Origin of the sequence: Acinetobacter thutiue, assembly GCF_030385805.1 — a bacterium.
Lineage (GTDB): Bacteria > Pseudomonadota > Gammaproteobacteria > Pseudomonadales > Moraxellaceae > Acinetobacter > Acinetobacter corruptisaponis.
Genome location: NZ_JAUDZE010000006.1, coordinates 57,672 through 173,014, shown reverse-complemented (window position 1 = coordinate 173,014; position 115,343 = coordinate 57,672). Strand labels below are relative to the sequence as shown.

Sequence of the window (115,343 nt, the reverse complement as noted above, 5' to 3'; positions counted from 1 at the left end):
TGACTCCGCTTTTTATTTCGTCTAATATTTAGAAATGGATATCTAAGCCAATATAAGGACCCTTGAAATTGAATTTAAGGTCATTTTTTTCGTAGTCGTCCAATTTAATGTCCAGAATACGGTAACCTGCCTTTAAGCCCACATCAACCAGTAGGTTATCGATAAAGTTGTATTGTAGTTCTGCTTGGGCATCGGTAATCTTGGCATCATTGAAGTTGCTATACAGCACTTCGCCCTTGGCACTTAAACCTGTAAATGGAAGTTTTGCACCTGCTGTTGCATAGATCACAGGAACAGTCTTATCAATATCTGTTTTGCTGAGAGCAAGGGTGGTGACATGACCGTTCAGGGTGGTTGCACCTACACCAACATCTGCATTTACGATATTATCCAGAATTTCATAGTATAGAATGAAGTCTGCATGATCCATGTCAATGTCATAGACTGGTTGTCCAGCAACTTCATTTTCAGTGTGGGTTTTTAAATTTACATAGCGAATTTTGGCATTTGGAATAAGTGGAACAGGGTGTTCAATTGCCAGTGACAGTTGGGCTGCACCTTTACGCTCAAGGTCCTGATCACTTGCCGCTGTCTGGGCAGCCATGTTGGCCTGACCATCGTAAGCCCAGTAACTTAGGTCACCCTTGACACCAATGACATCTGCCTGTGCCAAACCGCTTAAGCCCATTCCTAGAGCAAGCAGTGATAATTTTAATACTTTCATTGAATTGTCCTAATTAAGTCGCTAAAAAAGTAATGAATTGTTGTGAATTCATCCAAGATTGGGCGAATCATATAGTGATCCAGAAAAATATGCAGTAGTCTAAATTTAATTTTTTAAAAAGGACAAATGCAAAAGGCTTAGGTGGAAGTGGATTTCACTTGAATATTTTATATGCTGGATGGCAATAATTTGACTATACGGTCAAAATCACATTCAGTTGAAAAATAATCACTTGTATGGAAAACATGATTTTTCCATGCAGAATTTACAGTAAAAAGAAATAAAAACGGGTATTGTTCGGCTATTAAAAAGCAGAAAAACAAAACCCAGTCTTTACGGAAGATGGTTTGGTTTTTGCTTGTTTGTTCATGGAAAAGAGCGGCTCACAAGGTTGAATTTTCATGCAGGCAGAACAGAATTTTTATGGCACTTTTCATGTCTGCTGGATAATAAAAACCTAACGCAGTGTGGAAAATGCCAGTTGTACATATTTAGGTGTTTTATGACAGATTCTCGTGAAAACTGGACATCACGATCTGGTTTTATTATTGCAGCCGTTGGTTCGGCTGTAGGCTTGGGTAATATTTGGCGTTTTCCTTATGTTGCCTATGAAAATGGTGGCGGAGCATTTCTGATTCCCTATTTACTGGCCCTGATTACCGCAGGTTTGCCGCTATTATTTCTGGATTATGCCACAGGGCATCGTGCCCGTAATTCACCGCCTAAAGCCTACCGTGCCCTGTTTAAAGGCGGCGAGACACTGGGCTGGTGGCAGGTGTGTGTCTGTATCATTATTGGTTTGTATTATGCCAGTGTCCTGACCTGGGCGGGAAGCTATGTGTATTTCTCGATTGGGCAGGCATGGGGCAACGATCCAGAAAGTTTCTTCTTCAATACCTATTTGCAGACCTCAAAAGCAACAGGTTTTGACCTACAGTTTGTCAGCCATCTCTTTTGGCCGATTGTAGGCATCTGGGCGCTCACCCTGATTATTTTGTACGGTGGTGTGAAAAAGGGCGTGGAATTGTCCAACAAGATTTTCATGCCGTTGTTATTTGTCCTGTTTACGGTATTGGTGATTCAGGCATTACGTTTGCCAGGCGCAGTAGAAGGCTTAAATGCATTCTTTACCCCGAACTGGTCGGCCATGATGGATTATAAGGTGTGGTTGGCTGCTTATGGTCATACTTTCTTCTCCTTGTCGGTTGGCTTCGGGATCATGGTGACCTATGCCTCTTATTTAAAGCCAAAAACCAATTTGACAGGGTCTGGCCTGATCGTGGGCTTTGCCAATGCATCAACAGAGATTCTGGCAGGTATTGGGATTTTTGCGGCATTGGGCTTTATGGCTCATGCGGCAGGCACCAATGTACAGGATGTGGTTAGTGGTGGTATCGGGCTGGCATTTATTGCATTCCCGAAAATCATTTCCAGCTTGGGCGCAGGCGCTGATCTGTTCGGTTTCCTGTTCTTCTCATCCCTCTTTGTTGCGGGTATTTCTTCCATGGTCAGTATTCTGGAAGTCCCGATTGCAGCCATGCAGGACAAGTTGAAGTGGAGCCGTGTCAAAGCGGTGAGCATCATCGGTGGCGGGAGTGCGCTGGTTTCAGTGATTCTGTTCTCAAGTGTGAACGCAATCAAGCTGGTGGATATTGTCGATCACTTTATCAATAATATCGGCATTATTGGTGGTGCACTTGTTTCAATTATCAGTATTGCGTGGTTTAAACGTTCAGCACTGGTGGCGTTGCGTGACCATGTCAACCGTATTTCCACCATTCAACTGGGCAAGGGTTGGGATTTCACCCTGACCGTGATTACTTCACTCATCCTGCTGACCACCTTGGGCATGACTGTATTCAATCTGATGAAAAATGGATACGATAGTTATAGCATGAGTTTGCAGGGCATCTTTGGATGGGGCAGTGTGATTTTCTGTGCTGTGGTTGCAATCGTACTCAGCAAAATGAAAGATCGCTAGGAGAATATAGATGAATACCTCAGCAATCGTAATGATGATTATTTCAATGCTGTTTTTATGGGGTGGACTGGCGTTGTCAATCCTGCACCTGATGAAGCATCCAGAAGAACTGGATGACGTGCTGGAAGATGTCAAAGACCAGCATACGCTTTAAGTGATAGAAAAGCAGTCCTCAAGCGGGGACTGTTTTTTTATGCGTATAAAAATCGGGTGATGCCTGTTTACAATGGAATTGGCAGCACACAGCAACAGACTGCACTCATGGGCTGGGTAGGATGGTTCGCAAGGGTTTTAGCTGCTTGATGACAACTGCAAAATTGCCGATAAATCGCAGGTAGTCCTGAAACCATACCTTGAGCATGAATAATATTTTTGACCGCCCCTGAGCAGGTGGTTCCGCCATATAATTGACCCGCAGCACATTTAAAGCCTTTGATCGGGGACAGATGTTGTTGATAGACCTCAATTGTTTTGATTGCCACTGTATCAAGCAGTCTGGATAAAATCACCATTTAAAGTTCCTGTTATCATGGTATTGGATTTGACTAAGTTAACCGATGATCAGGTTAAAGCCTGTTCAATTTTTATGATGAAAATGCTGCAAAACAGCAAACAGGGTAACAATTTAAAGTGCTTGGCATGATGGCAATAAAAAAGCAGGCCTGATGCCTGCTGTATGACTTAAGCCAGTTTTTTGATCTGGCAATAATAGAAACCATCACCCTGACCATGACTCGGCAACAGTTGACGGCCATGAAGTTGTTCAATTCCCCAGTCGGCTGCAATTTTAATTTCTTCAGCATCAGGATGTGCTGCCAAGAATGTTGCCATTTGCTGTTCATTTTCAGCTTTTAAGACTGAGCAGGTGATATACAGCAAGATGCCGCCTACTTTAAGCTGCTGCCACATGTGCTGCAAAATTTGTTGTTGCAGTGCTACGGTCTGGGCAATATCGGTGGACTGTCTAAGCAGGCGAATGTCAGGATGGCGACGAATCACACCTGTGGCAGAACAGGGCGCATCCAGTACGATACAATCCACTGCTTCGTTGGCTTGCCAAGTGGTCGCATCAGCCGTAACAATCTCAACATTATTTTGATCTAAGGCCAGACGTTCTAAATTTTCAGAAACACGCAATAAACGTTTGGCATCATGATCCAGCGCAATCAGTTTTTTAGGATTAAAACGCTCAAGAATATGTGCGGTTTTACCCCCTGGTGCAGCACAGGCATCGACAACCACTTTGTTATCTAGGTTGGGTAACAGCGTCGCGCACAATTGTGCATGTTCATCCTGAACGGAAAAACCACCCTCTTCGAAACCTGGTAAATGGGTAATATTGCCTGTTTGTTCCAGAACAATACCTACATTTGAAAGCACGCAAGGACGCGCATCAATCTGTTCTTCTTCCAAAATCTCTAAATATTCGTTACGACTGACTTGGCGTTCATTGATGCGCAGGGTCAGTGGAGCAACTTGTTTTAAGGCTTGGCATAGCGACTCTACCTGCTCAGGCCAATCTTTTTTGAGTCGTTTGAATAACCAACTTGGTAAACCATGCGTATGATTCAAAGCGGTTTGAAATTCCGCTATTTCACGTGAAACACGACGCAGAATCGCATTGACTACGCCACTCATTGGCTCGAAACCGAGTTGCTTGGCCGCATTTACAGTTTCTGAAATCGCAGCATGTACAGGAATACGCGTACATAAAATTTGATATAAACCAAGATATAAACAACTTTCTAATGCTTCATTGTCTAATGGTTTTGTGAGCAAGGGTAAGGTAATCGCTTTTAAAGAATACCATTGGCGTAAACAACCTAAAGTCAGTTCGTGATATAAACCACGGTCACGTTCAGACACCATATTGATATGTTGATTCAAAACGGAAGACAAAGATTGCCCATTTTGAACAGCCAAAAGTGTTTTGATCACTTGCGCACGCAGATTTAAATTTTTTGTAGATGATTGATTCGATTGGCTCATGGCAGGATTTGTCCAATATGCAATTTCTGGGTCTGGGCGATTTGTACGGGGTTGAGGGCTTTGCCACCTGACCATTGCAGGCTGGTGAGACATACGGCATGGTGATCACCACAGGCGACATGCACGCCTTGTTTGTCCATCGCCAGAATTTCACCGACTTGAGCATCTGCCTTGCTGTGTGGAGAAAGCTGTGATCCCCAGACACGCAGGGCATTATTTTCATCCAGTTGGATAAAGGCCACAGGCCATGGATTAAAGGCCCGAATATTACGGTCAATGTGTACGGCAGGCTGCGTCCAGTCAATACGGGCTTCGGCCTTGACCAATTTATGCGCATAGACGGTCAGCGCCTCATCCTGTACTTCACGTTTGGCAATGAAGTCCTGCAAGCTTTGCTCTGATTCAAGTACCTTGCAAATCGCCTCTGCACCCTGAACAGCCAGTTTGTCATGCAAGCTGGCAGAGGTGTCTTCTGCGGTAATGGGGCAATAGCTTTTATACATCATATCGCCTGTATCCAGACCTGCGGCCATTTGCATGATGGTAATGCCTGTTTCAGCGTCGCCCGTAGCAATGGCGCGTTGAATCGGTGCCGCACCACGCCAGCGTGGCAGCAGTGAACCGTGAATATTCAGGCAGCCATATTTCGGGGTATCCAGAACGGCCTGTGGCAAGATCAGGCCATACGCAGCCACCACCATGACATCGGCATCCAAGTCCGCCAATTGTTGCTGGGCAGCCAGCCCCTCATCTGTCGATGCTTTAAAATGCAAAGGTTGATAAACAGGTAAATCGTGTTCAAGCGCCAGTTGCTTGACAGGGGATGGGGTTAGTTTTTGCCCACGACCCGCCTTACGGTCAGGCTGGGTATAAACCGCAATGATCTGGTGTGATGTTTGTAATAATGCCGCCAATGCGGTTGCCGCAAATTCAGGCGTACCAGCGAAAATAATTTTCACAAAGACAATCCAAAGAAAACTTGTCCCAAATTATAAGCGAAAAAGGCTGTAGTCCCTAATTCAGGGACTGAAATTGCATTTGTGTAAAAAAGATCGTTTCGGTGGTCATCAGTTAAACGATAACTTGTAGTATGATGGAAACAGCTCAGTATCATTTCGCCAGAGAGAATTCTTGATTCATCTCTCAAGCACAAACTTGTTGGGAATACAAAATGCCTGATTATCGTTCGAAAACATCAACACATGGAAGAAATATGGCTGGCGCGCGTGGTTTATGGCGCGCAACAGGTATGAAAGATGAAGATTTTGGCAAGCCAATTATTGCGGTGGTCAACTCATTTACCCAGTTTGTTCCAGGTCACGTGCATCTTAAGGATTTAGGTCAACTCGTTGCGAGAGAGATTGAGGCTGCGGGTGGCGTGGCAAAAGAATTTAATACCATTGCCGTTGATGACGGGATTGCCATGGGCCATGACGGGATGCTGTATTCACTGCCATCACGTGACCTGATTGCCGATTCGGTGGAATATATGGTCAATGCGCACTGTGCCGATGCGATGGTGTGTATTTCCAACTGTGACAAGATCACCCCAGGAATGCTCATGGCAGCCATGCGTCTGAATATCCCAGTAGTATTCGTGTCTGGCGGCCCAATGGAAGCGGGTAAAGTCAAGTTCCGTGGTGATGAAAAGGCGATTGACCTTGTAGACGCCATGGTGGTTGCGGCTGACGAAAGCTATACCGATGAAGAAGTGAAAGCCTTTGAACGTTCAGCATGTCCAACCTGTGGTTCATGCTCAGGTATGTTTACCGCCAACTCAATGAACTGCCTGACCGAAGCGCTTGGCCTGTCTTTACCAGGTAACGGCTCTATCGTGGCAACCCATGCCAACCGTGAAAAGCTGTTCCTAAGAGCAGGCCGTTTGGTGGTTGAACTGGCAAAACGCTACTATGAACAGAATGATGACAGCATTTTACCGCGTTCAATCGCGACCAAGGCGGCATTTGAAAATGCTATGACCCTTGATATTGCAATGGGTGGTTCAACCAATACTGTATTGCATTTACTTGCTGCTGCGCATGAAGCGGAAGTTGACTTCACTATGGATGATATTGACCGCCTGTCGCGTCAAGTGCCTGTATTGTCAAAAGTTGCACCAGCAAAATCAGATGTGCATATGGAAGATGTACACCGTGCAGGTGGCATCATGGCGATTCTGGGTGAGCTGGATCGTGCAGGCCTGTTAAAAACGGCTGTGCCAACCGTACATGAAAAAACACTAAAAGATGCTTTGGACAAATGGGATATTATCCGCACGGAAAATCCTGAGGTGTATGAGTTCTATCGTTCATCACCAGGCGGCATCCCGACTCAGGTGGCATTCTCACAAAACCGTTACTACTCCACGCTGGATGGTGACCGTGAAAAAGGCGTGATTCGTAACGCTGAACATGCCTTCTCTAAAGATGGCGGTTTGGCGGTGCTTTACGGCAACATTGCGCTGGATGGCTGTATCGTCAAAACTGCGGGTGTGGATGACTCGATTCTTAAATTCACGGGAACGGCCCGTGTATTTGAAAGTCAGGATTCAGCCGTTGAAGCGATTCTAGACCATAAGATTGTGGCGGGTGACATCGTGGTGATTCGCTATGAAGGACCTCGTGGCGGGCCAGGGATGCAGGAAATGCTGTATCCAACCAGTTATTTAAAATCGAAAGGTTTGGGTAAGGACTGTGCCCTGATTACTGATGGCCGTTTCTCTGGCGGTTCTTCAGGTCTATCCATTGGTCACGTTTCCCCAGAAGCGGCAGAGGGTGGCGCGATTGGTCTGGTTGAGGATGGTGACACCATTCAGATCGACATTCCGAACCGTACCATTCACCTTGATATCGACGATGCAACGATGGCACACCGTCGTACTGTGCAGGAAGCCAAAGGCTGGCATCCAGTTGAAGAGCGTAAACGTAAAGTGTCTAAATCATTGAAGATTTATGCAATGCATTCAACCAGTGCCGCAAAAGGTGCGGTACGAGTTTTGTAAGCCCATTCAGTCCCTTTTGATAAAAAAGGGACTTTTTTCTCATTTTATAATATAAAATACTGAATACACTTGATTCTCATTTGCCAGTAAACTTGAGAATATAATCTACTTTTCTATAAATTCATTACGCTTAGAGGCGATTGGCATGTCTTTGTTACGTCGTTGGTTTGATCCCATCCGATCGAGTTGGTTCTATCAAAAACCCTCTCGTCAGGCGGTGTTACCCACGGAACAGGGTTTAACGATTTACCTCCGTCTAGATGATGTTTATAGCTATCTGGCAGTGCAGCAACTTGATCAACTCAATGAAATCTTGAATGACGAGTTAAAACCCCTAAAAGTCATTATCTCAAGACAGGATGCAGACCCCCCGAATGGCATGTCCAGACAGGATTGGCAAAGCTATTGTCTAAATGATGCAAAAATCCTCGCCAAACAGCACCGTTTTAGCTTTGATGATACCCCAGAGATTCCTAGTGCAGAAGCCTTACAGCAGGCTGAAACAATTCTAAGAAACACGCCGTTAAGGGAACAGAACTTCCTGCATTTGCTTGAAGATGTGTTTCATATGCTGTGGCAGCAGCAATATGGAAAGTTGCGTACCCTGTATGCCATGGCAAGCCAGCATCAGGCCCCGCAGGATTATCCTGAGCGTATCTTCAAGGATGTGCCTGTAGCCGCCAGCTATTTCGAATTTGGCGAACGTAAATACCACGCCGTTGATGATCTGTTGCGTCTAACCCGCCGTCTTAAACAGCAAAAACTGCTGACGGGCAATCCAATTTTCCTGATCAACCATATTGAATGGCGTGAGCACCTGATCAATGATGGTGAGGCGCTGGCAGAAGTTCAGGCATTGCAACCAGAGCTGGATTTGTATATTGCGCTTGAAGACCCGATGAGCTGGCTGTTGCTGGCCTATATCAAGGAAGAACTTGCCAACTACTATGATATTCAGTTGAGAGTTTATCCTTTGAGTTATCACGGGCGGGACTGGTTTGACTGGAGTCTGGCGACCCGTGTCTCGAAACGTACACAGGTGGCATTTACCCCATTCTGTCGTCCAACCAAGGAAGCCACCTATGAAATGGCAAAGCTGTTTTACAGTGTTGCAGAGGAACAGCAGGTGGATGTGATCCACCAGATTCTGGAAAGCGTATGGACACGGGGCAAGGATTTATCCTTTAAGGCGCATTTTCAGCGGATGCAAAAGCGCTTGCAGATTGAGCAGGTCACTGAACAGGATGTTGAAGCATTGTTAAAACAGAATGATGAGCTATGCCAGCAGAAACATCAGCCCGACTTTCCTGTACTGGAACTACGCATAGATGGGCAAAGCTATGTGTTTAATAGCCTGTATCGGGTCTGGATGATTGAAAGTATTATTAGTAATGTGCTGGAAGAGAAATATAAGCAGGAAAGCCAAGAATAAATAAAAAAGGCAGCCTAAGCTGCCCACGATTTTAGTTTTTATCTTTTAAGCTAAACAACAAATTCAGGAAAATCGCTGCAAATGTTGCTGTTCCGATTCCACCCAGATTGAAGTTGCCAAATAACAGTTCAAAATTGCCTGCACCCAAAATAATGGTCACTGAAGCCACAATCAGGTTTTTATTGTTGGAGAAGTCGACCTTGTTTTCGATCCAGATTTTCGCTCCAGCAATGGTGATCAAGCCAAACACCACGATGGAGGCACCTGTCAGAACTGCCGTTGGAATGGTGCTAATCACCGCACCAAACTTTGGCGAAAGCCCCAGAAAAATGGCGAACACACCAGCGATCACAAACACAATGGTCGAATAGACACGGGTAACGGCCATCACCCCAATATTTTCCCCATAAGTAGTCATGCCAGGCGCACCGACACTACCTGACAGGGTGGTGGCTAAACCATCGGCAACAAAGGCCTTGCCCAACTGTGGGGTCAGGTTTTCACCAGTCATGGCACCCACCGCCTTGATATGGCCTAAATTCTCGGCAACTAGAATCAGTGCCACAGGGGCAATAATCAGAATTGCGTTCATGTCAAACGCTGGATGTGAGAAGCTTGGAATACCGAACCATGGCGCGGCTGCAATCTGGGAAAAATCAATGGCTTTGCCAAAGCCGAGCACATTGGTTGCAACGGCATACAGTCCGTAGGCAATCAACAAGCCCACCAGTAAAAGTAAACGCTGTAGCAGGCCTTTGGTGAAAACCGCGATAATGCCCATACACAGTACTGTAATCAGTGCCATCCACATTTCAAACGGTTGTCCCGCCACACCCTTGATGGTCACAGGGGCAAGATTGAGACCAATGATCATCACGATTGCGCCTGTCACCACAGGTGGCATCAGTTTTTCAATCCAGCGTGTGCCTGTGAGCATGACGGCAAAGCCAATCAGGGCATAGAAAATACCACAGGCAACAATACCGCCGAGTGCAATCGCAAGGTTCGGATTCGTCCCTGAACCTGTGACATGGCCTGTTGCAGCCGCCACCACACCAATAAAGGCAAAGCTTGAACCCAGATAACTTGGTACACGTCCACCTGTGATCAGGAAGAAGATAATGGTACAAATCCCTGACATTAAAATGGCAAGGTTGGGATTGAATCCCATCAGCAATGGGGCAAGTACAGTTGCGCCAAACATTGCAAATGCGTGTTGAACCCCGAGCACCGCACTTTGTAAGGGCGGTAAATATTCGTTTGTCGCAACAGGGCGATGATCAATCTTTCCCTGATACGGTTGCCATTTTGGAAACCAACTTGACATAGATAAACTCTTGATCAGATAAATCAGCCGCTATGATACTCTGCCTGATCTGCAACTTTCATCTGGTCATGTTGGGCAATGGCTGCAATATCGTGGGTTTAAATACTTATTTTTATCATTCGGTAAAATAAATTTAAAGCTAAGCACCCATATTCATTGTGGATTTACATAAAGTTGACTATTTCACTCAACAAATAAAAAAGATGGGTTTTTAGCAATAAAAAATGACTGAGTAGGTATACAGCATCTACAACAGGTTTTGTAAATGCTGCATCAGTTTAAATCATCAGCCTGTATTCCTTAACCCTGCCGCAATCCCAGCAATACTGACCATCAAGGCATGATCGACAGGGCTATGTTCAGTTTGGTGCTGTGCCAGATACAGACGACGACGTTTCATCAATTCTGCCTGCAATAAATGCAACGGCAATAAATACGGTTTACGCACCTGCATGGACTGGTCCAGCACTTCATTGTTGCTGAGCAGTTTGGATTCACCTTTTAGGCTAAGCAGTGTATCGACTGCATTTTGTAGCCGCTGGCGTAACTCTATACCCAATAGTTTTAGATCCTGATCTTGGGTCAGGTGCGACTCATAGTACAGGGCAATATCGGCATCGGATTTGGACAGCACCATTTCCAGCATATCAATCAGGGTCTGGAAATAGGGCCATTGTGCCAGCATCTCATCAAGCGTCATCTTGTATTGTTCATGCACTTGGTTAATCGCTGTACCTGTACCCAGCCATGCAGGCAGCATCAGGCGAATCTGGGTCCATGCAAACACCCACGGAATTGCCCGTAGTGATTCAATGCCACCGCTGACCTTACGTTTGGCTGGACGTGAACCGAGTGGCAACATTTGCAGTTCAAGTTCAGGGGTCACAGTACGCAGGTAGCTGACAAAATTTGGATTTTCACGCACGGTCTGGCGATAGACCTGTACCGATAAATCGGTCATCTGGTTCATCAGTTCACGCCATTGTTTTTTTGGTTCAGGCGGTGGCAGCAGGGTCGCCTCCAACGTGGCTGCGGTATAGATTTCCAGGTTTTGCAGTGCAATGCCTTCCAGACCAAACTTGAAGCGGATCATTTCTCCCTGCTCGGTAACGCGAATCGCGCCAGAGATTGAACCTGGTGGCTGGGAGAATAAGGCTTGCTGGGTCGGTGCGCCACCACGGCTGATCGAACCACCCCGTCCGTGGAACAGGGTCAGTTGTACGCCATGATTTTTGGCAATTGCGGTCAGTTCTTCCTGAGCGCGATATTGCGCCCAGTTGGCCGACATAAAGCCAGCATCCTTAGCGGAGTCTGAATAGCCAATCATCACTTCATGCCTGCCCTGAATATGCTGTTTGTACCAATGCACATTAAACAGGGTATTCATGGTTTTGGCTGCGCCATCCAAGTCCTTTAATGTTTCAAATAAAGGCACCACACGAAGCGGATGCTGAATCCCAGCTTCTTTTTGCAGTAGCAAAACGGCAAGGACATCACTTGGATATTCTGCCATTGAAATAATATAGGCACCCAGACTTTCAGTTGGCTGCTCAGCCAGGGTACGCATGGTGGCAAACACTTCCAGCACATCTGGATGCTGAATCAGGCTGCCCTCTGGTTCATCCAGATATTTAGGCAACAAGGGGCGCTTGCTCTGTAGTTCCTGGATCAGGAAGTTCTGTCGCGCCTGTTCGGTCCATGACTCAAAATTACCCAAACCAAGATATTCGGTAATGGCTGAAATGGCCTGCCGATGGCGACCTGATTCCTGACGGATATCCAGTTTCAGCAGTTCTATGCCAAAGCAATTGACACGGTAAATGAAATCCAGCAACTGGCCATTGGCAATTTCGGCTAGATTGCTGTCAATCAGGGAGCGATAGCACAGCAATAAAGGCTGTAGTAGTTCATCCTTGGTTTTGATGATCTGGCTGTCATCAGCGTCCAGCCCGTGTAGACGTTGTGTCAGCCAGTGACGGGTGGCTTTCAGGCGTTCACGGGTTTCACGTAAATATTCACGATACGGTTCAGGGTGTTCATAGCCTAATGCTTGAGTCAGTTCCTCAGAACAACTTTGAATGGACAGTTCCCAACGCAGATTTTCAATATCACGCAAATACAAATCAGCAGCTTGCCAACGTGATAACCATAATACTTCTTGGGTGACTTGATGGGTGACATTGGGATTGCCATCACGATCACCGCCCATCCATGAGGCAAAGCGAATTGGCGCGATATTGAGCGGTAAGTTTTGTTCACAATGCTGTTGGGTCAGTTCATTCAGCTCACGAATAAACTTAGGTACGGCATTCCATAAACTCTGTTCAATGGTGGCAAAGCCCCATTTCGCTTCATCCACAGGAGTAGGGCGATGCTGGCGAATCTCATCGGTTTGCCAGGCTGAACTCACCAGTTGCTTGAGTGTGGCAATGGTCTGCTGGCGTTCTCTCGGTGTGAGTTTCTGTTGATCAAGCTGTGATAGGCAGTCGGTAATGTCATCATATTTCTGGATCAGGGTACGGCGGCTGACTTCGGTCGGATGTGCGGTGAGCACCAGCTCGATGTTGAGGTCGCAGATCTGCTGGAACAGGTGCTGTTCACTAATCTGTTGGGTTTTGAATTTTTCAAAGAGATGCGTCAGTGGGTTTGGACTGGATGTCTGCTCGTCAAACTCAGCCTGACGGCGGTTACGCACCACATGGTACTGCTCAGCGATGTTGGCAAAGTTGAGAAAATATGAAAATGCACGGGTCAGTGGCAAAATTTCTTCATCTTTTAGGCCGAGGAAAAGGTGTTCGAGCTGTTTTTCCGCCTCGATTTGACCATCACGGGCACCCTTGGCCAGGGCACGAATCTGCTCAACCTGATTAAACAAATCCTGTCCTGCATGCTGCTTTAAGGTTTCGCCCAGTAAATTACCCAGTAAACGAACATCTTCTCGTAATGGCGCAGTGATTTGTTGTGTCATTATGCTTCTCCTCTGCTCATGTCTTGACTATAACCTCATTGTCAGACATTCCAAGTGGAGAACGTAAGGAAATGTGAAATTTCTTTAAAATTTAGGTTGATATTTAAGCAAAAAAAGTTCAATGGCCTGTTCAATCATCTGCTCAATTTCAACCGTGGTTGGCACCGAATCCAGACCCAGTTAAACCTTGTGATGACGTGTGCCGAGCATCAGCGCCACGATCAGTTCGGTCTGTTTGAGGGGATCATCTGCCTGAATAAAGTTGAGTGTGATGGCCTGCTCAAAAAAATCACACCAGACATGACACATCCGTGTGTGTGAGGCATCAAAAAACTGTTGGGTGAGGGGGTTTTGTTCAGCCGCGAGTTCAAACAGCACCCGATCCAGCTTCATCGCTTCAGGCAGGTAAATAATGCTTAAGGCACGCTGACACATTAAGTATAGTGCCTGCCTAAAGTCGGACTCAGGTGTGAGTTCAAACTGCTTTGCCCGAATGGACTCCTCACAGCTCTCCTCAATCGCACAGGTAAACAGATTGGCCTTGTCCTGAAAATGGTTGTACACCGTGAGTTTGGTGACAGCCGCCTCTTTGGCAATCTGGTCCATGCTGGTGGCGTGATAACCCATTTTTAGAAAAATAGATTTTGCAGCCTGCAAAATTCTGGCTCTTTTTTCTAAATCTTTGGGACGACCACTGGTTGTCTGCACGTTATCGTTCTCTTTTAATTCAATTAAAAAATCAGGTTGCTAGATTTAATTTTTATTTAATGTACTCATGAGTATATTAATTAAAAATTAAACAATTTATGATAATGCCCATATCACGCCCTAAAAATCAATTTGAATAAGAGCGCAAAATAGATGAATCAGATCAATCGTATCATATTGGGGTTAGTCATTGTCAGTAGTGTCATCCTCAGCGCATGTCAGAAAGAGGTGCCCAAAACTGAGGAAATTCCTTATGTCATGGTGACGCAGCCGAGTAGCAACCATATTGACCAGAAAAGCTATGCAGGTGATGTGCAGGCCAGACAGCAGACCGCACTGGCATTCCGTGTCGGGGGCCAGATTACCGAACGTTATGCCGATGTTGGAGATCGGGTTAAGGTTGGGCAGGTGTTGGCAAAACTGGATGTGAAAGATGCCCAGTTGCAAATGAATGCGGCCAAAGCCCAACTGGACAGTGCACAGGCCGCCGCAAAAATTGCATTGGAAGAATATAAGCGTTATCAACAACTTTTGCCTGTCAATGCGGTCAGCCGTTCACAATTTGATGCTATTAAAAACCAGTATGAGTCGGCACAGGCAACACTGCAACAGGCCCGTTCAAACTATGAGGTTTCCTCCAACCAAACAAGCTATAACCAGTTGGTCTCCAATAAAAATGGCGTGATTACCCAGCGCAACATTGAAACAGGACAGGTGGTGGCGGCAGGACAGGCAGCCTATCAACTGGCGATTGATGGCGAGCGTGAGGTGGTATTTGGTGTGCCTGAACAGGCGGTCAGTACCCTCAAGGTGGGGCAGCCTGCCTGGGTCACCTTATGGTCACAGCCAGATACACGTTTTGCAGCAAAAGTCCGTGAGGTCTCACCAGCCGCTGACCAGTCGCGTACATTTACTGTCAAGGTCTCCCTGCTTGAGGGACAGTCCACGATTCAACTTGGACAAAGCGCACGAGTGTTCTTTGTGGCAAATGAAAACAATGTCCTGAGCGTGCCTTTATCCAGCGTGACTGCCAATGAGCAGCAAGCCTATGTCTGGGTGGTCAATGCCAACCAAACCCTGCGTAAGGTGCCCGTTACTCTGGGTGCCTATGGCCGTGACAGTGTGCCAGTTGTTTCAGGTTTAAAGGCGAATGACTGGGTGGTGGTTGGGGGTGTACACCTGCTACGTGACCAGCAAAAGATTCACCCTGTAGACCGTGATAATCGTGAAGTCACGGTAAAAGCGGGAGCCTGATTATGAAATTCAACCTTTCAGAATGGGCGCTCAGGAATAAGGGCATCATTCTCTACTTTATGCTGTTGCTGGGCATTGTTGGGGTGATGTCGTATTCCAAGCTGTCACAGAGCGAAGACCCGCCATTTACCTTTAAGGTGATGGTGGTGCAGACCTATTGGCCAGGAGCAACGGCTCAGGAGGTTGCAACCCTGGTGACAGATCGCATTGAAAAAGAACTGATGACCACAGGGCAATATGAAAATATTCGGGCATATTCACGGCCTGGGGAATCAATGGTGACATTTATTGCCAAGGACTCTTATCGTTCCAGTGAAATTCCTGATGTTTGGTATAACGTGCGCAAAAAGGTCAATGACATTCGCTCGCAACTGCCAAGCAGTGTGCAGGGCCCGTTCTTTAATGATGAGTTTGGTGATACTTTCGGTAATATCTATGTGCTGACGGGCAAGGACTTTGATTATGCGGTAATGAAAGAATATGCCGACCGTTTGCAGTTGCAACTGCAACGGGTCAAGGATGTCAGCAAGGTCAATCTGGTGGGTCTACAAGACCAGAAAATCTGGATTGAGCTGTCCAATACCAAAGCCGTGCAACTAGGTGTTCCTGTGACTGCGATTCAGGAAGCGATTCAAAAGCAAAATGACATGGCAGGTGCGGGCTTCTTTGAAACAGGCACAGACCGTATTCAAATCCGTGTCAGTGGACATTTGCATAGTGTTGATGACCTGAAAAAAATGCCATTGCTGGTCGGTGATAAAACCATTCAATTGGGTGACGTTGCTGATGTCTATCGTGGCTTTAGTGAGCCTGCGCAGCCACGGATGCGCTTTATGGGCGAAAATGGCATTGGCATTGCCGTTTCCATGCGTAAAGGTGGTGACATCATTGCGCTGGGTAAGAACCTTGAAACTGAATTTAACCACCTGCAAAAAACCTTACCCTTGGGCATGAAACTGCAAAAAGTGTCTGACCAGCCTGTTGCGGTACAACGCAGTATTCACGAGTTCTTAAAAGTCTTGGCGGAAGCAGTCATTATCGTTCTATTGGTCAGCTTCTTCTCGCTTGGTTTCCGTACTGGCTTGGTGGTGGCGTTGTCGATTCCACTGGTATTGGCGATGACCTTTGCAGGCATGAACCTGTTTGATGTTGGACTACACAAGATTTCATTGGGCGCATTAATTCTGGCCCTAGGTTTGCTGGTCGATGATGCCATTATCGCCGTGGAAATGATGGCGATTAAAATGGAGCAAGGCTATAGCCGACTCAAGGCCGCTGGCTTTGCTTGGCAAACCACCGCCTTTCCAATGCTGACAGGAACCTTGATCACCGCGGCAGGCTTCCTGCCGATTGCCACCGCGCAGTCAGGAACAGGGGAATATACCCGTTCGATTTTTCAGGTGGTCACCATTGCCCTGATTGTGTCATGGATTGCCGCGGTTTTGTTTGTACCTTATCTGGGAGAAAAATTACTACCTGACTTCACCAAACAACAGCAGAAAGCGGCATGGTATCTACGCCTATGGGCAAGACTGCGTAAGCAACCTGCGCCTGTGGTTGAGGCACATGGTCAGCATCATGATCCGTATCAATCTAGATTTTATCAATCTTTCCGTAATGTGGTGGAAATCTGTATCACCTATCGTAAAACCGTGATTGCCGTGACGGTGGGTATTTTTGTACTGTCAGTCGCCATGTTTAAACTGGTGCCACAACAATTCTTCCCCCCATCCAACCGTGCAGAAATTCTGGTAGACTTAAAACTGGAGGAGGGTGCATCGCTCACTGCCACTGAGCAGGCGGTGCATAAGGTGGAGCAGTTCCTGTCGAAGCAAAAGGGGATTGATAACTATGTGGCCTATGTCGGCACAGGTTCACCACGCTTCTATCTGCCTTTAGATCAACAACTGCCACAGGCCAGTTTTGCCCAGTTTGTGGTGCTGGCATCATCTTTAGATGACCGTGATGAAATCCGCCGTTCTTTAGAGACGCAAATTAAGCAGTTGTTGCCTCAGGTGCGTACCCGTGTGTCCTTGCTGGAAAATGGCCCTCCTGTGGGTTATCCATTGCAGTATCGGGTCTCGGGTGAAGATTTGGCAACGGTTCGGGCAGAGGCACAGAAAGTGGCTAAAGTCCTGAGCCAGGACCCAAACACCACCAATGTGCATCTGGATTGGGGTGAGCCAAGCAAGATCATTGCCATTGAGATTGATCAGGACCGTGCGCGTCAAATGGGCGTTTCCAGTGTTGATCTGGCCAATTTCCTCAATGCCTCAGTGACAGGCGCGGTGATGAATCAATACCGTGAAAAGCGTGAGTTGATTGAAATCCGTTTGCGTGGTGATAAAACCGAGCGGGCCGAAGTGGCTTCCTTGGCCAGTCTGGCTGTGCCAACCAGCAAGGGGACAACCGTGCCATTGGCACAGATTGCCAAGATCGAGTCACGTTTTGAAGAGGGCTTGATTTGGCACCGTAACCGCCTGCCAACCATTACGGTTCGGGCGGATATCCGTACCCATTTACAACCAGCGACTGTGGTTCAGCAGTTGTCGGAAAAGATGCAGAGCTTGCGTGCGGATTTGCCAAACGGTTATCTACTTGAGGTTGGTGGAACGGTTGAGGAATCGGCCAAAGGCCAGAATTCGGTCAATGCGGGTATGCCGTTATTTCTGGCGGTGGTCATGACCCTGTTGATGATCCAGTTGCGTAGTATGTCTCGCGCGACCATCGTCTTGCTGACTGCACCGCTTGGCCTGATTGGGGTGGTTGCGTTCCTGTTGCTGTTCAATAAACCCTTTGGTTTCGTGGCCATGCTCGGGACCATTGCCTTGTCAGGCATGATCATGCGTAACTCGCTGATCCTGATTGACCAGATTGAGCAGGACATTCAGGCAGGGCATGAACCGTGGGACGCGGTGATTGGTGCCACCATGCGCCGTTTCCGCCCGATTGTGTTGACGGCCCTGGCTGCGGTGCTGGCCATGATTCCCTTATCACGTAGTATTTTCTTTGGTCCGATGGCGGTTGCGATTATGGGTGGCTTGATTGTAGCCACCCTGTTGACCCTGTTTTTCCTGCCTGCACTCTATGCGGCGTGGTTTAAGGTCAAGAAAGCAACACATCTATCGTAATTATTTTGTGAATAAAGGTGCGAAATATTGAAAATTTCAATATAGTAGCACCTATATTTTAAGACCAAAAAATAATTGAATTTCATTGCATGACTGGTTTGGCAAAATGCGGTGAATGAGGTGATATAGAGCATGGGGCAAGACAATATTGAGCAGCATCGCCGCTATGTGGCGATTTCGTACGTGTTCATGTTTCTTGCATTATTTACAATCGTGTTTGCAGTGTTCGCATACCTGCTAGCACGAAAAGTTGCGATTGTGGATAATGCTGAAGTATGGATACATGCGCATGCACTCTGGATTATGCGTAATGTGCTGCTGTTTATCTTGATGGCTTTCTTTGCTGCCCTATGGTTTATTCCGCTGTTCTTTTTTGCCTGGAATAGTACACTTTGGGTGACTGCCATGACGGTCGCAGGTGTGGTATTTAGCTCGATTGCATGGCTGTTTTTATTGAATGCATGGCTGAAAGGTATTGCCAAGTACTTTAGAAATAAAGCGGTTTTTTAAATTTATCGCTTTTTTATCACAGGCACCCTTGTAAACTTATTATACAGCCCCTATTAAGGCTCTGTTGACTTTAGAAATAAAATGTCAGCGGAGCCTATTTGTTTTTTTAAGTTTGAATAAATTCCGTGAGGAGCATCGCCAACCATGGCTAAACGTGATTATTATGAGGTTTTAGGCGTTTCGAAAACCGCAGGTGATGATGAGATCAAGAAAGCCTATCGTAAGTTGGCGATGAAGTATCATCCAGACCGTAACCCAGACAACGCTGAGGCGGAAGAGAAATTCAAGGAAGCCTCAGAAGCCTATGAAGTGCTTTCTGACGGTGAAAAGCGCAGCATGTATGACCGTGCTGGACACAGTGCCTTTGAGGGTGGTTTCGGTGGGGCTGGGGGTGGTTTTGGCGGTTTTAGCGCAGAAGACATCTTTAGCCAGTTTGGCGATATTTTTGGTGGTGCGTTTGGTGGCGGTGGTCGCCAGCAACAACGCCAGCGCCGTGGTTCAGACCTCCGCTATGTGATGGAGCTGACCCTTGAGGAAGCGGTCAAGGGTGTAAAGAAAACCATCACCTTTACTGCGCCAGCGCCGTGTGAAAGTTGTGATGGCAAGGGTTCGAAAAATCCAAATGATGTGGAAACCTGTCGTACCTGTCATGGTGCGGGTCAGGTGCGTATGCAGCAGGGTTTCTTCTCGGTTCAGCAAACCTGTAGCACCTGTCGTGGTCAGGGCAAAATCATCAAGAATCCATGTAACACCTGTCATGGTTCAGGCGTTGCAGACCGTCAGCAAACCCTTGAGGTCACCATTCCAGCGGGTGTGGACAATGGTGACCGTGTACGCCTAACAGGTAAGGGCGAGGCGATTCGTGATGGTCAGGCAGGCGATCTGTACGTTGAGGTTGTGGTGCGTGAACACGAAGTCTTCCAGCGTGATGGTGCAGACCTGTATATGGATGTGCCTGTCAGCATTGCTGATGCGGCTTTAGGTAAGGAAATTGAAATTCCGACACTGGAAGGTCGCGTTAGTCTGAAAATTCCAGAAGGTACGCAGACAGGTAAACTGTTCCGCCTACGTGGCAAGGGTGTTCGCCCTGTACGTAGCAGCATGGTGGGCGATCTACTTTGCCGTATCGTGGTGGAAACCCCTGTCAATTTAAACAGTCGTCAGCGTGAATTGTTGAAAGAGCTGCAAGCGTCTTTTGATGGCGATGGTCATGCTTCATCGCCAAAGAAAAAATCATTCTTTGATCGTTTATTTGATTAATAGACGGCAACAGAAAAACCTGCTTCGGCAGGTTTTTTTATGGGAAATTTTTAGCGTAGGCACAGAGTTTTGCTATAGTAGCGGAATTGTTTAAATAAAAGACTGGGAAAAAATTATGTCAACTTCTCCACGCATTGGAATCTTGGGTGCAGGCGGACGCATGGGGCGAATCCTGATTCAGGCGGTACAACAGGCAGGCTATCAACTTGCGGCGGCCGTTGAGCGTCCTGAAAGCAGCCTGATCGGTGCGGATGCGGGTGAGCTTGCGGGTGTGGGAAGTCTGGGCATCAAGGTGGTGGGAAGCTTGAGTGAAGTGCTCAAGGATTGTGATGTGGTGATTGACTTTACTGCACCAGCCGCCACCGAACAGCACTTGAAGCTGTGCCGTGAAGCGGGTGTGGCCATGGTGATTGGCACCACAGGCATGAATGATGAACAGAAAGCATTTCTGGATGAAACGGCAACACAAACACCAGTCGTGTATGCCGCGAACTATTCTGTGGGTGTAAACGTTTCCATTAAATTACTGGAACTGGCGGCAAAAGTGTTTGGTGACACCGTTGATATTGAAATCATTGAGGCACATCACCGTCATAAGGTGGACGCGCCATCAGGCACCGCGTTTATGATGGGTGAGGCAATTGCGGATACGCTGGGACGCAACCTCAAGGAAGTGGCGGTGTATGGCCGTGAAGGCTACACAGGTCCTCGTGACCGTCAGACTATCGGTTTTGAAACCATTCGTGGGGGTGACATCGTGGGTGAGCATACAGTGATGTTTATTGGTGAGGGTGAGCGTGTGGAAGTCACCCATAAAGCCACCAACCGTATGAACTTCGCTTCAGGTGCAGTACGTGCGGCTGCATGGGTGGTAGGTCGTGAAGCCCGTAAATATGACATGAAAGATGTTCTGGGCTTTAACGACATTCAGGTATAACACATCAATTTTTGCACTATCCAGCGCCTGGCGAGCTTCCATTTGTAGGGGTGAAACAGGCGCTCACGACCATTAAAATAAATTGAGCATGACATGAAAAAAAAACATATTGTTGCCGCACTTCTCAGTATCACCAGCCTGACAGCCACGGCTGCAACAGACACAGCCAAACTCAGCCTAAACCGCAATAACATTAAAGTCTGGACCTATCAGACAGAGAACAACCCAATTATTCAATATCGGGCTGAAACCACTTTTGATGTGCCATTGGAGCGTGCCGTTGCGGTGGTGCTGGATGTTGAGCGCACACCGCAATGGGTGCCTTATGTCGGTAATGCGCAGGTGTTGTCGCGTGATGAGAAGAAAGGTGAGTTTATTCTGTACATGGTGCTGGATTTTCCATTCCCTTTAAAAGATCGTGACTTGGTCATTAAAGGCAAGATGAGCAAGAATGCGGATGGCAGCATCAGTATCAAGAATAACGTCATTCAGAATAACTACCCTGAGCAGCCTGATGTGGTTCGCCTCACCAAATATACAGGCGACTGGACCTTTCAACGCGTGGGCAACAACAAGGTCAAGGTCACCACCACGGGTTATGCCGATCCAGCAGGTTCGATTCCATTGAGCTTCGTGAATATGTTTGTGCAGCAACAACCGTATCAAATGCTGATGAAAATGAAAAAGGAAGTGAATAATCCCTTGTATGCACAACCGCATCTGCCTGACTTACTGAAATAAATAAAAAAGCCTGATTCAATCAGGCTTTTTTATTGGCATTTAACTCTGAGGACATTGCTGTAATGCTGAATTTGCCTTGGCAGATAATTTGATCTGGATAAATACCAAGATTAAACCAATCGCTGCCAACACCGCCCCAATCATGGAAACTGCGGTATAATTCAGGCCAAGACTAAGTACGGCACCACCTGCTGCTGCGCCAATGGCATTGCCCAGATTAAACGCCCCGATATTGACGGAAGAGGCCAGACCCGAAGCCTCATGCGCAACCGACATCACCCGCATTTGTAAAGGTGGAACTATGGCGAAAGCTGCTGCGCCCCAGATCACCAAACCGATTGCCGCACCGAGTTGTGTTTGTGCAAGCATCGGGAAAATCAGCATTAATCCAATCAATAATCCCAAAAAGCCAATCAGGGTTTTATTCACTGATATATCAGCAAACTTGCCGCCAAAGTGGTTACCAATCGAAAAACCAATCCCGATCAACACCAGCATCAGGGTGATAAAGGTCGGTGAGGCATGGCTAAACTCAACTAGACTTGGCGCAATGTAAGTGTATAAGGTAAACATCGCTGATGCGCCAAATACTGTTGTAAGCAGTGCCAATACCACAGGCAGGCGGGTTAGGACTTTAAGCTCCATTTTTACATTGGGTTTTTGACCCACAGCACCTACAGGCAGTGCTTTCCACAGCGCCAGCATGGTGATGACTCCGAGTACGGAAATGGCAAGGAACGACATGCGCCAGCCGATGTTCTGTCCCACCCATGTGGCGAGTGGCACACCTCCAATATTGGCAATGGTGAGGCCCATAAACATGGTTGCTACTGCACTGGCCTGTTTATTGGCAGGCACCACACTGGCAGCCACTACAGAGCCAATTCCAAAGAAAGCACCATGATTGAGACTGGTTATCAGGCGGGCACCCATCAGGCTCATATAGTTCGGTGCAAAGGCTGCGATCAGGTTACCAATGGTAAAAATTGCCATCAGTAAAATCAGTGCATTACGACGGGCAAACCCACCAAACCATAAGGTCATGATCGGTGCACCCAGCATCACGCCCAGCGCATAACCCGTGATCAGCATGCCCGCACCTGGAATGGAGACGCCTAGATCATGGGCAATATTGGGCAACAGGCCCATGGGCGAGAACTCGGTTGTCCCAATGGCAAAGGCGCCAATCGCCAAAGCCAGCAAGGGAAGATTGATGCGACTGCTCATGTTATTGGTCCCATTCAGGCGCATAAGGTTCAGGGCTCACTTCACGGCCATTGCGTTCCAGTTGAGCGATCATCTGCATCTGCTCTGCACTGAGTTTTAAGTCCTGTGCCTTTAAGTTGTTCATCAGATTCTCACGTTTGGTGGAAGATGGAATCACGGCATAGCCATTTTGTAAGGCCCAAGCCAATGCCACTTGTGCGGACGTTGCCTGATGTTGTGCCGCAATTTCTAATAAGGTCGGATCATTCAGCACTTTGCCGTAGGCCAGCGTCATGTATGAGGTCACATCAATATTTTGTTCACGTAAATAGTTCACCAAGTTATGGTTCTGTAAATATGGACTCAACTCGATCTGGTTGGTGGTGATGTGCTCCATGCCAATGCTATCAATCGCTTGCTGGGTCAAGGCGATATTAAAGTTTGAAATCCCGATATGCTGGGTGAGACCTTGCTGTTTTGCTTCCAGCAGCAGTTGCATCACCTCTGGAATCGAGACGCCGAGTTGCGGTGCAGGCCAGTGAATCAGGGTCAGATTGACGGCATCGGTACGCAGTTTTTGCAGGCTGTCTTTTAAGCTTGGTATAAATTTATCTTCGGCAAAATTATCCACCCAGATTTTAGTGGTGAGGAAAATGTCCTGACGTGCCACACCACTTTCCGCAATCGCCTGTCCAATCGCCGCTTCATTGCCATAAACCTGGGCGGTATCGATGGCCCGATAACCCACGTCCAGTGCAGTTTTAACCGAGTCAATCACGGCCTGATCTTTAAGACGGAAAGTTCCTAAACCAAATTGAGGAATACGCATACTGTTCACCTAATCTTTTTCATGCTCCGAGGAGCTATTCTGTTGATGGGTGCAATTTTGCGATGATTATTGTTGCTAAAAAATAGATGAATTTGCAAAATACAGTTGACGAAATATCAACAATTGAGGCGTGGCAATGAAATCAACTGTGGAGGAACTTATTGCCTTTATGACTATTGTCGATACAGGTTCCTTTATTGCCGCCGCGGAACGGCTAGGGCAGACTGCATCGGGAATGAGCCGTTCACTCAGTCGTCTGGAATCAAAACTTGAAGTGACCTTGCTGGAACGCACTACCCGAAAATTAAAATTGACACAGGAGGGACAGCAGTTTCTACAGCAGGCCCGTAAAATTTTAAGTGACCTCAGTGCGGCTGAGGAGGCACTACAAAAGTCTGATCAGGACACCTCGGGCATTATTCGGATTGACTCAGCCACGCCCTTTATCCTGCATGTGATCGCGCCACTGGTGCAGAAATTTCAACGCTGTTACCCAAATATTGAAATCGAGCTAAATAGCAATGACTTGGTTATTGACCTACTGGAACATAAGACCGATGTGGCGTTTCGTTTTGGCGAACTACATGATTCCAGCCTGCACGCCAAACTGGTATGTAAAAGCCGAATCTATATCGTTGCCAGTCCAGACTATCTCAGGCGTAACGGTACACCACAGCAGCCATCAGAGCTTCTTGAACATGAGGTGATTGGTTTTACCCGTCCCAGCTATATTAATAAATGGCCGATTAAGGTGAACGGGGAATATTTTCTGGCGCAGCCCAAGATCAAGGCATCCAGTGGCGAAACAGTACGGCAACTGTGCTTGCGTGGACAGGGGATTGCACGACTGTCAGAGTTTGAAATCTGGAAAGACCTCAATGAGGGAAATTTGCTGGCATTGTTTGAAGACCAGATTGAACATTCTTATCAAAGCATCCATGCAGTATATTATCAGCAGGAACACTTGCCGAAACGGGTCCGTTTATTTATTGAGTTCTTGTCTGAGCAATTAAGTCACGGCTTTTCGGTGTGCCAATAGTTTGCTCAGGTAATTGTAATTCCAGCACCCGAACAATTTGTCCTGTCGGCTGCTTGATTGCCAGTGCAATATGTTGCTGTTGCTGCTGACATACAAACTCCACTGTCGGGAGTAGCAAATTCGACATGATAACGCCATTTTCAGTTGGTTGTTTATAGGTCAGCCTGAGTGTGCTTTGCTGTGCCTGAGTCTGCACTTTTTCCAGCCGCCAAAACTCATAAGTCTGTTGATTCTGGATTTTCAAGTAACCTTGCGCCAAAGTCTTACAGATATTTTGCTGTTGTTCAGCGCCTTGATCTGGCGTATGACAACCCATTAGTAAAACCATACTGAATATAAATAAGCTATTATTTTTCATGCTGTTATCCTTTGACTATTGATTTTGATAGCTTAACCGTGTTGTATAAAGCAATACAGATACAGAAATTTATAAAAAAGCAGTACAGAGATGACATTTCAATATCAGCGTCTGGCCGATCAACTGGCACAAAAGATTTATCAGCATGAACTGCAACCCCAGCAAAAGTTAAGTTCGCTGAGGGAGTTTGCCCGTCAGCACAAGGTCAGCCTGAGTACCGCCCAGCAATGTTATGAATTGCTGGAAGCCAAGGGGCTGATCTATGCCAAGGCAAAATCAGGTTATTTTGTCAGTTCACGGCAATATCAAAGTCCAATGCCAGAGAGTCCATCTTTTGAGTCGATGCCTAGACAGGTCTCCAATCTGGACTTGCAGAACCAGATTCAAACTGCCTCCATCCAGAGCCACCTCACACCACTGGGTGCAATTCAGCTTTCTCCACATTTAATCCCCGTGGATGGCTTGCGTCGCTCCTTGCAGCGAGCATTGAAACATTGTCAGCCTGAAGATTTTTTGTATTGCAATAAACAGGGCCATCAGCAGCTTCGACAGGCTTTGTCCGACCATTGGCGGGAAGATGGGATTTATGTGGCAAGTGAGGATATTTTTATTAGCAATGGCTGTATGCCCGCCTTATCGTTGTTGATTCAGCAGCTCAGCAAAGAGGGCGACAGCATCCTGATTCCGACTCCGACCTTTAATGGTCAGTTGCAAATGCTGGCAAGCATGAAACGTAAAATTATCGAGATTCCAGCCGATCATCGTGGCATCGATCTTGAACGTCTGGAATTTTTTATGCAGCAGGGCAGTGCCAAACTGTGTTTATTGACGGCCAATTTTCAAAATCCCTTGGGCTATTGCCTGAGCAATACGCAAAAACAGCAGATTGCCAGACTGGCACAGCAATATCAGTGCTTTATTCTGGAAGATGACATTTATGGAGAATGTAGCTTTCAGAATGAACGGCCTTTGCCGATTCGTTATTGGGATCAGCAGGGCTATGTGATCTGGTGTGGATCGGTATCCAAATCATTATCCACCGCTTACCGTGTGGGCTGGTTCTGTCTGGGGGCGCAATTACATGATTTAAGGCCACAATTACTGGCAAATAATGTGGGGGTCAATACACCGCTACAGTTGGGTCTGGCTGATTTTATCTATAGCCGTGGTTATCGGGAGCATCTGGATCGTTTAAGACCACAACTGATGCAGCAGGTTGAACAATATCGGGCCTGTATTTTGGAAACGTTTAAAGGAATTCCAATCGCCCTGAGTCAGTCACAGGGTGGTTATGCCTTATGGATACAGCTTCCAGACACGATTACAGGGCTAGAATTGTATTATCTGGCGCAGGAGCAGGGCATTAATATCGTGCCAGGTGAGGTGTTTGGTGAGGATCAGCGTTATCAGCATTTTCTGCGTCTAAATGCAGGGCATGCCCTCACCGATGAAATCCGCCAGGCCATTCAGCAATTGGCGGATTGGGTCAGAAACAGTTTGAATTAATCGAAATCGGCCTTGAGCACGATACGATAACGCGCCTGCCCTGAATGAAGCCGTTCAATCGCTTCGTTCAGTTGCGACATCGGATAAAGTTCAATCTGTGGGGCAATATTTTTACGGGCCGCAAATTTTAACAGTTGGCGCAGGGCCAAAGGCGAACCTGTCGGTGAACCCGTAATCGATTTTGAACCATCAATCAGTGAACCGACTGCAACAGGTACAGGCTCAAGCGTGAGCCCTAAAAAGTGCAGGGTGCCATTGGGTGCAAGGGTACTTAAATAGGCCTGCCAATTCAGCGTCACATTGACGGTGCTGAGCAATAAATCAAACTTGCCACGTTGTGCCTTGATTTGCTGCGCATCACGGCTATTCACAACATGATCAGCACCCATGGCCTTGAGTTCTTCGGTTTTGTCTGGATTGGAACTGAATGCGGTGATTTCACAGCCCCATGCCTTGAGTAGCTTGATCGCAATATGCCCAAGCCCACCAATGCCAATCACTCCGACATGATGGGTGGCCTGAATGTGATGTTTGAGCAAGGGATCAAATACGGTAATGCCGCCACAGAGTAACGGGCCAGCACTTTCAGGGGCTAAATCCTCTGGCAGGGGAATGACCCATTGCCAACCTGCTCGGACTTTCTCAGCAAAACCGCCTGCATGCCCAATAATGGTGGCAATGCTATTTCCTGTACAGAGTACTTGCTGACCGCCTATACACGGATCACAGGTCTGACAACTTTCGGCTGTCCAGCCTATACCGACACGCTGCCCAATTTGCAATCCTTTGGCTTCTGATCCCAAGGCAACCACCGTTCCAATAATTTCGTGTCCTGCAACCACAGGATATTGGGTTGAACGCCATTCATTATTAATCACCGAGACATCAGAATGGCATAAGCCACAGTATTCAACCTTGACTTCAACCTGATGCGCCTGTAAGTCGCCTGCATCAAATTGACAAAGTGTGAGTTTGCCACCCGCCTGCATGGCGGCATAGGCACGAATCTGGTTATTGGTCATTATTATTTTCCTTTTATAAAGAATGGATTATTTAAATTGACAGTGGTTTTCATGGTCATTGACCATGCCGACGGCTTGCATAAAAGCATAGCAGGTGGTTGGCCCAACAAACTTAAAACCACGTTTTTTTAAGGTCTTGGACAATTGCTGGCTAATTTCAGTCTGGGCTGGGGCTTCACGATAATTCAGCACATCATTATTCGGTGTTTGATGATCCACAAAACTCCAAAGCCAGGTGGAGACATCATCCACCTCATCCTTAAGCTTGAGCCATGCAATCGCATTATCCCGAATGGCTTTTAATTTGCCTAAATGACGGATGAGGCCTGTATCGCTGAGCTTGCTTTCCAGTTGCTCATCGGTTAGTGCAGCTACTTCTGTAATGGAATACTGAAAGAAATGTGAGCGATAGCTTTCACGTTTTTTCAACACGGTAATCCATGACAATCCCGCCTGCTGCCCCTCAAGGCACAGCATCTCAAATAGCCGCGCTTCATCATGCTCGGGCTTGCCCCATTCTTCATCGTGGTAGGCGATATAGAGCGGATCGGAGGAACACCAGCCACAGCGTTGAATTGTCATATAGGATGCTTCCTATTGTTGTTATCAGGGAAAAATTTAGAGTTTGAATGTGACCCAGTCATCTTGACGGGTATCCCAATAATACAATTCCGCCGTGTTTAAATCATTAAATTTAAGCCAAAAGTCCTTGCCTGATTTATCTGCAAAACCTGTGCTGATCAGTAGGGCATCTTCGGTAATTTCCATGATCCAGCCCTGATAGCTGGTGCCATTGATGATGATTTTCTGCTGATTACCCGATTCTGCAAATTCAACCAGACGTTCAATCAATGCTTCTGACATGCTGTGTTCCTAACGTAAATATGGGTATGGATTGACTGCGCCACGCCCTTTGCCATTGAGATAAATGCCATAGTGTAAATGTGGGGCAGTGTGGCGGGCGTTGCCTGTATTGCCCACATAGCCGATCAGGTCACCTTTGCGCACATAATCCCCGACATTCAGCCCCCGTTTGTGACCGTCCAGATGGGCATAATAATGCCATGAACCAGAGGGGCCAAGAATCCAGATCACCTTACCGCCTAGATTATTATTACGTAAATCAGCCACTAAGCCCTCAGTGGCACTATACACTCTGGTGCCACGCTCCGCCATGATGTCAATGCCTTCATGGTTGCGACCCTGACTTCGTGCCGCACCCCAGGTATCACGTAATTCATTGCGACTCACGCCCTTGACAGGAACAGGCAGGCGGCTGTCCAGACGCATCATTTTGAGCTTGTTCACCTGTGCATTGGGCAAGGGTACTGGTTTCTTTGGTGCAGTGGTACAGGCTGAAAGGATCAGCATCAATAGGGCAAGAACCGTATAGGAAATCGGGTAACGCACACAAACTCCTTGCGTTCGAATTTACAGAATGCAGGTTTTAAGCCTTTTGTTTTGCTGTAATCAATTTTTTCATGGCCGTTGGAATGCCTTTGGCAATCGCGGCTTCTGGACTGAGCCATATTCCATTCAGTTCAATGCTGAGCTGTTCTTTTTGATCATGTTCCACGTGGAACAGTTTTTCATTGAGCAACCATGTGAAATGAGTGAAACTATGGCTAATCTGCAACGATGATACTTGAGCTTGCAGTTTAAAGTGCTGCTCAATCTGTTGTAATTCGGTTGCCTGCTCAATGATCAGCAGACAATACAATCCGCCCCATAACCCATGCGCCGCACGCTGCTGCCAAAACCATTCATCACCTGACTGGATTACAACCACATCAGCCGTTCTGACAGGAACGGGTTTCTTGGCCTTTTTAAAGGGCAGTTCCTGTTCAAGCCCTTGTTGATAGGCCTGACAATGTTGCTGCATCGGGCAGTACAGGCATAAGGGTTTTTTCGGGGTGCAGATGGTTGCACCCAAATCCATGATTGCCTGAGTATAGTCATGGTTGCGCTGTTCAGGACATAGCTGCTCGGCAATCTCCCAGAGCTTGCGTTCATTTTGTGGTTTGGACAGGTCATCTTCGATGGCAAGGAAACGTGCCAATACCCGTTTCACGTTGCCATCCATAATCACGCCATATTGTCTTAAACCCAGCGACATCAGTGCACCCGCAGTGGAGCGACCGATGCCTGGAAGTGCAATCCATTGTTCCAGCGTTTCTGGAAATTTGCCTTGCTGGCTGACGATGGTTGCGGCTTTATGCAAGTTTCTGGCTCGTGCGTAATAGCCTAACCCTGCCCAGTAGGGTGCGACATCATCCCAACTGGCCTGACCTAAATCTTTGACTGTCGGAAAGCGTTCAATAAACCTGTCAAAATATTGCAGTACGGTTTTGACCTGTGTCTGTTGCAGCATGATTTCTGAGACCCAGACCTTGTAGGGGTCATCGGCAATTTGCCAAGGGAGGTCATGGCGACCATGTTGGTCGAACCATGTCAGTAACGCATCAGAGAATGAAAAATCAGGCATGAATCAGAACAGTAAAAAGCAGAGGAGTATTATAGCTGAAATGGAGAAAGGAGTTGGTGAATGCAAACAAATTCGTTATTAAATTCTCATTAATATTTGCTGGTGCAAAGGTGGCATGGATGCCGCCCATTGACCTGTGGTATCAGGGATGTACCATCAGCTCAATAGAGGGGTTTTGTTACTTTTGACCCGTCAAAAGTAAGGCATCCGCCTACGCAACTTATATTTGATTTCGTATGGCTTATGAGGCTGTATAGTTTCTTCTAAATGGAGTCATGCCGAGTACTCATCCAATTTTAGGATAAGCTTTCAGCTGGACTTACTTTTCAAGGATGAAAAGTAAGCAAAAATCCTTTGTTTGGCTGACGGCACATCCTTGATGCCGCAGCCAAACAGGCGGCATCCATGCCGCCTTTGCACCAGCAAATGTTTTCAAGAGTTTAGATTTCGGATTTGCACAAGCAAATGTTTTCGAAATTTCAAATATCAAGATGATGTTGATGATAATTTAAGTTTAAAAAAACAATCTGAGATAAATCATCTAATCCATGAATTACTGATTATTTTAAATGCTTATCTAACAACTCATACATGGCTTCAAGACCCTGACGTTCAGCCTCTGCGTTATAGCCTAAGTCAACATTATTGGCTTTGGCCCGTTCATCAGCAAGCGGATTACTAAAACCGTGTTTGGCATCCTCAAAAATAATCACGTCATGATCCACTTCGGCATCATGCATTTCCTGACGGAAATTCGCCACATCATCCAGTGTTACCATGCTGTCCAGTTCGCCATGCAATACCAGAATCTCGGCTTTCACCTTACCTTTTTCGGCAGGTGCTTTCGGGCTTAAAATCGCATGGAACGTTGCCACTGCCGTTAAATCTGCGCCAGAGCGTGCCAGATCAAGCACCACCTTGCCCCCATAACAGAAACCGATTGCAGCCAGCTTTTCAGCATTGACTTCTGGTTGCGCTGCTAAAATATCCAAGCCTGCTTGTGCACGGTTGACAATGGTGTCTGGCTGCTCAAAGGTCTGGTTCATCCATTCTGAGGCCTGGGGTACAGCCGTGGTGACTTTTTTGTCACCATACATATCAATTGCCAGCGCAGCAAAGCCATGCTCGGCCAACTCACGGGCGCGCTGTTCCGTATAGGCATTACGGCCCCACCATTCAGGTGCGACAATTACACCCGCAACAGGTTGATCTGTAACAGGTGCAGCAAAATATCCAATAAGGCGTTGGCCATCTAGAGCGGTATATTCAATTTCACGGGTATTGACTGCAAAGCTCATTCTGTAATCCTGATCTATATTTTTAGAATGCATTGATTAAAACATAAAAATAGCAGTTTACTTGGAGGGAAATAAATAGAAACATGATTTTTATCAATAAAAAAAGAAGAATACGGGGATTCTTCTTTTTTTATTATTTGATGATGTATTTGCTAGACTTTGCCTCTGGACAAGAAACCAACGATTGCCAAAATAACGGCAACCACCAATAAAATTACAGCAAAATCTTTGGATAAACCTGCAACGCCACCGAAACCTAACAGACTGGCGATCAATGCAATCACAGCAAAAATAATGGCCCAACGGAACATATTGTGTCCTCCTAATTTTTCATTATTTTTCCACTATAGCGTGTGTTTTTTGCTGGAAATGTGGTGTTTCTGTGGTCTGAATGTTTAATAGATAAAGAATTGTTAATGAACAGATCACTGCGCTAGCTTATCAAGGTCTTGGGCAATGTTATAATAAGGCCAAACTGCAACTGAAAAACTATATATGTCATCTGAGCTCCGTCCAAACTTCTGGAAACACTATCCGCTTGACCAGCTTAACCTAGCTGAATGGGAAGCCCTGTGCGATGGTTGTGGTTTATGCTGTCTGGTCAAGCTTGAGGATGAGGACACTGCTGAGGTGGCCTATACCAAGGTGGCATGTAAATTACTGGACTGTAAAACGGCACGCTGTTCAGATTATCCAAACCGCCAGCAACAGGTGCCTGACTGTATCCAGCTCACACCAGAACGCTTGCAGACCATTTCATGGCTGCCTCCAAGCTGTGCTTACCGTCGCTTAAAGGATGGGAAAAACCTGCCCTCCTGGCATTACCTGAACACAGGCTCACGCCAGAGTGTGATCAAGGCGAAGAAATCAGCCGCTGGACGCTGTATTTCAGAAGATGAAGTCGATCAGGAACAGATTGAGGACTATATTGTGCGCTGGGTGCGTTAAGCACAAATTTAACGGTTGGTATTTGATAAAGCAACATTTCTACAGCATTGTTATTGGCTGATCTCCGTAAAATAAATCGTATAAACAGGGAGATAGAAAATGAATAAATTGATCATGACGCCTTTGCTGTGTAGCAGTTTTTTATTTTTGCTGGCCTGTGGTTCCAATGAAACCAATTCCAAAACCCCTGAACAGGGGGTGGCGCAAACAAGTGCCCAAAATAGTATTGCACAAAGCTATCGTGTTGAAACGGTTGCCCAGTTCAATGAACCGTGGGCCATCACCAGCTTGCCTGACCAGCGTTTACTGATTACAGAACGCAAGGGGCAATTAAAATTATTTGATCTAAAAACCAAAAGTAGTGTCAATGTAAGTGGTGTTCCTGAGGTGAGTTATGGCGGACAGGGTGGTTTGGGTGATGTGATTTTACACCCTGATTTTCACAACAATCACTGGATTTATCTCAGCTACGCCAGCAAAGGTCAGGGTGGTTACGGAGCTGTGATTTCACGGGCAAAGCTGGACATATCCAATCCTGCACAGCCAAAACTGACGGACTTGAAAACCATCTGGCAACAGGTGCCGAAAGTCTCAGGACAAGGGCATTATGGACATCGGATGCTGTTTGGGCCTGATGGAAAATTGTGGGTCAGTTCAGGAGAGCGGCAAAAATTTGATCCTGCACAGGATATGAGTAGTAATTTAGGCAAGATTCTGCACCTGAATGAGGATGGTACACCAGCCAAAGATAATCCATTTATCCAGCAAGGTGGTGTAACAGCAGAAATATGGTCAATGGGTCATCGCAATCCACTGGGTATGGCCTTTGATCCGCAGGGGCAGCTTTGGGTGGTGGAGATGGGACCAAAAGGTGGCGATGAACTCAACCGTGTTCTCAAGGGCGCAAATTATGGCTATCCGATTGTCTCCAATGGTGATCATTATTCAGGCTTGCCGATTCCTGACCACCATACCCGACCAGAGTTCAAGGCGCCTGAGATTGACTGGACACCTGTCATCTCACCCTCCAGTCTGATGATTTATACGGGCAGTCAATTTCCTTTGTGGCAACAGAAAGCCCTGATTGGCGGCTTGTCCTCCGAAGCCATTATTGTGGTTGACCTAAACGCCAAGCCTGTCAGGGAAGTACAGCGACTGGACATGAAACAGCGTATCCGTGGCCTGCATCAGGCACAGGATGGTTCAATCTGGGTGATTGAGGATGGGCCGAAAGCGAAACTACTGAAACTCAGTGCTAAATAAACCTGAACTTAAAGTGAAATGATGAATGAATAAATTAAACAATCACCTGATGAATCGAAAAAAACTGTTCCTATGTACCGTAATGCTGTGTTGCAGTTCCTCTATTTGGGCGAAGCAGTTGAATGAACAGCAGGTTCAGGACATTGTGGATCAGCAATTTAAACCTTTATTAGAACAATATAAGATTCCAGGCTTGGCCGTTGGCGTGACGCTGAATGGGCAACATTATTTTGTCAATTATGGCGTAGCATCTAAACAAAAGCAGCAGCCTGTCAGTAACAGTACCCTGTTTGAACTGGGTTCGGTCAGCAAAACTTTTAATGCTACTTTGGCAGGCTATGCACAGGCAACGGCGAAGCTTTCCTTTTCTGATCATCCTGCCAAGTACTTGCCTGAGCTGAAAAATACCGCTGTAAATCGGGCGACTTTACTCAATCTTGGGACGTATACGGCAGGCGGATTTCCCCTGCAATTTCCTGATGATGTGGTGCAGCAACAGGATATGCTCAAGTATTTCCAGATTTGGCAGACAAAATCCAAAATTGGCACAGCACGGCAATATTCCAATCCCAGCATTGGCCTGATGGGCTACGTCACCGCTTTGGCAATGCATAAGCCCTATACTGAACTGATTGAGAAAACACTTTTTCCGCAACTCGGAATGAGTGAAAGTTTTATTGATGTGCCTGAACAGCAGCAATCGCAATATGCATGGGGCTATAAAAATGATCAGCCAATCCGTGTCTCAGCAGGCATGTTTGATGCCGAAGCCTATGGTGTAAAAAGCAGCAGCTCAGATATGTTGAAATTTCTGGATGCCCAGATCAATGTTCAGCAGTTAAAACTGCCTATGCGTAAAGCCATTGAAAATACCCATGTTGGTTATTTTAAGGTTGGGGCCATGACCCAAGGGTTGGGTTGGGAACAATATAATTATCCTGTAAAACTTGAAACGCTATTACAGGGCAATTCCAGCAAAATGGCGCTGCAAAGTCATGCAGTTACACCGATCAAACAGTCAAAGATTGCCCCAACTGCAACTTGGTTCAATAAAACAGGTGCCACCAATGGTTTTGCTGCCTATGCGGCCTTTATTCCCCAGCAAAAAATTGGTATCGTGATGCTGGCTAATACAAATTTTCCTAATGAAGCACGCATTAAAGCCAGTTATCAGGTGGTACAACAACTGATTCAGGCAAACAGTGCGCAATAGAATGACGCAGTGCATGTAGATTCAAATTGTAGATTTACGCCAGACGCAATAGACTAGGATAAAACAGCAGAAAGCCCTTGATGATGTCAGATACGCATATTCCACTTCCTGAACGCTTACGTCCCCGTGATTTATCCGAAATCATCGGGCAGGATCATTTGCTGGGTGAACATGCACCCTTGCGTCAGATGATTGATCAGGGACATTTGCCATCGATTATTTTCTGGGGGCCGCCAGGCGTGGGCAAAACCACCATTGCGCTGTTGTTGGCTCAGGCGGTGGACCGTCCTTTTATTAGCTTGTCTGCATTGAATACAGGCGTGAAAGAACTGCGTGAAGTGATTGCTGAAAGTGGTGATCTGCTCACGCCTGTGGTGTTTATTGATGAGATTCACCGTTTTAATAAATCGCAGCAGGATGCCTTACTGGGTGCGGTGGAAAAAGGTAAAATTACCCTGATTGGGGCCACCACTGAAAATCCATCCTTTGAGGTCAATAGCGCCCTGTTGTCCCGTTGTCAGGTCTATACCCTGAACAGTCTGGATGCAGAGGCGATTCAAGCCCTGATCAATAGGGCGATTCAAACTGATTCATTTTTAAGGCAACGGCATATCCAGATTGAGGAATATGATGCGCTGGTTCAGTTTGCCGCAGGTGATGCCCGCAAGGCGCTGAACCTGATTGACCTGATTGCCAGCACCTTTGAACCAGATATTGAAAATATCGTGACCAATGCGATTGTGGTCAAGGTGGCACAGCAGAATATTGCCCGTTATGACAAGTCAGGCGAGCAGCACTACGACATTATCTCAGCATTTATCAAGTCGATTCGGGGCAGTGATCCAGATGCCACATTGTATTGGATGGCACGTATGCTGAAAGGTGGTGAAGACCCTGTGTTTATCGCCCGTCGTATGTTGATTGCCGCTTCAGAAGACATTGGCAATTCCAATCCGAATGCGTTGTTGCTGGCAGGCGAATGTTTCCGTTCGGTGCAGGCGGTGGGTATGCCAGAAGCACGGATTATTTTGGGACAATGTGCGGTGTATCTGGCCACCAGCCCGAAAAGTAACAGTACCTATTTAGCCATTAATCGGGCGTTGGAACTGGCAGAAAAAACAGCGAACTTGCCTGTGCCTTTACATTTGCGCAATGCACCGACCAAGTTAATGAAACAGCAGGGCTATGGCGTGGATTATCTGTATCCACACAATTTCCCAGAGCATTTTGTGATGCAGGAATATCTGCCGCCTGAGTTAAAAGGCACCAAGCTGTATGAATCTGCCAGAAACAAGCGTGAAGTTGAGGGCGAACGTTTGCAGCAACGACGCTGGCAGCAGGAACAGCAGCAGCAATAAGCTGTCATTGCATCAGCTTAAATTTAGCAGCAATCATGCTATTCCAGTTCTTCAGTCACCTGACCATAAATCAGTAGAGTGAACACGCCTGTACCACCAATAATATTGCCAATGGTGGTTGGAATCAGGAAAGTAAACAGATATTGACCAATGGAGGCATCTCCCTGCCAGACCAGATAGGACATTTCGGTGGAGCCGACCACGACATGAGTAAAGTCGCCCAGCCCAATCAGGTAGGTCATAAAAAAGATCAGCAGGAATTTATTGCTGACTGAGGGTAACATCCAGACCAGAGCCGCAATTAATAGTCCTGACATAATACCTTTCAGCACATTCTGGGTCGCAGAAAAGGATGCAACATGGTGTGCCAGCTCATCCAGCGCCTCGTCAATATCTGGATTAAACAGGTCAGTGGTCAGGAAAAATAAACTCGCCAATCCTGTTCCAATCACATTGCAGAGGATTACAATTCCCCACAAGCGTCCCACCGCCCTTAATTTATCAAGGCTAAACGGCTTAAATAAAGGCACAACGGTGGTGATGGTATTTTCCGTAAACAGTTGCATGTGTCCCAGAATGGCGATGAGGAATCCAATGGTATAACCAACATTGGTGATTAAATCGGTCCAGGCCGCATCAATCGGGATATAGGATGCGATAATGGCCTTGAATACAAATGAAAAACTCATGACCAAACCTGCGGTAATCCCTGAAAAGATCAGTGCAACCGTTGGACGATCCAGTTCTTCGGCGCCATCACGGCGGATAATTTCATAGACCAGACGGGGCGACAGCTTTTCATGTTCTTCAACCGCCATTTTTTCACGCCAGCTTAGGGTTTGGTCAACCTTTTCCTGCTCTACTTTATGATCCATAAGCTTTACTCCTCACTGAGTAGATAATTTATATTTCTTGTTTTGATTTATTGTTAAGGCAGTGTTCATGATAAATCCAGCCTGTTCCTAACAGCTTTATGTGTCTTTTTATAAATTGCATGGTACAGCAGGCAGTCAAGAGGCAAAATAATGCATGAACAAGGGCTGTCAGTCAGACAGGAAAGCCAGAGACAAGGGGCGATTGAGAGTGTTGGGGCATATAAAAATAACGAGTTGTGTGGTCACATTATTTTGTAATCACCCCCTAGACAGGTCAGTGAAAAGGTCGCATCATCGCCGTTTATCACGGATGATAAAGTTCCATCAATGTCCACCCAAAAAATTAATGCTGCGGAAAGTATTCGGGGCCTTGCCTGCCTTGCGGTGGTGCTGTCACACCTGTCGCTGACATTCTTTCCGCAACTGCATAATTTTGGTGAAAGTGCGGTTCCGCAATATGCTTTTTTCGCCCAGTTGCACAACTCACCGCTGGCATTTTTCTATTCAGGGACAGGCGCAGTTTTTGTGTTCTTTGTCCTGAGTGGCTATGTGCTGAGCCTGTCCAGTTTAAACAAACCAAATGCAACTGAGCGATTAAAAAAGTCATTGCTCAAGCGTTATCCCCGTTTGGCGATTCCCACCTTTGTTTCCTGTGTGATTGCCTATCTGGTCTGTTATGTGCCTGTCGATGTTTCCCACGTCTCGGAATGGGGCGCTGCCTTGGCTAATCCAGATCCCAAACTTTCCACTGCCCTGTATGAGGGAAGCATTGGCGCATTTCTATTTGGGGATTCCAGCTATAACTGGGTACTATGGACCATGCAGATTGAATTGCTGGGTTCACTGGTGATTTATCTGGGCAGTTATTTTTATAGCAAATTGCCCATTCTATGCGGCCTGTTCCTGATCATCAGTGTGGGCGTAGCCTATATGATCTCGCAAACGGTATTGCTTGGCATCATCAGTTTTATTCTGGGGATGGGGCTATTTTTATATGCGGTTGAGCTAAGTACCGTTGTTTCAGTGCTGCTGTTTATTCTTGGACTGTATTTTTGCGGGGCGCATAACAGCAGCTTAAGTTACCAGTTGTTTACCCAGTTTCTGGGTGAGCAGACCTATGACTATTTAAATTTTCTCGGGGGCTTCTTTATTGTTTACGCGGTTCTGAAAAGTAGATGGTTGGCGCATTTTTTTGATCATGGTTTCCTTGTTCTCTTAGGCAAGCTATCCTTTTCAATTTACCTGATCCATCTGGCAATCCTGTATGCGCTGGGAATTCCATTCTTTAACCTACTGTATGGGCAATTGGGTTGGTCTTATTTAAATGCGGGACTATGGGCGAGCCTGTTTACCGTGATCCTGAGTATTGCACTGGCATATCCGTATAGCCGTTATGTGGATGATGCGGCAATCAAGGTGTCAAATAAACTGGCAAAAATATTTTAATTTCTGGGTACGATACAAAAGTTTTAAGGTCCGAAAGTTTAACAAACAATACAAAAATAATGGATTAAGCCTTTTTATTGGCACAAGAATACGTTTTAATTATAAAGGCATAATAAAAATATGGCTTTATATATGAATTCTAATCATTTCAGTAAATTGCTTTATGTAACAGTCTGGTCACTGGCTTTTTCTGGCTGTACAACAATAAAAACACCGACAATCGCAACAGAACAATTATTTTATGGTGGCTCGATTTTAACGATGGAGGGAATGCAGCCACAATATGCTGAAGCGCTGCTGATTAAGGATGGAAAGATCCATTTTGTCGGTTCAAGGCAACAGGCTGAAAGCCAGGCAGACTCAAAAGTCCAATATATTGATTTAAAGAATAAAACGCTCCTCCCCAGCTTCATTGATGCCCATAGCCATGTGAATATGGTGGGCTTTCATCAAATGGTCGCCAATCTTTATCCATTGCCTGATGGTCAGGTTTCAGATATTGATTCGCTGGTTAAGGTTCTGACTCAGTGGAAAGCGCAAAATCCAGCCGTGATTAAAACAATGGGTGGCTGGATTTTAGGCAATGGCTATGATGATGCACAATTGTCTGAACAGCGTCATCCCACTGCCAATGATCTGGACCGCGTGTCAAAAGACCAGCCCGTGATGATTTTGCATCAATCAGGCCATTTGGCTTCTGTAAACCATAAGGCCTTGGAACTGTTAAAGATCAATGCAAATACACCCAATCCAGCAGGCGGGGTGATTCGTCGGGAACCAAATTCAAATATTCCAAATGGGGTTTTGGAAGAGTCCGCTTTATTTACTGCAATTGGCTCAATCTTTAAAGATGTGCCACCAGCCGTGATGTTTCAGATTGCACAAAAAGGCATTGATGCCTATGTGAGGAACGGCTTTACCACCGTGCAGGAGGGACGTGCAGATCAGGGCACCACGGAAATGTGGCATGCCTTGGCCAAACAAAACCAGTTGCCGATTGATGTGGTCTCCTATCCAGACATCACCACCAGCCAGGACTATATGCTGAAGCAGGGCAGTTCCCTGCATTATGACCATCATTTCCGTATTGGTGGGGTTAAAATCAGTCTGGATGGCTCACCTCAGGGTAAAACCGCATGGCTGACACAACCGTATCTGATTCCGCCTGAGGGCAAAGATAAAAGCTATGCAGGTTATCCAGCCATAAAGGATGATCACCAGGTCAATCAATACATCAATTTAGCCTTTAAGCAGGGTTGGCAGGTACTCGCCCATGCCAATGGTGATGCTGCGATTGACCAGTTTATTGGTGCGGTAAAGGATGCCACAGCGAAACAGGGGCAGGCGGATCGTAGAAGTGTATTGATCCATTCCCAAACCATTCGTGATGATCAGCTAGACCAGTTAAAGGCACTGGATATTATTCCCTCATTCTTTTCTCTACATACCTTTTATTGGGGAGACTGGCACCGTCAGCAAACGCTGGGCGAGACAAGGGCAGCGCATATTTCCCCAACAGCAACCGCCTTTCACAAGAAGCTTATTTTTACTGAGCACCATGATGCACCTGTTGTTCCACCGAACAGCATGATGATGCTGGATGCCACGGTGAATCGTGTGACCCGTAGTGATTATGTTTTAGGTGCTGATGAGCGAATTAGCCCTTACCTTGCACTCAAGTCCATGACCGACTGGGCCGCCTATCAGTATTTTGAGGACAAAACAAAGGGAACACTGAGCTCTGGGAAATTAGCCGATCTTGTGATTCTGGATCGTGACCCACTCAAGGTCCCGCCGAGGGAAATCAAGAATATCAGGATTCTGGCAACCTATAAGGAAGGAAAACTGATCTATCAGAATGAGTAAACCCATTCAGTTGATACACGATTCATGCGCATAAAAACTAAAAAAACCAGCCTAAATGGCTGGTTCTTTATATGAAAACTTAAGCTTTATAGGAGCTTAGATATCATCTAGGTTGATGCCCAAACGTGCAGCAACTTCTTCATAGGCTTCAACCACACCGCCTAAACCCTGACGGAAACGGTCTTTATCCAGTTTTTTCTTGGTGTCTTTATCCCATAAACGGCAACCGTCTGGAGAGAACTCATCACCCAGTACAATGCGGTCATGGAACACACCAAACTCAAGCTTGAAGTCAACCAGAATCATGTTGCCCGCGTCGAACAATGCCTTAAGCACATCATTGACTTGGTAAGTGAGTTCTTTCATCTTTTCAAGCTGTTCAGCATTCGCCCAACCCAAGGCAATCGCCTGAGACTCGTTCACCATTGGATCGCCAAGCGCATCGTCCTTAAAGAACAATTCGAAAGTTGGCGGTGTCAGTTCCTTGCCTTCCTCAACACCCAAGCGACGGCACAGTGAACCCGCCGCGTAGTTACGAATCACACATTCAACTGGGATCATCTGGAGTTTCTTAACCAGCACTTCAGTTGGAGAAAGCAGTTTTTCAAAATGCGTCTCAATGCCAGCTTCAGCCAGTTTTTCCATGATAAAGGCGTTAAAACGGTTGTTGACCTTGCCTTTACGATCTAGTTGTTCGATTTTTTCGCCATTGAACGCAGAGGCATCATCACGAAAGACTAAAATCAGGTGGTCAGCATGATCTGTTTCATAGACAGATTTTGCTTTACCAGTATAGAGCAAGGTTTGTTTTAACATGGGGGAACCTTTATTTAGAAAATGCCTAGTCAACCACTAGGCTGGCCAATTTTGGTAAATCTGGGTTAACACTTCCGTTGCAGTGGCTTGGTCTGCAAAGGTGGTATCAAGTTTAAACAGGGCAACAGTGTTGCTTGTGCCTACGGCAGAGAGCTTGAGCAGGTAGTTCTGGTCGCCTACCTTGATGGTTGCCTCATAACCATTGTCCGCCTGTGAAACCACCTTGTAGTTGAGGCTGCTCAAGGTTGCAAAGGTATACTGCCAGGCGGCTGCGGTTGGCCCGTCTACCTTAAGCAGTGGATTCTTGTTGCCATCCATCACCAGTTGTGGACGACCTAAAGTCGTAGTTGTGCTTGCAGCAGGATTGCCTGAACTCTGCATTGCCTCTGGACGGGGAAGCGCATAACGGTTGCCCGTCTTGTTTACGAAGTTTGGCGCATGCTCGATGGCAAGCGCGTCAACCGTAGGAGCTGGATACAATGGTGTGAATGGTCTGACCGTTGCATTCTCAGGGAATTTGAGGGGTTCAAGTGCCTGCGCCTTTTTATAATCCAGAGAATGGTTATTCAGGGCAAAACGACCACAACCAGCCAAACTTAAAGCTGAAATGACCAGGACAACACCAAGACGTAATTGCATCATAAATTGCTCGTATTAGATAATTCCCGCAACTTTTAAACCATTGCGAAGAGGTTCACGATATTGTTCCGCAAGTGGGGTCAAAGGCAGGCGAATGCCTGTACCCATGTAGCCCATCTCATGCAACGCCCATTTCACAGGAATTGGGTTTGATTCGCAAAACAAAATATTGTGTAGATTTGCAATTTGCTGATTCAGGTCTTGCGCTTTTGCCTGCTCTCCCGCCAGTGCGGCCTCACAAACATCACTCATCTGTTTAGGCGCAACATTTGCGGTGACTGAAATATTGCCTTTGGCACCCAGCAAAATCAGTTCCCATGCGGTTGGGTCATCACCTGAATAAACCGCCATCTTGCCGTTTAGGCCATCAATGAGTGCCTTGCCACGGGGAATGTCACCTGTTGCATCCTTAATGCCGACGATGTTCTTGACATCAGCAAGGCGGATCACCGTCTCATTCTGCATGTCCACGCCAGTACGGCCTGGAACATTGTAAAGGATCTGTGGAATATCAACCGCTTCAGCAATGGCTTTATAGTGCTGGTATAAGCCTTCCTGTGTCGGTTTATTATAATAAGGCGTGACCAAAAGCGCTGCATCGGCGCCCACATCTTTTGCTGCCTGAGTCAGTTCAATCGCTTCACGTGTCGAATTCGCACCTGTTCCAGCAATGATCGGAATGCGTTTGTTGGCAACGCGGATCACCTCCTGAATGACCTTGATATGTTCTTCCATACTCAAAGTTGAGGCTTCGCCTGTTGTGCCGACAGCGACAATGCTATGTGTGCCTTGCTGGATGTGCCACTCAACAAGCTTCTCAAGACTCTTCCAATCCACACCACCATCTTCAAACATAGGGGTAACGATTGCGACAATTGAGCCTTGAATATTCTGTGCTAGCTGAGTCATTTTAAAAAAATATCCTATTTTCCCATCCGAATTTGAAGTGAATAAAAAACGAAATAATGGATGGTTGCAGTATTTTGATTGGTCATTCAGCAATGAGCTTGGTTGAATGACAATTATGCAAATTATGACTGATCGAGCGCATAAGAACAATATGCTTTAGTCAAACTGTGGAAAACTTTAATTCATCTCGATAAAAATTCAGGGAACAGTGGCGGGAAAGCCAGCAGCAGGGTAAGGTAAAAACAGCAGCTTAAGGTTGAATTATAAAATGCAGAAACATTCCAGACATAGCGCATTGATCGTGGTCGATGTCCAAAATGGCTTTACGCCAGGCGGTAATCTGGCGGTCGCCGATGCGGACCAGATTATTCCATTGATTAACCAGTTGGCACAGCAGTTCGATACGGTTGTGCTGACACAGGACTGGCATCCTGAACAGCATATTTCCTTTGCGGAAAACCATAAGGATAAAGTGCCCTTTGAAACGGTTGAACTGGCTTATGGTACGCAGGTGCTATGGCCAAAACACTGTGTGCAGGGCAGCCATGATGCTGAATTTCATCCCCGCCTAAATATTCCAGCCGCGCAGCTGATTATCCGTAAGGGCTTTCATCCAGATATTGATAGCTATTCCGCCTTTATGGAGGCTGATCGCAAGACACCCACAGGTCTCAATGGCTATTTAAAGGAACATCAGGTGGATACCGTTTATATTGTTGGAATTGCCACGGACTTCTGTGTGGCATGGACGGCTTTGGATGCGGTACATTTTGGCTTTAAAACCTATGTGGTTGAGGATGCCTGTAAGGCGATTGACCTGAATGGCTCGCTGCAAAAGGCCTGGCAGGAAATGTCTGGGCAGGGGGTTCAGCGGATACAGTCATCCAACCTGCTTACCTAGGCTTGTGACGGCTGTGCTAAAAACGTAAACTTTTGTTCACGAGTAAATGCCTTATTGTATTTGCGGACTAGAACAGTAATAGAGAGTGTTATGACTGAAGAAATAGATGATTTTGACCGCAAAATTATTCATCACCTCCAGTTTAATGGGCGTTTGGCCAATCAGGAACTCGCTGAGTTGGTGGGATTGTCCACTTCCCAGTGTTCACGCCGTCGGATTAACCTCGAACAGAAGAAAATTATCACAGGCTATTATGCACAGATTGCCCTGGATGCTGACCCAACCCCGATTATGGGGATTATTGAGGTGAAATTGCAGAATTATAATGATGCAACCCATGATCGTTTTGTTGAGTTTCTTTTGCATGAACCCGCAGTTAAAGATATTCATAAACTCACGGGCAGTTATGATTTTGTACTCAAAGTTGCGGTCAAGAGTTTGGATGAAATGGTGAAATTAATTGGTACTTTGTCATCCAGTAACTTTGGAGTCAGTAATTTAAATACATCTATTGTTTTAGAAAAATTAAAGGAAAATGGCATTGCGATTAAATAATAAATACTTTGCTGCCCTTGTAACGCCAGTCAAGATAACGCTATCACAACGCAACCTTTGTGTATTCTAGTGTGTTATTTTAATTATAAATTGCATTTATGATAAAAATATAATAATAAATTGCGTAAAAGCCATAAAAATGATCAAATATATCAATCCGCATCCCTATTCAGGATGCTCTCCCTGCTGTTGTCTTCTTTCTTGAGTTATGCCGTTATGAGTACTGATCAACATGTATCTTTGCTAAGCCCAGCCGTGCCTGTGGTAGACCAACACTCAAGAGTGGAGGATGTTCTGGCGATGTTGATTGGAACATTCATTTTATCGTTTGCCATGACCCTGTTGCAGCAGGCAGGCATTATGACAGGTGGAACGGCAGGATTGTCGTTGTTGATTCACTACATCACTGACATCAAGTTTGGCGTATTATTTTTCCTGATCAACATTCCATTTTACTATTTTGCCTATAAAAAGATGGGTATTGCCCTTGTGGTGAAAACCTTTGTTGCGGTGGCATTACTGGCTGGGTTTACGGAAACCATTCCCCATTTCTTTCAGTTGTCAGAGGTCAATCCAATCTATGCCACGATTTTTGCCAATGTGCTAATGGGGGTAAGTTTCCTGATCCTGTTTCGGCATCGTTCAAGTCTGGGTGGCATCAACCTGCTTGCGCTGTATTTGCAGGAACATTTCAAGATTCCAGCTGGAAAGGTACAGATGGGAATTGATGTGGCGATCTTATTAACGTCACTGTTTTTTGTGGACTGGAAACTGGTTTTAATTTCTATTTTAGGTGCGGTAATCCTGAATTCAATTATTTTGCTAAATCATAAAAATAGCCGTTATGTGGCATAAAATAAATTTTTTAAATTCTTAATTTATAGTTGAAATGATGGTAAAGAATAGAAGAAAGGCGAACTGTGTTTGAACAATAAAGTTGTAAACTTATGATTTAATAAAATCAATGAGTTAAAAACTTTATAGATTCCGATTTTTACATTAAAGTCTTAAACTTGATTTAAGACTTTAATTTTTAATTTAACAATATAGTTGTAAACTATGTTTTATAGATTATATGTTCTATGCTCATCACCAAAGTAAAAAGTGATTATTGGTGTTGATTTAATAATACGTGTTAAGGGCCTTTTTACCAGTATAGGAATATCTTCTTGTAGTTTAGTCATAAACTCTTTACAACTTTCTATATTTAGGTGGCCCTCGGGGGCTGCTAAAGCGATATCAAGACCTCCATAGCTAGAGCCAAAATATCCATTCTCTTTAGATGCTAACCAATGTTGAATCATCTCAAAAATTTGTTCTTCTGTGATTGCCATAATCTATAACCTTAGTAGAGCATTAGTTAACTTTATTTCATTGAGTAAAATATTTGTAGGAAAGCTAAGACGGGAGTTCAAGTTCGTTAGTTTTCCCATTATTCTTAATAACCAAGCGTGCCACCATAGTCTCTTTAGCAAAATCATAAACAATGATTTCTGGATGATGTAAATCTATAGCTTGTCCTATGAAAACACACGCTGCATTTGAAGCACATACTAATAAATGAACTCTTTTAGTGTTATGTTTATTTTTTAAATCATGCAATAGTTGTTGCAATCTAGCACAGAATTTCCTTCCACTTTCTGGATTAGGTATGGCTCCATTTCCCATATATTCTGGTAAGGCTGTGATTTCTAAAATAGCCGCTCCCACGGACTCTTTGAGTTCTTGAGCTCGGTTTTGGATTGGTTCGGCTATTGCTGTGAAATTGGCGCAAATTACAACATCGTCATTTTCTGTTAGTAGGTCTAGGCCTTTGATTTCATAAAATGGGTCTATTACATTGTTATGTGGCCATAACCAACTACTACTATCCCGATAACGTAGCATAGGAGTAAACTCATTTTTGTTACCTAATAAACTTCCTAAACCTATTAATGCAGGCATTGGTCCAAAAGCAAATAGTGCAGCTTTATATCCATCACGTTTAGTTCCTTGCAATATTTGATCTGCTTCATCCCTAATGAGGTCAATTAAATCTTCATTAAATTTTTCAGGTTTTTTCCTATAAGGTGTATTGCTGTCGGTTAAACAACGCTCTTGACCTTTAATTCTTGATTTAAGTAAGGATAGGCTAGAAGCTATATCTTTTAATTGGGGGTTAGAAACGAACTGTCCATTTACAGGCCATAGAATTGTGTACACAGGTACTGCTTCAAATGATAGGCCATCTAAAAGATTTTCTGCTAGATCACAGAACTCTTTTCTCATTAATGCCAAGGTTGTAGCTGAATAATCTGCCGCAGCTACTTTATCAATGAGTCGATGATGCTTATCACATAGTAATAAGATGTTATCTGGTTCATCAGATAAAATACTTGAAAAATAGGGAATCCCTCGCTCACCATTTACAGCAGATGCAACATTATGGGCTAAGTAAGAAAAGTTCCCCTCTGTCCCTGACAAAAACTCATATTTAAGGGACTCTCCGCAACCTACAAACATACATCGTCCATGACCATCATTCCACACTTTATTTTTTGTAGCTGTTGTGAAGTTTTTCCCACGACCAATCTTGTTTTTATCACTGAAGTACTCAGTTAGAAAATCCACTATTTTTTGGCTGTTATCTAGAAGACTAGATATAGCAGAACAGGAATCCCAAATTTCTTTCAAATGTACCAAATTTTCAAGGTGTTCTTTCTGTAATGAGGAACCTTGCCAAAATCTTAGAGTAATTGGCTGATGATTTTCACTTATTGCATTTATAGATTTTACACATTCTTCAATATCTAAGTTTAGACGAAGTGTTCCCAATAGATCAGAATCGTTAAATAAAAGGATTACTAAATTTTTTCTACTTTCATCACTGAGTATTCCAATTGTATTCCAATTAATAAATTTTTTAATATCATCAATATAAGATAATACTTTATCCAACTGTTCAAAGGGGGCATCCATTGCCTGATTAAAAATTTTTGTATCTATTGTAGTCATATTAAATGTCCTCATTTTCAATAAGAAGAGAGCGATCCATAAATTTATCATTCATGTGTATGGCAATTTTTATTTGCTCTAAGCCAATGATGACAAAAAATAAATTTCTATCAGGATTACGCTTCAAACATCTTTGCCAATCTTCATAATCTATATGTGATGGAATTGGAATAGCTTGAGGATGGCTATGCCAAGTTCCTAAATAAATTGAGATTCCATTGGAGTCCAAATATGCTTTATCAACTATTTGTTGATGTCTCGGATCTTTCATTGTGAAGCTATATTTTGTTCTAATGTCCTTGGACATCGGTACAGTTACACTCTCAATGCAGTAATGATTACTAGCAAAATCTTTAGTACCAATTAGTACTCCACAAGCTTCCGTATCATTATGATTCATTTGACGAAATTTGAGCCATAGATCATAGACTGATTTCGAGATAGATAAATCTAAATCATTGAAAGAAATCTGAAAATATTCATCATGCATTACAAATATCACATCCTGAATTTAAAAGAGGTAATACTTCAAGTGGTTTTGTGAATGCTTGATAACGATCAGTGAGTTCAAAGCCATTGTTGATAACATCTGTAGGGCTTCCTTTCCAACTCACTTTAGATGATTGGGTGATTTCGTCTAATAAGAATTTAGAGGCTAAGCCAGATGCAATTAGAGCTGTTTGGATTGCTGTTAGATTACTATATGGTAGAAAAGCATTACCACAGCCAGCCATATTTTTTGTTAAGCTTTGATCTGATTTTAAGAAGTTAAGGTTAGATACCAGACCTCTGGAAAAGTCTAAAGAATTTACATATGCACATCTCAAACACCCTAAACTGTCAGGAATATCTAAGGTTGCATGTCCACCGATACCATATCCTTCAACCCATGTATTAATTACTGCTGTTTCAATTTCATTTTTGATGCAGAAATCATGAAAAATACGTTCTTGGCTAGGTGAGCCAATTGCAATAATGACGAGATCAAAACTATTGAGGAGATTCTCATCTCTTAAATCTAATAATCCACAGAATTTTTGAGCCGTATCAAGCCACGGGTACTTCATTTGTAATTCTAATATTAAGCCGTAAGTTTTAGGCCAATTTACGTAGGTAGTTGGTAAGCTATGGCGATATAAATTATCGAGGGAAAGTGATTCTGGGTCTACAAGTGTTAAATGACCAATACCCGTTGAAGCGAGTTGATTTGCAATCTGGCTCCCAACGCTACCACATCCTACGAGTAAAACTTTCTTATTTTGTAGTGATATATCTGCACCACTACGAGGAATAATTCGTTCTTTATTAAACAGGCGAATATCCATTGCTTTAATATCCCAAAACTCTAAATTTTTGGTATTTAGTGGAAAATTCTTTTTACCTTTAATGTCTTTTTTGAGTACAAAGTGCAGACCAAACCATGTTTTTCCTGAATCGGTTACAGCATTAAAAATAATCCAGAAAGAATGATCTCTACATTGGCCAAAAGTATGAGTGAGTTTGTCACGTATTGATGGGTCAATGAAATCTAATATTTTCATATACCAGTCACTTAAATCACTCTTTCTCCATGGGGCAGGAATCAAGCTTTGAAGAGGAACTATACAACCTGTACCTGTTGGAATACCTCTCCCTTTGATTTGATTATTGATTAAAGAGTAATTTGAATTCCGGTTATAATCTTTTGGAACTCCAAAATGATAAGAGTCCAGACCATATTTATCATTTTTCTTTTTAGGTGGAAAGACATCTATCAGTTCAAAATTACCAGCATCGGATAGGCAAAGAAAATTGGCGTATTCCTGCTCTCGAATTTGATACCATCCTGCTAAAAACTCACGTAATAATTCTTTTTCATTCCACTCTTGATCAGATAGACATTGATTTAATAGTGTTATATGTCGCTTTATTGATTCCTCAAATGCGAGTTCAGGTACTTCGTAATTGATAGAAACAGAATCAGGAACATTTACACAAATAGAAGCAACTCCCCATTTATCGAATGATAGGGTATGTGCCAATCGTGGAAATGCTTCAGGCTTTTCGAGAACAAAAGATGGCATTTCCTTGAGTTCATCAACTTTAATGTGAATGAGGGAGACTTCATAACCTGAAATTTCACATTCAACTTTAATGGCCGGCAATAAACAAAACTCTATTGCGGATACAGCGTATCCGCAAGTAGTTAAGTGTTGAATAATAGGTTGATAGTTCATGCGCCTTGAGATGTCCCTACAGCTCCAGAAGTTGCAAATACTGCTTTACGTGTAGCAGAAGCATTATTTGTCCCTTCTGGGAAATCATCACCAAATAGTCCAATAAGGAGCGAACATTGTTTAGATTCATCAGTTTCATCAATGACTGTTTGAAGTGATGAATTTAGAGTGGAAAGTCTGTTTCTAAATCTTGTACCCGTATTGAAACTACTTCCATGAAAGATATCTCGATATGGCGAAACTGGAAGACTAACTTGAACTTTCCATTGATCATCTGGATAAGAAATAAAATATCCAGACCAATTAAGAATGGAATTCACAGTATCTTTCAAGGCTATTAAGTCATTTGGACAACCTTCTGAATCAATACTAGGTCTAAAGTGCTGTTTAATCATAACTGTGAGGCCAATGGAGTAAATCTTTCGGCTTACATCGTGACTAAATTTAAAATTTCTCCATCGTTTTAGATATCTGACCAATCTACGGAATTGATATAACTTTTGGGTTTCATATTCTCCAAATGCTGAAGAATCATTTACCCAACTAATTAATTCTCTCGGAGCTGAGTCAGACCATACCTTATTTTCAGCGTTTGAATCTTTTTTCCCCACCGCTAATTGATAACTTCCCCAAGACGTTTTTCTGTAGATAGGAATGTCGATATGTAAATCTTGAGATTGGTAATCCGCAGTAACACAAGGTTTTTTGATTTTTGCATTGCGGAAGCCTCGGTTCTCTAGAATATCAAGAACTACCTTTTTTGCTTCCACTGGATCTGTGGGTGCCTGATCATGATCAATGACAATTGCACGATCAATATCAAAATCTTTATATTTTTCCTTGATAGCGGTGAAAGTAATTAATGAACCTTGAACAAAATCATCAATAACAGGATAGCCTTTTTCCTTAAATTTTGTTTTGATTGCACTAGTAATACTATCATCTTTTTCCCGAGCCTCCTTATACGCATCATCTTGACGTGTAAGTTGGATTCGTTGATTGAAAGTATTAAATTTACTTTGAATACTCATATGTGTTCTCTAATAAAATATGTCAATGAAATACCTGGCCTTTCTTGAAAAACTAGGTAGAGAACAATTACTTATACGTTATAGAAGACTTTTGAACGAATGGAGTCTTTAAATAAACCCCATAAATTCTAAGAACTAGTCTTTTTTGAACGTTTTGGAAATTTATAAAGACCACCTTTAGGATGATAAATACGTTTTCCATTGCGGGTAATGAAGCGTGTATAGATGTATTCAATACCATCAGTATTTGTAGACATAGATCTACTCCTGTATAGGGCTCAGTAAAGTGAGCGCAATAAAGGACTAGACTAGAGAGAACATTGCTATTTGGAGGGCTTTTGCGTTAGAATCAAGACACCACATCTAGGGACTCTAACGTGAAAGACCTTTAGCTTTGCTATAGTCTTTGGTCCAGAATTGCAGGGGCATATGCCCAAATCTGCCTTTCTCACGTTTTCGTAGCCGACCTTAGGGTCGGCTAAATTATTTAAGAAACCATCGTTATTTTCTCCAAGGCTTTTATATCTGCTTTATAAAGCTGACAAAAATCTTCAGGGTATAGATTGAACATTAATGGTAAGTCATTAAGAATTTGTTCTTTGTTTTTTTGGCAAAATTCAAACATTAATTGAGCAAATCGATTTGGGCATTCTCGTTCAAGTGGATATGGTTCCACTTTTCTATACCCATACATACTCATTTGACGCCAAAGTGTTGCTGACTGACGATCACTAATATCCCCTATATGTTTAGCCTTAACAATTAAAGCTGCCATAGAGACTTTCCAAGCTAATTTATTTGTCGCATAGGTTTTTAAGTTGGTTGTGCGTAGTTGTCCCTTGATTGCTTCGGTAGGAACTAAAAATTCGGCTGCAAATTCATTTGCTTCATCTTCCATATCTATAGATGGTGCAAATTTGTGAAGCACTAGATGCCCTAACTCATGGGCTAATGTGAAGCGAATTCGGTCATTAGGCTGATTTTTATTTAAGAAAATACATGGAGGGCAATTCTGAGTCTGTAGAGATACACCATCAATATGATCTTCTGCAAAGTCACAATAAAAGATATAAATACCAGATTGCTCAATTATTTCTGTCAAATTCTCTATTGGGTCTAACCCTAAACCCCACATCTTACGTAGATTTTGTGCAGCCTCACTCGCAGTGCTCACATTGATATGAATCTGATAGCTAGGTAAAGGTAATTTTTCATCTAATTGAGAAAAAATATTTAGTGCTTCTAAATTAGCAGCTTTTATTGTCATTTCGGCATTGATTTGGCTTAGAACTTTAGCTGTTGTAGTGGCTTTTTTTCTGTATGCATGAAGACTAATTGGAGAAACTTTAAAATGATCAAGTTGAGTAAAAAAACGTTCGGGAAAATTTAGTGCTTTAGCAAGTTGCTGTTTAGTTTCTTCTGAGGGTTTTAAGTCACCTTTCTCAATCTTTGATAAAGCTGCTTGAGTAATATTTTTCATATTTTGGACGAGTTCAGTCTGACTCATGCCTCTTAGGTCACGAGCGATTTTTAACATGTCAGGGTTAAAAGTACTCATATATCCTCCGTGAATCAAAAAAATCTTCTGATTCAGGAAGAAAGATAGAAGAAAATGTGATGAAAGTCAAATGTTAGCTGTCATTTTTTCGTGAAAATATAACCAATTTTAAAATGTAATCTATATGTTGGTATCTTTTAGTCATAAAAGTAATGTTTGAATACTATATATAGATATTTTTATGAAATATTTTATATTTCTAGAGTCCTTTTATGGTTAAGAATCCTTTAAAACAGCTTCCGTATCAATGAAGAGGCAATCCAGATGTTGGAGAAATTCCATAACCTGCGTATGAACTAATGTGGATTTGATGGTATTAACCACGTATACCACCAATCATGGAAATCTGATGGAAGAATTGACTCTAAAATAATGATTAACACCACATACATGACAATATTCCTTAGCCAAGCTCGTTTGGCATAAGGTAATGACTTCGGATAACGAGTGAATTGTAACCATAAAGTCATGATAAATAAAATACTTGCCATACTGGTTTGGATAAAGATTGCAATATTTATCCGAGTTAATACTTCTTGCGGACAAGCAAATAAATAATGCCCGAGAGAAATCCAGTTGGCTAATACAAAACCATGAATTACCGCAAAACTGTATTCAATTTTACCTGTATAGATTAAATCCACTGCACGATGTGCCATTAAGGCAATCGGAATCCATAGTAATGCAACAATTTCTCGTGTTAGCCAGGCAGGTTCTGGATACTGGAAGAAAAAATAAACATTATCAAAGAAATGCAAAGCAGCAGCGTAGAGTGTAACCCAAATCAGGGCTTTGTAAACTTTGAGTAAATTAGGCAAGACAAACACGGGTTGCATAGTTAATATCTCAATGGGAGCTGTTAAAGTGTCTGATCAAAGGCAGTTAAAACATTATCCCAAAGCGGTTTTGCATCACTACGGAAATAACCCATATGACCGATTTTCGGTAATGACTGGGTTAATGGAATATCAATCAATTGAACATCAGCATTTTGATAACCCTGCATAAATGCGTTACGTGATTGAGGTAAGGCCCATAAATCATCTAAAGCATTTGCAGCAATAATAGGCGTACGGATTTTGCTAAATTGTTCTGAAATTTCAGGTACTTTCGGGTCATCAAAAAAGTAATGCGGAAATTTACACCAGTGTTTCCATTGTTGATACACGCCATAGGGTAAATCCTCACCCATACCTAACAATGACATTGGAATATAGCCTTTCCACTGTGCCAATGCAGGTAAGACCAAATCCCACAGTAATTTTACTTTCATGGCCTCAGCTTTTGGCATATAGCCATACCAGCCTGCACCTGTGGCAAAAGTATAAAGACACCTGATTTTTTGATGGTTGGGTAATAAGCCAAAGGCATGTCCACCGAATGAATGACCCACCATGTAAAGCGGTAAATCATCTGCCATCGTATGGACTACGGCAGCAAGGTCAAGTGTTGCCCATTCAATAAAATTACTATCAAAATTTTTAAAATCCGCAGGTTTAGAACGACCAATACCCCGATAATCAAAGGTAATGACATTGTAGCCGTATGTCGCTGCATACTCGGCAAAACGTCGATAGAACGCTTGCGGTACGCCTGTTGCGCCTGCAAGGATAATGTTCGCTTTCGGCTTGTCGGCACTGTAACGGAGTGCTGCAAGTGGATAGCCGTCTTGGGCTTTGATGGTGAGATTTGTGTTCATATTTAATCTGTTATAACAGTTGTTATAGTGAAAATTATGCTAAACTATAACATGTGTTATAGCAATGTGTTTTTTAAAGGGAATGTGACTGATGGGTTTGGCAGCAGAGAGCAAATTAAATACACGGCAGCGGCTTATTTTTGCGGTACTGGATTTATTGCGGACCCAAGGGTTAGCAGCGACCAGTGTGCGAGAAGCGGCTAAACATGCACAAACGCCATTGGGTTCAACCTATCATTATTTCCCTGATGGTAAGCCACAAATGGTCAAAGAGGCGTTGTTATTGTCTGGAAATATCGCATTGGAACAACTGGATAAAGCACTGAATCAGCATGGGACACCTGAGGGCATTGCCATATTTATTACGTGGTGGGGTGGGATTGTACAGGACTCCAGTTTCCAGGCTGGGTGTCCTTTAATGTCGGTATTAATGGAAACAGGGAATGATGATGAAAAAGTACAATATGTTGAAACAGTCAAACAAGTGCTAAATTTATGGAAACAAAGATTGACACAAGCACTTGAACAAGACGGCATCTCATTTGAGCAGGCCACACAAGTCAGCTTAAGCATTATTGCGTCGTTTGAGGGGGCGATTTTGTTATGCCGAGCTTGGGGAAATTTAACCCCGTTCCAAGCGGTAACTGCACAATTAGATGTAATGATTAAAAATTTGATTTAATTGTGTTTAAAATAGTTTAATGTGCTGAATTATTCCTATTTGTTTTTACTCATAGCCCATGTGAGGACTTATTAATAGATTGTCTTTAATTTATTAAATAGACTTCTTGTAAAAATAAAAATCATAAAATACTACTTTCGCAAGAAGTCTAAGATCTTATGTAAATCATTTCTTACATTAATAAAATTACTCTACCAGGTATTCGCGGTCCTTGCTCTATATTTCTTATAACATTCAATGCCTCGGCGAAAGGTACTTCGAGACCAATGGAAGAATACAGATTTCCTTCGGTTGCAAGCTTTTCAATATCAGAGAGATTTTTAAATCCCCCTGTCGCAAATACCATTTTGTAACTTTTTGATATAGATGATATTCCTCTTAGCACTCTGCCAATTGTTGGATTAATATCGATAAACTTCCCTTTAGTTAACAGCATTTCCAAGCCATTTGTAACAGGAAGAGTCCCAAGAGTATCAAAGACTACATCATAGGGACCATTAGACATGAATGAGGATTTATCTGTATATTTATATACGGAATGAACTCCCAAGGCTTTGATATTTTCTATAGACTTTTCACCACATGTACCAGATACATCTGCACCATATTTTAAAGCGATTTGTACAGCAAAATTACCCACAGCACCGCTACAACCATTTATAAATATACGCATTCCTGATGTTACTTTGGCTGTATTTACGATAGCATTCCATGCAGTTGCGGCTGGAATTGGAAGACAGGCAGCTTCGCTAAAACTCAATGATTTTGGTTTAAGGCAAATCAGCTCTGAATCTGCATCCACCAATTCAGCAAAGGCGCCTTGCCTACGAATTTCAAGTGTGCCAAAAACTTCGTCTCCAACTTTAAAATCTTTCACATCCTCACCGATTTCTTCAATAATACCTGCAAAATCACTACCCATGCCCTGTGGAAACTTTCTGCCAGTTGCAAACTTCATAGCACCTTGACGTAATTTCCAGTCCAAAGGATTAAGTGCAGCAGCTTTTACACGTATACGGACTCGATTGGCTGTTAAAGTCGGCAAAGTATATTCAGCAAAAGACATATGTTCAGGACCACCATAATGGTCGAATTGTATTCTTTTCATCAGATTTCCTTAATGATTTAATTCTGCCAAGTCTTCGTTAGCCAGTTGAATATTCGTACTTGCCATGTTTTCTTCTAGGTGTTCAAGTGAACCAGTACCTGGAATAGCCAACATGACAGGAGAAAGTGCCAGAAGCCAGGCTAATGCAATCTGAGTTGTCGTTGCGCCATGTTTAGCAGCTATTCGGGTGAGCTGATCATTATCAATATTATTCATCCCACCGCCCAGTGGGAAAAATGGACAAAAGGCAATCTTGTTGTTCGTACAGATATTTAATAAATCCATATCTTTACGATTAGTGATACTGAAATGATTTTGAACTGCGGTAACAGGAGCAATCGTTTGTGCTTCTGCCAAATGTGCATGATCGATATTACTTAAGCCTAAATGACGTATCAGTCCTTCTTGGCGTAATTTGGCCAATGCTTCAAATCGTTCAGCAATAGACTCTCCATATGGTACAGTCATCTCACCTATTCGCAAATATACGAGATCAAGAGAGTCAAGTCCGAGGCTTTTTAAATTTTCCTCAATAAGCTGACGCATATCTTGAGCTGTTGCCGTTCGATGGCTTCCATCCTCGTTAAATACTACACCGACTTTAGTCGCAATAACTAAACTGGGTGGATAAGGATGCAATGCATCTCGAATAAGATCATTGGCACGTACTGTGCCATCGCCACTTTGATAAAATTCTGCTGTATCGATTAAATTGACGCCAAGTTTTGTAGCATGGTTCAATACGGTTTTTCCTACTTCTGGATCACGTGCTACGCCTCTAAAGCCGTTACAGGGTAAACGCATTGCGCCAAAACCAAGACGATTAATAGGGGTATCACCACCTAGTAAAAATTCATGAGAGTTTAAAGAGGTGTGCATTAAATATTCCTCACTTAATTAGTGTTTTAATTCATTTCAAAGCCATGTTGGTTTCATCTTGAGTTTATGACTGAACACCAAGTCGCTCAGCCAGCCAGTCAAAGATAAATTCAGAGGCAGTGGCATATCCCCCTATCTGGCAATGCGATTGGGCTGTTGAGGTCTCATCAAATAACAGATATTCCTTAGGTCCCTGTAATGCCTCGTAAAATGGTTTTGCACCGCTAAATACTTCAGCTGTTCCATCCAGTACGAGGGTTTCACAGGTTACCTTGTCAAGAATATCTGAGTTATCATAGGGTTGTAGCGCATCAATGACATCTTTAATTGTATTTGGTACACCATGCTTCCATGCATAATCACGTACCAGATTTCTCATTTGTGCTGGTAATTGTTCTAAAGGATGTTCTTTGAACTTTTCCAGTTGAGTGATAATTTGTCGTCCCCAACTGATATTGCCTGGATCAGTGATACATACCTTAATACGCTGATCAAATGCAGCAACACGTGGTATTAGATAGCCACCAAAGCTTAAACCCATAAGTGCAATATTACCCGCATCGACTTCTGGAAATTTATCCAGAGCAAAGTCAATGATCGGACTGACGACTTTTTCCCAGTCAGGGCGAAATGTCAGATTATTCAGTCTTAATGCAAAACCCTGACCTGGACCATCATAGATTAAACAATGAATCCCTCTACGAAGAGCTGCGTCATAAACCCAGCGTGTATCTTCTGCCCAGGTATCTCGACCTGGTGTAATAATCAGTAAAGGCGCTTTTTCTCCAGCATTGGGGGATTTATAAAAATAGCCAGGTAAAAAGCTATCCTCATAAGGTATTTCAATGGCGACCCCAGGATAACCAGATAAATGAAGATAGCGTTGATAACATGTTGAGCTCGCAATCGCATAATCTTTCATACGCGCATCTTCAAAATCGCTAAAGTACAATAATGCACAACGCCAATAAGTTGACGCTCTTAGATAAGCCGTTGACGCAGTAACATTTTTACCATTCTTGTCAGCCTCTTCTGCCCGAGCTTGTATACGTTCTGCCAATTCCGCCCATGCAGTCACCCAGGTTTCTTCACTACTGTCTTTAAGCTGACAGACGATATCCATAACCTCACCAAAGTCGGTCATGCCGTAAGGCATAAGGCTTAGAATATGTTTTGTAAGAGCGTCGATTAGAATATTTTCATTAAAAAAATTGTGATTTGTCCAATGTTTTCCTTGAAATGTAGGATTTACATTTGTTTGAGCGTTCGGCGATTGATCTTGCATAATAACGACCTCTTGGTTTTTATCTATCCGTTAAGTTGATATGACTAATCAGAGATTAGTCATAGGAATTTTTTAAAAACGATAAGTGAGAAATGCCCCATACATTGTCTGGTTCTTATCCTGAACGATAGGGCTATCGGCTGCATCACTTTGTAATTGCGCAGCGGTGATATTTGCGCCTATATTCCAATGTGGTGTGAGTTGGTATTGGGCATGAATTGAGAAACGTAAATTTGAAATACCATTGCCTGCTTCATATGCTGAAAAATTTGAATTGGCAGCTTGTTCAGCATTTACGCCAAAAAAAGTCTGCATATATTCATCATTGCCCCAAGTCAAACCAGGACCAGCAGAAACCATGAGCCTTTCAAATGGACGATAGTTTACTCTGGCATCAACATTCACCATCGTGCCTTGCTTGTTTCCCTCTACATCAGACATGACACTGGCACTGACCATCCACCAGTTTGTGCGGTAGCTGCCCGATAATCCTGCACGAGTTGTAGCATCAATATCCCCTAAACCCTGTAAACGGCTGTCATCTGACTCCTTACGAGGTTCGTCAATACCAAGTGCAACAGCAGCAGCCAAGGTCCAATTTTTATCTTCATATAGATAAGCTCCTAGCCCCCCAGGTAAACCACTGCCAGGAGCACCACCAATAAAAAAACGATTGTAGCGAGCATTGATGAGTGGAAGCACTTCGGTTTTATTGTCATCACTGCCTGGATATTCAGGCAGACTCAATGCACCAACACCTAATGTTAAATCCCATTTTCTGGATTTATTTGATGTTTCTTCTGCTCGAGCTTCTGCCAAGGGTAAAAAAAATACAAAAGGTAGGGCTGCACTCAGTGTCAATGAGGCACGATTATTTAAGGTCATGAAAAACTCTCCTTGTGATCAATAATTAGGCATCTCGACGTACCAGTTTTTTTAAACGACGCTCAAGGCCTGCTACATAGGTAAAAACAACGGGAACAACAAGTAAGCTCAGGGCTGTTGAGGTCAAAAGACCTCCGATTACAGCCATAGCCATGGGGTGACGGAAACTTGAATCTGCACCAAGGCCTAAGGCAATCGGTAACATCCCTGCAATCATGGCAATAGTCGTCATCACAATTGGACGGGCACGTTTATGGCAAGCATCTAGCAATGCCTCATATTGAGATAGCCCACGATCACGCATTCCAAGAATGGCGTACTCGACCAGTAAGATTGAGTTTTTGGTCACAATCCCCATGAGCATGACCAAACCAATCATTGATGGTACATTCAATTCACTATGGCTGATCATAAGGGCAATAAAGGCACCTCCTATAGAGAGCGGAATGGCAGAGAGAATTGTGAAAGGCTGGAAAAAATCCTTGAAAAGCAGTACTAGCACTGAGAATACGCATAGCAATCCAAAAATAATTGCCATACCAAATCCTGATGCAAATTCTGATGCAATCTCAGCATCACCAGTCTGAATAAGCTTCACGCTGGAGGGCATAGCTTTTACACTAGGTAATTGCATTGCTGCCGATACGGCATCGCTCAATGCCATACCACTCAAATCGGCTGTTACCGTGATATAACGCTGACGGTCATATCGATCGATTTGAGATGCACCATTTTCTATAGAAAGTTCAGCGATACTCGAAAGAGGAACCAACCCATTTTTTCCAGCAATTCTTAGATTTGACAATGTATTGATATCTTTCCGTAGATGATCATCAACACTGGTACGGATGTAGATTTGTCGATTATCAAGATTGAGTCGGGCAACCTGTGCATCAAAATCACCACTTGTCGCAACTCTTACCACTTCCGCAATGGATGCTGTGGTAATACCTTGTTCGGCTGCACGTTGATTATCGGGGCGAATAACAATCTCTGGACGTTCAAGGCTGGCTGTCGATGTAATATTGGATAATTTGCCAATACCACGTAACTCACGTTCCAGTGATTGTGCTGTAGCTTTGAGGGCTTGTGAGTTATCGCTGGCAAGGATCAGTTGCAATTTCTCACCAGGACCACCACCACTCAGGCTGAAACGTGCACCAGGAACATTTTCCAGTTTTTGGCGTACATTATTTTCAATGGCCAGTTGGGATTCACGCTGACCACGAGGTGACATGATCAGGGTCAATGAAGCATTGCGGACACTACCAGCCTGCGTGGTGCCTTGACCTGCTTCCTGTGGAGTCCCGACTGATGTAAATACCTGTTCAATACCAGGTATTTGATCAATTACTGTACGGGCAATTTCAGCAGCAGACAAGGTATCCTGTAATGAACTGCCAGGAGGCAATTCCATATTGACTGTGGTAATCCCACTGTCAGAAGCGGGTACAAAACCAGAGGGAATCATGGGTACCAGCATTATGGAAGCAACGAAGAATAATGTGGCACCAAATAATGTGGTTTTTCGATGGGTCAAACACCAGCGTACAGTATGCAGATAGCTATGCATGATCCGCCCGTCTTTATGTTCCTTTTGGGCTTCAGGCTTAAGAAAATAGACAGCCATCATCGGGGTAAGCAGACGTGCCACCAGCAGGGACGCTAAAACGGCAATCACCGCAGTCCAACCAAATTGTCGGAACATCATGCCTGGAATGCCACCCATTAAGGCCGTAGGCATAAAAACGGCTACCAGGCACATTGTGGTTGCAATTACTGCCAGTGCAATTTCATTAACAGCATCTTCTGCTGCCTGACGGATCGGCTTACCCATTTGCCGATGACGCTCAATATTTTCGACTTCAACAATGGCATCATCAACCAGAATGCCGACAACGACTGCGAGAGCCAGTAAAGTCACGGTATTAAGTGAGTAGCCTAATAGGGACATCGCTGCAAAAGCGGGTAATATGGATAAAGGTAAAGCTGTTGCGGAAATTAAAGTAGCTCGCCAGTTGCGCAGGAAAAGCCAAACAACAATAATGGCAAGAATAGCTCCCTCGTAAAGCATCGCCATAGAACCGTCATATTGTTCAACCGTTTCATCGACTGAACCTGAAATATAGGTCAGCTCTATACTTGGGTCATCTTTTTTAAGCTGATCAAGGACTTTTCGAACGCCCTCGGCGATTTTTACCTCATCGTAGCCTTTGGCCCGATAGACACTAAACCCGACTACAGGCTTTCCGTTCAATAATGCTGCTTGTGTATGTTCTGCTGTGGTATCTGTGATAGATGCAATTTGATCGAGTCTGAGACTTTTTCCATTAGACAGGGTAATTCGCAAAGCGCCAAGTTCTTGTGCTTGCTGGACGGTTGCAATCACCCGTATGGATTGTTCTTCTTCACCAAGTTGCCCTCGTCCCCCTGAAGACTGTTGCTGAATCTGACGTAATGTGTGAGATACTTCTGCGACCGTAACACCAAATTCCGCCATGCGTACAGGGTCAATCCTGATCTGGACCTCACGCTGCACCCCACCAATTCTTTCAAAGCGTCCAACACCTGGAACACCTAATATTGTCTTTGCCAGCGTATGATCAACATACCAGGAAAGAGCTTCTTCATCGAATTTAGGAGACGCAACGGCATATGTAAGTACTGAACCTCCCACACTTTTTCGGGTACTTACAGTGGGTTCCTGAATTTCTGTTGGTAAATCTGAACGGACACTATCAACGGCATTTTTGGTTTCAATTAATGCATCTGAAATATTTTTTTCAAGCTCGAATTCGACTTGAATCGTGACTAAACCATCAGTTACGGATGTCTGTAGATGACGGAGCCCATTTAGACTTGCAAGAGAATCCTCGACTTTACGAGCAACCTCAGTTTCGAGCTGGGCTGGAGCAACTCCAGGCTGTGCTACAGTTACCGTAACCATAGGTAGATCAAGATCTGGTAAATTTTGGGTAGGCAAACTGCGAAATCCCCAAATCCCTGCAATCGTTAATAAGACAAACAACAAGATGGCGGGGATAGGATTTCTAATAGACCAAGTCGCAAAATTCATGATTCGGTCACTCCACTACGTTGAGCTACACGAACAACATCACCATCAGATAAAAAGCCTGCACCATCAACCACAATATGTTCACTACCATTCAATCCATCAGTGATTTCAATGGCTTGTCCCTGACGACGACCCACAGTGACTTTGCGTAATGATACTTTTGAGATGTTTTTATTTTCAGAAAGAACCAGAACATAGTCATACCCATCACGAATAATGACACTCTTGGCTGGTACAGTGAGGGCTAGACTATCGCCAAGTTTGATACTACCTGTTACATACATCCCTGCATGTATTTGATTATTCGGCTGTATATCCGCATAAATCATTGCAAGACGAGATTCGTTATCAAAGGATGGAGAGATCTGACGGACTATGGCCGTTGCAGTAGAACCATTTGGGAGTTGCAAAATGATAGCTTGTCCGATTTTGACTTGAGAGCGTTGTACTGCCGTTAACTCACCACGCCATTCAAGTCGATTCTGACGAATCATCTTAAATAATTCTTGTCCTATAGGGACTGTGCTTCCCAGTGTTGCTGCACGAGCACTAATTATCCCGTCATCTGGGGCAACAACATTGGTATAGCGTAACTGTAGCTGGTTTTTTTCCAGTAAAGCATTTGCAACTTTTGATTCTGTGATGGCATCAGACACTTCCTGCTTACTAATCGCATGGCTATCTCGTAAGGAAAGCATCCGTTGTTGATTTTCTTTAGCTTGATCAGCTTTTGCCAGAAGTTCAGCCTGTTCTGCAAGTAGCAGTGTACGATCAAAACGTGCCAGTACTTGTCCTTTTTTTACCGAATCTCCTACATTTACCAATACATCAACGAGCTGGTAACCACTGATGCGGGCACTAATACTTGCCTCTTCCCAAGCCGTTATAACGCCTTCTGCATTAAGCGTAAGTGGCCAAGTGACTTTTTGAGGTGTGCTGCTTGTTACCGTCAGTGCTGGAACGGTAGTGCTGGAACGATCAGCAGGATGATCTTCTTTATTACGATTACAGTAAATAAGAAGTGCCATTGCCAGAATTCCAATAAGACCAAATACAACATACCGAATTCGGTGTGTTGTATTATTTTTCTTCGGGGACTCATTCAGGGGAACTGGTGCGGATGTCATCCTAAACCTCAATCATTGATATTTATAAATAAGGGGTGATTTATGATTCGTTAATCATTGCAAATGCTTTTTTCACAATGGGACGTAGATCTGCTTGACCACCACTTTCGAACCACTCATCAAGTGCTGCTGTCCATGCGGACATGACTGTACCAACAATAATTCTTGCTTTAAGGGGGGGCATTTGTTTTTCTCCCTCTCTTTTAATCAGTGCTACTGCAAGACCTTGTTCCCAAATAATTCTTTTTTCATATTCCTTTCCAATCAATGAACTTGTTTCTTTCGTTAAAGCCATGAATGCCAAGGCAAGTTTGGGATTTTGGTCATAGCGAGTAAGCAAGGACGCCAGCGTATTGCAAACAGCCGTATAGGGTGTTTCATCACTTGGTCTGTTATTCAATTCCTGAACGAGCTCAGGCACTTTCTCAATTTGCCAAGCAAAAAGGAGATCTTCTTTTGTACTGAAATATCTAAAGAAAGTCCTTTTTGCTATACCTAAAGGTTCAACAATTTGATCAACCGTAGTGTTGACAAACCCTTGTTTTAAAAATAATTCAACGCCTTTAATAATTAAATCTTTACGAATGGCTGCCTTTTGCTGTTCACGTAAATTTGGAATTTTAACTGTCATAGCAATTTCTATCGATACCTAGCTTGATCTTCTGTGTCACTGAGTGTAATAATGTCACCAAGTGACACTTTTGATAGAAAGTATCATGATAAAACCAAAGCGTAAAGAAATTTTTATGTGTTTCGGCATGTCGAGAGAAAACACTTACTTTGAAACGTATACCCGTCAGTAATGAGGCATAAACACAAGGAATATCCTTTGGAGTTTTCGAGATGGTCGTGATGAAAAAAATGTATAAGCTTATGGTTCAGGCTTTTTGTGTAATATTTCTGGTAAGTAGCTCAACGTCAGTAAATAAACGTAAGCCTAAGCCTTCGGATCATTTTAATGGAAAGAAATTTTATAATCCTACTTTAAAAGAACAGTTTTCACCTGGCTTATCTGACATATTTCGTATGATGAGAGAGGGGCGGAGCAAATGGCCTACAACTGTACACAACACAGTAACTCCAAAACTAGCTGAAAAATTAAGCGATAATGATATGGGCGTGACCTTTGTAAATCACGCAACCTTTTTAATCCAGTTTCAGGGTTTAAATATTCTTACCGATCCAGTCTGGTCTGAGCGGGTTAGTCCTTTTAGTTGGATTGGGCCAAAACGTGTACGCAAACCAGGCATAGCTATTGCCGATCTTCCAAAAATTGACATCATTGTTATCAGTCACAATCATTATGATCATCTTGATATTGCGACATTAAAAAAATTAAACCAGTTATTTTCACCTAAAGTGATTGTACCCATCGGTGATAAGGCCCTGATCGAGTCAACTGGAATAAAGAATGTAGAAGAATTGGACTGGTGGGATAGCGTTAAAGTTACTTCTGATACCTCTATTACTTTTACACCTACACAACATTCATCTGCCAGAGGACTTTTTGATCGAGATAAAAGTCTTTGGGGGAGTTATTTTATTCAGCATAAAGCTCGAAGTATTTATTTTGGCGGAGATGCTGGTTACTCAACACATTTTATAGAAACCAGAGATCGCCTTGGTTCACCAGATATTGCTCTTTTAGGCATTGGTGCATACGCACCAAAATTCTTTATGCAATCCATTCATATGGACCCATCTGAAGCTGTTATAGCGCATAAAGATTTAGGTGCGAAACTAAGTGTTGGTATGCATTTTGGGACTTTCCAACTTGCTTCAGAGGCATTTGATCAACCTTTAAAAGATTTAGAGACTGCTTTAGAAAAAGGAAATATTACTCAGAAGGATTTCATTATTTTACACGAGGGGGAAACCAAGATTTATCCATAAAAAGATTTAATGCTCATATCGTTGTAATCATTTGTTCAACAAAAAAATTGAGGGTAAAGATGATTATATAGATATATGTCCAAAGAACATTTTTGAACTGGGTGTTCTGCAAGAATCCGAAAGGGAATATCTGTTACTAATTGGAAAATTTAAAGGATTTATACATGGCTGGAAACAGGATTTTATCATTGATAACTTGGTATGTGAGGTATGTGATTTATTTGCTTCAGCCTGTTCCTAAAATGCAATTACTTTAAAGCGTACATCTGTCAGTAATGAAACATAAACACAAGGAATATCCTTTGGAATTTTCGAGATGGTCGTGATGAAAAAAATGTATAAGGTGGTGATGAAAGCAGACCTCATTAAACGCCTCTGCTTTCACCAAAAGACCGTAAAGCTTATCAAATCTTTTACGCTGGCAGTATTTGTTTTACTGGGCGTTAGCCTATTGGCTGCTTGCGCCACCCTAAATGCTCCCGAGAAGCCGATCGCAGCCGTCAGCTTTGAAGATTACCAGCGAGAGACACTGGACAATATGCGCACAAGAAGGAGCTTCCAGCTTCCTGACAAAGAAAAAGAGCTCTTGTGGAATGGCCCTCAGGAATGGCGTCCAGCAAATATCGAGGGCAAGCCCCAAAAAGGCATTCTTTTTGTTCATGGTCTGGGTGACTCTCCTTGGTTATTCCATGATGTTGCGGAGGAGTTGGTAAAGCACGGTTTTCTCGTGCGCACAGTACTCCTTCCAGGTCATGGTACGCAGCCTAGTGATTTATTGAGTACAACTGCTGAAGAGTGGCAGAAGATTGTCTATGAGCAAGCTTATGCGCTGGAAGATGATGTAGATGGGCCCGTCTATCTGGGTGGCTTCTCTACAGGGGCAAATTTGGTTTTGGAGTACGCCTATTCTCATTCTGAAATTGCTGGGCTTATGCTCTTTTCCCCAGGATTCAAGAGCTTTCCTTTCGATTGGCTGGCGCCTCTAGTGTCGCATATTCGCCCTTGGATAATTAGTCCTGCTGACGCCACCATTCCCAATCAAACTCCAGTTCGGTACATGAATGTCCCAACCAATGGATTTGCCCAGTTCTATCGTACTAGTAAGGTGGCGCGTCGCCTGTTGACTCAGCCCTATGACAAACCTGTATTCATGGTGGTGGCCCAACATGACTCTGTGCTGAATACCGACTACTTGCTTAAAGTCTTCCAGCAACGCTTTACCAATCCACAGAGTCGACTGGTCTGGTATGGGGATAAGCCCACTGGGCTGACAGATACGAAGCGTACCCTCATTCGTGAAGACAAGATTCCAGAGCAGCGCATAAGTCAGTTTTCGCACATGGGCTTGCTATTCTCTCCTGAGAATCCGCTTTATGGAAGTAATGGCACCTTACGTATCTGCCTGAATGGGCAGGGACAACAAGAAATGAGGTCCTGTGAAAAGGGGGAGCTTGTTTGGTACTCCGACTGGGGATATCAGGAAGAAGGTAGAATTCATGCAAGGCTTACCTTCAATCCGTATTTCGAATGGCAATCATCGATCATGGTTTCAACTTTCGATGATACCAATTCTCAAGAGGCTATTTTTCAAAATAATGTAATTCAAAAGACGGGAGACCAGTAATGGCGTCGACAAAAGGTAAGATTATTCGCTTGTTTTCGAGATTTGCACTTGAGCGTGCCACGGTTCTTTCCGTTGAGGCATTTGGTGGCTTTCAGTTGGTTCGTCTGGGCAGCACAATGGATGGCTATGCCGCAGGCACAAAAGTTCAACTCCTGTTGCCTTGTGACGAAGTGCGAACCTATACCCCGATTCGTCATCCTGAGGGTATGTTGCTTCTAGGATGGAAGCATGCTGATGGACCTGGTGCACGTTGGTTTGCCGAGGTTCAGCCTGGTGCTGTTATTCCTTTCATTGGGCCTCAACGTTCGTTAACGATTGACAATGGTCCTATCGTTCTTGTTGGTGATGAAACAAGCGTCGCAGTTGCAGCTGCGCTTTCGATTGAGCGGTCGGGTTTTGTACATACGGTGATCCAGTCGGATAACCCTTCAGATGTGTACTCGGCAGCCAAAGCCGTTGGGCTTGATAACGTAGATGTTGTATTACGTGGTGATATCAATGCGATTATAGATGCAGTTTCTGACAGGCTTTCAGTTGTGCGAGATTCTGTTGTTGTGTTGACGGGTTGCTCTGATCTTATCGTGGCAGTGAGAGATAGGCTCCGCAGTAACGGGGTGAAAAATATTAAGACAAAGACTTACTGGATCCCAGGAAAAGTAGGTCTTGACTGAGGTGTTGCTATGAAAATTTCTGTATTAGGTGCTAGGAAAAAAATATCACTTAAAGTGATTTCATTATTTTACAGGAGGGAGAAACGTACATTTATTCTTAAAAAGATTTAACGCTAATATTAGTGAAATCATTTGTCCAATACAAAATTTTGGGGATAGTAATATTTCCAATACGTTTTTCCAGTTGAGAGCTAAACCTAACTATCAGCGCAAAAGAAGTAAATGAAACTCTCAATTGGAAATTTAACGTTTTGTTAATAAGTTTTCCTTTCTCTATTTGGTTAAACCCATATAAATCCGATTAGCCCAGCCTTCTAGATCCTCAATAGCGACTTTTTGTCCATCATCAATACGTGGATGATTAAATCTAACTTGTTGAGTTGCTATTTTTTGGATGAAGCTATGTGGCCAGTTAAGCGTTTTTTGAACAACAAACTTACGAAGTTTTTCATAATTTTCTTCCCAACAGTTCATATCCTTTATCGTTAATAATTGCGTTGAAAGGCGGTTCGCATTATCGGATGTATCAACTTCCAGTAAAATGAAATGCTGACCTTGATGCAGAAAATGTACTTCAGCGATACAACGTGGATTATTGTCTGCTTTTAGATGTTTAGTAAATCCCGCTACTTCAGGTAGAGTTTTTAAAGTCAGGGAATACTGTATTCCATACTTTTCCTCAAGTTTATAAAGCATCTGCATAAAAGCGGAGAAACGATCTAGATATAAATGGGCATCATCAGATTGATCCTTTGCGCCCTCAAAATCCCCCGCCTTAACTGAACCACCAATTCCTGGTTCATCGGCATTTACATCACCAATTAATTCATCAATATACTCTTGGGCATCATCCACGATAACAGCGTTTTTTGAACCAGTTTTATCTGCGACTTTCCCAGTTTCAAATGGATCATCAAAATCAAGTAAAGTGGTTGGACCATCTACAATAGTAGGTTTATTGCTAGGCATTGCTTCTTCCTCATCATTGAGTTTGGGCTCTGCATGATTCGGCTTTGGTGGTATGGTACTAGTATTACCTGAATTTTTCGAGGCTTTAGAAAATTTATCATGATGAAAATAAACCGGTTTATCAATATGGGTGGAGAGTCCGGAAAAGCTAATGATTTCATCAATCTTAAATGTATTGGTTAACCTGTCGTAATAACCGTGTGCCTCAATATTTACGTCTGTTAAATTGGGTGGGATGAAACTAAAGTTCCATGTTCTTGCCGTATTATTAATGCTTGAAAAAGCCTGACACTGCTGAGCGATGCTTTCGTATGAAGCTCTTATGTTTTTATTTAGGAGTAAATATGCAAGAAATCTACGAAACCCAGGTTTATTGAAATGAGAAAGTGCAAGTGAACCCTCACATGGGGGAAGAACATTAATCAGGTAATGATCAGTCCTGTTCTGAATATCAAAGTCTTCTGCCAGCACATTCAACTCAAGCGCAGATCGAGTGAGGTAAGCATTCTGGAAGAAGAACGCTCTGGCTAACTCAAGCTGTGGTAATTCAATATGAACCTGTTTAACGGTTTGTGCTTCATTTGAAAATGTTGCCAAAGCATCAAATCCAAAAAAATGAAATTGTGATTTAGATTGAGCAAAAGACAACCATTCTGCTGGTAAAGGACATCTAAATTTTAGATGAAATCCAGACTTTCGATGCTCATTTTGGGTGGAGTTGATAATGCGACGTTTGGCTAACAAATGCATGTGGGAAAAAGAGGTGTTATATTTTGCTTTAGAGTCTTCAGACTCTCCCCACAGATTAATAAACCAAGGGTTATCATCATATTTAAATAGTCGTCCTATCCCTGTAATCAATGTATCTAAAGGGAGGCGTTTAATGTGCATAAATCTTCTTCTCACAAATCATATTTAGAAAAATTTGGGCTTCTTGAGTAATTCTTTCTTTACTTAATCCTGCAAGTCGTAATATCCGCCACCTATCTTTAGTGCTGGATTCGGTATAACCAAGCCTGATCATGGCATGGGTAATTCTCCGTATTTGATAATCCATTGTATCTTCAGAATAAATTGAAAGAAATTTGGCACTTAGAGGCAAGTGGTACAAATTTTTGGAAATGGAATTTCCTTTGGATAACTGATTCAGAAACCAGCTTTTTGACATTCTTGGACAAGCTAAGTCATCATTTGAACGATATAAAACTTTGAATAATTCTTTGGTTATTGAAAAATCACGTATAGGCCAATTTACTTTATTTTTTCGGACTTGAGGTTGTGATAAATGTCTTGAATTAAATGTTAGTAGCCAATTTTGATCGTTTCTATATAGCCACATATAAGTTGCCGAACCTGATTTAATGTTGCGGCCAGCCTTTACTCCATGAAGTTGTACAATATCTTGCCATTTTTGTCTCATCTCCTCTGTCTTTATAGGAGGAAGACTATCAGTAAAAATAGTTCGTTTTACAAAATATGGGGTTACTGAAATAGAGCTGACATATTGCATAATTTCTTTAGGTGACATTTCGGGTATAAATGAAGACCAGACAATACAATGTTCCAAGAAACTAAAGGCTTTACGGTGTTTTCTGAAAATAGATTTAAGCCATGAAGTATCTTGTTGGTGGTCAATACTTAAATTCTTAGAACGAAGATAACCAAGATTAAAATTTTTAATCACTTGCTCATAAGTTTGCACATGACATACATGATTCCCTCTACGGAAATTCTTTGCATCAGCCATTTCCAGATAGAATCTAGTCCATTGTTCATGGTTTGGGGATGATCGAGGATCGAGTTGTAATAACTTTACAGCCATTTGCCCTAATATGAAGTCTTCCTTGTAATAGGAATGAGCAGAGTCTTGAGTTTGATTTGGTAATAAGGGTAAGAAAAGATGCCGATGCTGTTGTTGAATATAATCCTGAGACAGAAGTGAACAATTGTGTTTCAGGCAGATTGAAAGGTTGGGTAGAAACCAGGTTCTATTCCAGAAATACTCTCCATAAGTTTCTCGTTGCTGCTGTATGCAGATTGGACAGTAGTGGAATTTGGTGTTGTTGGAGACTCTGGAAGCATTCAGGCCAAGCATAAGATGAACAGAGCCAGATGCCTGCTCAGCCATTAAAGTGATTGCTTTTTGTCGATGGGATTCCTGAACAAAAGGTGCATATAAGCCAAACATCGTATGTTTGTAAATCAGGTCTATTAAACTAAAACGGCCAGTTCGCTTTAGTAAATGTGCGATAGCATTTAAATGACTGGGTAAGTCTATGGTAGCAACGATTTTTCTATCTTGGAAAACCTCATCAAGTAACTGTTTAGGACTTTGAATACCATGGTGTAATCCAGCACGGGCGATGGTACTGTAAATCAGCTCATCAGGAAGCGGTGTTGGAAAATTCCACATGATTCTCACCCCGTACTATGACAACAGGTCTGACATTTGCAGAATTAAACCTTGATGGTCTAATTGGGTATAAATACTTTCTGGACTGGTTGGGTTCATCGAAAAAATATGACGAAGATCAGTATCTTCCAACTCATTCCATTGTTTTAAGCTAATTCTTTGGTTTTTCTTTTTGGTTGCCGGTGCCTGTGACGGTGTATTGTTTGTCTCCATTGCTTGAACAATAGCAGCCAAGAGCTGTTGTCTAGATATTTGGGGTTTTAACGCTACAATTTTTTGAATAGCAAAGATGATGGAGTCTGATGGGAACTCATCTTTTAGCATCAGATATACGCGACGTTGATCATCATTACTCAACTGTTTTAAGGCTCGGTCTTCTTCGGATTCGATGGCAGAAGCGGAGATCTTCTGAATAAGATGGATGATTTTCTTATCCATATCGGGTACAGCCAAATCTGAGAATTGAGCGATCCGTTCAGGTATACCTGAACGTAGTGCGCTGAGCATAGGATGTACAAGTTTCAGTTCATCATCATAAACACGTTTCAGCAGCTCTACAGTAATCGTTTCTGCTCCCGTGGCAAGGGCACGTAACTGGGCCAAAATAAAAAGTTTTATTACAATATCGAGAATACCTTGGCTCAAATCAAACCAGGTATCTCGAATCTCATCACTTAGGATAGGGTCTTTTTTCTGTAAGTACTGCAATTTCCAAAGTGTATTGGTAAATGCTATCCACTCAGGGTTTTGACTCTTCTGATCAGGTAGATATTGTGGGATTGGGTTCCAAAAGATAGACCCTAAACCAGCAGCACGTCGGCTGGAGCGTAGATCAAGATCAAAAATATCTCTTGCTTTAGGCGTCCCCACAAAAAGTACAGGAATACCAATGGTATTGCTCATAGTGACAAAGAAGTTGAGCATTTTCTCTGAACCACCAGACTTTGCCCGACTCAAATGTTGGATTTCATCAATGACTAAGAGACCTAAAGCAAACATATTGGCTGTTTGGGCCATGAGGGCAAGCATGGTTTCTACCCCATGTCTTTTCATCCCATACTTTTTCTCATAATTTGAACCAATGATTTTATCAATTGCCCGAAAAAAATTGAGACAAAGTTCTTTAAGTGAACCGTCATGTGAGCAATCTATCTTTAAATAGACGATCTGATGACGATTTAATGCTGGGTGAAAAATGACTTGAGGATATGACCCTAGTATTCTTCGTAAAGAGGTCGTCTTGCCACTGCCTGAACAGCCAATGATAGCCATGCTTAGAGCGGTTGATTCAGTTTCATCAAAACGTTTGGCATTCAGATCACCTGTTTGCAATCTTTCATAACCATTTTGCAGATGTTGTTGTAATTTCCCTGTATTTGGATTGCGACCAACATATCCTCCACGAATCATGAGAGAAATACGTTCACTCAGTAACATATGCATTGCCAAAGGCTGGAAAAATGAGCCTGTGATCTGATGGATATTATGGGCACGAATAACCCTTTTCTGTTTTATATCATCAAGAGTAGGCGTTACTTTTGAGATAAGATTTTTTGCATCTTCAAAAGGTTCTTGAATAGGCGGTAGAGCCTCAATGAATGGATTATCTTTATAAGCATGAACACCAGTGTCCTGATATTCTGCATTTCTGATTATATGATTTGTCATGACTGATCATCCTCATCATCAAAAAGACCTGGAACGAACTGCGGATAGCTTGATTCATCTTGTTTTGGCTTAAATGAAATAATTGTTCCTTGATCTTTAGGGTGCTTATCAGGTTTTAAGGAAGTATTTGATAATTTCTCATTTTCACGAACAGACTTTTTATTCGATTTAATTTCAGATAAACGCTGGCGATTGGATACACCAGAGTTGGTCGCCATTTTTTTTGATTCAGCAATGGTGTCACGAATAAATTGATCCAACTCTCTACGGGCAGTTTTACTGTTATCTTTTTCAATCGCATGTAGATTCTTTTCTTGATCCTGTATCTCCCACACTTGCCAAAATGACATACCCGCAAATTGACGACTTTTGGTTGATAAAGAACATTCCCAATAGATCGTACTATCGTGTTTTGGGAATAAATATATCTTATCTACACAGCTTGGATCGTAGGCTGCTTGAAGATCCTTTGGGCGAGTGACCTCTTTACTACGATGTAGCCAGCCCTCTCTGAGTATCTCTGACCCAATGTAATACAGGCCCCATAAATTGACACCAGAAGTGGAAATGGAAACTTTCTTGCGAGGTAGTATCATGATTCGCAATGTATCTGGATCTACAGTACGAAGATGGCCTGTACGGTTTTGGATTCCCCAGTTCCATATGTGTAATGGAATAGAGGGTAAGTCTGGAGGAAAATCTGCATCTCTGTCATACGTATCCAATACATGATACTGATTACGATAAAGTATTGTCTTTATGGTCATTTTGGCAAAGGCAGAAATAGGCAAAACCGCATCAAGACGGTAATCACTTTCGCCATGTTTTTGAATACGATTTCCTTTGACTACTCCAGGAGCATAAGGTTTGAATTCTGCCTGTAATGTTCCGAAATAGCGTTCAACAATACCTTTTGCATCCCCTCGATAGGCAGGTGCATTTTCAATACGAACATTATAACCATGGACTAAGCGTTCGACCTGATGACTCATCATTTCACCACGGTCAGCAAGAATGGCATCAGGTAAACCTTGGGTTGGCCATTGTTCTGGCTGGATATCAATTCCAAGTAATTTGCATAAACTGACTTTATCACTGCAAGCATTTACAATCGCCTGCATGGCAACAACATATGATGGATTATGAAATCCGATATAGAATCCCACGACCATTCTGCTAAAAACGTCAACCACCACATATAGGATAGGGCGACCTAGAATCTTGCTTCGATCATCATCAGCAACTAAATAGATATCGGCAATAGTCGCATCAATTTCATAACGGCTACCAGGTCCAATCGTATTCGCTGTAGCAGTCCCACTTAATGGCCGTATATCTTTTTGGAAACTCAAGACAGGAGTTCTGGCCTCTATTCTTTGTGGAAGTTCGTATTCACGTTTGTAGAAATGGTCAAACTGTCTACGTGTCGGAATATCTCCCTGTTTTATATGTGGGTAATGTTGGACAAAAAGTTCTTCAAATTGTCGATGAGCCGATGTGATATTAATTTGCTTATCATTTAATAATTCAGATTCAACGATTAACCGAAAGAGCCTTTCAATTTCTGGCGTAATTTTAATACCAGTTCCGTTGCCAAATTTACGCTTTGCCCCTGACTTTTTAGAACCTGCCAAGGTTCTTGGTTTACCAGGTGCGCCAGCATTTCTATAATCTGGCAATAAAGCATTTGGAATTTGACCTCTTTGCCAATAGCGACGTAGATATTTGTATATCGTCGCCTTAGTTGCGATATTAGTTTGTTCTACTAAACGAACCCGTTTAGCTCTAATCTCTTCATTAAAACAGCCCGTGTCATATACGATTGGTTCAATAATTCGGTAAGCCTGAGCACGTTTTTCAAAAGCGACTGAGTTTACGGGTGGCTCTATAGACTTAAGATATTCAAAAGGGTCTGAACTTCTAAATAAGCGTTTTTCATCAATCCATTGTGAAAGTTGTTCTTCAAGAACTAAAGATGGAACTCCTTTGGCTTCCTCCATATGAATCCATATGATTTCGCCAGATTGAAAGAATAAAATCCGGTAGTGGCTTTCATCAAATTTAACGACCTCATTGATTTGCCACATAAGACACCTCTAAATCAAACACTAGGTCAGACCCTTTTAATTTTTGGAATGGCTGTTGGATATCAAATTTAATTAAACGATTTGCTATAAGTGTTCTTAAATATTGTAGGGTCGTTCCAGCCGTAGTTCTTTCCTGAATATCAATTTCTTTACAGAGTTTAATGATAGGAATCTCTGGTTTTTTTGAAAAATAATAAGAAATGGTATGTAGGCTATCCCAGATTTCAGGCTCTAAATGCTCAGTAATAAAAGGGCTCAACCATTCAAGATTTTTTCTGGTAGGTGTGGGAATATTTTGTTCCGTCACAATACTCCATGGGATTTCTTTAACCTCCCAGTATCGACGTTCAATTTCGAGTTTTTCAATTGTTCTTTCTTTGATGAGTTCTTTTAATGGTTTTACCTGAATAACGAATTGAGGTTTTTTCTTATCATTTGTATCAATCAGAAAATCGGAAGTCATAACCTGTTCCGAGCCTTGTATGCTGGGATGTCTCAAACCATGCTCTAAACAGATTTCTTTTGTGTCATCTAGATTCAAAGGAAATTGTTCCCGAATATCCTGAACAGAACTAGACCAATCTAAAATCAAAAAAACATACAGTTCCAGATTAGAAAGTAAATGATGAACTCTTTGCGTTTTATGAGAGTAAATACGATGAGAGACCCCACGAGAGGGTACATCCTGAATAGTTAGCCATGGTTGGTAATCTTTTCCCATACCTTGTCCACGACCGCTTTTTATTCTTTTGCTAATTTGTTCTTGTGTGAAGAATCTCGGTGCTCTACTCATAGAAAAACCCAGCCTACTTTTTAATCAGTATAGCTGGGTTTATCTGGTTTACAACTTTAATGTCTAGTTTAGAACTATATTGTTACAGTTTAGAACTTTAATGTTCAGTTTAAAACTATATTGTCTAAACACACGAACCTTTCTTCTACTTTGTCATTTTATTCTACAGTCACACTCTTCGCTAAATTACGTGGCTGATCGACATCAGTTCCGCGTAATACCGCAACATGGTAAGAAAGTAGCTGTACAGGAATACTGTAAACAATCGGTGCCAGCCATTCATTGACAGATGGAATGTGAACCACATGCTGACGGTCTTTACCGTGAATACCACTGTCCTGGTCAGCAAATACAAACAGCTCACCGCCACGTGCCTGAACTTCTTCCATGTTCGACTTGAGTTTATCGAGCATGTCATCGTTTGGCGCCAGAATCACCACTGGCATTTCATTGTCCACCAAAGCCAATGGCCCATGTTTCAGTTCGCCTGCCGCGTAACCTTCCGCATGAATATATGAAATCTCTTTCAGCTTCAACGCACCTTCCAGCGCAATTGGAAAATGTGTGCCACGACCCAGGAATAGGCAGTGGTTTTTCTCAACAAACAAGGTGGATAAACGCAGGATTTCTGTATTGCATTGTAAGGTATCCAGAATCACTTTAGGACAGTGCCATAATCCTTCAATGATCTGGTTGCGTTGATTCTCAGAAAGGCGTTGCTTCACTTCACCGATCTTGAGAATCAACAGCATCAGTGCTGCAAGCTGGGTGGTAAATGCCTTGGTTGATGCCACACCAATCTCAGGGCCAGCCAGTGTCAATAAATGATGATCTGTTTCGCGAACCATAGATGAAGTCGCAACGTTACAAATCGTCATGGTGGTGATGTCAAGGGTTTGTGCATTGGCACGTTTTTGTGTTTCACGTAACGCTGCCAGTGTATCCGCTGTTTCACCAGACTGGGAAATACAGATATACAGCATATTTGCCACAATTACTGGCGTGCGGTAGCGGAACTCACTGGCAATCTCAACCTGGCAAGGTACACCGATCAACTGTTCAAACCAGTATTTGGCGATCATCCCTGCATGGTAGCTAGTACCACAGGCAATGATTTGTACCTGCTGGATTTTGCCAAAGTCAGCATCGGCATGGTTGAGGAAATCATCACGTAAGCTATTGCCATTTAAAGCTTGAGAGATAGTTTGTTGAATTGCTTCAGGCTGCTCATAGATTTCCTTGAGCATGAAATGTTTGTATTCACCTTTAGAGACATTGCTGACTGTTGCATCCAGTTCCTTTACTGGGCGTTCAACACGTTTACCATCAACAAATACTTCAATGCTGCTGCGGGTTAAACGGGCAATATCACTTTCTTCCAGGTAAACGAAGCGATTGGTGACGGGCAACAAGGCTAACTGGTCTGAACTAATGAAGTTCTCACCAATCCCTACACCAATGACCAGTGGTGAACCTTCACGCACGGTAATCAGTTCATCTGGATGTTCAGTATGCACGATACCTAGTGCATAAGCACCTTTGAGTCGGGGTACAATATTCTGGACAGCTTCAAGCAGGCTATCGGTTTGTTTTAAGGCATTATTGACCAGATGCGCAACCACTTCGGTATCGGTCTGTGAGGTGAATACATAACCCAAGGCCTGTAATTCATCCTTGAGTTCCTGATAGTTCTCAATGATACCGTTATGCACAACCGCAACATTGCCTGAAACATGCGGGTGCGCATTGTTTTCCGTTGGTTTGCCATGGGTTGCCCAACGGGTATGCGCAATACCGACATTCCCTGTTAAATGTTGTTCTGATACCGCCTCAGCCAGATTGGCCACCTTACCCACACGGCGTTCACGCAGGATGTGTTGATTGTTTAATAATGCCAAGCCTGAAGAATCATAACCACGATATTCAAGGCGTTTTAGACCCTCGATCAATACTTCTGTAATATTACGTTCTGCAACGCCACCAACAATGCCACACATAATAGAATCCTCTTATTTTTTCAATTTTTGGGGACGTTGATAATTGGCTTTTTCAAACTGTTTAGCACGTTCAACCGCTAAACTATGTTCATTTACATCTCTGGTCAGGGTTGAACCTGCGCCTGTGGTCGCACCATCACCAATTTTAATTGGGGCAACCAGTGAATTATTGGTGCCAATAAACACTTGATCACCAATAATGGTACGGTGTTTGTTGGCACCGTCATAGTTACAGGTGATGGTGCCTGCACCAATATTACAATCCACACCGATGTCAGCATCACCTAAATAGGTGAAGTGGTTGGCTTTGGAGCCTTGACCAATATTTGAGTTTTTCACCTCAACGAAATTGCCGATGTGAACATCATTGCCAAGGCTGGCACCTGGACGTAGGCGGGCAAAAGGACCGATCTGGGTGTTTTCACCCACAACCGCATTTTCAAAAACACTATAAGCCTGAACTTTGGTACCTGCTGCAATACGGGTATTCTTTAAAATGCATCCCGCACCAAGCTGGACGTTATCGCCCAGCTCACAATCCCCTTCGATGATCACGTTCACATCAATCTGCACATCCTGACCACATTTTAGGCTACCACGGAGATCAAAACGATTTGGGTCGATTAAATGAACCCCTTGCAGCATCAGCTCTTTGGCCTGTTGCTGCTGGAATTGACGCTCCAAGGTTGCAAGCTGCAAACGGTCATTCACCCCTTCAACCTCGAAAGCCAGTTCAGGTTGAATTGAGGCGATTTCCAGGCCATCCGCAACGGCCATCGCCACAATATCGGTCAGGTAATATTCGCCCTGCACATTATTATTGGATAGTTTTGGCAGCCATTGATGTAGCTTGGCATTGCTAACGCAATAAATGCCTGTATTGATTTCCTGAATCTGGCGCTGTTCTTCATTGGCATCCTTGTGTTCAACAATTGCCTGAATCTTGCCTGCCTGACGAACGATCCGACCATAGCCCGTTGGATTTTCAACGTTTAGCGTGATCATGCCAATGCCAGACTCACTTGAGGCTTCAAGCAGCTGCTTAAGGGTGCTTTGACGAACCAAAGGCACATCACCATATAGAATCAGGGAAATTCCATCCTGTGGCAGCACAGGCAGGGTCATTTGCACGGCATGGCCTGTTCCCAATTGCTCAGCTTGTTCAACCCATTCAATGGCTTGATTGGCAAAGCTTTGTTTAACCAGTTCACCGCCATGACCATAAATGGTGATAATATTTTGGGCATGTAGTTTTTGTGCTGTTTGAATCACATGACCAAGCAAAGGCTGACCTGCAAGCGGTTGTAGAACCTTGGGTAATTGAGAACGCATCCGCGTTCCTTTTCCTGCTGCAAGAATAATCACAGTTGTTGACATAATTAACCCTACTGGTTTAAGTCAAAAGTAGAAGTGGAGAAGAGATAGGCAGATTGCTGCCCAAAGCCCAGCAATAATGTCATCCAGCATAATACCCAGACCGCCAGACACTTTCTGGTCTGCCCAGCTGATTGGGAATGGTTTCCAGACATCAAAGATACGGAATAATACGAATCCAGCAATGACCCACAACCCATTCATTTGCTGTAAATAAAGCAAAGGCAGGAAAGTAATGGACTGTCCTGCGAACTCATCCCAGACAATACGTCCATCATCATGCACATTGATGACTTTGGCGGTTTGTCCGCAGATATAAATGCCCACAACCGACATGATCAGGATGGCAATCAAGCTGCCATAGAAACCCAATTGTAGCCACAATGGCACAAACAGTAGGGCAAAGGCTGAACCAAATGTTCCAGGTGCCTTGGGCGCTAAGCCAGAACCGAAACCAACACCGCAAAAAACGATGCAGCGGTTGAACCAGCTCATTTGTTTAAAGTGAATCGGTGGCTTATGCAAAGTGTTGATATCCCTGAACAGGTAATGGGTGGTTTTCGCCCATATACACAAATGACAATCCAGTTTGTTGGGTGATTTCACCAATTATTGTAAGCGGAACATCTAATTGTTGTCGAAGTAGTTTTTCAAAATTTTGCGGTGATATTGTAAAGCACAGCTCATAATCGTCACCACCCGCAAGAGCGTAGTGCCATGCCTGCTGCTTTTCCAGCTTTTTGAGTGATTCATCAATTGGAAGCTGATCCAGTTGTAGTTTTGCACCGACATTAGACGCTTTCAGAATATGACCCAAATCCTGGGCTAGTCCATCTGAAACATCAATCATGCTGGAAGCCAGGCCTTTTAGCTGCTGGCCAAGTTGGCAGCGTGGCGTTGGATAATCAAGTCGTTGCTGTAGGGCATGACCAAGATGCTGTAGCCCAAATGCGGCATCTCCAATCTGCCCACTGACACAAATGTAGTCACCTACTTGTGCACCTGATCGGGTAATGGCCTGACCCTGTTCAATCCAGCCAAGTGCCGTGACCGTGATGGTCAATTGAGCACTTTGTGTGGTATCACCACCAATCAGGCTGACACCAAATTGATCACAGCAATCGAATAGTCCGTGACTAAAGCCAGCCAGCCAGCCATGATCAACTGTTGGCAAGCTTAATGCCAGTAAAATACTATGCGGTTTTGCACCCATTGCAGCAAGGTCAGATAAATTGACCGCCACACTTTTCCAGCCGATGGCATGTGCTGAAGTGTTTAGGGGAAAATGACGACCAGCAACCAGTGTATCGGTACAGATCACCAGTTGTTGTGAGGGAGGAGGTGTAACAATGGCTGAGTCATCACCAACTCCTAAACTGACATCAGGGGTTGATGCGCGTTTAAAGTATTGGTCAATAATTGAAAACTCAGCCATGACACAAGCCTGTTATTTAGCTTGCTGTTTTTCAGCTTCACGAAGCTTTGAGGAAAGACGGTCCAGTACACCATTGATGTATTTATGGCTGTCAGCGCCACCAAAGTGTTTTGCCAGCTCAATCGCTTCATCCAGCACCACACGGTATGGAACTTCGAGATGATCCCGTAATTCATAGGCACCGAGTCGTAAAGTGGCAAGTTCCACGCCATCGAGGGCATTTAACTCACGGTCAAGGACAGGGATGAGCAACTCATCCAAAGCGTCATGTTGGGCAACCACTTGAGTGAGCAATTCATGGTAATAGTTAAGGTCAACCTTGTGCATGGCATTTTCAACACGGGTGCGTGCCTCAATTTCATGGACAGGGTTCTGACTCATTTGCCATTCATAAATCCCTTGTACAGCAAAACGACGTGCTTTGCGTTTCGCTGCATAAGCGGCCTGAAGTGTTTGCGACATGCTTTAAATTGCCTTTAATAAGTTAACCATTTCGATTGCAGTCAATGCAGCTTCGCTACCCTTGTTACCTGCTTTCGTACCAGAACGTTCAATTGCCTGCTCAATGCTGTCAGTTGTCAACACACCATTGATTACAGGCATAGTGCTTTCAAGTGCAACCACACCCAAACCTTTGGCACATTCACCCGCAACAAAGTCAAAGTGTGGTGTGCTACCGCGAATCACTGCACCGAGGGCAATGATGGCATCAAACTTGTTGGAGGCAGCCAGCTTTTTCGCAACGATTGGCAGTTCCCATGCACCAGGCGCATGAATCACAGTAATCGCATCTTCTGCAACGCCATGACGTTTTAAGGTGTCAATCGCACCTTCCAGTAAATGTTCAACCACGAAGCTGTTGAAACGACCAACCAAGATCGCGTAACGACCTTCGCTTGCGAGATGTAGTAAACCTTCAATTCGGCGAATTGCCATAACAACCTCGATTATTTTGCTGTGACTTGATCGGCAGTGATGTATTCCACTACCTCTAAATTAAATCCTGATAGGGCATTGAAACGAAGCGGTGAACTCAACAGCTTCATTTTCTCAACACCCAGATCACGTAAAATCTGTGCACCGACACCAATGGTCTGATATTGCTGGGAGAGGGCAGCATTGGATTTCAGTGGTTTTGGCTGATTCAGGTGATGAATTGCATGACCCAGATCTTCCAGATGGTCCTGTCCAATCCATACCAGCACTCCACGGTCACTCTCTGAGATGGTTCTCAGTGCGAGGTCCAGACTCCATGCAGTGGAGCCATCTGCTTTATTGAGTTTTAGCAAGTCACGTACAGGGTTGAAACCATGCACACGAACTGTGGTGATGCCTTGTTTTGGTTCACCTTTCACCAACGCCAGATGGATATCTGGATTGCCAATTTCACGGTATTTATACAGTTCAAATGCACCATATTCAGTATCAATGGTTTCTTGGGACAAACGTTCAACCGTTTGTTCATTGGTCATGCGGTAATGAATCAGGTCGGCAATGGTGCCAATTTTAAGACCATGTTTTTCCGCAAACACTTCTAAATCTGGACGACGCGCCATGGTGCCGTCATCGTTAATGATTTCACAGATCACAGACGCTGGCTCAAGGCCTGCCAAACGGGTTAAGTCACAGCCTGCCTCGGTATGGCCTGCACGGTGCAGTACACCACCTGGTTGTGCCATCAATGGGAAAATATGGCCTGGCTGAACGATATCGCTTGGCTTGGCATGTGCCGCAACCGCGGTACGGATGGTATGCGCGCGCTCAGCAGCGGAAATGCCTGTGCTGATGCCTTCAGCCGCTTCAATCGAGAGGGTGAAGTTGGTCGCGTGCTGTGCGCCGTTCTGGTCAACCATCAACGGAAGATTCAGTTGTTTACAACGTTCACGGCTGAGTGTCAGGCAGACCAAACCGCGTGCATGGGTAATCATGAAGTTAATATCTTCAGGGCGCACATGCGTTGCGGCGATGACCAGGTCACCTTCATTTTCACGATCTTCATCATCCATCAGGATGACCATTTTGCCTGCACGAATATCTGCGACAAGCTCTTCAACACGACTCAGCGGCATTCGCTTTCACCTTTTTATTGCCTTTCAAGGCACTCATATTCGATAAACCGAGCATAGTTTACCGCATTTTAACAAATTTCGCCTGTGCTTCTTGATCAATTAAAAAGCCTGATTCTCTGGAAAAGCAATCAGGTCTGTCAGGAAACAGATGATAATGGGTTATGACGCTGGAATATCTGAAGATTCACTTGAAACTTTCGCTTTCTTGCCCATCAAGATTTCAGTGCGAAGATTTTGCGCCAAAGTGGCACACTGTTCATTCATGCCGTTAATCATAAAGGCATGACGGGTCATGATATTGCTTGGGTTTGGCATTGCCACCAGTTCATAACTATTTTGAATGGTTTTAAGCTGGTCATGGCTCAGGTGTAAAGCAGCCTCTTTTGCATGCAAATGCTGGGTGAGGCGTTTCGATGCCTCAATCGCGTCCAGTTGCATCGCATCAACGGCGCTTGTCACAGCACCACGGGTCTGTAGTGCAAAGCGTTTATCTTCACGGTAACGTTTGTAAAGCACCTCTGCCAACAACTGGAACACTGCACCCACCATCATCAGGCATTCAAGCGCATGTGGCTTTTCCAGTGTGGTTGATAATGTGGCACCCTCGGCATTAAATTCCTGCACCACACGAATTTGTGCGGCATCCATTTGATAATGCCTGCTACACAGATCAATACTTTTATCTAAAAATAACTGGCAAAGCTTGAAGTAGGGAACCGAGACTGACTGGTTTACGCTACTAAGCAACTGCTTTGGATCATAAAACTGGATATTCAGTGCCAGTGTTTCATGATCAAGCTGGGGCTGTTCGGCTGGATTCTTTTCAATCCGTGGTTTTGGCTGGGCCTTTGCCTGTTGCTGGGCCTGTGCGACTAGGGTCACCGTGTTCTGTTTTTCCAGCGCCAGCGCCTGGGTTAGGCGCTGAATCTCATGTTTAAGATGATTTTCCTGATTAATACGCGCAAGATATTCACTGCGTGTTGGGCGGGCAATGGCACGGTAAGCCAGCCAAATCAGGAAGTGGATAAACAAGGAAGCCAAAATCGCCAGCCACTGTGTGCGTAGAATTTCACCAATACTTGGCTGGATTAAGGTGATTTCCACCGTTCCCACTTTCTTTTCATTTTGCAGGGCATCACGCACAAAGACTTCACCCTGACGTGTTTTGGCCATGCCACTGGTCGCAAGCACCTGTTTATTGGCATCCAGGATACGGATGGATGCGACACTTGGGTTGGTTGCATAACGGTTGGCCACCAGCGCCAATGAGACCGTGTTGGCGGGTTCCAGCTCTGAAAGACTATCTGCCACAAGCTGACTGGTCATCAGTTGTCCCTGGCTGGCGCGGTTTTCATTGAGTTGATGTGTTGTTGCAATCACCAATAAAAAGGTATGCAGTGCAAAACTTACAATCAGCAGGCTAGCAAATAGCCCTTGGCGTGGCGCATTCAAGTTAAACTTCCAAGATAAATAAGAGTCAAATAGATTCAGGTTGGGTTATGTTATGATTCTTACATACAATAGTTGTCGCTCAACCACGAGTCAATTCATGCGAGAAATCATTCTTATATCCTTTTTAGGACCAGATCAACCGAATCAGTTTACTCGATTAATGCAGGTGCTCTCCGTACATTCTTTGCAAATACTCGATGTGGGTCAGGCTGTTATCCATAATCAACTCACCCTTGGGATTGTTGTTGCATCGGATAATGAGACTGCAACCGCATTGGCAATGAAAGAGATCCTGATTTTAGCACATGATATTGGCTTAACTGTGCGATTTAAACCAATCTCCAACGCAGAATATGAACAATGGGTGAGCGAGGGTGGACGAACCCGCTATATCGTGACTGCGCTTGCCCCAGAACTCACAGCAGCACACTTGCAGGCAGTGACCAAAATTGTGTCGAGTCAGGGCTTTAATATTGAAACGGTGACACGTTTGTCGGGTCGGATGGATTTAGAAACCGATAGCCCATTTCCACGCCGTGCCTGTGTCCAGTTTGGTTTAAGTGGACAAATGCTGGACGCGCAGGCCATGCGTGCCGCCTGCCTCAGTCTGTCTGGTGAACTGAACATTGATGTCGCGGTGCAGGAAGACAATGCCTATCGTCGTAACCGTCGTCTGGTGTGTTTCGATATGGATTCAACATTGATTGAGCAGGAAGTGATTGATGAGCTGGCACTGGAGGCGGGTGTGGGTGCTCAGGTAGCTGAAATTACCGAGCGTGCCATGCAGGGGGAGCTGGATTTTCAGCAAAGTTTCCGTGCCCGTGTTGCCTTGTTAAAAGGTTTAGATGCTTCGGTTCTACCAAAAATTGCAGAACGTTTAACTGTGACCGAAGGTGCAGAGCGTCTGATTTCAACCCTGAAAGCCTTGGGATATAAAACGGCAATCCTGTCAGGTGGATTCCAGTATTTTGCTGAATACCTACAGGCAAAGCTTGGAATTGATGAAGTGCATGCCAATATTCTGGATGTACGGGATGGTCTGGTGACAGGAGAGGTCAAGGGCGCAATTGTTGATGGTGCGCGTAAGGCTGAACTATTACGTCATTTGGCCGACAAAATGGGTATTTCGCTGGAACAGGCCATGGCAGTGGGGGACGGGGCCAATGATTTGCCAATGCTTGCCATTGCAGGCTTGGGCGTGGCATACCGTGCAAAACCACTGGTGCGTCAGAATGCCAATCAGGCGATTTCAAGTGTCGGTTTGGATGGTGTCCTATACTTGCTGGGAATGCATGACAAGGACCTGAATCGTGCTTAAAGGTGGGTTGTGCTGAAAGCAGTCCAGATCTGTGTTTTGAGCTTTATTTAATGCCGTTTTTCAAGCGGCATTATTTATTTTAAATACGTCACGATTCCGTCATATTTATGTCTAAATGTATAGAAAAACAACGATAAAAAAATTCTGAAAAAAGTTTTTTTAAGCTAAAAACAGCGTGATAGTTTTTTGTAATGACACGCTGTAACTGATGCTATATGGACATTCAGGCCTTTTATGCCTGTAAAAAATGTAATGACAAAAGCATATTGCGACATCTTGTGTCGTATGGTTGATTTCAGGCTCTTTTTTTCTGGAAAAAACGCTCCATAATGCATAAAGACACAAACGCAATACATAGTACTGTTAGAGATTACAGAACAATTATGATGAGGTCTGGGCAAGACCCCGACCATCCTTTTAAAGACGGAGGTTTCTATGGAAGCAGCGAATTTCACCATGTGGGTTGGATTTGGCTTGATCGCTGTCGCAGTTATTGCTGTTTTCTTTTCTCCTTATCGTCGTTGGCTAGGTTTTATGTTGGCAGGTATGCTGTGCTGGGGACTGCTGGAAGTGGTGCGCTTTGGGGTGCAAACCATGTTCGAAATGTCAGTCGCCTATAGCTACCTGACTGCGCTGAGCCTTGCGATGGTAATGGTGACATTTATTCTCTTGCGTGAAGACAAGCAGGCGCAGAAACAGCTGGCAAACCGTCAGTATATTGAGCACACCCCTGTGTACAAGGATGACCAGCAACAATGCTCTAGCCGATAATTTATAATAAGATAAATCACATCAAAGGCATGCTCGGCATGCCTTTTTTGCACTAACTTTCTGAAACAAAGCTTTTACCGCCTTTGCAACAATTGTGCTAGGATACAGTTGTCTTAATTTTCATCATAATACTGTGGGCATAAATGTCATGAAGCTTTCTTCTTTACCTGTGATTCAGTTACCTATTGTTGATGTAAGCACTGATCCGTTAGATTTGTTGGTGACAGGTTTGGCGTTACGTATGAAGCAATTGGCACGTACTAGCCCAAAGTTTATTGAATTGGTTCATGACCGTGAATTCCGTATCCAGATTGGTACGGATGCAGGACTGGCACGTCAGATTATTGTCAACCGTGGCAAGATTGATACCGTTGCAGGCAATCCAGAAAAGGCTGACTTTATTTTGCAGTTTGCTTCAAGTGAGCAGGGCGTGAAAACCTTGGTGAAAGGTGATCCAACTGCATTTATGACAGGCATGCAGGATGGCAGCATCAAAATGGAAGGTGACTTTAGCCTGCTGGTCTGGTTTAATCAGGCGGCAAAATTGATCCCACCTAAAGTGCCAAAACCTGTAAAAGAAAAAATTCGTCAGGCGCGTGCCTTTATTAAAGAAAAAACAGGCAAATAAGCCTAAATAAAAAAACTCCCCATTCGGGAGTTTTTTTATGGTCTAAATTTATTCAATTTCCAGATTAAAGGTCACAGGACCATCATTGACCAAATGCACTTTCATGTCAGCAGCAAAAATACCTGTTTGGACATTTGCAAATTGTTGGCGTGCATATTCCACCAATTGTTCATACAGCGCTTTGGCTGCGGCTGGCGGCATTGCAGGCCCAAAGTCTGGACGCAGCCCTTTTTGGGTTTGTGCCATCAGGGTAAACTGGGACACCAAAAGAATGCCACCATTGGCTTGGCTGACATTCCAGCCCATCTTGCCATTCTCATCATCAAAGATGCGGTACTTTAAAATCTTGTCAATCAGCTTCTGGCCTTTTTCTAGGGTATCTTCTTTACCGACTCCCAGAAATACCAGTAAGCCTTGTTGAATCTCACCTGTGGTTTGGCCCTCAACCACGACCTTGGCTTCGAGGACCCGTTGGATTAATGCACGCATAACATTGAAAGATAGATGAAAAAGACAGGGAATTTTAGCAGACAAATGGGCCTGAAAATTGACTGTGCAGCAAAAGTCTACTATTCAATCCCAGCCATTTGGTTGTATAACAACTTATATTATGCAAAAGAATTGGTTAAAACCATCGCCTATGTCTGCCATCATTCAATCTTTACTGGACACTGACCTATATAAATTCACCATGTTGCAAGTGGTACTGCACCAGTTTCCACAAACGCACAGTGTCTATTTATTCCGTTGCCGAAATCTGGAGGATACCGCCTATCCCTTGACGGAAATTTTGGGTGATCTCAACCATCAGCTCGATTTGCTGTGCGAACTTCGCTTTAAAGAGGATGAATTGCAGTACCTCCGTTCACTGCGCTTCATCAAGAGTGACTTTGTTGACTATCTGGAGCTGTTCCAGCTCAAGCGATGTTTTATTCAGGCCAGTATTGATGCGGCAGGGCGGCTGGATATTCGGATTGAGGGGCCGATGGTACAGGCCATGATGTTTGAAATCTTTGTTCTGGCAATCGTCAATGAACTGTATTTCCGCCGTATCCGTAGCGATGAGGTCTTGGCAGAGGGCGAGCGCCGATTACAGCACAAGCTGGTGCAACTGCAACACTATGCCCACCAACAGCAGGATAATGATCCCCCATTCTTGGTTTCAGACTTTGGCACCCGTCGCCGTTATAGTTTTGACTGGCAAAAGCATGTGGTGCAGGTGTTTCATGATGTTGCACCGCAAGTGTTCCGTGGCACCAGTAATGTACTGCTGGCGAAAGAGTTGGGTATCAGCCCGATTGGAACCATGGCACATGAGTTTTTACAGGCATTTCAGGCGCTGGATGTGCGGTTGCGCAATTTCCAGAAAGCGGCATTGGAGGCATGGGTACAGGAATATCGTGGTGACCTAGGGATTGCCCTGACTGATGTGGTTGGAATGGATGCTTTCCTGCGTGATTTTGACCTGTATTTTGCCAAGCTGTTTGATGGCTTGCGCCATGACAGTGGTGATCCCTACGAATGGGGGGACAAGGCCTATGCACATTACCGTCAATTAAAGATTGATACCAAGACCAAAATGCTGACCTTTAGTGATGGCCTTAATCTGGAAAAAGCCTGGTTATTGCATCAATATTTTAAGGACCGTTTTCAGGTCAGTTTTGGGATTGGCACCAACCTCACCAATGATATGGGGCAGACTCCGCTGAATATCGTGTTAAAACTGGTGGAATGTAATGGGCAGTCGGTGGCGAAGATCTCGGACAGCCCAGGAAAAACCATGACCGATAACGATACATTTCTGGCGTATCTACGTCAGGTGTTTGAGATTGAGGAAGCGATGTAGTCTATATCTTCTTTTTTGCTAAACGAATGCAAAAAATCAGACAAAGATAAAAAGTAGGCTATGTTAAAATCATTGCAGTGCTGTGGCGACAAGACCCCTAACCATGACAGATGTAGACTTTAAACTTGATTTACTGATTGAACCTGAGCAGCTTGTGCCTTACTTGGGGCACGAGTTGATTCGTATTATTGATTTAAGCCGAGCATCGGTTTATGAGCAGCTACATATCCCGCATGCGATTCATTTGCAGCCAAAGTATCTGGTGGCGCAACAGGAACAGGCCAATGGTCTATTGCCCGATGTACAGGGCCTGCAAACCCTGATTGAAAAGCTGAATATCTCACCGCAGCATCATGTCGTGGTTTATGATGATGAGGGCGGTGCTTGGGCAGGGCGACTGATTTGGAATTTACACTGCCTTGGTTTTACCCGTACCAGTTTGATCAATGGCGGAATTCATGGCTGGCTGGGCGCTGGTCTACCCACCACCGCAGAGGTTGAAAAAGTCACACCTGTCGCTGATGTGCTACAAATTGATCTCGATACCGTGCAACAGCATCGGATTGAATATAACGAGCTGTTGCAGCAGGTTCAGCAAGAAAATATTCAGCTTTGGGACTGCCGTACCAATGAGGAATATACGGGACTTCGTTTGGCCGCGCGTCGTGGGGGTCACATCCCAAGTGCACTGCATTTTGAATGGAGTACTGCCCTTAATCGTGAAAATCATCTAAAATTGCATCCGCTTGAACGCACTCAACAACGTTTGGAGCAATTAGGCTTTAATTTACAGCAACCTGTGGTGGTGTACTGTCAGTCACATCACCGTTCGGGCTTGGCGTATATTCTGGCGCGATTGCTTAACTGGCAAGTCAGGGCCTACGATGGTGCGTGGAGTGAATGGGGCAATCGCCTCGATAGTCCTATTATTTCAGGGGAGTCACCATCTTGAGTTTTGCAGCAGATTTAAAAAAACAACTGTTTATCAAAGCACAGAATCTTGTGCCACAACACCAACTGAGCCGTGTAATTGGCAAAGTTGCCGCAAGTGAAAATGTTTTGGTGAAAACTGCTGTTATTCAGGCGTTCAAGGCAAAATATGGCATTGATATGAGTATTGCTGAACAAAGCAATGCACAGCAATACAAGTCATTCAACGAGTTCTTTACCCGTGCATTAAAACAGGGTGTGCGTGGTGTGGATGAGCGTGCTGATAGTATTGTTAGCCCTGCCGATGGTGCGATTTCTCAGTTGGGTAAGATTGAGGCGGGCGATATTTTTCAGGCCAAAGGTCAAAGTTTTTCAGTTGAGAAATTGATTGGTGATCCGCAATTGGCTAAACCATTCCAGAATGGACAATTTGCGACTGTTTATTTATCGCCAAAAGATTACCATCGTGTACACATGCCATTCGCTGGCACATTGACCGAAACCTTATATATTCCAGGTGAGTTATTTTCAGTAAACCAAACAACTGCGGAAAATGTACCAGGCTTGTTTGCCCGTAACGAACGTATGGTGTGCTTGTTTGATACCGAGCTGGGCCGTATGGCGGTGGTGTTGGTTGGTGCGATGATTGTGGCTGGGATTGAAACCGTTGCTACAGGTAAGGTGAAACCAACAGGTAAAGTTGAGTTACAGCATCATCAACTGCAATTGGATAAAGGGGCTGAGCTTGGACGTTTCTATTTGGGTTCAACTGCTGTAGTGCTATTTGAACAAGATAAAATGGTGTGGGAAGAGCAGTTTAACGCCAATTCGACTGTAGTAATGGGTGAACGGTTGGGGCATTCGGTTTAAATTTAAAGATAAAAAAAGCCCCTAAAATTTTTTGAGGGGCTTTTTTAAATAATTGTTGTATGGCTATTTTAAAAGTAGTGGTATTTCAATAATGCCTAACTGCTGTTTTGTCCCGTAAGATAAATCGGAAAGATTTTCATAAACCCAATCGATAAAATCAGAACCAACCATAACTTTAATGTTGTTTTGAGCAGCTATATCCAATGATGAATCAGTCATATCTGCTGTAGTTATAAACCACTTTTGGTATTCCATATCTTCAAAATCATCGTAAGCTATTAATTGTTTAAGTCCATGATTACCTGATATGTTTGAATGATGTTTAACTTGTATTAGTAAATTTGATTCTGAAAAGCGGTCTATTCGACTTGCGATAATATCTATATCAGAGATACCAGAAGATTGGTTTTTAGGTTGAATAGCTGCCGTATAACCTTCAATAACAAGAAGCTCCTTAACTAGTTGTTCCAGACCATTTCCACCAGCAGACAACCAAGTTGTTCCAGAAGTTATAGAAGTAAGAAGATCTTTTTTAAATTTTTGCTCTGCTTGTGATATTTTCTCTAGCAAATATGTTTCTTGTTTATATGCACCATTAGATTCAATGGAATCAATAATTCTAGTAATTTCCTCTTTAAAGTCGTTCAAATTTGTATTTGACTTTCTTACTTTTAAACGGCTTTCAAAGCCTTGTGTGAGAGATTTTCTAGGTATTCGTAGAATATGCCCATTATTGGTTCTAAAGAAATTTACTGAAATAAGATTGCAGGCTTTAGTTTTGGCTAGATTCTGATCAAAGGATTTTTTACCATTTACGATACCAATAGCAATTGCTTTGGATAATGGTACGACAACAATATCTCCATTCGCTAAGTTAAAGAATCTTTTTATGCTATTGGAATGTCTACCGATACGATTAGTATATTCTTCATTTATTTTGGCAATTACATCAGTGGCATTTTCATGTTCTGAAAAATCTACTTTAGCCCAACCATATCCAATCTGATCTTTTTCTACTACGGACATTGGACTTCTAATCATTATTGCTTTCATTAATTTCCCCTTATTAAATCACGATTATGTAATTGACCGCTGTTTAGAGTAAAGTATGAATTCATCTAGTACGTCAATTAATGTCGTTAGGTTTAACAAAGAATATTGGATGAGACAAACCCTGATTGGCTTTATGAAGCTTTTGTTACTGAACGACAAGTTGAGACATGGAAATTTGATCCATCATTAAAATTAAGTTTGTAACTTATGATTAGATATGTAGCTATAGTGTTTTTATTCCTATCAGGTATAGGTGGATATACGATTGATAAATTTGGCCAAGATTTATGTATTCATGAATATATTGCTATAGGAACTATTACCTATTTTAAAGAACTAAAAGGGGTCTCGGCGAATGACCCGTCTATGCTAGGGATGTGTGGTCTATTATCTATTATCTTTTCATTGGTTCTAATTTTTATAAAAAACAAATATTTATATTCTACTATTACATTGTTGTTATTATGTTTAGAACTGATCTTACTAAATATGATGGAAACAGTATCTTATAAGGAAATTATTTATGATTCTATTACACAGTGTTCTAATTATTCAGTACTAGGATGGATTGTTTTTCAAATCATCTTCTTATTTCTAAGTGGTTTTTATATTTTTAAAAATAAGTAAGATTTCTTTTCAAATTAATTTTATTTATATAGGGTATTTATGAGAAATTTTATTTATAAATTTTTTCTACATACTAAACCCTGTACGCTTTTACTTACACCAATTCTAGCCAATGACCCATATCCAGACTGAGTTAAATTGCCTATTATGAACCCATCAGGAACAGGAAGTTCCAGAACATAAAACAAAAATGATAAGTTCATGCATCAGGACGTGAGGTAGGACAGGAGTTATACCTAAGTGCGAAATATGAAAAAGCCCGACAGGATGTCGGGCTTTTTTCATGATGACTGCCTATAATTATTTTTCGATTGACTCGATTTAACTTAACTAAGCCCAAGCCTAATGGGTTAAATTTAAAGAATAGATATTTTTTATGATCAAAATAACACAAGAAATGCTGAGCGCAGCTCAGAATGAAGTTGCAAGAAGAAACAACTATCTACATCCCCATTTTAATTTAGGGTATTTAAATGAAGATACCAGACAAATTATTGGTTTCTTAGGCGAGTTTGCTTGCCAGACCTATTTGGGCATAGATTGGCGTGTGAATATTCGAGACAACTATTTACGTCCCGACGATTATGACTTTATCCATAATGGTGGTCGGGTTGATGTAAAGACCGAGACCCTGCCCAGCATGCAATTGGTCAATGCCGTGACAACACGCCAGATACATGATGACAAGGCATATGGACGGCGACTGATTGTCGCGGGGCAATATCCTTTATTGACACATTATGACATGGTCATGTTTGGCTGTTTCTTGCGTCCACAAAATAGCAACCAGTGGAATCCTGTAGGCCAGTACTGGTATCCAATCGGTATGATTGAAAGCCAACATATTCTTCAACATTATCAGCCCACTCAATACAAGCCCTTTGGGGGATATTACCCGCAGGCATGTGCGAATATTAGAACTTCTGAGTTAAGGGATATTGCATAAATCTTTTTGTAAAAGTTTAACATTTCTACTTTTATTGAAAGTAATGCTCTATCGCTTTTGTCATCGAAGAAAAATCGAGGTCTGCAATCTCATGAATCTGTGGTTGATCTAAGCCCACAGCCAAAACCTCCCTGAATTGGTTGAAATCATAAATTTGTGGAATCGTAGACTGACTTAAATTGGCTTCAATACTTTTCATTTTAGAGATGAGCAATAGGTATTGGTATTCCTTATTAATTTCCTGTGTTTTACCGAGTGGATGCGCCCGATTTAAATGTTGGGATGGGGTCAAGGCGATGAGGTTTTCAACGGTTCCAGAAATAGCGGGATAAATAGCTTCAGGAAAGATATGGTGAATATGGGTTGCCTCACAGTTTGCCAAATCGTCCTCATGTTCTGAAATACGGTTTCGAAACTCATCATTAAATGCTCTGAGTAACTTTTTGGCTTTGCTGGAATTATATTTCCAGAATTTTTCCAGCTTTAGTTTTTCAGGGACTGTGGGTTCATATTCATTTCGGGTGACATCTTTAGGTTTGTTGCTATATAAGTCCCTAAAGTTTAAACGGTTGTACATCAACTGGTCATAGGTGATCTTTTGTGGGGATAAACGTCCTCTTTCTGTACCGTAGTTTTTTAGGGTAAAAGATAAAGGATTGAGTACCTTGGTAAAAATACGTCTACATTCAATCTCAGTATTAATCGCTGTATGTTGAATCATAAATGATTCAAACTGACCTTTGAGCTGTGAAAAGGTATTGGCATTTGGTGTGCTGAAGAAACTTTCAAAATGGGTATATATGCCACTGTCTTTCAGGACTTTTGTTATGTAGTGGGTTAAAAAGTTGAGGCAGTTTCTTTCCCTACGGGCGATATATTCTAATAACTCAATATTCTGGACAGTATATAAATTCTGGTTTCCCTGTTTTTGTTTTAATAGCAGCCCTGAGTAACTGAGAAGCTCCATAGGTTGCTGAAAGAATTTATCGTATTCATTTTGCGCACTTGAACTGGTGACATCTGGCTTTGAGAAAATATCCGAAATTTCTTTGGCATAGTCTGAATTCCAGATTTCCTTGGTTAGAAAAGTGGATTTCTGGCTGGATTCAATATAGTTCAGAATACAGTCGGCAATAATACAAACCACATCTGGCGTACATTTCTGATCGATCCATCTGGCATTATTCGGTAGCCTGATATCATAGTTGGACTGATTTAGAAACTGTTCCAGATGATTCTCATTAAACACGATGCTGTCTCTTACCAAAATAAAATATTGCAATATTATCAATATTCAATGAACGGGTACTATGATTTCTGGCAATGCGGTAGAATGCTTCAAACTCAGCCGATGCAAAAAATAATAAATCTTCTTCAGAAATGCTGATGTCTGTCTTTAACTCGAAAATTGCAACAGAACCATTCACAATACAGCCTTTAGGTTTTTTCACCACCCTTGGATAATAGGTCATATTTGGACTCAGAAATACATCATCCCGCTCTAAATATTGCCCAACGGCAAGCTTGGATAAATGTTCCTGATCAATAAAGGCATCATCCTCAATATGGTAAATGGCTTCCCCAGTTCTCGGGATATTTTTGGATTTAATCACCCAAATGTCGCCTGTGGATTTTAATATTTTGGAGGTAATCTGCCGATCCCGAAAGACAGTGAAAATACCAAACTGCATTTTGGCAGCCAGTTTTTGAAAAGATTCATCAATATAGATCAGCCAGTTTGGAAACGTAGGCTGGGTAATGTCAGCCTGCTTCTGAAGAATATTGATTTTCTTCGGAATAGAAATCACTTGTGTAGAGGAATTTTCTGAAACTGCCTGAGTATCAATAAACAGGCAAATGGTTTCAATCAGTACACCTTTAAAACCTGTTTCTCCAAAATCAACAATTTTATTGATTGCTAGCTGTTTTATTTTCTCTCTGGAAACTGAGAAATCTATATTATGGAGAAAATATTTAGGCAGGATTAAGGCGACATGCTGGGCTAAACCAATGGCCTTATCCAGAAAAAAGGCGGCACTATTGTCAGCAGCAGAATTGTTTAATTCTGCGCGTAAACTCTCTTTATATTTTCCCTTGATTTTTATAAAGGGAGGGTTGCCCACCACTAAGTCGTAATGTTGATGAAATTGGTATTGCAGGAAATCATCATGAATATAGTTGATCTTGATATTTGTTAAGGGACCAAATGTTTTATCCATCAGAATCTCACAGATTTCCAATGAATGATGGTTAATATCAAACGCATCAACCTCAATGGATTCAACCGTATCCTTATATTTGGCAATCACCTCGCGCAGGATATTTCCCACTCCTACAGAGGGTTCCAGTATTCGGATGGTTTTTTGATGAAATTCAGGCAGGTTCTGGCAGAGTGTGGATACCGTCATGGGGTCGGTATAATAGGCAGCGGTCGATTCCTGATGGCTGTTGGTGAGTTCCGCAATCCGTGATAGGTCATGGATAGATAAAGACAGTGGATTGTTCAGGATAAAATTCCTGTTTTCCTCAAACACTTCTAAACGATGACTGCTGATCACCTGCTTGAGGTAGCTGTCCTTATTCTTCAACATTTGCTAAAGCCTCTTTAATGTTTTTAGCAATCTTTGAAAAGATAATGGTTGGAACAGCCTCTCCCAGACTTTGCCGAATGTTGACCTCATGCTTTTTCAGGTAAGCCTGTTTGTCAGTTAGACTTAATTGGTTCAATACGGTCTCATCCTGCTGGCTCCATTTAAAACCAGCGGGGACATTCATAAAAATCATCAGTTCCCTGAGACTAAACACGCGGTCATCCTCTGGATGCACGGTATTTTGGCTAGCCAATATATCATTCCGTGTATGCACGCAGGGCGGGGTTTTATCCCAGAGTTGTCGGCTATATTTATCGCCGTTTTTATTCACGTTGGGAACAATAACACCGTCCTTGACCTGATGTGGACGTTTCAGTGGATCAGCATTGTCAAAGGCATTTTCACCCTGCTTTAAGTCGCTGATCCATGCACGCATATGTGGTTTATAGGCCTTAAAGTTATGGTAAATGTCGTGACTGGAAATTTCTCCCATGACACTTAAACGGGGTAGGTCAGAGATCAGCTCTTTCATGCTCTTGGCGGTTTCCTGAGAGGGCCAAAGCTGAGAGACAGTTATATGCTGGGACAGGTCTTTCCTGATCCCCAGCACCAGACAGCGCGAGCGGCTGGAATGTGCGCCATAATCCTTAAAGTTGAGAATCCTTGAATCAAAAACATAGTCCGCAGCGAGTTCTTCATGAATTGCCTCGGAAATCTTGCGTTCTCGCCCTTCTTTACCACACTTGGTGTTCATAAATGCAGCCACGTTTTCAAAGACAAAGATTTTCGGCTTGATCAGGGAAACAATGTGAATGGCTTCAAGTACCAGCGAGTTCCTGACAATCTCGTTCTCGGCCTTTTTATGGTTTGCCACTGACATGCCCTGACACGGTGGCGTGGCGATAACCACGTCAATGTCTTTGAGTGCATGGTCTTTTTTATATTGCTGTATATGATTCAGGGCATATTGCTGGATTTCAGGCAGGGTAATGTCACCACACAGATAGCCTTGTGGATTGCCGCATTTTGCATTGCATTTCTGAACATCCATGCGTCTTTCAATCAGCTCATTGGTGAGGACGCAGTCGAAATTCTGTTGTTTAAATCCATAGCATCCCACGCCAGCGCTACTGAACAGGGATACATAGGTATAAGGCTTCATCTTTGGTCTACAGCGAAAAATCTAGACAGGATAATAGCTAAATTTAAACGCAGAGGGAAGGGCAGATGACCTAAACTTTACAACATTCGGTACAGGCGTTCTTTCGGAAAAACCGCAGTAAAGGTTGAACCCTCGTTTTCTTTCGAGCTGATTTCCAGATGTGCACCATGCTGCATCAGCACATGCTTGACAATGGCAAGGCCCAGACCTGTTCCCCCTGTCTGGCGGCTACGTGCGCTGTCCACCCGATAGAAACGTTCGGTGAGGCGGGGCAGGTGTTTGGGGTTAATGCCAATACCAGTGTCCTGTACCGTAAAATAGGCGTGATCACCATCTTCATGCCAGCCAATGGTGATAATGCCGCCTTTAGGTGTGTATTTAATGGCATTGGTAATCAGGTTGCTGAACGCGCTGGCAATTTCCATATCCGAGCCAATCAGGTCACAGTGACTGTCAATATCCAGATTCAGGGTATGACCATAATCAAGGTTATAGGCACGGGCATCATCAAACAGCTGGTTCATCAGGTTGGGCATGTCAATGATCTGATTTTTTGCCACTTTCTTGTTATTTTCCAGATTGGAAAGCAGCAGCAGGTCATTGACCAGGGCATTCATACGCTTGGTTTGTGACTGCATTTGGGTAAAGGCACGTTTCCAGCGTGGGGTAATGTCATCCTGATCGGTAAAGGTTTCGATATAGCCACTGAGTACGGTCAACGGAGTCCGTAGTTCATGTGAGATGTTATCGACAAAGTCTTTCCGCATCTGCTCAAGGTTGTGCATGCGGGTAATGTCATAGGCGACCAGCAACCGACTTTCACCCCCAAAACGGGTCAGTTTCACCTGTACATAATGTTCTTCATCCATTTTGGCCTGTAGACGAATGCCATCGGGTGCCTGATCACTATGCTTGAAATATTCAATAAAGTTGGGTTGGCGTAAAATCGCCAGCAAGTTACGTCCACGGTCCAATGGGCTAATCCCCAGTAATTTTTCCGCAGCAGGATTCCACCATTCAATTTGATGCTGGTCATCAATCAAGACCACCGCCTCAGCCAACGCCACCAGAGAGGATTGTGCGCGGTCGATCAGTCCGACCATTTCCGCCTGAACAATACGTTCCTGACGCTGGGCACGGTAAACATTGAACAGCAATGCACCCCAGATACCATTCAGGTTGGGTGGCACATCGTAGGGGCGGTTGGAAATCCAGTCATTGACCAGATAAAGCGAGCGTAGCTGGAGGGCAAAAAAAACCACGAACGCGATAAAAACACAGCTCCAGAAGTATCCGACCCCGAATCCAATCAAGCTTGCAATCAATAAGAAAAACAGCAGCAGCCTTAAATCCTGTTTTGCAAACGTCCATAAACTGCTGTAGCGAAAACGCTGGTGTTCACGTGCCAGTTCAGGGACGGGATAGGGTTCATACATAAAGGATTTTAACCTGCTGCTAAATCAGCGCGTGTAGAGAAACGATAGCCTGTGCCACGTACCGTCTGTACAAAACGATCCACCCCAAATGGTTCCAGCACCTTGCGCAGGCGACGGATATGCACATCGATGGTACGGTCCTCAATATAGACATTACCACCCCAGACCTGATCCAGCAATTGGGCACGGGTATAGGCACGTTCAGGATGGGTCATAAAGAATGCCAGCAAGCGGTACTCAGTTGGCCCCATATCTAAAATACTGTTGCCAAAACTGACTCGCTGGCTGACAGGATCAAGCATCAGGCCATTGGCATCAATCACCTTTTCACCGCTGAGCGCATTGGCACGGCGCAACACCGCCTTGATGCGTGACACCAGTTCACGGGTGGAGAATGGCTTGGTCATGTAGTCATCCGCACCTGCGTCGAGACCCTGTACCTTATGGTCTTCCTCACCACGGGCGGTGAGCATGATCACGGGAATTTCCGCCAGGTTCTCATCGCGTTTCAGGCGGCGGCACAGATCCACACCACTGACTCCGCCTGGAAGCATCCAGTCCAGCAGAATAAGTGCGGGACGCTGATCAACGATGATCTGGTGCGCCTGTTTGGCATCTTCAGCCTGTAGACACTGGAAGCCCGCCATATCCAGAGAGGTATGGATCATTTCGCGGATTGGTAGCTCATCATCGACAATTAAAATATAGTCATCTTTCACAGCGCAATACCCTTAAATATGGTTTTTTAGTTATGACAGGCTTATTACAAAGATTAATTATGACAATATCATTGCAAAAGAGCTGATAAAGTCGAATTTAGCAATAAATTGTGACAGTTGTGGGGCAGAGCAGTGACCAAATGATGACAGTTAAACGATCAATAAAGCCATGCAATTCATTTATTTAACTCTACCTCAGTTTTAGGGTTGTATCTGTCATAAAACTGTAAAACGATTTTAATTTTTTTTGGCTGTGGTCTCAATAAAGGACAGGAACACTGCACAACAGGCCGCTAAAACATCCTCCAGCGGCTGCTTGAAACCCTCGGAAACCCAACGGATAATAATATGCGTGACATAGCCATTCAGCCCTGTTGCCATTAAAGACACTTCTTCGGCACTCTGTGGGGCATTGGGCATGGTGATCATCACGAAGCCCTGAATGATACGGTCAAACTGGGTCAGGGTTTCTTGAATGGTGGCCTGATTATGTAAATCCTGCACCAGCATGGCATCAATATAAATGATCCGTGCCATACGTGGGTCATCCTTGATGGTGCTGAGTAGGGCGGACAATCCTGCCGTGACCATGTTCTTCGGTTCAGGCGCAGCCATGAGTACCGCCTGGGTCAGGCAGGTCTGCATTTTCTCAATCATTTTCAGGAAAACCGTCTGAAACAGTTCCTCACTTTTCTTAAATGATTCATAGAAATAGCGTTCAGTCAGCTTGGCTTCATTACAGACATCCTTGACTGTCACGGAGAAGAATCCCTGTGTGCCATACATGGCAATGCCTGCCTCAATCAGTTTTTCGCGGCGTGCTTCCTTGCGCTCAGTCAAGGAGAGACCCTTGAACTGACGTTCTTTGCTATCAGTCATGTTTTTCTTGCGTGTCGATCGATCTTGAGTTGCCATTGAGAAAACCGTTCCCTAAAAAGTCTTTAAATCATGTAGATCATGGTTATTTGTATTTCAACAATGTTGTGCTGACCTAGCATAACCAAATTCTGAAAATCCACCTTGTCTCTTTTAACCATGTTCAGTCATAAAATGTAAATAGGCCTATTATGACATGTAAGGTGTTGGTTATTGCCATTTGTCTTAAAGGTCCATTGTACTATATTGACAACCTGTATTGTCAAAATTATATTGGTTACAGCTTAAACTGCACATGACAACGCATGATTGGGGCGAACTATGTGCATCTCATTCGCAATACAAAGGATAGGCAATGAAAAACTTTAAAAATAAAGTCGCGGCGATCACAGGTGCAGGTTCTGGGATTGGGCAGCAACTCGCAGTTTTATTGGCTAAACAGGGCTGCCATTTGTCATTGAGTGACATCAATGAAAAGGGACTGGCGCAAACTGTTGAGCTGGTAAAACAATATCCAGTGACTGTAACCACCAAGGTGCTTGATGTTTCAAACCGTGATGCGGTGAAACAGTGGGCGCAGGAAACGGTACAGGATCATGGTTCAGTGAATATGATCTTCAACAACGCGGGTGTGGCTTTGGGCTCAACTGTGGAAGGTGCAAGCTATGAAGATCTGGAATGGATCGTAGGGATCAACTTCTGGGGCGTGGTTTACGGCACCAAGGAATTCCTGCCATTCATCAAGCAAACCAAAGATGGTCATATCATCAACATTTCCAGTATTTTTGGCCTAACCTCGCAGCCAACACAGTCAGCTTATAACGCAACCAAGTTTGCGGTACGTGGCTTTACTGAATCATTGCGTCAGGAGCTTGATATTGAAAAGAGTGGCGTAAGCTCACTCTGCGTACACCCAGGTGGTATCCGTACCAATATCGCAAAAGCGGCGAAAATGAATGACAGCCTGAAGAGTCTGGGCATGGACCCGAACAAGTCAATTAAGCAGTTTGACAAGTTTCTGCGTACTCCACCAGAAGAAGCGGCCCGTCAAATTCTCAATGCGGTATTGAAAGACAAACGCCGTCTGCTGATCGGTACAGATGCGCGTGTTGTGGATACATTCCAGCGTTTATTCCCAACGGGTTATCAACGTCTTGCAGCGATTGCAACGAAAATGATGTAAGTTGGTTTGTAGCAACAAAACATAATTCCCTCTGAACAGCAACTCAGGTTCTGTCAGGGGGATTTTTTATGGTCTCACCAATCATAAGATTTTTACTATGAGCTAAGTGATTTAAGTTTTAAAATAAAAAACGACAATAAAAACAATATTGGAATAGAGATGAGTCTACAGCAATTATTAGAAGTCAATCACCAACTGATTCAGGCTGTTTATGATCATCGTCAATGGGATCAGGCAATGACGAGCCTCAATACACTATTTAATAGTTGTGGTGTCAATTTTGCCTTTAATTTTGTGGCAGTGAGTGGATTATGTGACCCATATTATAAGCAATTGTATCATAATGAGTTATGGCAACATGATATGTTGTCAGGTCATATGTTGACAGCACCTGTGGGAAGTATCAAAACCGATGAAATGATTGTGTCAAAGCAGGAACTCCAGCGCAGTGTCTTGTTTAATGAATGGCTTGCACCACAGGATTCGCATAGTGTTTTACAAATCAAGCCCTTTCAGCAGGGAGAAACCTCAAGTATTTTTACCTTGGCGCGAGGTGGGCGGCAATCCAAATTTATGTCCTCTGATCTGGCGATGGTAGAAGCCTTGTTGCCAACCTTACAAAATGTTTCTGCAATTTACCAACGTTTAGGGCAAGTGAAGTTAGAGCAATATAGTCAAGGTTTGGACAGCTTGCAGACTGGGTTCATCATTGTTGATCAACATGCCCAGCTTCTCTATCAAAATCCATTTGCTGAACGTTTGATTCATCACATCAATAGCCCATTGTGGGTGAAAAATAAAAAACTGGAAGCTCAACAATCCATCGGTCATGTTCAATTAAAACAAGCCATTTTTAATATTGCACAATCAGGTAGCCTGTCAGCAGGACAGGAAATTTTATTGCCTATCGCACATGAACCACTCAATCTATTGTCTGTGTTTATTTCAGTTTTGCCTGATGCGCAAAGTTTTGGCATCAGTTGTGTGCAGGCGGTTTCTTTACTGATTCGGAAAGTCGGTTTTGACTATGGTTGTGAGACCAAACAGCGATTGATTTCGTTATTCGGTCTGAGTCCACAGGAAGCAGTGATCACGACTTATTTATTACGTGGCTATGCTTTATCCGAGGCCGCTGAATTGGAAAACATTAGTATTACCACGGCACGCACTTATTTAAACCGAATTTTTAGAAAAACACAGACCAACCAGCAAAGCCAGCTCTTGGCATTGTTGGCGCAAATTTTACATTAGGCAACACCTGACCAAGAAAACATTTTTTGAGCTTTTCTTGGTTTTTGTCATTCATTTAGAGGACATACAGCCAGAAATTTTAGCGATTAAATAATGCTTATTATGATAGGAAAATGAGTATTATGAACCGCATCTTTAAAATTATCTGGAATAAATCACTTGGGCAAATGGTGGTGGTGTCCGAAATGGCAAAACGGGCGATCAGTCAAAGCACATCCGCAAGACCAGCACAATCAACTGCTACACCTTGTGATCAGATTTATCTCTTTCGTTTAACGCCTTTGCTACTGGCAATGCTCGGTGGGCAAGCATGGGCAGGTTCAATCTGTGACTTAACTCCAGCACCTTTTAGCAACCCTACCGCAGAGGGTGGGTTTTCGTTGGCATGTGGTTCGGAAGCTCGGGCATCAGGTACTTATAGTACAGCAGTAGGTAGTTTTTCTAATCATGCAATGGGTCAAAGTAGCACGGCAATCGGGTTTTATAATACCGCTTCCAAAATTTCAAGTACGGCTGTGGGGGATGCTAATAGCGCAGCAGGACAATATAGCAGTGCTTTCGGTACATCGAATAAAGCCAAAGGTGACTATAGTCTGGCGGTGGGTAGTCAAACATTGGCACAGTTGACGGGGGCAACTGCAATTGGTGGCGCATCCAATGTAAATAATTTAACCATTCAATATGATCAGAATGGAAACGTAAATACAATTAATGATATTCCTGTCACCGCAGCAGATTCAACCATTTACAATATTAGTGCAATCAATGGCATGACGATGTCTTCTGATGATATTCAGGATGCAATTAAAAGTATGCGAACAGGCGCAGCAGTTGCATTGGGACAAAATAGCACGGCTGTGGGTGGCGAAAATATCGCAGCAGGCTATGCCAGTAGTGCATTGGGCTATCAAAACAGAGCGATTGCCTCAAGCAGTAGCGCACTGGGTTGGTCAAATATCGCATCAGGTGTGGGAGCATCGGCAGTAGGATATAGCAATACTGCCAGTGCGTTGTATAGCAGTGCTTTGGGACGTGGCAATTTAACCGAGGGTGTAAACAGTAATGCGCTTGGCTATGCAAACAATACCGCAGGTGGTTTTGCCAGCGCAGTCGGCAGCTATAATGCTGCGTTAGAAGATAATACTGTTGCAGTTGGTTTTCGTAATGCGGCTATTGGTGTAAATGCGGTTGCTATGGGTAGTGCAACCAATACCCCTCGAACGCCTGTGGTCACCAAAAATGGAACAGGTGGCACGATTGACAGTATTGATGGTGTTGCTGTGACAACAAATGTCACCAATGTTAATGATTTAAGTGGTACCACCATTCTTTCCATTCAGGGTGATAACAGCTTGAGTGCGCTGGCAAAACAGCAGTTTTTAACCACATTGCAATTCGGGGGAAATGTTGCGGCAGGGCAGCAGAGTACAGCAGTGGGCAGTAGTAATCAGGTTTTAGGGACTAAGAGTAGTGCCTTTGGACAGGGCAACACCATATCAGGCGATTATAGTCATGCGTCGGGTTCCTTGAATACTGTTTCAGGAAATTATGCAACAGCCGTAGGGCGCAGTAATACGGCATCGGCACATAATACCAGTGCATTGGGGACAGGTAATATTGCCAATGCCAATAACAGCAGCGCAACAGGTTCATTTAATACTGCATGGGGCGATTATAGTTATGCTGCTGGAAGTATCAATGCTGCCCTCGGTGCGTCATCAACTGTAATTGGTGCCGCCAGTGGTGGCCGAACCCTGACTCTGACCTATACAGGTACAGGTGGTACGATTGATAGTATTAATGGTATTACTGTAAGCACTACGACCACAACATTGGCTGGCTTAACCAAAAATACCTTATTGTCGGTACAGGGTGATACGGGCTTATCACCTGAGGCAAAAGATAATTTTCTCACCTCTTTGAAATATGGCGGTAATCTTGCCATGGCTGCCAATAGCACGGTCATTGGTAATGAAAGTATTGTGACAGGCGCATCGGCTCAGACATTGGGGCGAAATAATGTTGTGGTTGCCAATGGTGCAACGGCTGTGGGCTTAAACAACACCGTGTCTGGTGTGGCAGGTACAGCCATTGGCACAAATCATACTGTATCAGGTGCTTATGCTGCGACAGTGGGTTTTAACAATACCGTATCGGGTGAAAATAGTGCGGTATTTGGCAGTTATAGTAAAGCCACAGCCGATAGCGCAACCGCTTTAGGTTATGACTCACTGGCAGATGAAGAAAATACCATTTCAATCGGACGTAGCGGTGCAGAAAAACGCTTAACCAACCTTGCCAAAGCAAGCAAAGACACTGATGCGGTCAATCTGTCCCAGCTCCATCCATTTGCAACAGCATTGGGCGGTGGGGCAAGCTATACAGGCGGTACTTGGACAGCACCAACTTATGTGATTCAAGGTTCAAATTATAATAATGTGGGTAGTGCGTTAAGTGCCGTAAATACCAAATTAACAGGCTTACAAAACCAGATTAATAATTTACCCGCAGGCAGTGGAGGAACTGGTGCAGATGGGAAAAGTGCCTATGAAATTGCACAGGGTCATGGCTTTACAGGGTCAGAAACAGATTGGCTTGCTTCTTTAAAAGGAGATAAAGGCGACAAGGGCGATCAAGGTTTGCAGGGTTTAAAAGGAGATCAGGGCGATAAAGGCGAACAAGGCTTACAGGGTTTAAAAGGCGATCAGGGCGATAAAGGTGAACAAGGTTTGCAGGGTTTAAAAGGGGATCAGGGCGATAAAGGTGAACAAGGGTTGCAGGGTTTAAAAGGGGATAAAGGCGACAAGGGCGAACAAGGCTTACAGGGTTTAAAAGGCGATCAGGGTGACAAGGGCGAACAAGGGTTGCAAGGCTTAAAAGGGGATAAAGGCGACAAGGGCGATCAAGGACTAGCAGGATTAAACGGTAAAGATGGGCAGGATGGTAAAAATGGCTTGGATGGTTTAAATGGCAAAGATGGTGCAAAAGGAGATAAAGGTGATCAGGGGTTACAAGGCTTAAAAGGAGATCAAGGCGATAAGGGTGATCAAGGAATAGCAGGCTTAAACGGTAAAGATGGGCAGGACGGTAAAAATGGCTTGGATGGTTTAAATGGCAAAGATGGTGCAAAAGGAGATAAAGGTGATCAGGGGTTACAAGGCTTAAAAGGTGATCAGGGATTAAGTACCTTTGAAATTGCAATAAAAAATGGTTTTGCTGGAACAGAACAACAATGGTTGGATAGCCAAACCAACCCTTATCTTGCGATTCAGTCCAACACTGCAAAAACACAGGACAAACCACAAGCCACTGGCGAAGATGCCATTGCCCTTGGTGCAGGAGCAAAAGCACAAGGTCAACAATCCATCAGCATTGGCGTGGGCAATACTGTCACAGGTGATCACTCAGGTGCGATTGGTGACCCAAGCACTGTGGCAGGCAATAATAGCTATAGTTTGGGCAATAACAATACCGTTTCAGGCGATAATACTTTTGTGGTCGGAAATAATGTGAATACAGCAGCAAAAAATGCTGTGGTTTTGGGCAATGATTCGAGTTCAAATCGTGACAATACGGTTTCAGTCGGTGCGACCAATAAAGAACGTCAAATCATTCATGTTGCAGATGCGACCCAAGCCACAGATGCGGTGAATTTACGGCAAATGCAAAATGCCGACCAACACACTTTAACTCAGGCAAAAAGCTATACCGATCAGGGCAATGCCAGTACCTTACAAAGTGCGCAGCGTTATACTGACAGCCGTATTGATCAGTTAAACCAGAACTTTAAGGAGTTTAAACAGGATACCTATGCAGCAATTGCTTCAAGTCTGGCTGTTGCGGGGCTGCCGCAGCCAATACAGGCTGGAAACAGCATGGTCAGTGCCGCAGTGGGTGGCTGGAATGGCGAACAGGCGGTTGCCATTGGTGTCAGTGGCGTAACGGACAATAATAAATTCAGTTATAAGGCCGCAGGAACCACCAATACCCAAGGTGACTTTGGCGGTAGTATTGGTGTGGGCTGGAACTGGAAATAAATAGGCTAAACAGGTGAGTCTCACTGAGAAATATAAATGATCAGTGAGACTTGTTCGTTTAAATCAACTTCTCAATCTTGGATTTCTTCCAGACAAACTGATAGTAACTCGCCTGAAAAATACACAGGCAGACAAAAGACAGTGCATAGGCAATCCAGATGCCTGACAGGCCCCAAATTTTGCTGAATCCATACGCGCATGGTACCTCAATCAGGATGATGGTCAAAATATTGATCAGCATCGGTACATTCACCGTACCACTGGCCCGCATGATTGATGCAAAAATCGCGCTTGCCCCAAAGAATAAAACTGCCCACAGCACAATAAACAACAGTTGCTGCCCAAGCTCAATCACGCTGTGATCGGTAATAAACAGTGCCATTAAATATTTTGAGAATAAATAGGCGAGTGCAATCAGGCTGCCTGTAAACAGAAAATTCATGCCTAAAGCGGTGCGGGTGACTTTTGCCAGTAAATCGGGCTTGCCAGCACCAATCGCCTGTGCGGCAAAAATGGAGGCCGCAATTGAAATGGATAGCGCTGGAAACTGGATATAGTTCAGCACCTGATTGACTGCTCCATAAGCCGCGGTGGCATGTGCGCCGTAATGGTTGATCAGGCCAATAATCACCAAGCCTGCCAAAGAGGTGGTGACCATCTGGATACCCGTTGGAATTCCCAGTTTTAAGATCAGTTTGCTCAGTGTGGCATCATGACGAATATGCTGTAAAAGTGGGCGATCAATCTTAAGTGGATGGTTTTTATAATTGAGGTAAAACCCTAGAAAAACCAGTACGGCTGCATAGCCCAGAATGGTTGCGATGGCTGGCGCAATAATCCCGAGGGCAGGAAAGCCAAAATAGCCTTTCAGCAACACAGGCGTAACCGCCAGCCCAATCAGGCTGGTTAGGCTCAATGCGATCAGCGGTGTCACACTGTCACCGACACCGCGAAGAATTGAGGTGTAGATAATATAGACAAATAACAGCGGGCTACCTGCCAGCATCCATTGCACATAGGGTAGTGACAGGTGCATGACCTTGGCATCTGTACCCAGCAATTTCAACATGGGCTCGGCCATCATCACACCTAAAACCGCAATCACACTACCGCCAATCAGGGTCATGAACAGGGTTGAACCAATCACACAGCGCACTTTCTCAAGATTCTGGGCACCCCATGCCTGTCCCACCAACACGGTGGTTCCCGCCGAGATTCCAATCACAAAGGCAAGCAGAAAGAACAGGATTGGAAAGAACACCGAAACGGCGGCAATTGCATCCACGCCCATCATTTGCCCAACAAAGATGGTATTGATGGTACCCGACAGGTTTTGCAAAATATTGGTGGCAATCAAGGGAACCAGAAAAACAAAAAAGGTTTTCCAGAGGTTTGGCTGCATCACCAGAGGTTGGTGTGGTGTCATTCAGTTTCCTTCATGCTTCATCCTGAAACATCTATTTTTCACCATACCATCATCAGTCAGGTTGAAGTCATGATTGTTCAGTTTATTTTTTGTTGATTAGCACTGCACCAGAATTTCGCCTGCACGTTGCAGCGTCTGGTCGGTTTTGGCAAAGCAGAAACGAATCAGGCGTAGATCATCGGGTGCATTTTTATAAAATACCGAAATCGGAATCGCGACGATTTTATGCTGTTCCGCTAAAAACTGGCACATTTCAATGTCATTCAGGTCAGGACGGATTGCACTGTAGTCCAGACTTTGGAAATAAGTACCTTGCGATGGAATCAATTTAAAACGTGAGTTTTCAATCTGGGCATTAAACAGGTCGCGTTTCGCCTGATAAAAGTCGGGAAGCTCCTGAATATGCTCAGGACGCTGTTGCATATAATCAGCGAGCGCAATCTGGCAAGGTGTGGTGCCGCAGAAGTTGGCAAACTGATAAATCTGACGGAACAGGCGCATCAGGTTGGGTGGGGCAACGCAATAGCCCGTTTTCCAACCCGTCACATGATAGCTTTTACCAAAAGAGCCAATCACATAACTACGCTCACGCAGTTCTGGAAACTGTAGCGCGCTGTAGTGTTTCTGTCCATCAAACACCAGATGTTCATACACCTCATCAGACAACACCACAATATTCTTATCCTGAATCAGTTCAATCAGTTGATGCCAGTCCTGTTCCGACCAAATCGCACCCGTTGGGTTATGCGGTGTATTGACAATGATCATGCGAGTTTTGGCATTGATGCGGTCTTTAACCTGTTGCCAGTCCGCCTGAAAGGTCGGTGCCTCAAGATTGATATGAATGGATGTTCCACCTGCAAGCTGTACGGCGGGAGAATAGCTGTCATAGCTTGGGTCAAAAATAATCACTTCATCACCTGCATGAATACAGGCCTGAATGGCACAGAAAATTGCGATGGTTGCACCTGGGGTAATGGTGATCTCAGTGACGGGATCAAGCTGTAGCTGGTCACGTTGTAGAAATTGCTGCGCCAGTTGCTCACGTAATGCCAGTACACCATCACCCGAAGGGTATTGATTGTATCCCGACTGGGTGGCCTGACAGAGGGCTTCAATCAGGGCAGGCGGTGCTGGGAAATCGGGAAAGCCCTGTGACAGGTTCAGGGCATTGAGCCGTTGTGCAAGTTCAGTCATCACGCTAAAAATGGTCACGCCTTGGCTTGGGAGTTTTGACTGAAGCTGCAACATTTTTTTAACCTGATTGACGTTTTATTTTGCAGTGATTGTATAGTGAAAGGTGATGCCTGACCAAGTTATTGTGATTAGGGTCTGTTGACATTTCAGCCATGCATTGCGTTATCGGCTAAAACGACATAAACAAGGCATGAAACGCAGGCAATGGCGACCCCCTTGTCAAGTTTCATAACGCAGTTTATGGAAGTTTTAGCCATAACCCTGCGGGACAGGGACATTTTTTGCCGCTACTGCGTTATGTTTCGCTCATTTAGAATAACTAAATTTCGCAAAACATGCCTTGTACCGTCTAAAAAATGTCCACTGTCGCAAGCATCTGTGAAATGTCAACAGACCCTAAGTAAATGTTGAATTTTGCCGTTAATCGACTGAAAAATGTGTCTTATGTTGGGAAAAACAGGGTAATTGTGTCTGAATAAAAACAATAGTGACGGAATTGGTCATTTTTTATTGAAAATTGTCTAAAAATTTGTTGTTTTTCATGATGATACGCTATTTTAGTTGCTGCTGTAAAGCGCTATAATTTCTATCGAGGGGTTCAATTAAATACCAATTATAGTGAAATGGGACATCAGGCAATGGACAGTTTCGATTTAAAAATACGCTATCCGCATCATATTGATCTCAATGATGTGGAGCAGTTCGGGACTTTGAATACCATTGGGGTATTGACCAGATTTGACCGAATGGGCTGGAAACAGCAGTTAAGCCGCTGGTTGCAACTGGATGGTGCCAGTCCGACCTTTACCATTACCGATGAAAAGACAGAGCAGACCATAGAAATCGTATTGAATACCTACGGGTCATCTCAGGAACTTAACTTTATCGTCAAGACAGACATTCCAGTGGTTGTCCCTAAAAAACAAATATTTGGATTAATTACGCTTCAGGCGAAAGAGACGGTTCAGTTTAAGCAGCTTTCACTGGTACAGGTTAAAGCCTACCTCACTGCGTTTTTAAAGCAGGACACCGACGCCTTGGTTCGATATTACCAGCAAAGCAAGCAACAACTAGCGCAATCTGCATAACGATGAGGAATAAATCCCCCATCGTTATATTGCTATTTATAAAACATTTTCAACAATGGCACGAATCACACCCAGTGCCAAGCCAATAAATGCCCCGACAATCACGCCATTGACGCGGATCATGTGTAAGTCACCACCCACCTCACTTTCGATTTTGGCAATCATTTCGCGTGAATCCCATTCATGGATACGTTCACTGATATAACGGATGATTTTGTCACTATATTGTTCGCTAAAGTTGGTTGCCAAACCGACCATTTTTTCATTCAGAACCTGACGTACTTTTTCATTCTGAATCAGGCTTTCGCCCAACTGTTGTAATGCCGCCTGTAAATTGCTGGCAATACCTGAATCTGCCTGCATCAAGTCGGTTTTGATCGCATCACAGAGAATGGCAATAGCGCCACTGATAAAGTTCAGCACTTGTGGACTATCCAGCACATCGTCCTTGCCCTGATTTAAGCGTTTGCTGGCTTCACTGTTGCTATCTGCAAGCTGCAACATCAGGTTATGCGTGGTGGTTTCAATGTCCTGCCGCCACGGATGCTCAGGGTTGGCCAGCATGGACTCAACCTTTTCAATCAGTGAGTCAATGGTGCGTTGCTGTACATCAATGCCGATCCAGCTTGCGCCCTTGGCAAGTTTCCAGACACCCAGTTCCTGAAACAGTTTGCGTGACAGGTCGCGTGCCTCTTCAGGATGCGACACAATCCATTCATGGGCCAGATCAAGGCCGCGTTGTAGCACATCCTGATGGAAGTCATTTTCCAGAACGGCACGTAACATTTCACTGGCAAGCTTGTTGATCTTGGTGCTGCGTACCCATTGCACACTGTTGTTCTGGACAAAGTAGGCAATCTGGTCCTGACTCACAAACTCAAAGATCTTCGGTACAGTATGCTGGATCATCTGCACCACTTGCCTGTTGTTGTGCGGATTGGCCAGCCATTGACCCACCGCCAGACTCATATCGGCATTTTTTAGGCTGCGCTCAACAATCTGCGGCGATAAAAAGTTTTCCTGTACAAAGCGGCCCATAGACTCGGCGATACGTGCCTTGTTTCTCGGAATGATTTCAGTATGGTCCCGCAACAGTTTCGGTAGCGGCATTTTCCCAAAAGGATTGCGGAACAACACCGTGACCGCATACCAGTCTGCCAGTCCACCAACCACACCCGCCTCTGCGCCGAGCATGAAAATATGGATGAGCCATTTATATTCAGGGAGGAAATGTGCCGCAACCATAAAGCCAATCCACGACATCACGGCGATAATCAGGGCCATGGTGGCGAAGTATTTGCTTCTTTGCAGGCTTGGAACATGGATTTCTTCGGCTGAATTCATTTAGTCATCCTTTAGTTTACTGTTTGCCTTGTGGTGGCGCAGGCGGCTGCAACACATCTCCCGCTGGGCTCAGTCCATATTTTGGCCCAAGGGACTGCAAAATGAGCTGTGCATCAAATGCGTCAGGCGATTGCTGCTGTGTCTTAAAACACTCAATAGTATACGACACTTGAACTGGATCAATATTGACCACTTGAGGCATATCGTAGAATGGATCGGGCCAAAAGGCTGGGTAACGACGATAGTAGCCATAAGGGTAATAGGATGGTGCTGGATAAATTACCGCCTGACGCTGGGCCTTGTGGCGGGCGTTGCTTGGATCATCCACAACGCTGAAATATCGGAAACCATTCCTGACCGTGATTTGTGCCGCCTTTAATAAAGTGATCTCCTCGGCTGTACCATAACTCAAATTACGATCGGCCTGGAAACCCACACGGTAAGTTTTGTCATTTAATGGATAAGCGGTGAACTGTCCGAGCTGGTCAAATGTTCTGGGTTGTGATGGGACGGTGGCACAGCCTGTAAATGTCAGTGCGACAAGGAGCGGTGTGCACATTAATAAGGTTTTCATATGCAATTCCTGTTTTTCAGGGTCTGGGAAGATGGCCCTAAAAGCTACTGTTCGGTTGGGTTAAAAATTCAAGTTCCTCTGCGGTTGAGCTTCGCCCTAAAATCGCATTGCGATGCGGATAGCGCCCAAAACGGTCAATAATCAGCTTATGCTTTTTCTCAAAGCTGAGATTGATTTCATTGCCCAGTCGTTGAAACAGCTTGAGTGCAAACTCATGTATGAGCTTTGATTCACTGTGCATAAACGGCATATACAGGAACGAACGCTGTTCAGGACTGAGCTGGGCATCCAGTTGCAGGCTGATCGCCTCCTGTGCCAGCATCAGTGCCATGCTGTCCTGGGCAAAGGCGTGTGGCTGGTCGCGATACAGGTTTCGGGAGAATTGGTCCAGCACAATAATTTCGGCCAAGCGTCCCTCAGCAGTCTTGCGCCATGACCACAGTTCGGCTTGGGTAGCCTGATGATGAATTGCTTGAAAACGCTCACGAATTTTTGCATCAAATTCATCACTTTTGGCGAACCAGAGTGAACGGTGGTCAGGATCAAACCAGAAATCAAGAATGTCTTGCGCTTGCATGGGCAGGTATCCATCGGAAGATTTATTTTTAATAAAATCACAATTTCAGCGTGTTTTATATAATCGGATTGTGTTAAAAATTGCCAGGCTAAACCAATACAATCAGGTGACTAGGCCATAATTGTCGTTATAATTGGCTGAGTCGAAAGGGTGGGTATTATTCAAATCCTAATACACTCGACAAAGTCGTTGCCATTGCGTTGGTCGGCTGATCTTGAACAAGCGAGCATATAATATGAATCAACCCAGCACACTTTCCTCCTCTGTGATACCAACGTGGGTAGATGCCTCGCTATTCAAGGGGATGCTGCGTGGTATAGAGCGTGAAAGTCTGCGTATGCAAAGCAATGGATTTTTATCACAAAAAAACCATCCAAAAGCTTTGGGCTCGGCACTGACCCATCCACATATCACCACAGATTACTCCGAAGCGTTGATGGAGTTCATCACCACCCCGCAAACCAGCATTGCCGCCGCGTTAAATGAACTCAGGGATATTCACAGTGTTGTGCATCAGCAACTGGAAGATGGTGAACGCTTATGGCCACTGTCAATGCCCTGTATGCTGGATGACAATGAGGAAAATATTAAGCTGGCGCAGTATGGCACATCGAATATCGGTCGTTTTAAAACGCTGTACCGCCGTGGTTTGGGTGTGCGCTATGGCCGCCGTATGCAGACCATTTCAGGGGTGCACTACAACCTGTCTTTTCCAGACCAGCTATTTGCCAGCTTGCAGCAACATGAAAGTAATCCAGAATTAAAACAACTCAGTCTGCAAGATTATCGTAGTCACCGCTATTTTGGCCTGATTCGGAACTTTATCCGACTTACCCCATTGGTTATGTATCTGTTGGGGGCAAGCCCATCGGTATGCCGCTGTTTCCTGACAGGCCGTGAGCATCATTTACAGCCATTGGTCAAGGGCACTTTATATTTACCCGAGGCAACCGCATTGCGAATGGGGCGTTTGGGATACCAAAATTCAGCACAAAAAGAATTGGGCATTCATTATAACGATCTACACGATTATCTCGATGGATTACAAAAAGCGGTGCATACCCCTTATCCTGAATTTACCAATTTAGGTCTAGATGATGAGAATGGTGAACCGATTCAGATCAATGATCATGTGCTGCAAATTGAAAATGAATACTACAGTCTGGTTCGTCCAAAACAGGTGCCTCAGGCGGGTGAGACTCCATCACAGGCATTAAAAGACCGTGGTGTGGGCTATGTTGAACTTCGTGCCGTTGATGTCAATCCCTATAGTCCAATTGGTATTGATGAAACCACGGCAGGCTTTCTGGAAAGTCTGGCGCTCTACTGTTTATTGAATGAAAGTCCTGATTTATTTGCCGATGAACAGGAACAGATTGATCAAAACCAGATTGAAGTGGTCAATCGTGGACGTGCCGCCGATGCCAAAATTGTAGCGGGACAGACCACAGTACCATTTCAGGATTGGGCACAGCGTCATTTAAATGCGATTCAGGCCTGTGCGGTCATACTTGACCAAACAGATGGTACACAGCTTTATCAGGATGCTGTTCAGGTGATGCAGCAACGTTTAAACCATGTTGAACAGACACTGTCTGCGCATGTGATCGAGGATACGCTACAACATGGTGGTACGTGGAGCTTTGGTAGCATGATGGCGCAGCAGCATGTCAACAGTTATGATCAACATCCATTAAGTGTGGAAAGACAACAGTATTTTGAACAGTTGGCGCAAACTTCATTGCAAAAACAGGCGCAACTTGAACAAGATCACCACATGAGTTTTGGACAATATCTTGCACAATATCGCTAATATTTTAGAGGATTTCCCATGCGATGGAACTACCGTTTAGTCAGTGCTGTGCTGGTGTTGGCTAGCATTATTGGTATCTCATTTGCGTTGTACCTAGAGCATGTGCAGGGGCTGGAACCGTGTCCACTGTGTATTTTCCAGCGTATTGGCCTGATTGGGATGGGTTTGATTGCACTGATTGCATTTATCCATAACCCAATTTCAAACGCCTTTAAACGTTTTTATGCGTTGCTGGCGGCCTTGTCGATTGGCTGGTCGGTTGGCGTGGCAGCCCGTCATGTATGGCTACAGCACTTGCCACCCGACAAGGTGCCGAGCTGTGGCCCAGGTCTTGACTATCTGGTGGATGCCCTGCCAATGAAAGCGGTGTTTAAGGAAGTCCTTTCAGGATCGGGTGAATGTGCTGCAATTGACTGGACTTTTCTAGGTCAGTCCCTGCCTGTATGGTCGTTACTCTATTTCAGCCTGATTCTACTGATCTGCCTATGGCAATTGTTTAGAAAATATCCTGTTATCCAAAAATAAAACAGAATCTTCACCTTAAATAAGACCCTAAACACTACTGATGTTTAGGGCCTTATTTTGTCAGTAAGTAAACAAAAATGTAATTTTTTGCTAAAAATGGTCAGGGTTTTGTAGACAGGGGTGTCTGTTTTTTTATAAAGTGCAGCCGATTCTTTGTACCATGATTATAAAAATGCTTTTTAATATTTTTAATGTATTAGAAAAAATGGGGCTAAGCGCACAAAAACGTGCTGTACACGTACAATTTTCTAATCAAATTCTAAATAGTCAGGTTTTCTTACAACGCATTGAGGGGCAACACCAGCTGAATACAGGGCTGGATGTTGAGTTGATCTGTTTATCCACCAACGCCCATATTGCGCTTAAACAATTCATTGGGGTTCAGGTTGCAGTCGATCAGGTGACTGACTCAGGTCAATTGTTCCGCACCACGGGCATGATTACTGAGGCCAGCTATGGTCAAAGTGATGGGGCGCTGACCTTATATAAACTGATCATGAAAGATGCGACAAGCTTATGGCATAAACGCCGTAATAGCCGTGTTTTCATGAACAAGAGCATCATTGAGGTCACTGAGATTATATTTAAGGAATGGCAGGAAAAAAGTCCACTTTTTGCCACAAGCCTGAGCCTGGATCTGAACGGGTTAAGTCAGAACTATGATATTCGTCCGTTTATCATGCAGCATAATGAATCGGACTATGATTTCCTGACCCGTTTATGGCGCAGTGAAGGCATCAACTGGCTAGTTGATGAAGCCCAACTGTTTGTTCCCCATTTTAGCCTGCCTGTACAGCCACAGAAATTCCGACTGATTGATGACAACAGTCAATATCAGGCTTTGCCGCGCCGCTCTATTCGCTACCATCGGAGTAGTGCGACAGAGCAACAGGACAGCATTACAGGCTTTATTGCCGTGCGTCATTTGCAACCCACTGCGGTGCATGTGCAACGTTGGCAACCAGATGGGCTTGCGCAGGAAGAAGGTGCAGGGTCAGTTGCCACCACCCATATCCATTCAGAGCAGTTTGATTCAGCCAGCCTGAGTCTTGAGCAGGCTTGGCATATCAGTCCC

101 protein-coding genes and 1 pseudogene (1 of these 102 only partly in view) are annotated in these 115,343 nt (G+C 43.8%); 39 read left to right on the top strand and 63 right to left on the bottom strand.

Annotated elements, in window-relative coordinates:
• Positions 1–28: 28 nt before the first annotated feature.
• Positions 29–724 carry a TIGR04219 family outer membrane beta-barrel protein gene (locus tag QTA56_RS13220; RefSeq protein ID WP_267981432.1) on the bottom strand — a complete coding sequence of 232 codons (696 nt, stop codon included), beginning with the start codon at positions 722–724 and terminating at the stop codon, positions 29–31.
• Positions 725–1,226: 502 nt separating this feature from the next.
• Between QTA56_RS13220 and QTA56_RS13215 the strand changes: the two genes are divergently transcribed.
• A complete protein-coding gene (locus QTA56_RS13215) occupies positions 1,227–2,705 on the top strand; it encodes a sodium-dependent transporter (protein WP_267981431.1) in 1,479 nt (492 codons plus the stop codon).
• 10 nt (positions 2,706–2,715) lie between these two features.
• Complete coding sequence (locus tag QTA56_RS13210) at positions 2,716–2,859, top strand: methionine/alanine import family NSS transporter small subunit (RefSeq protein WP_267981428.1); 144 nt, start codon at positions 2,716–2,718, stop codon at positions 2,857–2,859.
• A 67-nt stretch (positions 2,860–2,926) separates the two neighbouring features.
• Here the strand turns inward: QTA56_RS13210 and yidD are convergent, their stop codons facing one another.
• The 3 genes from yidD to fmt all read right to left on the bottom strand — a co-directional run bounded on the left by yidD (position 2,927) and on the right by fmt (position 5,653).
• Positions 2,927–3,217 (bottom strand): membrane protein insertion efficiency factor YidD, encoded by a 291-nt coding sequence (yidD, locus tag QTA56_RS13205; protein WP_267981425.1) that lies wholly within the window; start codon positions 3,215–3,217, stop codon positions 2,927–2,929.
• Positions 3,218–3,386: 169 nt separating this feature from the next.
• A complete protein-coding gene (rsmB, locus tag QTA56_RS13200; RefSeq protein WP_267981443.1) occupies positions 3,387–4,694 on the bottom strand; it encodes a 16S rRNA (cytosine(967)-C(5))-methyltransferase RsmB in 1,308 nt (435 codons plus the stop codon).
• A complete protein-coding gene (gene fmt, locus QTA56_RS13195; protein ID WP_267981422.1) occupies positions 4,691–5,653 on the bottom strand; it encodes a methionyl-tRNA formyltransferase in 963 nt (320 codons plus the stop codon). Before fmt ends, rsmB begins: the two co-directional genes overlap by 4 nt.
• 212 nt (positions 5,654–5,865) lie before the next feature.
• Between fmt and ilvD the strand changes: the two genes are divergently transcribed.
• Both ilvD and QTA56_RS13185 read left to right on the top strand, forming a co-directional pair.
• A complete protein-coding gene (ilvD, locus tag QTA56_RS13190) occupies positions 5,866–7,695 on the top strand; it encodes a dihydroxy-acid dehydratase (protein ID WP_267981419.1) in 1,830 nt (609 codons plus the stop codon).
• Between the two features lie 145 nt (positions 7,696–7,840).
• Positions 7,841–9,127, top strand: a complete 1,287-nt coding sequence (locus QTA56_RS13185) for a hypothetical protein (protein WP_267981418.1) — start codon at positions 7,841–7,843, stop codon at positions 9,125–9,127.
• Between the two features lie 31 nt (positions 9,128–9,158).
• Here QTA56_RS13185 and QTA56_RS13180 read toward each other — a convergent pair whose 3' ends face one another.
• From QTA56_RS13180 to QTA56_RS13170, 3 genes and pseudogenes are all read right to left on the bottom strand, one after another.
• On the bottom strand, positions 9,159–10,454 hold the full coding sequence (locus QTA56_RS13180; RefSeq protein WP_267981417.1) for a solute carrier family 23 protein: 1,296 nt from the start codon (positions 10,452–10,454) through the stop codon (positions 9,159–9,161).
• A gap of 286 nt (positions 10,455–10,740) precedes the next feature.
• Positions 10,741–13,422, bottom strand: coding sequence for a phosphoenolpyruvate carboxylase (gene ppc / locus QTA56_RS13175; protein ID WP_267981415.1), 2,682 nt, complete (start codon positions 13,420–13,422; stop codon positions 10,741–10,743).
• An 84-nt stretch (positions 13,423–13,506) separates the two neighbouring features.
• Positions 13,507–14,130: pseudogene (locus tag QTA56_RS13170) on the bottom strand (TetR/AcrR family transcriptional regulator).
• 153 nt (positions 14,131–14,283) lie between these two features.
• Here QTA56_RS13170 and QTA56_RS13165 point away from each other — a divergent pair.
• From QTA56_RS13165 to QTA56_RS13140, 6 genes are all read left to right on the top strand, one after another.
• Positions 14,284–15,384 (top strand): efflux RND transporter periplasmic adaptor subunit, encoded by a 1,101-nt coding sequence (locus tag QTA56_RS13165; protein ID WP_267981413.1) that lies wholly within the window; start codon positions 14,284–14,286, stop codon positions 15,382–15,384.
• Between the two features lie 2 nt (positions 15,385–15,386).
• Positions 15,387–18,515, top strand: coding sequence for an efflux RND transporter permease subunit (locus tag QTA56_RS13160; RefSeq protein ID WP_267981410.1), 3,129 nt, complete (start codon positions 15,387–15,389; stop codon positions 18,513–18,515).
• A 132-nt stretch (positions 18,516–18,647) separates the two neighbouring features.
• Entirely contained in the window at positions 18,648–19,025 is a 378-nt protein-coding gene (locus QTA56_RS13155; RefSeq protein WP_267981408.1) for a hypothetical protein, read from the top strand.
• Between the two features lie 144 nt (positions 19,026–19,169).
• On the top strand, positions 19,170–20,285 hold the full coding sequence (dnaJ, locus tag QTA56_RS13150) for a molecular chaperone DnaJ (RefSeq protein ID WP_267981406.1): 1,116 nt from the start codon (positions 19,170–19,172) through the stop codon (positions 20,283–20,285).
• Positions 20,286–20,400: 115 nt separating this feature from the next.
• Complete coding sequence (gene dapB, locus QTA56_RS13145) at positions 20,401–21,222, top strand: 4-hydroxy-tetrahydrodipicolinate reductase (RefSeq protein ID WP_267981404.1); 822 nt, start codon at positions 20,401–20,403, stop codon at positions 21,220–21,222.
• A gap of 93 nt (positions 21,223–21,315) precedes the next feature.
• A complete protein-coding gene (locus QTA56_RS13140) occupies positions 21,316–21,963 on the top strand; it encodes an START domain-containing protein (RefSeq protein WP_267981402.1) in 648 nt (215 codons plus the stop codon).
• Between the two features lie 39 nt (positions 21,964–22,002).
• On the opposite strand, the gene QTA56_RS13135 is transcribed toward QTA56_RS13140, so the two are convergent.
• Together QTA56_RS13135 and dkgB are read right to left on the bottom strand one after the other, a co-directional pair.
• Positions 22,003–23,190 (bottom strand): MFS transporter, encoded by a 1,188-nt coding sequence (locus tag QTA56_RS13135; RefSeq protein WP_267981401.1) that lies wholly within the window; start codon positions 23,188–23,190, stop codon positions 22,003–22,005.
• Between the two features lies 1 nt (position 23,191).
• Positions 23,192–23,998: a 2,5-didehydrogluconate reductase DkgB gene (gene dkgB, locus QTA56_RS13130; RefSeq protein ID WP_267981400.1), complete on the bottom strand. Its 807-nt coding sequence runs from the start codon at positions 23,996–23,998 to the stop codon at positions 23,192–23,194.
• A gap of 136 nt (positions 23,999–24,134) precedes the next feature.
• Between dkgB and QTA56_RS13125 the strand changes: the two genes are divergently transcribed.
• Complete coding sequence (locus tag QTA56_RS13125; RefSeq protein ID WP_267981398.1) at positions 24,135–25,037, top strand: LysR substrate-binding domain-containing protein; 903 nt, start codon at positions 24,135–24,137, stop codon at positions 25,035–25,037.
• On the opposite strand, the gene QTA56_RS13120 is transcribed toward QTA56_RS13125, so the two are convergent.
• Positions 24,985–25,395: a hypothetical protein gene (locus QTA56_RS13120; protein ID WP_267981396.1), complete on the bottom strand. Its 411-nt coding sequence runs from the start codon at positions 25,393–25,395 to the stop codon at positions 24,985–24,987. The two genes, QTA56_RS13125 and QTA56_RS13120, sit on opposite strands and share 53 nt — an antisense overlap.
• A gap of 90 nt (positions 25,396–25,485) precedes the next feature.
• On the opposite strand from QTA56_RS13120, the gene QTA56_RS13115 reads away from it, so the two are divergent.
• Positions 25,486–26,901: an aminotransferase-like domain-containing protein gene (locus QTA56_RS13115; protein ID WP_267981394.1), complete on the top strand. Its 1,416-nt coding sequence runs from the start codon at positions 25,486–25,488 to the stop codon at positions 26,899–26,901.
• On the opposite strand, the gene ahr is transcribed toward QTA56_RS13115, so the two are convergent.
• The 7 genes from ahr to QTA56_RS13080 form a co-directional block, all read right to left on the bottom strand.
• Positions 26,898–27,923 (bottom strand): NADPH-dependent aldehyde reductase Ahr, encoded by a 1,026-nt coding sequence (ahr, locus tag QTA56_RS13110; RefSeq protein WP_267981392.1) that lies wholly within the window; start codon positions 27,921–27,923, stop codon positions 26,898–26,900. The two genes, QTA56_RS13115 and ahr, sit on opposite strands and share 4 nt — an antisense overlap.
• 27 nt (positions 27,924–27,950) lie before the next feature.
• Positions 27,951–28,505 (bottom strand): DNA-3-methyladenine glycosylase I, encoded by a 555-nt coding sequence (locus tag QTA56_RS13105; protein WP_267981390.1) that lies wholly within the window; start codon positions 28,503–28,505, stop codon positions 27,951–27,953.
• A 36-nt stretch (positions 28,506–28,541) separates the two neighbouring features.
• Positions 28,542–28,787: a hypothetical protein gene (locus QTA56_RS13100; RefSeq protein WP_267981388.1), complete on the bottom strand. Its 246-nt coding sequence runs from the start codon at positions 28,785–28,787 to the stop codon at positions 28,542–28,544.
• 9 nt (positions 28,788–28,796) lie between these two features.
• Complete coding sequence (locus tag QTA56_RS13095; RefSeq protein WP_411956104.1) at positions 28,797–29,294, bottom strand: M23 family metallopeptidase; 498 nt, start codon at positions 29,292–29,294, stop codon at positions 28,797–28,799.
• 76 nt (positions 29,295–29,370) lie between these two features.
• Complete coding sequence (gene mutY / locus QTA56_RS13090; RefSeq protein ID WP_267981384.1) at positions 29,371–30,408, bottom strand: A/G-specific adenine glycosylase; 1,038 nt, start codon at positions 30,406–30,408, stop codon at positions 29,371–29,373.
• 560 nt (positions 30,409–30,968) lie between these two features.
• The gene (locus QTA56_RS13085; RefSeq protein WP_267981382.1) at positions 30,969–31,706 is read right to left on the bottom strand and encodes a dienelactone hydrolase family protein; all 738 of its coding nucleotides are present in this window, start codon (positions 31,704–31,706) and stop codon (positions 30,969–30,971) included.
• Between the two features lie 152 nt (positions 31,707–31,858).
• Positions 31,859–32,017, bottom strand: coding sequence for a DUF1328 domain-containing protein (locus tag QTA56_RS13080; RefSeq protein WP_004656956.1), 159 nt, complete (start codon positions 32,015–32,017; stop codon positions 31,859–31,861).
• A gap of 184 nt (positions 32,018–32,201) precedes the next feature.
• On the opposite strand from QTA56_RS13080, the gene QTA56_RS13075 reads away from it, so the two are divergent.
• The 4 genes from QTA56_RS13075 (at position 32,202) to QTA56_RS13060 (ending at position 36,488) form a co-directional block, all read left to right on the top strand.
• Positions 32,202–32,654, top strand: a complete 453-nt coding sequence (locus QTA56_RS13075) for a YcgN family cysteine cluster protein (protein WP_267981379.1) — start codon at positions 32,202–32,204, stop codon at positions 32,652–32,654.
• 99 nt (positions 32,655–32,753) lie between these two features.
• Entirely contained in the window at positions 32,754–33,917 is a 1,164-nt protein-coding gene (locus QTA56_RS13070) for a PQQ-dependent sugar dehydrogenase (RefSeq protein WP_267981377.1), read from the top strand.
• Between the two features lie 49 nt (positions 33,918–33,966).
• Positions 33,967–35,130 (top strand): class C beta-lactamase, encoded by a 1,164-nt coding sequence (ampC, locus tag QTA56_RS13065; protein WP_411956103.1) that lies wholly within the window; start codon positions 33,967–33,969, stop codon positions 35,128–35,130.
• Positions 35,131–35,213: 83 nt separating this feature from the next.
• Complete coding sequence (locus QTA56_RS13060; protein ID WP_267981441.1) at positions 35,214–36,488, top strand: replication-associated recombination protein A; 1,275 nt, start codon at positions 35,214–35,216, stop codon at positions 36,486–36,488.
• Between the two features lie 38 nt (positions 36,489–36,526).
• On the opposite strand, the gene QTA56_RS13055 is transcribed toward QTA56_RS13060, so the two are convergent.
• On the bottom strand, positions 36,527–37,363 hold the full coding sequence (locus QTA56_RS13055) for a formate/nitrite transporter family protein (protein ID WP_267981374.1): 837 nt from the start codon (positions 37,361–37,363) through the stop codon (positions 36,527–36,529).
• A 327-nt stretch (positions 37,364–37,690) separates the two neighbouring features.
• Between QTA56_RS13055 and QTA56_RS13050 the strand changes: the two genes are divergently transcribed.
• Together QTA56_RS13050 and QTA56_RS13045 are read left to right on the top strand one after the other, a co-directional pair.
• Positions 37,691–38,809, top strand: a complete 1,119-nt coding sequence (locus QTA56_RS13050; RefSeq protein ID WP_267981372.1) for an acyltransferase family protein — start codon at positions 37,691–37,693, stop codon at positions 38,807–38,809.
• A gap of 132 nt (positions 38,810–38,941) precedes the next feature.
• Positions 38,942–40,675: an amidohydrolase gene (locus tag QTA56_RS13045; protein ID WP_267981370.1), complete on the top strand. Its 1,734-nt coding sequence runs from the start codon at positions 38,942–38,944 to the stop codon at positions 40,673–40,675.
• Between the two features lie 96 nt (positions 40,676–40,771).
• Here QTA56_RS13045 and purC read toward each other — a convergent pair whose 3' ends face one another.
• From purC to dapA, 3 genes are read right to left on the bottom strand one after another with little or no spacing between them, the layout of a single operon-like run.
• On the bottom strand, positions 40,772–41,491 hold the full coding sequence (gene purC / locus QTA56_RS13040) for a phosphoribosylaminoimidazolesuccinocarboxamide synthase (RefSeq protein WP_004679174.1): 720 nt from the start codon (positions 41,489–41,491) through the stop codon (positions 40,772–40,774).
• Positions 41,492–41,527: 36 nt separating this feature from the next.
• Positions 41,528–42,133 carry a lipoprotein-34 precursor (NlpB) gene (locus tag QTA56_RS13035; RefSeq protein WP_267981369.1) on the bottom strand — a complete coding sequence of 202 codons (606 nt, stop codon included), beginning with the start codon at positions 42,131–42,133 and terminating at the stop codon, positions 41,528–41,530.
• 12 nt (positions 42,134–42,145) lie between these two features.
• On the bottom strand, positions 42,146–43,039 hold the full coding sequence (gene dapA, locus QTA56_RS13030) for a 4-hydroxy-tetrahydrodipicolinate synthase (protein WP_267981368.1): 894 nt from the start codon (positions 43,037–43,039) through the stop codon (positions 42,146–42,148).
• A 268-nt stretch (positions 43,040–43,307) separates the two neighbouring features.
• Between dapA and pncA the strand changes: the two genes are divergently transcribed.
• The 3 genes from pncA (at position 43,308) to QTA56_RS13015 (ending at position 45,350) form a co-directional block, all read left to right on the top strand.
• The gene (gene pncA / locus QTA56_RS13025) at positions 43,308–43,940 is read left to right on the top strand and encodes a bifunctional nicotinamidase/pyrazinamidase (protein ID WP_267981367.1); all 633 of its coding nucleotides are present in this window, start codon (positions 43,308–43,310) and stop codon (positions 43,938–43,940) included.
• Between the two features lie 90 nt (positions 43,941–44,030).
• Positions 44,031–44,495, top strand: coding sequence for an Lrp/AsnC family transcriptional regulator (locus QTA56_RS13020; protein ID WP_267981366.1), 465 nt, complete (start codon positions 44,031–44,033; stop codon positions 44,493–44,495).
• 216 nt (positions 44,496–44,711) lie between these two features.
• Positions 44,712–45,350, top strand: coding sequence for a YitT family protein (locus QTA56_RS13015; RefSeq protein WP_267981365.1), 639 nt, complete (start codon positions 44,712–44,714; stop codon positions 45,348–45,350).
• Between the two features lie 209 nt (positions 45,351–45,559).
• Here the strand turns inward: QTA56_RS13015 and QTA56_RS13010 are convergent, their stop codons facing one another.
• The 9 genes from QTA56_RS13010 to QTA56_RS12970 all read right to left on the bottom strand — a co-directional run bounded on the left by QTA56_RS13010 (position 45,560) and on the right by QTA56_RS12970 (position 53,993).
• Positions 45,560–45,829 carry a hypothetical protein gene (locus QTA56_RS13010; protein WP_267981364.1) on the bottom strand — a complete coding sequence of 90 codons (270 nt, stop codon included), beginning with the start codon at positions 45,827–45,829 and terminating at the stop codon, positions 45,560–45,562.
• 64 nt (positions 45,830–45,893) lie between these two features.
• The gene (locus QTA56_RS13005) at positions 45,894–47,489 is read right to left on the bottom strand and encodes an SAVED domain-containing protein (RefSeq protein WP_267981363.1); all 1,596 of its coding nucleotides are present in this window, start codon (positions 47,487–47,489) and stop codon (positions 45,894–45,896) included.
• A gap of 1 nt (position 47,490) precedes the next feature.
• Positions 47,491–47,979, bottom strand: coding sequence for a Mov34/MPN/PAD-1 family protein (locus QTA56_RS13000; protein WP_267981362.1), 489 nt, complete (start codon positions 47,977–47,979; stop codon positions 47,491–47,493).
• On the bottom strand, positions 47,972–49,705 hold the full coding sequence (locus QTA56_RS12995; RefSeq protein ID WP_267981361.1) for a ThiF family adenylyltransferase: 1,734 nt from the start codon (positions 49,703–49,705) through the stop codon (positions 47,972–47,974). The genes QTA56_RS13000 and QTA56_RS12995 overlap by 8 nt, the downstream gene beginning before the upstream one ends.
• Positions 49,702–50,736, bottom strand: a complete 1,035-nt coding sequence (locus QTA56_RS12990) for a nucleotidyltransferase domain-containing protein (RefSeq protein WP_267981360.1) — start codon at positions 50,734–50,736, stop codon at positions 49,702–49,704. The genes QTA56_RS12995 and QTA56_RS12990 overlap by 4 nt, the downstream gene beginning before the upstream one ends.
• A 128-nt stretch (positions 50,737–50,864) precedes the next feature.
• Entirely contained in the window at positions 50,865–50,993 is a 129-nt protein-coding gene (locus tag QTA56_RS12985; RefSeq protein WP_267581308.1) for a hypothetical protein, read from the bottom strand.
• Between the two features lie 230 nt (positions 50,994–51,223).
• Positions 51,224–52,294: an ImmA/IrrE family metallo-endopeptidase gene (locus QTA56_RS12980; RefSeq protein WP_267981359.1), complete on the bottom strand. Its 1,071-nt coding sequence runs from the start codon at positions 52,292–52,294 to the stop codon at positions 51,224–51,226.
• A 296-nt stretch (positions 52,295–52,590) separates the two neighbouring features.
• Positions 52,591–53,130 carry a hypothetical protein gene (locus tag QTA56_RS12975; protein WP_267981358.1) on the bottom strand — a complete coding sequence of 180 codons (540 nt, stop codon included), beginning with the start codon at positions 53,128–53,130 and terminating at the stop codon, positions 52,591–52,593.
• Positions 53,131–53,153: 23 nt separating this feature from the next.
• A complete protein-coding gene (locus QTA56_RS12970; protein WP_267981357.1) occupies positions 53,154–53,993 on the bottom strand; it encodes an alpha/beta hydrolase family protein in 840 nt (279 codons plus the stop codon).
• 91 nt (positions 53,994–54,084) lie between these two features.
• Between QTA56_RS12970 and QTA56_RS12965 the strand changes: the two genes are divergently transcribed.
• Positions 54,085–54,675, top strand: coding sequence for a TetR/AcrR family transcriptional regulator (locus tag QTA56_RS12965; protein WP_267981356.1), 591 nt, complete (start codon positions 54,085–54,087; stop codon positions 54,673–54,675).
• A gap of 172 nt (positions 54,676–54,847) precedes the next feature.
• On the opposite strand, the gene QTA56_RS12960 is transcribed toward QTA56_RS12965, so the two are convergent.
• From QTA56_RS12960 to QTA56_RS12930, 7 genes are all read right to left on the bottom strand, one after another.
• On the bottom strand, positions 54,848–55,783 hold the full coding sequence (locus tag QTA56_RS12960) for an NAD(P)-dependent alcohol dehydrogenase (RefSeq protein WP_267981355.1): 936 nt from the start codon (positions 55,781–55,783) through the stop codon (positions 54,848–54,850).
• Positions 55,784–55,792: 9 nt separating this feature from the next.
• On the bottom strand, positions 55,793–56,662 hold the full coding sequence (locus QTA56_RS12955; protein ID WP_267981354.1) for an oxidoreductase: 870 nt from the start codon (positions 56,660–56,662) through the stop codon (positions 55,793–55,795).
• A 64-nt stretch (positions 56,663–56,726) separates the two neighbouring features.
• Positions 56,727–57,785: an alpha/beta hydrolase family protein gene (locus QTA56_RS12950; RefSeq protein ID WP_267981353.1), complete on the bottom strand. Its 1,059-nt coding sequence runs from the start codon at positions 57,783–57,785 to the stop codon at positions 56,727–56,729.
• 234 nt (positions 57,786–58,019) lie between these two features.
• A complete protein-coding gene (locus QTA56_RS12945) occupies positions 58,020–58,832 on the bottom strand; it encodes a MipA/OmpV family protein (RefSeq protein ID WP_267981352.1) in 813 nt (270 codons plus the stop codon).
• A 25-nt stretch (positions 58,833–58,857) separates the two neighbouring features.
• Positions 58,858–61,908 (bottom strand): efflux RND transporter permease subunit, encoded by a 3,051-nt coding sequence (locus tag QTA56_RS12940; protein WP_267981351.1) that lies wholly within the window; start codon positions 61,906–61,908, stop codon positions 58,858–58,860.
• Entirely contained in the window at positions 61,905–62,936 is a 1,032-nt protein-coding gene (locus QTA56_RS12935; protein WP_267981350.1) for an efflux RND transporter periplasmic adaptor subunit, read from the bottom strand. The genes QTA56_RS12940 and QTA56_RS12935 overlap by 4 nt, the downstream gene beginning before the upstream one ends.
• 139 nt (positions 62,937–63,075) lie before the next feature.
• Complete coding sequence (locus tag QTA56_RS12930) at positions 63,076–63,666, bottom strand: TetR/AcrR family transcriptional regulator (protein ID WP_267981349.1); 591 nt, start codon at positions 63,664–63,666, stop codon at positions 63,076–63,078.
• Positions 63,667–63,878: 212 nt separating this feature from the next.
• Here QTA56_RS12930 and QTA56_RS12925 point away from each other — a divergent pair, with 212 nt between their 5' ends.
• The 3 genes from QTA56_RS12925 to QTA56_RS12915 all read left to right on the top strand — a co-directional run bounded on the left by QTA56_RS12925 (position 63,879) and on the right by QTA56_RS12915 (position 67,223).
• Positions 63,879–64,928, top strand: coding sequence for an MBL fold metallo-hydrolase (locus QTA56_RS12925; protein ID WP_267981348.1), 1,050 nt, complete (start codon positions 63,879–63,881; stop codon positions 64,926–64,928).
• 316 nt (positions 64,929–65,244) lie between these two features.
• On the top strand, positions 65,245–66,552 hold the full coding sequence (locus QTA56_RS12920) for an alpha/beta fold hydrolase (RefSeq protein WP_267981347.1): 1,308 nt from the start codon (positions 65,245–65,247) through the stop codon (positions 66,550–66,552).
• Positions 66,552–67,223 (top strand): SIP domain-containing protein, encoded by a 672-nt coding sequence (locus tag QTA56_RS12915; RefSeq protein WP_267981346.1) that lies wholly within the window; start codon positions 66,552–66,554, stop codon positions 67,221–67,223. Before QTA56_RS12920 ends, QTA56_RS12915 begins: the two co-directional genes overlap by 1 nt.
• Positions 67,224–67,496: 273 nt before the next feature.
• Here QTA56_RS12915 and QTA56_RS12910 read toward each other — a convergent pair whose 3' ends face one another.
• From QTA56_RS12910 to QTA56_RS12850, 13 genes are all read right to left on the bottom strand, one after another.
• On the bottom strand, positions 67,497–69,083 hold the full coding sequence (locus tag QTA56_RS12910) for a Tn7-like element transposition protein TnsE (RefSeq protein WP_267981345.1): 1,587 nt from the start codon (positions 69,081–69,083) through the stop codon (positions 67,497–67,499).
• Complete coding sequence (locus QTA56_RS12905) at positions 69,073–70,605, bottom strand: TnsD family Tn7-like transposition protein (protein WP_267981344.1); 1,533 nt, start codon at positions 70,603–70,605, stop codon at positions 69,073–69,075. The genes QTA56_RS12910 and QTA56_RS12905 overlap by 11 nt, the downstream gene beginning before the upstream one ends.
• A 15-nt stretch (positions 70,606–70,620) precedes the next feature.
• On the bottom strand, positions 70,621–72,273 hold the full coding sequence (locus QTA56_RS12900; protein ID WP_267981343.1) for an AAA family ATPase: 1,653 nt from the start codon (positions 72,271–72,273) through the stop codon (positions 70,621–70,623).
• Complete coding sequence (locus tag QTA56_RS12895) at positions 72,270–74,360, bottom strand: integrase catalytic domain-containing protein (protein ID WP_267981342.1); 2,091 nt, start codon at positions 74,358–74,360, stop codon at positions 72,270–72,272. Before QTA56_RS12895 ends, QTA56_RS12900 begins: the two co-directional genes overlap by 4 nt.
• On the bottom strand, positions 74,344–75,153 hold the full coding sequence (locus QTA56_RS12890; protein ID WP_267981341.1) for a TnsA endonuclease N-terminal domain-containing protein: 810 nt from the start codon (positions 75,151–75,153) through the stop codon (positions 74,344–74,346). Before QTA56_RS12890 ends, QTA56_RS12895 begins: the two co-directional genes overlap by 17 nt.
• Before the next feature lie 158 nt (positions 75,154–75,311).
• A complete protein-coding gene (gene glmS, locus QTA56_RS12885) occupies positions 75,312–77,150 on the bottom strand; it encodes a glutamine--fructose-6-phosphate transaminase (isomerizing) (protein ID WP_267981340.1) in 1,839 nt (612 codons plus the stop codon).
• Positions 77,151–77,162: 12 nt separating this feature from the next.
• On the bottom strand, positions 77,163–78,527 hold the full coding sequence (glmU, locus tag QTA56_RS12880; RefSeq protein ID WP_267981339.1) for a bifunctional UDP-N-acetylglucosamine diphosphorylase/glucosamine-1-phosphate N-acetyltransferase GlmU: 1,365 nt from the start codon (positions 78,525–78,527) through the stop codon (positions 77,163–77,165).
• A gap of 21 nt (positions 78,528–78,548) precedes the next feature.
• Complete coding sequence (locus QTA56_RS12875) at positions 78,549–79,019, bottom strand: phosphatidylglycerophosphatase A family protein (RefSeq protein ID WP_267981438.1); 471 nt, start codon at positions 79,017–79,019, stop codon at positions 78,549–78,551.
• A gap of 22 nt (positions 79,020–79,041) precedes the next feature.
• Positions 79,042–79,959, bottom strand: a complete 918-nt coding sequence (gene thiL, locus QTA56_RS12870; protein WP_267981338.1) for a thiamine-phosphate kinase — start codon at positions 79,957–79,959, stop codon at positions 79,042–79,044.
• Positions 79,960–79,971: 12 nt separating this feature from the next.
• Positions 79,972–80,421 carry a transcription antitermination factor NusB gene (gene nusB / locus QTA56_RS12865; RefSeq protein WP_004683615.1) on the bottom strand — a complete coding sequence of 150 codons (450 nt, stop codon included), beginning with the start codon at positions 80,419–80,421 and terminating at the stop codon, positions 79,972–79,974.
• Positions 80,422–80,424: 3 nt separating this feature from the next.
• Positions 80,425–80,895: a 6,7-dimethyl-8-ribityllumazine synthase gene (gene ribH / locus QTA56_RS12860; RefSeq protein ID WP_004637206.1), complete on the bottom strand. Its 471-nt coding sequence runs from the start codon at positions 80,893–80,895 to the stop codon at positions 80,425–80,427.
• A gap of 11 nt (positions 80,896–80,906) precedes the next feature.
• On the bottom strand, positions 80,907–82,028 hold the full coding sequence (gene ribBA / locus QTA56_RS12855) for a bifunctional 3,4-dihydroxy-2-butanone-4-phosphate synthase/GTP cyclohydrolase II (protein ID WP_267981337.1): 1,122 nt from the start codon (positions 82,026–82,028) through the stop codon (positions 80,907–80,909).
• Positions 82,029–82,187: 159 nt separating this feature from the next.
• Positions 82,188–83,480 (bottom strand): hypothetical protein, encoded by a 1,293-nt coding sequence (locus QTA56_RS12850; protein WP_267981336.1) that lies wholly within the window; start codon positions 83,478–83,480, stop codon positions 82,188–82,190.
• A gap of 97 nt (positions 83,481–83,577) precedes the next feature.
• On the opposite strand from QTA56_RS12850, the gene serB reads away from it, so the two are divergent.
• The 3 genes from serB to QTA56_RS12835 all read left to right on the top strand — a co-directional run bounded on the left by serB (position 83,578) and on the right by QTA56_RS12835 (position 86,197).
• Complete coding sequence (gene serB, locus QTA56_RS12845; protein ID WP_267981335.1) at positions 83,578–84,798, top strand: phosphoserine phosphatase SerB; 1,221 nt, start codon at positions 83,578–83,580, stop codon at positions 84,796–84,798.
• Between the two features lie 435 nt (positions 84,799–85,233).
• Complete coding sequence (gene aciT, locus QTA56_RS12840; RefSeq protein WP_267981334.1) at positions 85,234–85,569, top strand: ciprofloxacin tolerance protein AciT; 336 nt, start codon at positions 85,234–85,236, stop codon at positions 85,567–85,569.
• A 148-nt stretch (positions 85,570–85,717) separates the two neighbouring features.
• Entirely contained in the window at positions 85,718–86,197 is a 480-nt protein-coding gene (locus QTA56_RS12835; protein ID WP_267981333.1) for an SCP-2 sterol transfer family protein, read from the top strand.
• 48 nt (positions 86,198–86,245) lie between these two features.
• Here the strand turns inward: QTA56_RS12835 and dtd are convergent, their stop codons facing one another.
• Complete coding sequence (dtd, locus tag QTA56_RS12830; RefSeq protein ID WP_267981332.1) at positions 86,246–86,686, bottom strand: D-aminoacyl-tRNA deacylase; 441 nt, start codon at positions 86,684–86,686, stop codon at positions 86,246–86,248.
• Between the two features lie 151 nt (positions 86,687–86,837).
• On the opposite strand from dtd, the gene pncB reads away from it, so the two are divergent.
• The 3 genes from pncB (at position 86,838) to asd (ending at position 89,843) form a co-directional block, all read left to right on the top strand.
• On the top strand, positions 86,838–88,043 hold the full coding sequence (gene pncB / locus QTA56_RS12825; RefSeq protein WP_267981331.1) for a nicotinate phosphoribosyltransferase: 1,206 nt from the start codon (positions 86,838–86,840) through the stop codon (positions 88,041–88,043).
• A 103-nt stretch (positions 88,044–88,146) separates the two neighbouring features.
• Positions 88,147–88,995 (top strand): sulfurtransferase, encoded by an 849-nt coding sequence (locus tag QTA56_RS12820; RefSeq protein WP_267981330.1) that lies wholly within the window; start codon positions 88,147–88,149, stop codon positions 88,993–88,995.
• Positions 88,992–89,843 carry an archaetidylserine decarboxylase gene (gene asd / locus QTA56_RS12815; protein WP_267981329.1) on the top strand — a complete coding sequence of 284 codons (852 nt, stop codon included), beginning with the start codon at positions 88,992–88,994 and terminating at the stop codon, positions 89,841–89,843. Before QTA56_RS12820 ends, asd begins: the two co-directional genes overlap by 4 nt.
• Before the next feature lie 63 nt (positions 89,844–89,906).
• Here asd and QTA56_RS12810 read toward each other — a convergent pair whose 3' ends face one another.
• Positions 89,907–90,896: a restriction endonuclease gene (locus QTA56_RS12810; RefSeq protein WP_267981328.1), complete on the bottom strand. Its 990-nt coding sequence runs from the start codon at positions 90,894–90,896 to the stop codon at positions 89,907–89,909.
• A 1,003-nt stretch (positions 90,897–91,899) separates the two neighbouring features.
• Between QTA56_RS12810 and QTA56_RS12805 the strand changes: the two genes are divergently transcribed.
• Complete coding sequence (locus QTA56_RS12805; RefSeq protein WP_267981327.1) at positions 91,900–92,469, top strand: hypothetical protein; 570 nt, start codon at positions 91,900–91,902, stop codon at positions 92,467–92,469.
• A gap of 31 nt (positions 92,470–92,500) precedes the next feature.
• Here QTA56_RS12805 and QTA56_RS12800 read toward each other — a convergent pair whose 3' ends face one another.
• From QTA56_RS12800 to QTA56_RS12775, 6 genes are all read right to left on the bottom strand, one after another.
• Positions 92,501–93,718, bottom strand: a complete 1,218-nt coding sequence (locus tag QTA56_RS12800; RefSeq protein WP_267981326.1) for a hypothetical protein — start codon at positions 93,716–93,718, stop codon at positions 92,501–92,503.
• Positions 93,711–95,060, bottom strand: coding sequence for a class I SAM-dependent methyltransferase (locus tag QTA56_RS12795; protein ID WP_267981325.1), 1,350 nt, complete (start codon positions 95,058–95,060; stop codon positions 93,711–93,713). The genes QTA56_RS12800 and QTA56_RS12795 overlap by 8 nt, the downstream gene beginning before the upstream one ends.
• Positions 95,047–96,222 (bottom strand): DNA cytosine methyltransferase, encoded by a 1,176-nt coding sequence (locus QTA56_RS12790; RefSeq protein ID WP_267981324.1) that lies wholly within the window; start codon positions 96,220–96,222, stop codon positions 95,047–95,049. The genes QTA56_RS12795 and QTA56_RS12790 overlap by 14 nt, the downstream gene beginning before the upstream one ends.
• 77 nt (positions 96,223–96,299) lie before the next feature.
• Positions 96,300–97,658 (bottom strand): phosphate regulon sensor histidine kinase PhoR, encoded by a 1,359-nt coding sequence (phoR, locus tag QTA56_RS12785; RefSeq protein WP_267981323.1) that lies wholly within the window; start codon positions 97,656–97,658, stop codon positions 96,300–96,302.
• Between the two features lie 8 nt (positions 97,659–97,666).
• Positions 97,667–98,377 (bottom strand): phosphate regulon transcriptional regulator PhoB, encoded by a 711-nt coding sequence (phoB, locus tag QTA56_RS12780; protein WP_004659793.1) that lies wholly within the window; start codon positions 98,375–98,377, stop codon positions 97,667–97,669.
• Positions 98,378–98,614: 237 nt separating this feature from the next.
• Entirely contained in the window at positions 98,615–99,292 is a 678-nt protein-coding gene (locus tag QTA56_RS12775; RefSeq protein WP_267981322.1) for a TetR/AcrR family transcriptional regulator, read from the bottom strand.
• Positions 99,293–99,608: 316 nt separating this feature from the next.
• On the opposite strand from QTA56_RS12775, the gene QTA56_RS12770 reads away from it, so the two are divergent.
• From QTA56_RS12770 to QTA56_RS12760, 3 genes are all read left to right on the top strand, one after another.
• Positions 99,609–100,436: an SDR family NAD(P)-dependent oxidoreductase gene (locus tag QTA56_RS12770; RefSeq protein WP_267981321.1), complete on the top strand. Its 828-nt coding sequence runs from the start codon at positions 99,609–99,611 to the stop codon at positions 100,434–100,436.
• Positions 100,437–100,595: 159 nt separating this feature from the next.
• Positions 100,596–101,687 (top strand): helix-turn-helix transcriptional regulator, encoded by a 1,092-nt coding sequence (locus tag QTA56_RS12765; RefSeq protein WP_267981320.1) that lies wholly within the window; start codon positions 100,596–100,598, stop codon positions 101,685–101,687.
• Between the two features lie 113 nt (positions 101,688–101,800).
• On the top strand, positions 101,801–105,724 hold the full coding sequence (locus QTA56_RS12760; RefSeq protein WP_267981319.1) for a YadA-like family protein: 3,924 nt from the start codon (positions 101,801–101,803) through the stop codon (positions 105,722–105,724).
• 58 nt (positions 105,725–105,782) lie between these two features.
• Here QTA56_RS12760 and QTA56_RS12755 read toward each other — a convergent pair whose 3' ends face one another.
• Both QTA56_RS12755 and QTA56_RS12750 read right to left on the bottom strand, forming a co-directional pair.
• Entirely contained in the window at positions 105,783–107,150 is a 1,368-nt protein-coding gene (locus QTA56_RS12755; protein WP_267981318.1) for an MATE family efflux transporter, read from the bottom strand.
• Positions 107,151–107,246: 96 nt separating this feature from the next.
• Entirely contained in the window at positions 107,247–108,401 is a 1,155-nt protein-coding gene (locus tag QTA56_RS12750; RefSeq protein ID WP_267981317.1) for a pyridoxal phosphate-dependent aminotransferase, read from the bottom strand.
• Positions 108,402–108,985: 584 nt separating this feature from the next.
• Here QTA56_RS12750 and QTA56_RS12745 point away from each other — a divergent pair.
• A complete protein-coding gene (locus QTA56_RS12745; protein WP_267981316.1) occupies positions 108,986–109,435 on the top strand; it encodes a hypothetical protein in 450 nt (149 codons plus the stop codon).
• 36 nt (positions 109,436–109,471) lie between these two features.
• Here QTA56_RS12745 and QTA56_RS12740 read toward each other — a convergent pair whose 3' ends face one another.
• Genes QTA56_RS12740 through QTA56_RS12730 form a run of 3 tightly spaced genes read right to left on the bottom strand, consistent with a single transcriptional unit; the run spans position 109,472 to position 111,930 of the window.
• Positions 109,472–110,779 carry a DUF445 domain-containing protein gene (locus QTA56_RS12740; protein WP_267981315.1) on the bottom strand — a complete coding sequence of 436 codons (1,308 nt, stop codon included), beginning with the start codon at positions 110,777–110,779 and terminating at the stop codon, positions 109,472–109,474.
• A 16-nt stretch (positions 110,780–110,795) separates the two neighbouring features.
• Positions 110,796–111,353, bottom strand: a complete 558-nt coding sequence (locus tag QTA56_RS12735; RefSeq protein ID WP_267981314.1) for a CC0125/CC1285 family lipoprotein — start codon at positions 111,351–111,353, stop codon at positions 110,796–110,798.
• Between the two features lie 37 nt (positions 111,354–111,390).
• Entirely contained in the window at positions 111,391–111,930 is a 540-nt protein-coding gene (locus QTA56_RS12730) for a DUF924 family protein (protein ID WP_267981313.1), read from the bottom strand.
• Positions 111,931–112,165: 235 nt separating this feature from the next.
• Between QTA56_RS12730 and gshA the strand changes: the two genes are divergently transcribed.
• The 3 genes from gshA to QTA56_RS12715 form a co-directional block, all read left to right on the top strand.
• Positions 112,166–113,743 carry a glutamate--cysteine ligase gene (gene gshA, locus QTA56_RS12725; RefSeq protein WP_267981312.1) on the top strand — a complete coding sequence of 526 codons (1,578 nt, stop codon included), beginning with the start codon at positions 112,166–112,168 and terminating at the stop codon, positions 113,741–113,743.
• A gap of 18 nt (positions 113,744–113,761) precedes the next feature.
• Entirely contained in the window at positions 113,762–114,268 is a 507-nt protein-coding gene (locus tag QTA56_RS12720) for a disulfide bond formation protein B (RefSeq protein ID WP_267981311.1), read from the top strand.
• A gap of 172 nt (positions 114,269–114,440) precedes the next feature.
• Positions 114,441–115,343 carry the start of a type VI secretion system Vgr family protein gene (locus QTA56_RS12715; RefSeq protein WP_267981310.1) on the top strand. 2,424 nt of this gene lie beyond the right edge of the window, so the window shows 903 of its 3,327 coding nt (coding positions 1–903); its start codon is at positions 114,441–114,443; the stop codon falls past the right edge of the window.

What these genes read in the sequence shown, in the direction of transcription:
- QTA56_RS13005 (WP_267981363.1), bottom strand. Translation starts at nt 47,489, where the DNA reads ATGACTACAATAGATACAAAAATTTTTAATCAGGCAATGGATGCCCCC.
- QTA56_RS13035 (WP_267981369.1), bottom strand. Translation starts at nt 42,133, where the DNA reads ATGATGCAATTACGTCTTGGTGTTGTCCTGGTCATTTCAGCTTTAAGT.
- QTA56_RS12965 (WP_267981356.1), top strand. Translation starts at nt 54,085, where the DNA reads ATGGGTTTGGCAGCAGAGAGCAAATTAAATACACGGCAGCGGCTTATT.
- QTA56_RS12955 (WP_267981354.1), bottom strand. Translation starts at nt 56,662, where the DNA reads ATGCACACCTCTTTAAACTCTCATGAATTTTTACTAGGTGGTGATACC.
- QTA56_RS13215 (WP_267981431.1), top strand. Translation starts at nt 1,227, where the DNA reads ATGACAGATTCTCGTGAAAACTGGACATCACGATCTGGTTTTATTATT.
- QTA56_RS13210 (WP_267981428.1), top strand. Translation starts at nt 2,716, where the DNA reads ATGAATACCTCAGCAATCGTAATGATGATTATTTCAATGCTGTTTTTA.
- QTA56_RS13220 (WP_267981432.1), bottom strand. Translation starts at nt 724, where the DNA reads ATGAAAGTATTAAAATTATCACTGCTTGCTCTAGGAATGGGCTTAAGC.
- dapB (WP_267981404.1), top strand. Translation starts at nt 20,401, where the DNA reads ATGTCAACTTCTCCACGCATTGGAATCTTGGGTGCAGGCGGACGCATG.
- QTA56_RS13160 (WP_267981410.1), top strand. Translation starts at nt 15,387, where the DNA reads ATGAAATTCAACCTTTCAGAATGGGCGCTCAGGAATAAGGGCATCATT.
- QTA56_RS13105 (WP_267981390.1), bottom strand. Translation starts at nt 28,505, where the DNA reads ATGACAATTCAACGCTGTGGCTGGTGTTCCTCCGATCCGCTCTATATC.
- QTA56_RS13075 (WP_267981379.1), top strand. Translation starts at nt 32,202, where the DNA reads ATGTCATCTGAGCTCCGTCCAAACTTCTGGAAACACTATCCGCTTGAC.
- QTA56_RS13015 (WP_267981365.1), top strand. Translation starts at nt 44,712, where the DNA reads ATGAGTACTGATCAACATGTATCTTTGCTAAGCCCAGCCGTGCCTGTG.
- ribH (WP_004637206.1), bottom strand. Translation starts at nt 80,895, where the DNA reads ATGGCAATTCGCCGAATTGAAGGTTTACTACATCTCGCAAGCGAAGGT.
- QTA56_RS13100 (WP_267981388.1), bottom strand. Translation starts at nt 28,787, where the DNA reads ATGTCAGAAGCATTGATTGAACGTCTGGTTGAATTTGCAGAATCGGGT.
- QTA56_RS13165 (WP_267981413.1), top strand. Translation starts at nt 14,284, where the DNA reads ATGAATCAGATCAATCGTATCATATTGGGGTTAGTCATTGTCAGTAGT.
- QTA56_RS12995 (WP_267981361.1), bottom strand. Translation starts at nt 49,705, where the DNA reads ATGAACTATCAACCTATTATTCAACACTTAACTACTTGCGGATACGCT.
- yidD (WP_267981425.1), bottom strand. Translation starts at nt 3,217, where the DNA reads ATGGTGATTTTATCCAGACTGCTTGATACAGTGGCAATCAAAACAATT.
- QTA56_RS13185 (WP_267981418.1), top strand. Translation starts at nt 7,841, where the DNA reads ATGTCTTTGTTACGTCGTTGGTTTGATCCCATCCGATCGAGTTGGTTC.
- glmU (WP_267981339.1), bottom strand. Translation starts at nt 78,527, where the DNA reads ATGTCAACAACTGTGATTATTCTTGCAGCAGGAAAAGGAACGCGGATG.
- rsmB (WP_267981443.1), bottom strand. Translation starts at nt 4,694, where the DNA reads ATGAGCCAATCGAATCAATCATCTACAAAAAATTTAAATCTGCGTGCG.
- QTA56_RS13020 (WP_267981366.1), top strand. Translation starts at nt 44,031, where the DNA reads ATGACTGAAGAAATAGATGATTTTGACCGCAAAATTATTCATCACCTC.
- ahr (WP_267981392.1), bottom strand. Translation starts at nt 27,923, where the DNA reads ATGACCAATAACCAGATTCGTGCCTATGCCGCCATGCAGGCGGGTGGC.
- QTA56_RS12740 (WP_267981315.1), bottom strand. Translation starts at nt 110,779, where the DNA reads ATGAATTCAGCCGAAGAAATCCATGTTCCAAGCCTGCAAAGAAGCAAA.
- gshA (WP_267981312.1), top strand. Translation starts at nt 112,166, where the DNA reads ATGAATCAACCCAGCACACTTTCCTCCTCTGTGATACCAACGTGGGTA.
- nusB (WP_004683615.1), bottom strand. Translation starts at nt 80,421, where the DNA reads ATGTCGCAAACACTTCAGGCCGCTTATGCAGCGAAACGCAAAGCACGT.
- QTA56_RS12950 (WP_267981353.1), bottom strand. Translation starts at nt 57,785, where the DNA reads ATGGATATCGTCTGTCAGCTTAAAGACAGTAGTGAAGAAACCTGGGTG.
- pncA (WP_267981367.1), top strand. Translation starts at nt 43,308, where the DNA reads ATGCAGAAACATTCCAGACATAGCGCATTGATCGTGGTCGATGTCCAA.
- QTA56_RS12775 (WP_267981322.1), bottom strand. Translation starts at nt 99,292, where the DNA reads ATGGCAACTCAAGATCGATCGACACGCAAGAAAAACATGACTGATAGC.
- QTA56_RS12980 (WP_267981359.1), bottom strand. Translation starts at nt 52,294, where the DNA reads ATGAGTACTTTTAACCCTGACATGTTAAAAATCGCTCGTGACCTAAGA.
- QTA56_RS12945 (WP_267981352.1), bottom strand. Translation starts at nt 58,832, where the DNA reads ATGACCTTAAATAATCGTGCCTCATTGACACTGAGTGCAGCCCTACCT.
- QTA56_RS13155 (WP_267981408.1), top strand. Translation starts at nt 18,648, where the DNA reads ATGGGGCAAGACAATATTGAGCAGCATCGCCGCTATGTGGCGATTTCG.
- aciT (WP_267981334.1), top strand. Translation starts at nt 85,234, where the DNA reads ATGGAAGCAGCGAATTTCACCATGTGGGTTGGATTTGGCTTGATCGCT.
- QTA56_RS13180 (WP_267981417.1), bottom strand. Translation starts at nt 10,454, where the DNA reads ATGTCAAGTTGGTTTCCAAAATGGCAACCGTATCAGGGAAAGATTGAT.
- purC (WP_004679174.1), bottom strand. Translation starts at nt 41,491, where the DNA reads ATGTTAAAACAAACCTTGCTCTATACTGGTAAAGCAAAATCTGTCTAT.
- QTA56_RS12915 (WP_267981346.1), top strand. Translation starts at nt 66,552, where the DNA reads ATGGCGTCGACAAAAGGTAAGATTATTCGCTTGTTTTCGAGATTTGCA.
- ppc (WP_267981415.1), bottom strand. Translation starts at nt 13,422, where the DNA reads ATGACACAACAAATCACTGCGCCATTACGAGAAGATGTTCGTTTACTG.
- serB (WP_267981335.1), top strand. Translation starts at nt 83,578, where the DNA reads ATGCGAGAAATCATTCTTATATCCTTTTTAGGACCAGATCAACCGAAT.
- QTA56_RS12760 (WP_267981319.1), top strand. Translation starts at nt 101,801, where the DNA reads ATGAGTATTATGAACCGCATCTTTAAAATTATCTGGAATAAATCACTT.
- ampC (WP_411956103.1), top strand. Translation starts at nt 33,967, where the DNA reads ATGAATCGAAAAAAACTGTTCCTATGTACCGTAATGCTGTGTTGCAGT.
- dkgB (WP_267981400.1), bottom strand. Translation starts at nt 23,998, where the DNA reads ATGCGTATTCCTCAATTTGGTTTAGGAACTTTCCGTCTTAAAGATCAG.
- thiL (WP_267981338.1), bottom strand. Translation starts at nt 79,959, where the DNA reads ATGGCTGAGTTTTCAATTATTGACCAATACTTTAAACGCGCATCAACC.
- ribBA (WP_267981337.1), bottom strand. Translation starts at nt 82,028, where the DNA reads ATGCCGCTGAGTCGTGTTGAAGAGCTTGTCGCAGATATTCGTGCAGGC.
- QTA56_RS12770 (WP_267981321.1), top strand. Translation starts at nt 99,609, where the DNA reads ATGAAAAACTTTAAAAATAAAGTCGCGGCGATCACAGGTGCAGGTTCT.
- QTA56_RS12790 (WP_267981324.1), bottom strand. Translation starts at nt 96,222, where the DNA reads ATGAAGCCTTATACCTATGTATCCCTGTTCAGTAGCGCTGGCGTGGGA.
- QTA56_RS12910 (WP_267981345.1), bottom strand. Translation starts at nt 69,083, where the DNA reads ATGCACATTAAACGCCTCCCTTTAGATACATTGATTACAGGGATAGGA.
- QTA56_RS12810 (WP_267981328.1), bottom strand. Translation starts at nt 90,896, where the DNA reads ATGAAAGCAATAATGATTAGAAGTCCAATGTCCGTAGTAGAAAAAGAT.
- QTA56_RS12750 (WP_267981317.1), bottom strand. Translation starts at nt 108,401, where the DNA reads ATGTTGCAGCTTCAGTCAAAACTCCCAAGCCAAGGCGTGACCATTTTT.
- QTA56_RS12900 (WP_267981343.1), bottom strand. Translation starts at nt 72,273, where the DNA reads ATGACAAATCATATAATCAGAAATGCAGAATATCAGGACACTGGTGTT.
- QTA56_RS12905 (WP_267981344.1), bottom strand. Translation starts at nt 70,605, where the DNA reads ATGTGGAATTTTCCAACACCGCTTCCTGATGAGCTGATTTACAGTACC.
- dnaJ (WP_267981406.1), top strand. Translation starts at nt 19,170, where the DNA reads ATGGCTAAACGTGATTATTATGAGGTTTTAGGCGTTTCGAAAACCGCA.
- QTA56_RS12940 (WP_267981351.1), bottom strand. Translation starts at nt 61,908, where the DNA reads ATGAATTTTGCGACTTGGTCTATTAGAAATCCTATCCCCGCCATCTTG.
- glmS (WP_267981340.1), bottom strand. Translation starts at nt 77,150, where the DNA reads ATGTGTGGCATTGTTGGTGGCGTTGCAGAACGTAATATTACAGAAGTA.
- QTA56_RS12820 (WP_267981330.1), top strand. Translation starts at nt 88,147, where the DNA reads ATGACAGATGTAGACTTTAAACTTGATTTACTGATTGAACCTGAGCAG.
- QTA56_RS12990 (WP_267981360.1), bottom strand. Translation starts at nt 50,736, where the DNA reads ATGAGTATTCAAAGTAAATTTAATACTTTCAATCAACGAATCCAACTT.
- QTA56_RS12805 (WP_267981327.1), top strand. Translation starts at nt 91,900, where the DNA reads ATGATCAAAATAACACAAGAAATGCTGAGCGCAGCTCAGAATGAAGTT.
- mutY (WP_267981384.1), bottom strand. Translation starts at nt 30,408, where the DNA reads ATGCCTGATTTTTCATTCTCTGATGCGTTACTGACATGGTTCGACCAA.
- QTA56_RS12890 (WP_267981341.1), bottom strand. Translation starts at nt 75,153, where the DNA reads ATGAGTAGAGCACCGAGATTCTTCACACAAGAACAAATTAGCAAAAGA.
- ilvD (WP_267981419.1), top strand. Translation starts at nt 5,866, where the DNA reads ATGCCTGATTATCGTTCGAAAACATCAACACATGGAAGAAATATGGCT.
- QTA56_RS13055 (WP_267981374.1), bottom strand. Translation starts at nt 37,363, where the DNA reads ATGGATCATAAAGTAGAGCAGGAAAAGGTTGACCAAACCCTAAGCTGG.
- QTA56_RS12735 (WP_267981314.1), bottom strand. Translation starts at nt 111,353, where the DNA reads ATGAAAACCTTATTAATGTGCACACCGCTCCTTGTCGCACTGACATTT.
- QTA56_RS12935 (WP_267981350.1), bottom strand. Translation starts at nt 62,936, where the DNA reads ATGGCACTTCTTATTTACTGTAATCGTAATAAAGAAGATCATCCTGCT.
- QTA56_RS13080 (WP_004656956.1), bottom strand. Translation starts at nt 32,017, where the DNA reads ATGTTCCGTTGGGCCATTATTTTTGCTGTGATTGCATTGATCGCCAGT.
- QTA56_RS13125 (WP_267981398.1), top strand. Translation starts at nt 24,135, where the DNA reads ATGAAATCAACTGTGGAGGAACTTATTGCCTTTATGACTATTGTCGAT.
- QTA56_RS13120 (WP_267981396.1), bottom strand. Translation starts at nt 25,395, where the DNA reads ATGAAAAATAATAGCTTATTTATATTCAGTATGGTTTTACTAATGGGT.
- pncB (WP_267981331.1), top strand. Translation starts at nt 86,838, where the DNA reads ATGTCTGCCATCATTCAATCTTTACTGGACACTGACCTATATAAATTC.
- QTA56_RS13060 (WP_267981441.1), top strand. Translation starts at nt 35,214, where the DNA reads ATGTCAGATACGCATATTCCACTTCCTGAACGCTTACGTCCCCGTGAT.
- QTA56_RS13045 (WP_267981370.1), top strand. Translation starts at nt 38,942, where the DNA reads ATGAATTCTAATCATTTCAGTAAATTGCTTTATGTAACAGTCTGGTCA.
- QTA56_RS12835 (WP_267981333.1), top strand. Translation starts at nt 85,718, where the DNA reads ATGAAGCTTTCTTCTTTACCTGTGATTCAGTTACCTATTGTTGATGTA.
- QTA56_RS12925 (WP_267981348.1), top strand. Translation starts at nt 63,879, where the DNA reads ATGGTCGTGATGAAAAAAATGTATAAGCTTATGGTTCAGGCTTTTTGT.
- QTA56_RS12755 (WP_267981318.1), bottom strand. Translation starts at nt 107,150, where the DNA reads ATGACACCACACCAACCTCTGGTGATGCAGCCAAACCTCTGGAAAACC.
- QTA56_RS12970 (WP_267981357.1), bottom strand. Translation starts at nt 53,993, where the DNA reads ATGAACACAAATCTCACCATCAAAGCCCAAGACGGCTATCCACTTGCA.
- QTA56_RS12875 (WP_267981438.1), bottom strand. Translation starts at nt 79,019, where the DNA reads ATGAGCTGGTTCAACCGCTGCATCGTTTTTTGCGGTGTTGGTTTCGGT.
- QTA56_RS13095 (WP_411956104.1), bottom strand. Translation starts at nt 29,294, where the DNA reads ATGCTGATCCTTTCAGCCTGTACCACTGCACCAAAGAAACCAGTACCC.
- QTA56_RS12795 (WP_267981325.1), bottom strand. Translation starts at nt 95,060, where the DNA reads ATGTTGAAGAATAAGGACAGCTACCTCAAGCAGGTGATCAGCAGTCAT.
- phoR (WP_267981323.1), bottom strand. Translation starts at nt 97,658, where the DNA reads ATGTATGAACCCTATCCCGTCCCTGAACTGGCACGTGAACACCAGCGT.
- QTA56_RS12960 (WP_267981355.1), bottom strand. Translation starts at nt 55,783, where the DNA reads ATGAAAAGAATACAATTCGACCATTATGGTGGTCCTGAACATATGTCT.
- QTA56_RS13070 (WP_267981377.1), top strand. Translation starts at nt 32,754, where the DNA reads ATGAATAAATTGATCATGACGCCTTTGCTGTGTAGCAGTTTTTTATTT.
- QTA56_RS13000 (WP_267981362.1), bottom strand. Translation starts at nt 47,979, where the DNA reads ATGCATGATGAATATTTTCAGATTTCTTTCAATGATTTAGATTTATCT.
- QTA56_RS13050 (WP_267981372.1), top strand. Translation starts at nt 37,691, where the DNA reads ATGTCCACCCAAAAAATTAATGCTGCGGAAAGTATTCGGGGCCTTGCC.
- QTA56_RS13135 (WP_267981401.1), bottom strand. Translation starts at nt 23,190, where the DNA reads ATGAGCAGTCGCATCAATCTTCCCTTGCTGGCTTTGGCGATTGGCGCC.
- QTA56_RS12920 (WP_267981347.1), top strand. Translation starts at nt 65,245, where the DNA reads ATGGTCGTGATGAAAAAAATGTATAAGGTGGTGATGAAAGCAGACCTC.
- QTA56_RS12895 (WP_267981342.1), bottom strand. Translation starts at nt 74,360, where the DNA reads ATGTGGCAAATCAATGAGGTCGTTAAATTTGATGAAAGCCACTACCGG.
- QTA56_RS12745 (WP_267981316.1), top strand. Translation starts at nt 108,986, where the DNA reads ATGGACAGTTTCGATTTAAAAATACGCTATCCGCATCATATTGATCTC.
- QTA56_RS12720 (WP_267981311.1), top strand. Translation starts at nt 113,762, where the DNA reads ATGCGATGGAACTACCGTTTAGTCAGTGCTGTGCTGGTGTTGGCTAGC.
- QTA56_RS13115 (WP_267981394.1), top strand. Translation starts at nt 25,486, where the DNA reads ATGACATTTCAATATCAGCGTCTGGCCGATCAACTGGCACAAAAGATT.
- QTA56_RS12765 (WP_267981320.1), top strand. Translation starts at nt 100,596, where the DNA reads ATGAGTCTACAGCAATTATTAGAAGTCAATCACCAACTGATTCAGGCT.
- dapA (WP_267981368.1), bottom strand. Translation starts at nt 43,039, where the DNA reads ATGACTCAGCTAGCACAGAATATTCAAGGCTCAATTGTCGCAATCGTT.
- dtd (WP_267981332.1), bottom strand. Translation starts at nt 86,686, where the DNA reads ATGCGTGCATTAATCCAACGGGTCCTCGAAGCCAAGGTCGTGGTTGAG.
- QTA56_RS13085 (WP_267981382.1), bottom strand. Translation starts at nt 31,706, where the DNA reads ATGAGCTTTGCAGTCAATACCCGTGAAATTGAATATACCGCTCTAGAT.
- QTA56_RS13010 (WP_267981364.1), bottom strand. Translation starts at nt 45,829, where the DNA reads ATGGCAATCACAGAAGAACAAATTTTTGAGATGATTCAACATTGGTTA.
- QTA56_RS12730 (WP_267981313.1), bottom strand. Translation starts at nt 111,930, where the DNA reads ATGCAAGCGCAAGACATTCTTGATTTCTGGTTTGATCCTGACCACCGT.
- QTA56_RS13140 (WP_267981402.1), top strand. Translation starts at nt 21,316, where the DNA reads ATGAAAAAAAAACATATTGTTGCCGCACTTCTCAGTATCACCAGCCTG.
- QTA56_RS12930 (WP_267981349.1), bottom strand. Translation starts at nt 63,666, where the DNA reads ATGACAGTTAAAATTCCAAATTTACGTGAACAGCAAAAGGCAGCCATT.
- QTA56_RS12975 (WP_267981358.1), bottom strand. Translation starts at nt 53,130, where the DNA reads ATGCAACCCGTGTTTGTCTTGCCTAATTTACTCAAAGTTTACAAAGCC.
- QTA56_RS12985 (WP_267581308.1), bottom strand. Translation starts at nt 50,993, where the DNA reads ATGTCTACAAATACTGATGGTATTGAATACATCTATACACGCTTCATT.